This window comes from Kribbella sp. NPDC050459 (assembly GCF_040655315.1).
GTDB lineage: Bacteria > Actinomycetota > Actinomycetes > Propionibacteriales > Kribbellaceae > Kribbella.
Genome location: NZ_JBFAJQ010000001.1, coordinates 280,964 through 395,658, shown reverse-complemented (window position 1 = coordinate 395,658; position 114,695 = coordinate 280,964). Strand labels below are relative to the sequence as shown.

Here is a 114,695-nt window from a genome sequence, read left to right as displayed (position 1 = left end):
GCGAGTAGTAGTACGGCGTGAGCTCGTACCGCTGCCGCAGGTTCGCCAGGTTGCTCGGCACGTCGCCGATCGAGTCCGGTGAGGTCTCGGCGCAGTTGCAGAGGTTCTCGGTGTGCGGGCGGATCGGTACGTCGAACCACGCCGAGTTCGCGAACCACTGGGTGTAGAGCTCGTTCAGGTCGGAGTTGAGCATCTCCCGGCGGAACCCGCCGATGTCGGAGCCGAAGTAGTCGATCCCCGACATCGACATCTGCATCTGGACGTTCTGCTGGGACGCGAGCGCGGTCAGCTTCGAGCCGATGTCGCCCGACCACATCGCGGCGCCGGTCCGTTGCATCCCGCCGGCGGCCGAGCGGGCCAGCATGAACGGGCGTTGCTGGTTCCCGTTGTCGGCGTACCCCTTGGCGATGCCGCGAGCCCATTCCAGGTTGTAGAGGTTGTGGTAGTCGGCGTGAGCGTGCTTGCCGGCGAGCAGGCCGGCGGTCCAGTCGTTGGCGTCGTACATCTCCGGCTCACCGAGGTCGAGCCAGTGGCCGACCACACCGTCGTTGACGAGCGGCTGGCGCTGCGTGTTGTGCCAGTAGGTGCTCGCGGCCGGCTGGGTCCAGTCGATCATGCCGCCGCGGCCCCACCAGTCGTTGCCGGTCAGGTACGCCGGACTGCAGGTCGAGCATCCTGCGCGGATCAGGTAGCCCGCGCTCGCCAGTGAGGAGTGCTCCGGCAGGTTCTTCCCGACGTACGACTCCTCGATCGTCATCACGCCGACGCCGTTGGTGTTCTGGTACGCCGCGAGCTTGGTCGCCGCGTTCGGGAAGTTGACCGGATCCCACTCGAGCGTGCCCATCCGGGTGTTGTCCGAGCCGGCCGTGACACCGCCGAACCAGTTCACGTCGAGCATCACGCCGTCGGTGGGGAACTTGTTCGCGCGGAGTCCGGCGAGCGTGGTGTCGATCTCGTTCCAGTTGTCGTAGCCGTACTCCGACATCCACAGCCCGAACGCCTTCTTCGGCGGCACCGGCGGGCGGCCGGTCAGCTCGAGGTAGTCCTTGCGCAGATCGGGCAGGTCCGGCCCGGACATCACGTACCACCGGAGCTGGTCGCCCCAGGTGTCCATCGTCCACGGGTCGCCGGTCAGGTCCCACTGCTGCTTGTAGACCTGGTCGACGAACAGGCCGTAGTTCGCGTTGTTCGCACCGACCGCGAACAGCACCGGGATCTGCGCGTTGCCGACCGGGCCGTTGTCGGTGTCGTAGACCATCGCGTTGCCGTAGTTCCCGCCTGGCGTGCGTTGCCGACCGACCCAGTCGCCGTCGGCACTGCCGCCCACGAAGAACTGCTCGCCCAGGCCGTACGCGTTCTGCATCGAGGACTTGGTGAAGCTCAGCCCTTTCCACGCCTGACTCAGGTTGCGCGGACAGGTCGTGTTGAGTAGCAGCTGCGGTGTCCGCGTGGTGTCGTACACCGTGGCACACAAGGTGGTCTGGTTGACGTCGACCTTGATCCCCGGAGTGGTCAGCACCCCGCCCGCCTGCGTAAGACTGGTCGGCCCGGGATAGTTCGTCTTCGCGATCTGAGTGGTCGTGAACACCGGTGAACCGGTCCCGGGCCCGCTACCGACGCCCATCTCGAAGTGCACAAGGTCGTCGTCCAGAAACTCCACCACCAAGTAGTTGCCGCCCGCAGTGAACTGCACCCGCTGCACAGCAGCCTGAGCTGTCTGAGCAGGCAGGACGACAAGCAGTGGGAGGAGGAGGATGAAGGCTGCGATGCGTTTCATGGGCGTGCCACCGTGATGTTGTCGAGGTTGATGCCGCCGGTGCTGTAGAGGGCTTTCACCGCATGTTTGCCGGTGGTGAGGGTGGTGGTGAGGGTTGCGGTGGACCAGGTGTCCCAGTTGCCGGTGGTCGGTAGGTTGAGGGTGCCTACGGTGACACCGTCGACCTGGATGGTGCGGGTCGCCGTGGTGGCGGCGCCGTTGGAGTAGCGGAACTTCAGGACGTGTGATCCGGTCACGTCGGCCTGGGTGTCCACCGAGACCGCGTCGCCCGCGGTCTCGAAACCATCCACGAACCCGGTCCCGGTGTAGCCGGCGTGGTCGGTGTTGGTCGTCGTACCGGTGTTCGTGCCGAACTCCGCCTCGTACGCCGCCTTGTCGACACCGTTCAGCACCACGGACCGGGCCGCCGCGCTCGACGTCGTCTTGACCAGCGTCAACTGCTGCACCGGATCCCAGTACCAGCCCTCACTCGCCGCCTGCAGCGCGGCCGGCGTCGCGTGGGCGGTCATCGCGGCCCCGTCCTTCGTCACGCTCGTCGGCTTCGACGAGGCCACCTGCAGCGTGCTCTTCGTGCTCAGCGGCGGCACGCTGACGGTGACCTGGTGACCCGCGAAGTTCTCCGTGGACGTGATCGTCCGGGTCTGGTTCGCCGAGTCCTCGAAGTACCCGTAGCTCGTCGTCCCGGACGGATACACCCGGAACGCGAGGTTCGTGTAGGTGTCGACGCTGTTGCCGATCGTGCCGCCGAGCTCGTAGTTCGCGTTCAGGTTCAGCGGGACGATCGCCCCGGCCTTGGCGTACACCGGGATCGTGCCGGTGTCCGCGTTGTACACCTTCGTCCCGGCGCCCTGCGCCCGGCCACCGTTCCAGAAGTCGTACCACTCCCCCGCCGGCAGATACACGCTCTTGCTGGTCGCACCCTGCGTCGTGATCGGTGCCACCAGCAACTGCCGCCCGAACATGTACTGCTGGTCCTGCGCGGCGGCCGTGGTGTCGGTCGGGAACGCCACACTCATCGCCTGCATCATCGGCAGCCCCGTCGTCGAGGAGTTCTTCGCCTCGGTGTACAGGTACGGGATCAGGTTCATCCGGGTGTTGGCGAACTTCCGGAACTTCGGGACCACGCTGGTGTCACCGGTGCGCGCCTGCACGTTCCACGGCGTCCGCGCCTCCGACGGGCTCGGGTTCGACTTCTCCGAGTGGTACTGCATGATCGGCGCGAACGTCGCCTGCGCCGCCGACCGCAGGTACAGCTCGCTGCTCGGGAACGACCCGGTGAATCCGGCCAGGTCCCAGGACCAGAACGGGACACCGGACTGTCCAGCGCTCTGACCGGCCCGCACAGCCTGCTGGAACGCGTCGAACGTCGACGCCTGGTCGCCTGCCCAGAAGATCGAGTTCGCCTGCGCGCCCGCCGTACCGCCGCGGCTGAACAGCGTGCCCTGGCTGCCGGTCTTCGACTCGACCAGATCCTTGTAGGCCCGCGTGTACTCGTTCGGATAGGCGTTGTGCAGCTCGTCGCCCTTGCGGCCGCTCGCGCTCGTCACGTTCCGTCCGAACACGGCCTCGCTGCCGTCGGTCTTCAGCCCGTCGATGCCGATGTCGTCGAACAGGTAGGCGCGCTTGCTCATCCACCAGTTGCTCGCGGCGGTGCTCGTGAAGTCCGGCACCGTGCTGTTGCCGAACCACTGCCCGGCCGGGATCCGGTACGGCCCGCCGGCGCCGTCCCCGAGCACGTAGCCCTGGGACACCGCGTAGTCGCGGTCGTTGACGTGCTGTTGCGGCGGCGTGGACGGGTTCGTGTCGAAGTCCTGCTTGAGCACCGGGATCTGCCAGAGCACCATCTTGACGCCCTGGTTGTGCGCCGCGGTGACCATCGCCTTCGGGTCGGTCCACTCGCCACCGGCCGGGAACGTCAGGTCGGAGTAGGTCAGCGCCTGACTGCCGGGCTTCGGGGTGTACGTCGCCCCGTGCCACAGGTAGAAGGTCGCCTCGTCACTCCACTGCTCGAGCACCATCGCGGTGTGCGGGATGCTGTTCGACGTCATGTTCGCCAGCTCGGCGCTCACTTCCGCCTGCGTGTTCCACTCGTTCGCGGAACCCCACAGACCGAACGCCCACTTCGGCGGCAGCTTCGGCCGGGCCGTGGTCGCGGTGTACTGATCGAGGATCTGCGCCCGGGTGCCGGTGAAGAAGTAGTAGTCCGCGGTCGAGTTCGCCGCGCCGCCGGTGTCGATCGTGAAGCCGGCCATGTCGCTCAGATACGTGCCCAGGTTGAAGATCGAGTACCGCGTGCTCGGCACGTAGATGCCGTAGCCCGCCGAGTTCGTGAAGAACGGCACGCTCAGGTACGTCCGGTGCGTCAGGCCCTGGTCCTGGTACTGGTTGTAGACGTAGTTGTGGACGTCCTTGCCGCGCTGGTCGAGGGCGTCGTACCGCTCGCCGAGGCCTTCGAACCGCTCTCCCGCCGGGGTCAGCCAGTGGTCCTCGACCTTGGTGACGCTGTTGCCGCCGTCGCTCGCCCAGCCCGTGTTGCGGAACGTCGCCGGGTCGTACTGCCGCGCGATCAGCGTCGTGCCGTCCCCCTTGTAGACGGCGACGCGGTACGGCGTCTTCTGGATCTTGACCACCACGTTCGTCGTGGCCAGCTGCAGTGTCGACGCGTTGTCGGTCACGGTGTACGACGTACTGCCGGAAATGTTCAGGCCCGTGCCCTTGGGAGCCACCTGGACGTGGAACCGGTCGACGGCGGGAAACGCGAAACGGATCTTGGGCGTGAAGCTGCCGGCCGTGTCCGTGGTCGTCACGTCCACGCTGGTCCCGTTGTTCACGAACCCGGTGACGTTGCCGGCGCCGCTGAACGACGTGACCGCGAACGAGAACGGACCACTCGTCTTCTGGTTGGCTCCGTCGACGTCGGCGTTCACCGTGTAGGTGATCTGGTCGCCGCGGTTGAAGGTCCCGAGGTTGAGCTTCCAGTAGGTGTTGTTCCCACTGTTGTAGTCGAATGCCGCGCCGATCGGCGTCTGGTTCACGCCGTTCTTCGTCCACGTCACCCAGACGGTCTGGCCGGTCGAGATCGGCCACGTGGTCGCCTTGATCTCGACGGCCTGGCCCGCCATCGGGTCGCGGGGTGTGCGCTCGGTCGGTTGACTGTTGTAGAGCTCATCGGCGCCGTACGGCGCATGGAAGACGCCGGTCAGCGTCCCCGCCCAGGCGGGGGCGGGCGTGAATTGGAAGAGCACCGCCGCGAGCACCAGGAGCCCGGCGATCCATCTGTACTTGGACATGACGGCATGACTCATCGACTGCCCCACTTCGTCGAAGGTGGTGAGTTGACAGGGCCTAACCCGCGGAGCGGGTGGTCAGGGAAGGGCGGCCGGCCTCGTCCGGTCGCAGGTTCGGCTGGAAGAGCTCGCCCAGGAACAGGCCCGCGGCACCGCGGGCCCAGGCCTCGTCGTCCCAGTCGTCGACGACGATCTCCAGCTCCCGCTGGAGTCCGTCGAACACGGCCGTGCGCAAGGCGTCGTCGAAGCCGGGCAGGATCAGCTCACCGGCCCGGGTGCCCTCGCCGGCGAGGACGATCAGCTTCGGATTCAGCAGATTGACCAGATTGCCGACGGCCGTCCCCAGGATCCGGCCGACCTCGTCGAACACCGCCCGCGCGGCCGGGTCGCCGCTGCGCGCGACGGCGGCGGCGTCCTCGAGCGTCGCCCGGCCGGTACGACTCAGGATCGCGGGCCCGCCGATCACCGCCTCCAGACAGCCGCGGCCGCCACAGGCACAGTCGGGGCCGTCGGCAACTTTCAGGTGACCGAACTCCCCCGCGCCGCCGGCGGCGCCCCGGTAGAGCCGGCCGTCCAGCACCATGCCGAGCCCGATACCACGGCCGATGCTGACCACGGCCAGGTCGGCCACTCCGCGACCCGCGCCGAACCACTGCTCGTTCGCGACCAGGGTGTTGACGTCGTTGTCCACCACCACCGGCAGCCCGAGCCGCTTCTCCAGCAGACCGGCGAGATCCACGTCCCGCCAGTCCGCGTACGTCGCATGGCGCACCACGCCGCTGGCCCGGTCGATCACACCGGCCAGCCCGACGCCGACGCCGTACAGCGGGCCGTCCTTCGGGCGCAGCTTGCGCACCACCTGGGCGATGACCCGGACGACGGTGCGCACGTCGTCGGCCGGGACCGCGGCGACGGCCCGGTCGACGATGCCGGCGTTCAGGTCGGTGCGGACCGCGATCACCTGGGTCTCGGTGACCTTGATCCCGATCACGAACCCGGCATCCGCCTTCAGCGCGAGCAGCACCGGCTTGCGCCCGCCGCCGGAGACCGCCGTCTCGCGTTCCTCGACGACGCCCCGGGCGATCAGGTCCGCGACGATCTCGGACACGGTCGGCAGGCTGAGGCCGGTGCGCCGGGCCAGGTCGGTGCGCGAGACCAGGCCGGCCCGCAGCTCGGCGAGCACGAGCGAGGAGTTGATCTCGCGGATCAACTCCTTGCTTCCCACGCGCACCGGCTGCATTGACACCACTTCCTAAGGTCACCGAAGCAAGTGCCCCGGAACGTATCCCCCACGATCACGGGCGGTCAAGGCCTCGAGCCCTTGACAGTTCTGAGCAGTCCTGCTTAGTTTCTGACTAAATTTAGTCCCGAATTTAGTACCGAAGGAAGTAGGCGAGAGTGACCGGTCAGAGTCCCCGCGGCGACCTGGTGCCGTCCGGCATCGTGGCGATGCTCGGCACCCGCGGCCCCACGTCGCGGACCGCGATCGCGCGCAACCTGGGGCTCAGCCCGGCCACCGTCACCCAGGTGACCAAGGACCTGATCGCCCGCGGCGTCGTCGAGGAGCTCGAGTCGGTGCCGTCCAACGGCGGCCGACCCGCCCGCCTTCTAGGGCTGGTCAGCCGGACCGGGGTCGCGCTCGGCGCGAAGGTCACCGCCGACCACGTCGCCGTGGTCACGGTCGAGCTCGACGGAAGCGTGCGGTCGTCCGGATCGCACGACTTCGACCCGGGCGCCGCCGACGCCCTGGACCGGCTCGGCCGGATCCTGACCCACGAGGTCGCCTGCCTCGACGACCAGCTGTTCGGCGTCGGCGTCGGTGTCCCCGGCTCCGTCGACTCGCAGGCGTCCGGGATCGTCGACGCGCCGACGCTCGGCTGGCGGGCCGCGCAGGTCGGGCCGATCCTGCGGCAGGCGGTCGGTACGCCGGTGCTCGTGGACAACGACGTGAACACGCTCGCCGCGGCCGAGCGGCTCTACGGCATCGGCCGCGAGCACTCGTCGTACCTGGTCGTCACGATCGGGCGCGGTATCGGGTGCGGGATGGTCGTCGACGGCGGGATCTACCGCGGCGCGAACGGCGGCGCCGGCGAGATCGGGCACATCCCGGTCTGGGACTCCGCGACCGAGCAGCCGCCGTGCACCTGCGGCTCGACCGGCTGCCTGGAGGCCTACATCGGCGCGGACGGCCTCGTCCGGACGGCGCGCAGCCGCGGCGCTCTCGGCCCGCGCGGCACCCTCGCCGGACTGTTGCGCGCGGCGACCGCCGGGGACGAGGCGGCGCAGGCGGTGTACGCCGGGGCGGGCGACCTCCTCGGCCGCGCACTGGCCGGCGTGATCCACACCGTCGACCCGGAGGTCGTCGTCCTGCTGGGTGAAGGAGTGGACGGATGGGAGTTCTGGCAGCCCGGCTTCGAGCCGTCGTTCCGGCGATCATTGCTGCCGGCCCGCAAGGGCGTGCCCGTGCTCGTCGAGCCGTGGACGGAGGACCAGTGGGCGCGCGGCGCGGCCTCGCTCGTGCTGGCCTCGCCGTTCGACTCGGCGGACAACGGCGGCGAGCAGAGCCGTCTGGTGCGCGCACGGCTGGGAGCGTCGTGAGTACGCCGACACTCACCGAGCGCCGGCGGGACCGGAAGACGCACACACCGCCCCGACCCGCGCCGGCCAAGCGTGGCGGCGGCTGGAAGAAGCTCGGCTGGGTGTTGTTCTTCCTGCTGCCGAGCGCGATCCCGCTGCTCGCGTTCACGCTCGTGCCGATGGTGTCGAGCCTCTGGGTCAGCCTGCACAAGTGGAACCTGATCTCCCCGATGCAGTGGGTCGGGCTGGACAACTACTCGAACCTGCTGACCGACCCGATGACGCGCCGCGTCTTCCTGCACACGCTGATCTACGTCGCCGGCTACCTGCCGCTCGTGTACGCCGGTGGGCTCGGCCTGGCGCTCGTCCTGAACCAGCGGCTGAAGGGCCGCGCGTTCCTGCGGGCGACGTACTTCCTGCCCGTGGTGACGAGCTGGGTCGTGGTCGCGCTGGTGTGGAAGTGGCTGCTCAACCCGGCGAACGGCCTCGTCAACGAGGTGCTCGGCTTCTTCGGCGTACCGGGCCCGGGCTGGTGGACCGATCCGCAGTGGGCGCTGCCCGCGGTGATCCTGTCGTCGGCCTGGAAGGACCTCGGGTTCGTGATGGTGATCCTGCTCGCCGGACTGCAGGCGATCCCGTCCGACGTCTACGAGGCCGCGCTGGTGGACGGCGCGAGCGGGTGGCAGCGGTTCTGGCGGATCACGCTGCCGCTGCTGTCCCCGTCGACGTTCTTCGTCGTGGTCATCTCGCTGATCAACGGCTTCCAGGTGTTCGACCAGGTGTACGTGATGACCGGCGGCGGGCCGTCCGGCAGCAGCCAGGTCGTGGTCGGGCACATCTACGACCTCACGTTCCGGTACGGACGCGCCGGTGAGGCGTCCGCACTGTCCTGGATCCTGTTCGCGGTGATCCTGGTGATCACAGTGGTCCAGATCCGCGGCCAGCGGAAGTGGGTGCACTATGCGTAGGCTCTGGCTGTACGCCGCGGTCGTAGCCGGCGCGGCGATCATGCTCTTCCCGTTCCTGTGGACCGTGATCACGTCGATCACCCCGGAAGGCTCGTTGGCCGAGGGCCCGAAGCTGATCGTCCACAATCCGACCCTGGACGCGTACCGCACGCTGCTCGACGCGATGCCGATCTGGCGGATCCTGGTGAACTCGCTGCTGATCGCGATCGCCTCGACCGTGCTCCAACTGATCACCGGCTCGATGGCGGCCTACGGGTTCGCGCGCCTGAACTTCCCGTTGAAGAAGGTGATCTTCGGCTGCTACCTGGCCACGCTGATGGTCCCGTTGCAGGTGCTCGTCGTACCGCTGTTCATCGAGATGAAGACGCTGAACCTGCAGGACACGTACTTCGCCCTGCTGGCGCCCACGATCGCGTCCGCGTTCGGCGTGTTCCTGCTCCGGCAGGCGGTCACCGCCGTACCGGCCGAACTCGACGAGGCGGCCACCATCGACGGCGCCGGGCACCTGCGGATCTTCACCACGATCGTGCTGCCGCTGATCCGGCCCGCACTCGCGACGGTCGCCGTGTTCGCCTTCATGGGCAGCTGGAACAGCTTCCTCTGGCCGCTGGTGGTGATCCGGTCGCCGGAGTTCATGACCCTGCCGCTCGGCCTGTCCACGTTGCAGGGCCAGTTCACCACCCAGTGGGACGTCGTGATGGCGGGATCCGTCGTCTCGATCGTGCCGATCGCCATCGTCTACCTGCTCGCGCAGCGCCACATCATCGCCGGTGTCGCACACACCGGTATCAAGTGAGAGGAAACACCCCATGCGCCTCCTGAAGTTCGCGGCCGTCTCTGCATTGAGCCTGACCGCCGCGCTCGCGCTGACCGCCTGTGGGCAGGGATCCGCGACCAAGCAGGCCGACGCGCCGGCCGGCAAGTCGGTCGTGCGCTACATGAACTTCTCGTCGAACGACGGTCACGAGAAGGACCTGACCGCGATCGTCACCGCCTTCCAGGCCGCCAACCCGGACATCACGGTCCAGGTCGAGACCGTGCCGTACGCCGACTACTTCACCAAACTCCAGACCGCCGTTGCCGGCGGCACCGCGGCCGACGCCTTCGAGCTCAACTACGAGAACTTCGTGACGTACGCGTCGAACGGCTCGCTGGCCGAACTGCAGAACGTCGACTCGTCGGTCTACAAGAAGTCGCTGTACGACGCGTTCAACTCCGGCGGCAAGCAATACGGCGTACCGGAGTCGTTCTCGAACGTCGTGCTGTTCTACAACAAGACCCTGTTCAAGCAGGCCGGCGTCGCCGAGCCCACGGCCGACTGGACCTGGAAGGACGAGCAGGCCGCGGCCGCCAAGCTGACGAACAAGGCGACCAAGACCTGGGGCGACTACCAGCCGGTGTCGTACAACGAGTTTTACAAGGTGCTCGCGCAGAACGGCGGCGAGTTCCTGAACGCGGACCGGACCGAAGCCACGTTCAACTCGCCGCAGGGTGTCGAGGCGGCCAAGTTCCTGGTCGGCAAGGTGGGCGCGACGATGCCGACCGAGGCCGACGGCGCCGGGACGCCGGACTTCGACTCGAAGCTGTTCAAGTCCGGGAAGCTCGCGATGTGGCACACCGGGATCTGGATGTTCTCCGCACTGGACGGCGCGAAGTTCGACTGGGACGTCGTCGTCGAGCCCGGTAACACCAAGAAGGCGTCGGCAATGTTCGCGAACGGACTGGTGGTGAACGCCGCCTCGAAGAACGCGGCCGCCGCGCAGAAGTGGATCACCTACCTGTCCTCGTCGGACGAGACCACGAAGACCCGGCTCGCGTCGTCCTGGGAACTGCCGCCGGTCGCCGACGAGAGCAAGCTCAAGACGTACCTCGACCAGCCGAAGCCGGCCAACCGGGAGGCCGTCTTCACCGCGCTCGAGGAGCCGGTCCTGCCGCCGGTCGTCGAGCGCCAGCAGGAGATGCAGGACGCGGTCACCCAGGAACTGAGCTCCGCGGCCGCCGGCCGGAAGACGGTCGAGAAGGCACTGGCCGACGCCCAGTCCAAGGTGAACGGTCTGCTGAAGAAGTGAAGAGAACAGAAGAACCCGCCCCCTCGCTTCGCTCGGGGGCGGGGGAGGTGGCGGAGGTTGATCTGACCAGACTGCGTGCGCTGGCCGAGTACAGCCACGCAGTCATCACCAAGCACCAGGACGCCGGTGGGGCGTATCCGGCGGCGCCCACCTTCTCGGCGTACAAGGGCTACGCCTGGTTGCGGGACGGATCGTTCACCGCGGAAGGGATCTCGCGGTACGGCGATGTCGCGTCGGCCGATCGGTTCCACGACTGGGTGGATCGCGTACTGCGGAGCCGTCGCGCGCAGGTGGACGACCTACGCGCGGCGACGGCCCGCGGTGCCACTCCCCCGGATGCGGCGATGCTGCCGACCCGCTTCACGTTCGACGGCGCGGACGGGTCGGACCCGTGGTGGGACTTCCAGACCGACGGCTACGGGACGTGGCTGTGGTCCGTCGTCACGCACGCGGCCCGGCACGGACTGGACCTCGAGCGGTGGCGTGGCGGGATCGACGTCGCCGTCGACTACCTGGTCACGTTCTGGGACCGGCCCTGTTACGACTGGTGGGAGGAGCACGTCGAGCAGCGGCACGTGTCGACGCTCGGCGCGATCCACGGCGGACTGGTCGCGATCGCGCCGTACACCCAGGTCGCCGTCCTGGACGCTGCCGAGCGCATCCGGTCCCTGGTCGTTGCCGAGGGCATGCACGACGGGCATCTGACCAAGTGGCTGGGGACCGCGGCCGTCGACGGGTCGCTGCCCTCCTGCGTCGTACCGTTCGGGCTCGTGTCGGGTGACGCCGGTACGGCGACGCTCGGGGCGGTCGCGCGGGACCTCGACGCCGACGGTGGCGTCCACCGGTTCACCGCTGACGTGTTCTACGGCGGCGGGCAATGGATCCTGCTGTCCGCGTTGCTCGGCTGGAACCTCGCGGTCGCCGGCGACACCGCCGGGGCGTGGCGGCTGCTGCGCTGGATCGCCGACCAGGCGACACCCGACGGCGACCTTCCCGAGCAGGTCGCGCACCATCTCCTGCACCCCGGGTCGCGGGACGAGTGGGTCGCCCGCTGGGGCACCGTCGCCACGCCGCTGTTGTGGTCGCACGGCATGTACCTGATCCTCGCCGCCGAGCTCGGCATCCTCTCCGAGAAGGCCTGACATGATCACCCATCGCCCGCACGGCATCGAGCACCCGTACGCCAGCTCCCCGGACCAGCGCGTCCCGGTCGTCCCGCTGGCCGGCGAACAGGTACGCCTCGGCGTCGTCGCCTCCCCCGACGTCACGTCGGTCGTCTGCGAATGGGGCACGACAACACTCGAACTGACGCAGACCCAGGCGACTGCAGCCGACGCGGCGGCGCTGGCGGGCGGCGAAGGCCACCTGAGCGAGGCCCAGGCGAAGTCACTGGGCTCCGACGACAGCTGGTCGGTCGTCACCCCGCCGATCACCGAACCGGTTCGCTACCGCTTCCACGCGGGCGCCGAGACGAGTGAGTGGTTCGACGTGGCGCCGGCTGCGTGGATGGCTGAAGGTGGACAGGTGCGCGGTGGGGGTGATCGGGTCCGTGCCGTGGAGTGGCTGGTGTCCGCCGAAGGCGTCCATCGCGCGCGGTTCAGGCTGCCTTTGCAGCCAACCGATCACCTGGTCGGTTTCGGCGAGCGCTACGACCACCTGGACCAGCGCGGGCAGCAGTTGGACGCGGTCGTGTTCGAGCAGTACAAGGCGCAGGGCGTACACGGGCGCACCTACCTGCCGATGCCGTTCGCGCACGTGGTCAACGGCGGCTGGGGCTTCCACGTGCGCACGTCGCGCCGGACCTGGTTCTCGTCCGACGACACCGGCCTCACCGTGGAGGTCGCCCTCGGCGACGAACCGGTCGTCGACCTCGGCCTCTACGAGGGCGACCCGACCGAGGTGCTGTCGGCGTTCCTGAACGAGGCCGGCCGGGCCGAAGAGCTGCCCGACTGGGTCTTCCGGTTGTGGGCCTCCGGCAACGAATGGAACACCCAGGAGCTGGTGATGGCCCGGATGGACGCGCACCGCGACCTGGACATCGCGGTCGGGACCGTGGTGATCGAGGCGTGGAGCGACGAGGAAGGCATCACGATCTGGCGCGACGCGCAGTACGACGTGACACCGGACGGCAGCGCGCACAAGGCCGCGGACTTCAGCTACCCGGCCGACGGCGCGTGGCCGGACCCGCGGGCGATGATCGACGAGCTGCACCGCCGGGACATCAAGGTCATCCTGTGGCAGATCCCGTTGCAGAAGAGCGAGTTCGACACCGGTCAGGTCGCCGCCGACGCCGCCGCCATGGTGCGTGAAGGCCACGCAGTGCTGGAGGCGGACGGTACGGCGTACCACAACCGCGGCTGGTGGTTCCCGAAGGCGCTGATGCCCGACCTGTCCGTGCAGCGCACCCGGGACTGGTGGACCGAGAAGCGCCGGTATCTGGTCGAGGACTTCGACGTCGACGGCTTCAAGACCGACGGCGGCGAGCACGCGTGGGGTCACGACCTGCGGTACGCCGACGGGCGGCGCGGGGACGACGGCAACAACCTGTTCCCGGTCCACTACGCCCGCGCGTTCGGCGACCTGCTCCGGTCGGCCGGCAAGGCGCCGGTGACGTTCTCCCGCGCGGGGTTCACCGGGTCGCAGGCGCACGGCATCTTCTGGGCCGGCGACGAGGACTCGACCTGGGAGGCGTTCCGGTCGTCGCTCACCGCGGGCCTGACGGCGGCGTCGTGCGGCATCGTCTACTGGGGCTGGGACCTGGCCGGCTTCTCCGGACCGGTGCCGGACGCGGAGCTGTACCTGCGGGCCACTGCCGCGTCGACGTTCCTGCCGATCATGCAGTACCACTCGGAGTTCAACCACCACCAGCTCCCGCTGCGCGACCGGACACCGTGGTTCGTCGCCGAGACCACGGGCGACGACCGCGTCGTCCCGGTCTTCCGCGCGTACGCCGTACTCCGGGAGAAGCTCGTCCCGTACCTGGCGGCGCAGGCCGCGCGAGCCGTCGCCACCGACCGCCCGCTGCTCCGGCCGCTGTTCTTCGACCACGCCGACGACCCGGAGATCTGGAACCACCCGTACCAGTACCAGCTCGGTGACGACCTGCTGGTCAGCCCTGTCCTCGAGCCCGGCGTCACCACCTGGACGACGTACCTGCCCGACGGCACCTGGTACGACGCCTGGACCGACGAGCCCGTCGAGAGCGGACTGATCACCCGCGACGTGCCGATCGACATCATCCCGGTCTACAGCCGCAGGCCCGGCGTCCTGCGCTGATCGGCCGCGGCGTCCGGCGGCCCGATGCCCAGGCCGCCGGACGCCGTGTTCCTCACGGGTTGTTGGCCACCCCCGCGTCGACCTCGGCCTCCGCCCCGCGCGCCCCGGTGATGGCGGCGTAGCTGATCCCGGCGATCGGGGCGAAGCCCTTGGGCGCCCGGTCGTCGGTGGCGCCGAGGATCACGTACAAGAAGAAGGCGGTCAGCACGACCTCCACGATCAGGCACGCCAGCAAGGAGTAGCCGCCCGGCGACCGGTCACCGTAGCCGTTGCTCGCGAAGCCGCTCCCGGAGGCGCTGAAGCGGACCCCCCGTGGGATTGGAGCACTCTCGTTGTCACGGCAAGCCATCGGATCGTGACATCGGGTGAAATCGGCGTCGATTGAGTCCGGAGTGGCCGGCAGTGGGAGGATTGCGGGCGTGTTCGCAGGAAGTGCTGAGATCGAGAAGGCGGCCGAGGTGCTGCGCGCCGGGGGTCTGGTCGCGGTCCCGACCGAGACCGTGTATGGGCTAGGCGCGAACGCCGAGGACCCGGCGGCGCTCGCCCGGATCTTCCAGGCCAAGGGCCGCCCGCCGTCGCATCCGCTGATCGTCCACATCGGCGGCGCGGAGCAACTCGATGACTGGGTCGAAGAGGTGCCGGAGACCGCGCGCCGGCTGGCCGAACGCTTCTGGCCCGGGCCGCTGACGCTCGTCCTGCGCCGCGGCCGCCGGGTTCCGCTCGAGGCGACCGGCGGTCTGGAGACCGTCGCGCTGCGCGTCCCGGCGCATCCCGTGGCGCTCGCGCTGCTGGCGGCCTTCGGCGGCGGCATCGCGGCCCCGTCGGCCAATCGGTTCGGCTCGGTCAGCCCGACCACGGCGGACCACGTGCGCGCCGAGCTCGGCGACGCCGTCGACTTCGTGCTCGACGGCGGCCCCTGCCAGGTCGGCCTCGAGTCCACGATCGTCGACGTCACCGGCGACACGCCGACCGTCCTGCGCCCCGGCGGAGTCACCCGGGAGGACCTGGAAGCCGTGCTGGGCCTCCGGCTCGCGGTGCCCGCGACGAGCCACATCCGGGTGCCGGGTCAGCACCCCTCGCACTACGCGCCGAACGCGAAGGTCGTCCTCGTCGAGCCGGCCGACGTCGTCGCCGAGGCCGAGTCGGCGCAGGACCGCGGCCACCGGGTCGGCGTCTTCCTGCCGCCGTCCCTGGCGGGCACCCCGGTGAAGGCGCACGCGGTCGTCGCGGTCCCGGAGTCGCCGGCGGTGTACGCGCGCGAGCTGTACGGCTTCCTCCGGGAGCTCGACCAGCGCGGCTGCGACCTGATCATCGCCTCGCTCCCGGAGGAGAAGGGGATCGGCCTCGCGATCGCCAACCGTCTCCGCCGCGCCGCCGGCCCCCGTGACGTCTGACTACTTCCTGTTGCCGGAGGCACCACCGAGTACCGCACCCACCAACGTGACGAGCAGGATCGCCGCCGTCGCGATCACGGCGGCCAGCCCCCGATCGGGCTCGGCGACGGGCACCGACGGCCAGTCGACGCGAGCCACGAGGTCGTACTGCCGGTTCGCGAAATAGCCCAGGCCGCCCAGGACGGCGGCCGCGCACCAACTGAAGAGCCAGACCTCGAGGCCCTGCCGTGTGCCTTGGGACGGCACCATGCGCGCGGCGGCGTACCCGCCGGAGAACGCACCGATGGCCAACGACAGCACGAGAAGTGCCCACAGGCCGACGAACAGCCAGTCTCTCGACCAGTCGGCGAGTTCGTCCCAGCCGATCACCGTGCCGACGGCAGCTACCAGGGCCAAAAGCAGGACCGAGGTGCCACTGGCGACGAGCCAGCCGAAGAACGCGACACCGAACGACGCACCCGGCTGCACCGGCGCGGCCGCCGGTTCACCGACCCGTCGTTCACCGGCCCCTCGTTCACCGGCCCGCCGTTCACTGATCCGTTGATCACCGGCCACCCGCTCACCGGCCGGTTCATCGGCAGCGTCGGCGTCCGGCTCTTCCTCCGTGCTCGCGCCGGGCCAGAGCAGTTCGTCCAGCCCGACCTCGACCACCCGGTCGGACTCTTTGTCCCGCCGACGGAACATGGCGACTCCCTGACCAGCACATCCGTCCGCGACGGCGCGCCCACTACCCCGGTACCCCGACGTACCACCGAACCGACCTCGGGCCAGCGGCTAGGGTCGGCGCATGGCGATGAGTGATGCGGAGGTGGCGATCGAGGCAGCCGATGCGGGCGCGGCGGTCGTCGCGGGCTCGTACGGTCGTGAACATCTGAGGTTCGCGAAGTCGGCGACCGACTTCGCGACCCAGACCGACCTCGACGCGGAGCGGGCCATTACCGCGGTGCTCTCGGCCCGGCGGCCCGATGACGCGCGCGAGGGTGAAGAGTTCGGTCGCTCCGGACCGGCGGCCACCGCCCGTCGCTGGCTGATCGATCCGCTGTGCGGGACGCTGAACTTCGCGGCGACGACGCCGCTGATGGTCGTGAACGTGGCCTTGCTCGACGGCGAGCGCACGATCGCCGCGGCGGCTGCCGACCCGGTCGCGCAGGAGACCTTCTGGACCGACTTCCTGTCGGCGCAGGTCCGGCACGCGGGCACCGACCACCCGCTGGTGCCTTCCGTAGCGACCGGACTGGTCGAGATCAACGCCGACCGGCCCACCGGCGCCGCCTCCGTCAGCGGCCAGCTCGTCGCCGATGTCGCGTTCCGGGCGCAGTTCTCGCCGCGGGTCCTGTCGTCGACCCTCGGGGTCGCCTGGGTCGCAGCCGGCCGGCGCGCGGCGTACGTCACCGACGGCGAACTCCGCAACGACCTGCACTTCGCCGCCGGCCTCGCCCTCGCCGAAGCCGCCGGCTGCATCATCACCGACCTGCGCGGCGCCCCGCTCGGCACCGAAGACGGCGCCGTGATCAGCGCCTCCGCCGAAGTCCACACAGAGATCCTCGGCTTCCTCGCACCCCATCTCGAACGCCTCCGCTGACCTGTTGGCTCTATTGGCTCTGTTGGCTCTATTGGCTCTATTGGCTCTTGAGGAACCGTTCGGGATCGCCGGCCGCGCTGGCGGCGGAAGCGAGCCAGGCTTGCAGGCCTTCGGGATCCCGTCGGCCGAGTTCGTCCAAGCAGTGCTGGCGCTCCAGGACGATCCGCAGCCGGTGCGCGTCGCTCGTCGCCCGCCGCAGCGCGTCGTAACTGTCGCGCCACTGCCGGCACAGCTCCGCGGTACTGCGTTCGGGCAGTCCGGCGCGGCCGATCCGCGGTCCCCCGCGGTACCACCGCACCGCGGGCGGTGAGCTCGCTCCGAGGAGCAGGACCAGCCAGAGCACGCTGTACCCGAGAACGTCGGTGAGGCCGAGGATCAACGTACTCGCGCCCGCGATGACGGCCACGGTGACGGCAACCTGCCATCTCGTCCAGCGGGAGAGCCAGTCGGTGTCGCCGCCGTACATCGCCGCGGCCGTCGCACCGGACACCGGAACGAGCGCCAGCGCGAGCAACAGGATGTCCGACGGCAGCAACAGCGCCGCCGCGGCACCGCAGATCACGATGAACGCCCCGCAGAACCCCCACCAGACGGCCCGGTAGAGCGCCAGTTGCGCACCCGCCGTCCCCTCGGAATCGGAGTATGAACCAGACCCCATGGCGGAGCCTCCCCCCGTCGGACGCCAGGGCGGCCGACTACGTCATAGCTCCACGATCAGCCGCGAGGCCTCGCCCGGCTAGGGTCCGAAGTCCCAATTTCGCGCACGGCAGCGGCAGCAGGGCCCAACGGCACGACCGATGAGGCCCATCGGCCCTTGAACACGGATCGCGCGGCGCTGTCGACTGGTCGTGGCCACGCGGCTCAGCGCGTGCCTGCGAGGGGGGCACATGACCACACGACCCGCTCCGGTCGTCACCGGGTACGACGGTTCGCCCGCGGGCCTGGCCGCGCTCGACTGGGCGACCACCGAAGCGGTCCGGCTGCACGCTCCGCTGCGGATCGCGGAGGTCTTCCAGCTGGTCATCGCGACCCGCCCCTCGCTGGGCAAGACCGTCCCGCTCGCGACGCTTCGGGCGCTGCGGGAGCGCGGTCTCAACGCCATCGCCGAGGGGATCCGGCTCCGGCATCCCGCTCTGCAGGTCGAGGCGGTTCTCCTGGACGGCGTGGCCGCGAAACAACTGGTCGAGGAGGCCGCAGCGGCCCGGCTGATGGTTCTCGGCTCCCGCGGCCTGGGCGGCTGGACCGGCCTGATGCTCGGCTCGGTGGCGATGCAGGTGACGATGCACGCGCCCTGCCCGGTCGTCGTCGTACCGCCCGATCAGCGGCCGCGGGTCGCCGACCAGCCGACCGTGGTCGTCGGCGTCGACGGATCGCAGACCTCGGCCCGGGCGATCGGCTTCGCCTTCGAGCACGCCGACGCGCTCGGCGCCCGGGTGGTCGCCGTCCATGCCTGGACCAGCCCGTATCTCACCTACGTCGACGGCGAGTCGATGCTGCAGTTCGACGAGGAGGACGTGAAGGAGTCCAGCCGGCTGCTCGTCGCCGAGTCGGTCGCCGGGGCCGTCCTGGACTATCCGGACGTGCCGTGGCAGACGCGGCTGATCAACGGCCAGGCGGCCCGCGCCATCCTGCGCGCCGGCGACTCCGCCGATCTCATCGTCGTCGGATCCCGCGGCCGCGGAGGCTTCGCCGGACTCCTGGTCGGCTCCGTCAGCCAGCACGTCCTCCACCACGCCCCCTGTCCCGTCGCCGTCATCCGCTGAGCGGGCGCGACCCTTCAACAGCTCGAAAGGCAGGCCGATGGTCGAGACAGACAACCGAGTGAAGCAGCCCCGGACGCCCGGACCGACCGGCGCGGAGGTCTGGAAGCAGCTCGAGAAGCGGTCGTTCGCCGTGCTCAGCTACGTCACGCCGGCCGGCGAGCCCAGGTCGAGCGGCGTCGTGTACGTCGCCGCCCCCGGCCGGCTGTACGCGGCCGTCGCACCCGACAGCTGGAAGGCGAGGCACATCCCGGTCACCGGCCAGGTGGCGGTGACCGTGCCGGTGCGGCGCGGCGGTCTGCTCTCGCTGATCTGGCCGATCCCGCCGGCCACCATCAGTTTCCATGCCAGGGCGGTCGTCCATCCGCGAGGTTCGCTGGACATCGACTCGCTGTCGTCACAGCTGGCCACGCTCGTGCCGGCCGAGCGGCTGGCCGACACCCGGATCGTCGAGATCTTCCCGGAGGGCTTCTTCCTCACCTACGGCATCGGGACCCCGCTGCTGAAGATGCGCAACCCCGCCGCGGCGCGCGCCCACGTACGCGTCAGCTGAGGCCTCGCCGGTCAGTGCGTGAGGCTGCCGACCGGTACGAGGCGGAAGGGCTGGACGACCTCGGCGGTCTGTCCGGCCCGGTCGCCGCCCGCTCCGCGGTAGACCTCCCACGCGTCGCCGGTGCGGATCGCGTGCTCTGCCTTCAGCCACTCGTCGATCGCCTGATAGGCGTCCGCCACGTCCGCGTACGACCCGATGTGCCGGGCCACCACGACCTTCCCAGCCGGCAGGCTGGACGGCCGGACCTCCCCGTCGCCCTTGATCCTCGTACCGACCGGAAACCCCGCCTCGAGCAGGTAGCTGCCGTCGGGGAGGAGGTGGTCGCGGGAGAACGGGAACCCGCACGCCGCGACGCCGTGCCGGTACAGGTAGTCGGCGACCGTGGCGAAGGCGGCGTCGAACCAGTCGACAACATCACGGCGCCCCAGAGTCGCCCGCAGTACGGCGGTCGGCTGCTCACGAACTGTCCGGAACTCGGCCTGCATGGTCCCTCCCCAGGTTTGTTCGTCCCCTCCACCATGGCCCCTGCACCGCGCATCTGTCAGGGCCCTTGGTCCCGGACTCGGGCACTTTTCTCCGCTATGACGCCTGGTCGCCGGTGTGGTGCAGCTGGGCGCGGTCCCGGGCGTAGTAGACGGACTCGACGACGACCAGGGCGGCCAGCACCGCGGCCACGACACCGAGTTGCCCCAGGGCGGGCACCTTGCCGACGAGCAGCGCCGCGACGATCAGCGTCACCGCCGCGGCCAGCCGGGTCGTGCCGACGACGTGCACCGTGCGCCACTTGAAGCCGACGTGACCGAGCAGGTAGATCACGACGCCGAAGTACAGCGCGTACAGACCGGGGCCCTTCAAGGGGTCCGACAGGTCGTGGTGCTCGGCGTCGGCGACGTACTCCAGGACCTTCTTCAGGCCGAGCGCGAGCAGCACGATGCCGGTCACCATCGGGAAATGCCAGAAGGTGTAGGCGTCGCGGGCCATCACCGACCGAGTCTCCTCGGGCTCCGCCGCCAGCGCGTGCTCGCCGTAGTGCACGGTCGCGTCGAAGTAGATCCACCACAGCGCGGCCGAGACCCCCAGGCCGAGCAGCGACGCGATCAGGACCGGCCAGGAGATCGGCAGATCGGTGACGCCGACGCCGATCGCCACGATCGACTCGCCGAGCGCGATGATCACGATCAGTCCGTGCCGCTCGGCGAAGTGCGAGGCGGACCTGAACCGCCATCCGCGCGCGTCGATCAGGTACGTCCCGCCGTAGTCGACCGCGAGCGCGCCCGCCCAGAGCGCGGTCTGGGTCCAGCCGTGGAACTGCGACGCGACCAGCAGCAGCGCGGTGCCGCCGAGCATCGACGGCGTGAACCGCGCCAGCGTACGGCGCAGGGCGCGATCCCCGTCGGCGATCATCCAGAACAGCACCAGGTGCAGCGCCCGGAAGGCGAAGTACGCCCAGGCGATGACCACCGGTCCGGGCAGCCCGCCGGGCAGGTCGTGGAACGCCTCCGGGATCGCCAGCGCGATCACGAACATCGCCGCCATCGCGAGCAGCAGGACACCGCGGAACGCTCCGACGTCCGCCTTCACGATGTTGCACAGCCAGGCGTACCCGATCCAGCTCCACCAGAGCAGCCCGACGAGCAGCAGTCCGCGGACGACACCGTGCCACGTCAAGTCGTGCGCCATCAGCGCGGTGATCTGCGTCAGCGCGAACACGAACACCAGGTCGAAGAACAACTCCAACGTGGTGACCGGCTGATCGCGCGCCGCCTCCGTGACCCGAAGCGGATGCCTGAACGTCGCCATACGCCGCATCCTGCCATGCACCGGCGTCTCCCCCGGCCAGGTCCGGGCCGTCTGCCGACACCGCTCAGGACCTTCGCCCGTTCGTCCGACGCACCGCCCGGCACACGATCGAAGTACGCACAGCGGCGGAGGACTCATGAAGCAGGCTGACACCACATCCGCGGGGATGCTGCACCGGCTCGATCGGTGGATGTACCGGGGCGGCCGTCCGAACCGGCTCGCGCGGGTGCTGAACCGGATCGGGGCGGTCCAGTACGCGCACCGGATCGCCGCGCCCAGGCAGGCGGTCACGCTGGAGGTGGTCGGGCGGCGTACGGGCAAGGCGATCTCGTTCCCGCTGGTGCTGACGCCGTACGACGGTCAGCGGTACCTGGTCTCGATGCTGGGCGAGCACACCAACTGGGTGCGGAACGTCCGCGCCGCCGACGGACGGGCCGTCCTTCGCTCCGGTCACCGCGAGCCCGTACGGCTCGTGGAGGTGGAACCGGCCGCCCGGGCGGCGATCCTGCAGAAGTTCCTGGAGCTGGCCCCCGGCGCGAGGGCGCACCTGCCGGTGGACCGCACCGCTCCGCTCGCCGAATTCGAGCGCATCGCCGCGGACTATCCCGTCTTCCGCATCACGCCCGCCCCGGCGTGAACTGACTGACATGCACAGGCGGCGAGACCGACGGACCGCGGACGCACCGCGTGACCAGGCACGGTGGGCACCGTGGATCGCCGTCCTGGTGGGCCTGCTCGGTGTCGTGAGCGTGCTCGACGCCATCAGCCCGCCGCTGCGGCCACGGTTGGAGGCGTTGACCGACGTACTGCCGGTCCTGGTACCACAGGCGGCGGGCGCGGCCGTGCCGCTCGGGGTGGTTCTGGTTCTGTTGTCGCGAGGTCTCGCACGGCGTAAGCGGCGTGCCTGGGTGGGGGCATTGGCGGCGACGACCGGCCTGCTGGTCCTCAACGGACTGGCCCGATCGATCGGGGAGTCGATCGCGGCCATGGTGGTCATCGTGCTGCTGGTGATCACCCGCTCGGCGTTCACGGGTCGTCCGGACCCGGGCAGCCGGCGTACCGTCGCGCTCACGTTCCTGGCGTCGCTCCTGCTGGCGACGCTCGTGGGCGCGGGCGCACTCCTGGCCGACCCGGACGCTCTGACTCGGCGTCTCCCGATGCCGAAGCTGATGAGCGAGGTCTGGCTCGGTTTCGTCGGTGTCAGCGGACCGGCACAGTTCGAATCGGCGCAAGCTCGTCAGCGACTCGAGACCACCCTGCTCCTGCTGGGAGTCGTCGTAGCACTGACGACAGTGCTCGTGGCGCTGCGAACCGCTCGCGCGCCGCGGCATCAGATCGATGCCGAAGCCGAGCACCTGCGGGCCTTGCTGGCCGGAAGCCGTAACGACTCCCTGAGCTATTTCGCGCTGCGCGACGACAAGTCCCTCATCTTCTCGCCCTCGGGACGGGCGGCGGTGGCGTACCGCGTCGTCGCGGGCGTCTCGCTGGCCGGCGGCGATCCGATCGGCGAGCGGCGCGGATGGTCCGAAGCGATCGACGCCTGGCTGACCGAAGCTCGCCGTTATGCCTGGACACCCGGGGTCGTCGGGGCCAGCGAGAGCGGTGTGTCGAGCTACGGCGATCATGGGCTGGCGGCGGTCCAGCTCGGCGACGAGGCAGTCCTCGACACGGCGACCTTCAGCCTGGCGTCCCGGCCGATGCGGTCTGTCCGGCAGGCAGTACGGCGCGCCGAACGACGGGGGCACGTGGCACAGATCCGCCGGTTGCGCCAGATCGACGGCAGGGAACTCGACGAGCTGTCCCGGCAGGTGGCCGGCTGGCGTGCGGGCCAGGCGGAGCGCGGGTTCTCGATGGCGCTCGGGCGGTTCGGGGATCCCCGGGACAGCGACGCGGTGGTGGTCAGCTGCCGCGACGCCGGTGCGGAGCTCGTCGCGATTCTGAGTCTGGTGCCCTGGAACGACGACGGGCTCTCGCTCGATCTGATGGTCCGCTCGCCGAACGCCGGCAACGGGGTGATCGAGTTCATGGTCAACGAACTCGTCCGAGCCGGTCCGGAGCTGGGCGTCACGCGGATCTCCCTCAACTTCGCGGTCTTCCGCGAGGTGTTCGAGCGGGGCGGTCTGACCGGAGCAGGTGTCGCGTCACGGGTTCGGTATCGCGTCCTGCTCGGGCTGAGCCGGTTCTGGCAGATCGAGTCGCTGTACCGGGCCAACGCCAAGTACCGGCCGGCCTGGAACCCGCGCTTCGTCTGCTACCCACGCACCCGCGACCTTCCCCGGATCGCGTCGGCCACCCTGCAGGCGGAGTCGTTCGTCCGCTGGCCGCACCGCCACAGGCCCCACCTTGCCGTCGCCGACCGGGCCGCGGCGGGTCACGGGTGACGCGCGTCGCCGGATCCGGTGGTGGTGTCGAGGGTGAAGTAGGCCTCTTCCTCCTGCGCGAAGTGCAGCGTGAGGACTGCGTCGAGTCCGTAGAGAGTGGCGCGGAGGTCGTCGAGCTGGTCCGGTTGGATCCTGCGCGACTCGGAGAGATGACGACCGATGCGACGAACCAGTCGTTCGATCTCCGCGTGCTCGCGGCTCATCGTGAAGGTGCCTTCCGGGCCGCCCAGGACCTCGGCCAGCGCCGGGTAGAGAGTGTGTTCCTCGGCGTACTCGTGGGGCAGCAGCCGTTCGACGAGGAGTGCGTAGGTTCGGGCGACGATCGCGTCGGTGCGTGGACCGGTGCCACCCGCGACGGCGTCGGCTGCTTCTCTGACCGCGGCGCGAACCTGGATCAGGTCCTCGTGCTCCTTGGCGAAGCGGTGCAGCAACGCGTCGGCCTCGGTGTGCGGTTTCCGCGTCCGGCCGCCCAGCGCCCGCAGCGCGTTCAGGATGACGACCAGATCGATCCCCTCCTGGACGACCGCGCCCGCCACAGGTCCCAGCCGGCCACCGGCCGCGGCGAGCATCGCGAGCAGGGAGAGCACGGTCCCGGCCGCGGCACTCTGCACGGCGAGCCGCCGGGTACGGCGTGCGACCTCGACGGCGTCGGCGAGCCGGTCGATGCGGTCGTCGAGGATGACCGCGTCGGCGGCCTGCGCCGCGGCGGTGGAGCCTCGGGAGCCGAGGGCGATGCCGACGTCGGCAGCGGCGAGCGCCGGCGCGTCGTTGATGCCGTCACCGACCATCGCGGTGATTCCGTGGGCCCGGGTCGCCCGTACCTGCTCGATCTTGCCGGCCGGGGTCGCGTCGGCGTGAACCTCGTCGACGCCCAGCATGCCGGCGACCTCGACGGCGTTGTCGACATGATCACCGGTGAGCAGCATGACGCGCTGGATTCCCGCTGCGCGCAGCCGGCGCATGGTGCGGGCGGCGTCGGTCCGGATCCGGTCGCGGACGAAGATCGCCGCGAGCGGCTCGGCGCCCCGGCAGACCCAGATGACGCTCGCCAGGTCGAGCCGGCCGCGCCGGGCGGCCCCACGTGCCCAACTCGGCATCACGAGTCCGGGAGGCAGCTTCCCCACCTGGATCACCTGGCCATCGATGATTCCGGCAGCGCCGCGACCGGGTTCTTCGGTCACCGATTCGGCGCGCAGTGGTGTCACACCGGCGCGCTCGGCGGCCCGCAGTACCGCACCGGCGAGCACGTGCGGTGAGTACTGCTCGATACCGGCCGCGGACGCCAATGCCTCTGCGCGGGTCGCCCCGGGCGCCCAGACCACGTCGACGACCTCGGGGCGGCCGGCGGTCACCGTACCGGTCTTGTCCATGACGAGCGTGTTCACCCGTCCGAGCAGTTCGAGCGCCGCACCGCCCTTGACCACGACGCCTGCCCTGGAGGCACGAGACATCCCAGCGGTGACGGCGATCGGCACCGCGAGCAGCAGCGGGCACGGAGTGGCGGTGACCAGTACGGCGACCGCCCGTCCGGCGTCGCCGCTGATCGTCCACGCGAGCGCCGCGATCAGCAACGCGGCCGGCAGGAAGAAGACGGCGATCCGGTCGGCCAGCCGCGCGACCGGCGCGCTGCTCGCCGCGGCCTCCTGAGCGAGTTCGACCACGCCGGCATAGGTACTGTCCGCCGCGCTGGCCGTCGCCCGGAGCTCGACCACGGCGCCGGCGTTGACCACCCCGCTGCGCACCCGGTCCGACGCCGGCCGGGTCACCGGAACGGCCTCGCCGGTCAGCGCCGACTCGTCGAACGTCCCTTCCTCGAGCAACGCGCCGTCGACAGGCACCACCTCGCCGGGCAGCACCACGACCTGGTCCCCCTGCCGCACCTGGCCGATCACGACCGTGACGACGTCGTCGCCTTGTCGTACGTGTGCCTGGCTCGGAGCCCGTTGCAGCAGCGCGGACAGGTCACGACCGGCCCGGCGCTGCGCGGCGTTCTCCAGCACACGTCCGGTCGCGACCATCGCCGCGATGATCGCGCCCGCGAGAAACTCCCCGACCGCGAGCGTGCCGCCCAGTGCGAGCAGCGCCAGCAGATCCGCGCCGTACCGGCCGGCCCGCAGATCCGCGACGACCCACACGGCCGCGGGTATCAACGCCACCAGATCCGCGGCGGCCCACAAGCTGTCGGCGCGGACCGGTCCGCCGAACCGCGCGGCTCCACCGGCGGCCAGCAGCGCGGTGACCAGCACCAGCAAGACAGTCTCTCCCGACACCCTCACCCGTCCGACGCTGACCGTAGCCATGCCCCGACAATTCCTCCGGCGAAGCCGGGCCGCCAGGGCACCATGGCTCTGCCCGTAGGTCCTTCCGGCCCAGTAAGGCCCAGGGCGTCAAGAAGAAGTCGTGCCGATCAAAAGGTCGGTGTGCCGCCGCCGGCCAGAGCGAGGGCGTGGTCGGCGAGCGCGTACGGCGCTCCAGCGGCGATGGACATCCGGGGCCAGTCCTGGAGGCCGGTGCGCAGCGCGGCGATGTCCTCGTTCTGCACCGGGTCACCGGCGCGGGCCGCGGCGATCGCGCGAACAGCGGCGGCCGAGATCGGCAGCACCGTGCGCAGCGCGTCGAGCCACGGCCGGAGCTCGGCGGCGATCGGGCCGTCGAGTGCCGCAGCCGCGATCGCTGCCTGGGCAATCGTCTCGTCGAGCGCCGACAAAGCCGCCGGGTCCGGACCCGCCAGCACACGGCGGCACCCCTCGGCCACCCGGCCGGGCCGTTCGGCCAGGATGCTCGGCCCGGCGAGCTCGGCCAGCACCCTGAGGGACTTGCCCTGACCAGTCTCGTCCAGCGCCCACGCGAACGATGCGTCCGCGTCGTACCCGTGCGGATCGCGCGCCCAGTCCAGCGCCGTACACAGTGCAGGCAGTCCGGCGAGCGGTTGCAGCGCAGCGTTCGCGCCGTACCCGGCGAGGACGTCGGCCAGCCCGGGATCCCGGCCTTGCAACGGGGCCAGCGGGAGACGCCGGGGCGTCATGGTGTTCGCGAACACGCCGTCGACAGAGTCCCAGTCGTTGACCGGATAGTTGTCCCACAGCCAGATCGGGCGCTGGAGTTGCTCCGCCACCGCGCGAACCTGCGCGGCCGCGATCGTCGGTGAGATCACCGCGGAACCGGTCCAGCACGCGACCAGATCACTGTGCAGCAACTCCCCGAGCCGCTGCCGGTAGCGCGACGACTCGACGCCCCAGTAGTGCGTCGGGCACACCAGCAGCTCGGCCCCCAGGCCGGCGAGCCGATCGTGCACGGCGTTGACCACGCCGGCCTGGGCAGCCGCCATCGGATGCGGATCATCGGCGTACGCCGAGCGGGTGGCCGGATCCAGCTCCGCGTCGAGGTCGTCGAAGGCGATGATGGCCCGGCCGAATCCCCTCCGCACCATCTCGGTCAACCGGTCGATCAGCAGCGCGAGCTCGTCCGCGTCGGACAGCTGCATGGCGCGCTCGCGGCGCAACGGCGCGCCCGGCGAGACCCGCCAGGTGGCCGTCATCCCGAGGTCGTTGGTCAGGGCAACCAGTTCGTCCAGGTGGTTGCCGTCCACACCGTACGGCTGCCGCCAGTCCAGCCCGGTGCGTTCGTCGGCGGACGGGCCGTACACATAGGCCGTGGCGCCGTGCCGGTGTGCGCGGCGGACGACCTCGGCGCGGTCGGCAGGACTCCACAGAGGGCCGTAGAAACACTCCAGCACGGCCCGGTCGGTGATCGGCACGGCTCGTGTCTACGGGCGCGGCGCCGTGGTTGTCAATATTGGACTAGACGAGTTTACGGCACCTTGCGGTCCGGCGCCGCGGACGAGACGGTCGCCGAGGTCCGAGCGCCGGTACAGCACCGAGCGGCCGTGGCGGGCGGACAGCAGCAGACCGGCCGCGCGCAGCGCCCGCAGGTGCTGGTTGACCGCGGTCGGCGTGACGCCCAGCCGTACGGCGAGCTCGGTCGACGACGTCGGCGTCTCGAGCAGGCTCATCAGCCGCGCGCGGACCCGGCCGATCAGGCCGACCAAGGCGTTCGGCGGCGTGGTCGTCTCGGTCTGCCACAGGGTCCCGAGACCCCGTGCCGGGTACATGATGTGCGGCGGCTCGTCGGCGGAGATCGGCACCGACGCCCGCCTGCTGAACAGCGAGGGGACGAGCGTGAGCCCGCGCCCCGCGGTCGAACAGCGGTACGACAGGTCGCTGCGCAGCCGCACGGTCACCACACTCTCCTCGAGACGGACCTGCGGGTCGATGTCGGCGAACATCGCCGCGAGGCCGGACTGCGCCGTCACTCGCCCGCGGTACACGACGTCGGCCTCCAGCACGGTCCGCATCCGTTGCCAGTACGGCTCGAAGCAGGCCTCCCAGTACTCCCGCAGCGCCGACAGCACCCGGGCGAGAACGCGGTCCGGCCGGCCTCGCAGCACGGGCGGCAGCCCTGCCGGATGGATCTCCGCCAGGTCTGCGCGGACAACGGCGCCGGGCGTGCCGGTGAGGGCGGCGAACTCGTCCTCGATCCTGCCCAACGGGGTGTACGGCCGCGGTGTGAGGAAGTCCGGCGTCCACAGCGCGTCGTTCGTCAGCGCGCGAAGCAGGTCCAGCCGCAGCGCGGCCCGCGCCGGCTCGGTGGTCCGCAGCCAGGGCAGCTGCAACGGGAACCGGCCCGGGTCACGCAGGGTTCGCAGCGACAGCACCAGCTCGTTCAGCGGCGAGATCGCGAAGCGCACCTCACCGAGATCGTTGCCGACGAGCTCGTACTCGATCATGAAGCACTACGCTACATCGGTGGCGTCCCCGACGCGGCGGATGCGACAACTGACGGGTGCCTGAGCTCCTCCGCGATCCCGTCGAACGGGCCCTCGCCTGCGCCGTCGCCGCCCTCTCGCTGTCCCGCGGCATGTTCTTCGCCGTCAGCGCCCTCTACTTCACCCGTGGTGTCGGACTCTCACCGGCCACGGTCGGCATCGGGCTCACCGTCGCCGGCGGAGTCGGCGTCCTGGCGTCGTACGCCGGTGGCCGGCTGAGCGACCGGATCGGCGCCGATCGGCTGCAGCAGTGGGCTCTCGCCGCGAACGGCGCCGCCCTGCTGGGTTACGCCTTGGCCAGCGACGTCGTCAGCTTCGTCTTGGTGGCGGCCTGCGTCTCCGCGTCCCGCGGCCTGCAGAGCACCGCGCAGATGACGTTGCTCGCCCGGTGGTACGTCGGCCCGGAGCGGGTCGCTGTCCGCGCCCGGCTGCGCGTTGTGATGAATGTCGGTATCGGCATCGGGACGCTGCTCGCGGGCCTGGCGCTGGTGGTCGACACGGCCACGGCCTATCGCCTGACGGTGCTGCTCGTCGGCGCGCTCACGATGCTCGGCACGCTTCCGCTGATCGGCTTGCGCCGCAGGGTTTCCGGGCTGGCCGAGCGGATGGATTCCGCGGCCGGCCCGGAAGCACCGCGGGGTCCTTCGCCGCTGCGCGATCGGACGTACGTGACGTCGACGGTGCTCAACGCCGTACTCGCCATGCACTTCGGGCTGACGAGCATCGGCATACCGCTGTGGGTGGCGGACCACACCGAAGCCCCGACCGTCGTCGTCTCGGCGCTGCTGGTGGTCAACACCGCCTACGTCGCGCTGTTCCAGGTGCGCGCGTCGCGGGGCACCCAGGATCTGCGCACGGCCGGGCGATCGGTCCGCCGGGCCGGGTTGCTGCTGCTCGTCGCCTGCGTGTTGTTCGCCGTCGCGGGTCATCTCGGTGCCGCCGCCGCGACCGCGGTGCTACTGCTGGCCGCCCTCGCCTCCTCGGCAGCCGAGACCCGCGGCGAAGCCGGCAGTTGGGGCATGGCGTTCGAACTCGCCGATCCGGCCCGCGCCGGCGCCTACCAGGGCCTCAGCCAGACCGGACTCGCACTCGCGCTGATGCTCGGCCCGGCGGTCGTCACCACGACCGGCGTCGACCATGGCACGCCGGGCTGGCTGGCCCTCGGCGCGATCTTCGCCCTCACCGGCACGGCGACCGCAGTCCTCGCGAACCACGCCGCCAAGCATCGGTCCCTGCTGGTGGACCAGCCCGCTTCGGCGACCAGGGTTTCGTGAGCGCTACGGCGTAGGGGTGGCCGACGGGGGCGGTGTGCTCGTCGACTTCGGAGTCGGCGAGGGGCTCGGCGGGGTCGAGGTGGGAGTCGACGACGGCGTGGGCGACGAAGACGACTTCGTCGGGGTCGGTGACGACGAGGGGGTCGGGCTCGGCGAGGAGGACGGAGTCGGGCTCGAGGCAGTGGGAGTCGGGGTCGGACTCGGGGTGTCCGACGGCGTAGCGGTTGGAGTGGTCCGCGTCGTCCTTCCGGCCTCGGAAGCCCGGGTACTTGCCGTCGTCGGGTCGCTGGTCGTCGCCGAGGTCGTCGGGGTGGCAGCTGGCGTGCTCGGCCGCGGGCCGACGTCAACGGTCGGTGGCAGGTCGTTCCCGGTGTTGCGCAGGACGACGCCCGCCGCGATCGCGCCGGCGAGGACCAGCACGGTAGCGGCTGCGACGAGCAGGGGCTTCCGGCGGCCGGAAGGCTCGACAAACGGCTCGGCCACCGGCGGGGCGACAGGTTCGGGAGGTGGTCCCGCGGGCGGCTCGGCGACGAGCGGGACGGTGGGGAACGACTCGGCCGCGAGTGACATGACCGTGAGCTGTTCGGCCGTCGGACGATCCTCGGGCGCCTTGGCCAGCATCCGCAGCAGTACGCCGTCGTACGGACCGGCGAGCTCCGGGCGCAGCTGAGCCGGCGGGACCGGCGGCGTGTCGACGTGCTGGTAGAGCACCGCGGTCGGGTGGTCGCCGACGAACGGCGGGCGACCGGTGACCAGCTGGTACAGCACGCAGCCCAGCGCGTACACGTCCGACTCCGGTCCGCCCTGCAGCCCCCTGGCGCGCTCGGGGGCGAGGTAGTGCGGGCTGCCGAGGATCTCGCCGGTGACCGTCAGCTCCTGGGTCTCGGCTCCCGGCAGGTGGGCGATCCCGAAGTCCGCGACCTTCACGGTGCCGTCCGCCGCGACCAGCAGGTTGCTCGGCTTGATGTCGCGGTGGACGACGTTCTGCGCGTGCGCCGCCGCCAGGCCCACGGCGGCCTGCTCGACGATCGTGATCGCGCGCTCCCAGGACAGCGAACCACTCTCGGCCAGTTCGGCCGCGACCGACCGGCCCTCGACGAGCTCCATCACCAGGTAGAAGGTGTCGTCGTGCTGCCCGAAGTCGTAGACGGCCACGATGTGCGGATCGGTCAGCCGCGCGGCGGCCCGCGCCTCCCGCTGGAAACGCTCCACCGCCGAGGTGTTCTCGACCGACCGGAGCATCAGCTTGACCGCGACCTCACGCCCCAGCGTCTCGTCCGTCGCCCGGTAGACCTCCCCCATACCGCCCCGCCCCAAGGACGCGCCCAACCGGTACCGCTCCGCGATCAGCATCCGACTCCCGTACCCATGCCACTCCACCAGCAACCGCCCAAGTCCAATTGGCCAGGCTATCCCGCGGATCAACCCGCGCCGCAATCGGGCGAACGACGAGGAACTCCCCGACCGCGCCGTCACGGTCGGGGAGTTCCCGGTCACGCGATGTCAGGGATAGCTGACCAGATAGCGCTGCTGGTTGGCGGCGTTCGCGGTGCCGCCGGTGGTGTTGATGACGTTGGCGATGGTGCCGACGCCGCCGAGGGAGACCGAGACCAGGTCGTGGAAGCGGACGCCGGCGGTGTCGGGGACCTCGAAGGAGCGGGAGGCGACGATCGAGTTGTTCGGGCTGAAGAAGCAGTAGCTGCCGACACCCCAGGCCTCGTGGGACGTGACGGTGTTCGCCACCTTGTACGCCGCCCAGCCCTGCGTCCCGCCGCCGCTCGACCACGAGGCCTGGTCCGGTACGTCGTACGGGAACTCGTTCTGGAAGAAGTACGTGCGGCCGCCGTTGCCGTTCCAGAGCACCTCGTACTGCTGGTAGTGCTCGACGAACAGCCCGTACATCGTCACGTCGTTGCCGTTGACCACCAAACCGTTGGCGGCGGTATTCACGGTCCAGCCGACGCCGTCGCCGTGGTCACCGCGCCACAACCACAGGTGGTCGCCGATCACGTCGTTGCTGTTCACCTGCAGGCTGACCGTGGCCTTGCCGACATGAGCGCCGCCGACCCGCGCGTACACGTCGTGCAGCGACGTCGGGTTGGCGGTGTGACTCGCGGTCGACCCGGCCGGACCGACCTGGATCAGCACCGGCGAGTTGACCGGTCCCGCGTCGACGAGCAGCCCGGCGAGCTTGACCCCGTCGACGTCCGCGACGCTGATCGCTGCCTGACCGGTGTCCGGGATCAGCGTCGCCAGGCCGAGACCGAGTACGACGGTGTTCGGCCGGTTCACCCGGATGGTGTCACTCAGGTGGTAGATGCCGGGCGTGAACAGTAGATGCTTGCCCTGCTCGAGCGCCGCGTTGATCGTCTCGGCGGTCGCGCCCGGCTTGACCACGAAGAAGTCGGCGAGGCTGATCGACGATCCGGCAGCCGGCCCGTGCGACCAGCTGGTACCGGCCGAGGCGGACCGCAGCGCCGGCACGAACACGTTGTAGTTGCCCGCCGCATCGACGTACAGGAACGGCTTCTCGCGAACCTTCGGGGTCTGGGCGACGACGGTGTGGGACGGGTTCGGGAAGTGCTGCGCGGGTGCGCCGGTGGTACCGACGAACACCATGTTCCAGACCGAACCGTTCCACGCGCCGAACTCGGAGTTGCGGGACAGCCACTGCTGCTGTGACCCGGAGACCACGGTGTTGTCGATCTTCGTGTCCGCGAACAGCCCGCCGCTGGCCCAGCCGTCGCCGCCGTTCCACAGCTGGATCTCCGGTGCGCCCTTGAGGTGCATCCGGCGGTACGGCGCTGCCTGGGAAACCGCCCAGCGCTCGATCTGACCGGCCGGCGTGGTCACGGCCAGATTCTCCGCGGACCGCCAGAAGTTCTGGGTCGCGTTGCCCTTGTTGTTCGGGTCGTCGCCCTGCTGGAGCCAGTCGGCCTCGACTCGCACGTGACCGTTGAGGTTCACGTCGTCCGGCGACAGGCCGAGACCGGCGGCCTGGGTGTAGAAGCCGAGGTTGACGTCCGCGGTGTAGCTGCCGGGCTTCCACAGGACGGCGTACCGCTGGGTGCCGAACTGGTTCGTGTGCATCTCGGCCGCGATCTGGTCGAGCCGGTCCTGCATGTCTGCCTGCGGCGTGCTCGGGCTGAACACCGAGACGTTCGGACCGAAGTCAGGGTTCGCGGGGTCGGTGGGCGGTACGACGGGTCCGCTGCCGTCAGTCGTGCGCACCGCGACCTCCCAGAGCGAGTAGCCGTAGCCGGTGCCGCGCTGCGTACCGGTGATCCGGACGTAGCGGCCGGTGCCGGCGACGTCGAGTGTTTGCGTACCGCCCGTACCGCTGGTCGTGTCGTAGATCTGGCGCCAGGTGGCGGCGTCGTCGGACAGCTCGATCCGGAACGCCTTTCCGTACGCCGTTTCCCAGCTGAGGCCGACCTGGCACACCGAGCGGCTGGACCCGAGATCGATCTGCAGCCACTGCGGATCGGAGAACGCGCTCCCCCAGCGCGTCCCCGGATTGCCGTCGACCGCCGCCGACGCGGGCAGTCCGGCATTTTCGGTCGATGACGCGGTGGCGGGGCGGTTCAGCGCGACGTCGGTGGAGCCACAGGCCTGCGTCGAGGCCGCGGCGTTGCCGGCGCCGATGCCGCCGGCGACGAGGGCGAGCATGACGAGGTACCGCAAGTACTTCATGGCGAGTCCAATCAGTAGGGGCGGAAACTAGGCGGATTCGCGGACGATCAGTTCGGGGTCGAACACCACCGAGGTCAGCTCGGTGGCTCCGGACAGGTGGTCCAGCAGGATGGCCGTCATCCGTTCGGCCATCTGCTCGACCGGTTGGGAGATCGTGGTCAGCCGGGGCCTGGCCAGCCGGGCCGGCTCGCTGTCGTCGAAGCCGACCAGGGCGACGTCGTCCGGGACCGATCGCCCGTGTTCGTGCAGGACGCGGAGGGCGCCGACCGCCATCAGGTCGTTCGCCGCGAAGACCCCGTCCGCGTCCGGGACCGTCGCGAGCAGCTCGGCCATCGCGCGCTCGCCGCTGTCCGTCGTGAAGTTGCCCCGGGCAACCTCGACGTACGGCACACCCCGGCGTTCCATCGCGCGCTGGAACCCGGCGAGGCGGTCGTTCGCGGCCGGCAGGTCGGCGGGCCCGGCGATCGTCACGACCCGCCGGCACCCGCGGTCGGCCAGCCGGTCCGCGGCCAGCGCGGCGCCGGCGGCGTGGGCCAGGTCGACGAAGCTGATCGGCACCGGGACCGCCGGCCGCGCGAACAGCACGGCCGGGATCCCGGCGTCGACGAACAACCGCGGCAACGGGTCACCGGCGTGGGTGGAGACCAGCAGCGCGCCGTCCGCGTTGCCGCGCCGGACGAAGTCGACAGCTTCCTGCCGGGCCTGGCCGGAGTCGGCGAGCATCAGCGTCGGGTGCATGGAGCGCGAACGAAGGTGCCGCAGCACTCCCCCGGTGATCCGCCCGAAGAACGGATCCCGGAAGAGCTGGTCGGCCGAGCCGTCGGACCCCGAGATCACCAGCGCCACGGTTCCGGTCCGGCCGTTGACCAGGGTCCGGGCCGCGGCGTTCGGGATGTACCCGGTGGTCTCGATCGCCTTCCTCACCTGGTGCCGCATCCGCGGGTCGACCGTGGTGCTCCCGTTCACCACCCGGGACACGGTCGCCCGCGACACCCCGGCCGCCTTGGCGACATCCTCCAAGGTCGGCGTCCGGCGGGACGCATCGGCTCGTATCTCTCGCACTCCGCGCGACCTCAGTTCTTGTAGATACCGAATTCGTACAGCGAGTACCCGTAGCCGGTGCCGCGCTGCGTGCCGGTCAACCGGACGTACCGCCCGGAACCGCCGGCCGCGAGGTCGTCGACGTCGCCGTTCCCGTCGGCGGTGCTGTACACCTGCCGCCAGTTGGCGCCGTCGTCCGACACCTCGATCCGGTAGGCCCGTGCGTACGCCGACTCCCAGACCAGCTGGATCCGGTCGAACGACGTGACCTGCCCGAGGTCCACCTGCACCCACTGCGGGTCGGACCAATCACTGGCCCACCGGGTCGTCGCGTTGCCGTCGGTGACGTTCGACGGCGGGTACGGCGCGCCGTTGCCGACCTGCTGGTACGACGACGCGGTCGCCGGTTTCCCGCGGGCCACGTTCGTGCCGGAGACCGGCGGCGCGACGACCCGGAACGACCTGGTCTCGATGCCGACGTTGCCGTGCCCGTCGCGGACATAGTCGTACAGCTTCCACACGCCGAGCCGCTGCGGGACCGTGACGGTGAACGGCCCGTTGCCGCTCGACGGCGTGGGGACCAGCGCGCCGCTGCCGTCGACGTACTTCCCGCCGACCTTGAACTCGTGCGTGAGCGGGTCGCCGTTCGGATCGCTGACCGCGACGTTCACCGAGATCGTGCCGCCGGCCGGTACGTCGGTCGTCCGGCTGAGCGTCATCCCGGTGACGACCGGCGGCGTGTTGCCGCCCGCCGGCCCGCCGTACGCCTGCCGGATCGCGTACCAGGCCAGGCTCTTCTCGTTGCCCGGCGTGAGGTTGAACCAGACCGCGCCGAAGTCGTTCTCGGAGCCGTAGTGGAACAGCGTCGCGCCGAGCGCGACCCCGGTGTGGCTCATCAGGCAGTTCCACGCGTTCGGGTACCCGTCCCGCTTCTGCACGTCGGTCGGCTGGTTCGGTACGCCGTTCGCGTCGTTCGGCACTTCCCACTCGCCGGCCGGGCCGCCCTCGGTGAGGATGTACGGCTTGCCGTAGTTGCCGTTGATCCAGTCCTGTTTGACCTGGCAGACGTTGCCGTACGAGTTGACCGCGAGCAGGTCGAGGTCCGGGGCGTACTGCTTGAAGTACGGCCAGGCGCCGGTCCAGGCGTCGGTCGAGGTCACCGGGTGGTTCTGGTCGATGGCGTGGATCGCCTTGGCGGCGTCGTTCACGAAGGTCGCGTAGGCGATCCGCTGCTGCTCGAGCTCGGTGCCGGAGTAGCAGTTCTGCAGCCCGAGCACGGACTCGTTGCCGACGTCCCACAGCAGGACGCCTTGGTTGTCCATGTACTCCGTGGTCCAGCGCTGGATCTCGCCCAGCATGGTGGTCTTGTAGTTCGTGTCGGTCACGTAGTTGACGCAGCCGCCGCTGCCGGGTCCACCACCAGGCTGGAGCCAGTAGCCCGCGACCACCCGCATACCGTTCGCGGCCGCGGCGTCGAAGAGCGGTTTGGAGCTGGCGTCGGTGCCCCAGGTCCGCACGGTGTTGACACCGATCGACTTCAGCTCGGGCAGCCGTTGCGCGGCTTCCGTTGCCGGCGGCCCCCAAGTCAGACCCTTGACGGTCCACGGGGCGTCGTTCACCAGCAACTGCCAGTTGCCTTGGCTGCCGGCGACACGGACGGTGCCCGACCCTTGCGGTGGTCCGCCCGTACCGGGCGTGCCGTAGACCTGGAACTCCCACAGCGAGTAGCCGTAGCCGCCGACCCGCTGCGTCCCGTAGAGGCGCACGTATCTCCCGGATCCGCTGACCGCGAGCGTCTCGGTGCCGCCGTGGCCGGTGGTCGTGGTGTAGATCTGGTTCCACTGCTGGCCGTCGTTCGAGACCTCGATGCGGTAGCCGGTGGCGTACGCCGCCTCCCAGCGCAGCACGATCTGGTCGAGCGTGGCTGTCGCTCCCAGGTCCACCTGCAACCACTGCGGATCCTGGAACGTGCTCGACCAGCGGGTGCCGAGGTCGCCGTCCACAGCGGCAGTGGCCGGCGTGGACGCGCCTTCGCTGGACGACGCGGTCACCGGCTTGCCCTGCGACAGCAGGGTGCCCGCGGCGGGTGCGGCGGCCGCAGGTTGCAGAAAGCCCAGCAGCAGCGCGCCGACCGCGCCTGCTGCCGTGAGTGAGAAGAGTTTCATCGGGGCGGAACTCCTTCGGAGAGAGGTGAGAGAGCGCTCTCTCGCGGCACCGATGGTCCCGACGCGGTGACCGGTTGTCAATGCCTCGGACACGCTCCGCGGTTCCGGAACCGGCAGCGGGTTGACACTGCGCGGGGCGCGCACGATGGTGGCTGAGAGAGCGCTCTCCCGCGGATCTGTCCACCTTGTTCGCCCCGCGGGCTGCCCGATCCACCGCCCCCGCGGAATCCCCCACCGGAGGAGTTCCGTGTTCACCAGGAAGAAGAAACTGCTGTCCGCCGGCGGCGCCGTCGCCGGTGTCATCGCCTTGCTGACCGCTGCGACCGGTCCCGCGGCCCAGGCCGACGACCTGGTCACGCACCACGAGTTCCAGGTCAACTGCACCGTCCACCACCGCGCGCCCGACGACCCGATCGTGTTCCCGAACCTGCCGGGCGCGTCCCACGAGCACAGCTTCGTCGGCAACACCACGACGAACGCCGCCACGACGCTGGACAGCCTGAACGGCGCCGGCGCCTACTCAACCACGTGCCTCAACCCCGACGACCTCTCCGCCTACTGGTGGCCGACGATGTTCCGCGGCGACCAGCCGGTGATCCAGACCTGGGCGCAGGTCATCTACTACAAGTCCGGCATCCTCGACTACCAGGCGGTGCGCCCGTTCCCGCCGGGGCTGCGGTTCGTGGTCGGCAGCCCGGCGGCCACCCAGGACGCGTTCCGGACCGCACCCGGCGCCGTCGAGGGCTGGGAGTGCGGCGACAGCTTCCACAACTGGGACTTCCCGGCGAGCTGTCCGGCCGGGACCCAGCTCAACGTCCGCTACCAGGCGCCGAGTTGCTGGAACGGCCACGACCTCGACTCAGCCGACCACAAGAGCCACATGGCGTATCCGGTCAACGGCGTCTGCCCGGCGTCGCATCCGAATCCGGTGCCGATGCTCGAGTTCAAGATCGCCTTCCCGGCCGACGGTGACCTGACCGGGATCCGCCTCGCCAGCGGCCGCGGGTACTCCTGGCACTACGACTTCTTCAACGCCTGGGACCCGCCGACGCTCGCTGCCCTGGTGAGCCACTGCATCAACGGTGGCCTGCAGTGCAACTCGAAGGGGTTCGACCTCTACAAACCCGATCGCGGCCAAGCCCTCGGCGACAACTACCGCCTGCCGGGCCGGCCCTGACAGTTCCTGCGGTGCCGGGCGGGGGCAGACCCCGGCACCGCAGGTCGACCCCCAAGGACTCGACATGTCTCTCGTTGGACGCTGCGCCGTGCTGGTCGGCGCTCTCGCGTGCGGGCTGCTGACTGCGTGCGGCACCACTCAGCCCGCCGCTCCGGACACCCGATCCACGGTCAATCCCACCGACGCCGCCTGGCTCGAACTGATGATCCCGATGGACGAGCAGTTCCTCCAGATCCTCGACCTCGCCCCGGCCCGCTCCCGCAACCCCGCCGTACGGCGGCTCGCCGCGCAGCTCGCCCCGAGCCATCGAACCGAGCTCCAGCAGCTGACCGCCCTCCGCACCGAGGCGGGCCTGCCGACCACCAACCCGCACGAGGGCCATGACATGCCGGGCATGCTGCGCGCCGACGAACTACTTGCCCTCAGCAACCTCCAGGGCCCCGCCTTCGACAAGACCCTCACCACCGAGATCCAGGACCACCTCAACCAGTCCGCCCTGATCACCCGCAGCGTGAAGACCGCCGGCCGGTCCCCGGCCGTCAAGACCCTCGCCATCAGGATCGAGCAAACCCGAACCACCCAACTGGCCACGGTGTCGCGGGTCAAGCAGGTGTGATCCGGTGGAGTTCGAGGTGGCCCGCACCGTTCAGTTCGGACGGGCTCGGGGCGGGACGAGGACGCGGAGCTGGAGTTGGAGGCCGAAGCGGGTGTTGGGGTCGTCCAGGTCGAGGTCGCCGACCTCGACGGCTCGGCGTAGGCGGTAGCGGAAGGTGTTCGCGGGCACGTGCAGTGCGTCGGAGGCGATCGCGACGTCTCCGAACGCGTCCAGCCAGGCCTGCAGGGTCTCGACGAGGTTGCTCCGGTGCTGCTCGTCGTAGCGGATCAGCCGTTCCAGCGCCTCTCCCGGACGGTCACCGCGAGCAGCGGCCAGATCGCGCAGCTCGAGCACGAGCGATTCGACCTGTACGTCGGCCAGCCGGGCGATCCGCGGCGCGCCGCGCCGCTCCCGGAGCACCCGCAAGGCGCGGTCCGCACCCGCGCGCGCCTGAACGATGCCGGTCAGGTCGCGGCCGGCGGGCCCGAGCCCGACGATCGGGCACATCCGGTCACCGACCCGGTGCAGGAAGTCGGTCGCGATGCGGACGACGCTGTCCTCGGTCGCCGGGACCAGGCCGTAGATCACGCCACCGACGAGCGCGGCCGCGGACCTTGGCTGCACCGCGCCCAGATGGACGGCGAGCGCGTCGCCGACCCGTTCGAGTTCCTGCGCGACGATCGCGCCGTCGGCGGCGGACTCGCGGAGCGCGACCGCGAGGACGACGAGGGACCGGCCGGCCAGCCCCAGCCGTTCGAGAGCGTCGCGCGCACCCGCACCGCCTTCGAGCGCCGAGCTGAGCAGATCCGCCCGGAGACGACGCTGTACGTCGGCCCCCGCGCGCACCCGCAACAGGTGCAGGGCAACGAGCTTCACGGCCTCCGTCAGGGCCTCGGTCCGCTCCTCGGTGAGCGGCTCGGGCACCGCCGCCCAGATCGAGCCGAGGAACTGGTCACCGGCGCGGACCGCGATCGCCACCCGGAGCATCGTCAGCCCGGAGCGGCGGTCCGGCAGCGGCTCGATGTACACCGGCCCGTCGCTGCGGTGCAACTCGCGGAACACGCCCCGCTCGGACAGCATCCGGGAGAACCGTTCCGGAACCTGCCGGCCGAGGATGGTCTCGACGCGGGACGCGTCGGCCTCGTCCTGGCGGCCGGAGAAGGCCAGCACGCGGGAGTTGCGGTCCTCGATCGTGATCGGTGCGTCGAGCAGCGCGGCGACGGCGTTGGCGACCGCGAACAGGTCGCCGGACGGGAGCCCGCCGAGCGACTCGGGCTCCGCGACGCCGACGTCGCCCTCGGCCAGCAACGAGCGGAGCATCGCGGCGAGGTGCGCCCACGGGACACCGCGGCTGAGGCCCAGCAGCGCGACGTTCGCCGCGTCCGCGGCCGCCCTGACGGCGGGCGTCAACGGCACCGGCGCCCGCAGGACGAGTGCCGCGGCCGCACCACGCCGAAGACTCCCGAGCAGCTCGGCGATCCGCTCCGGATCGTCCAGGCCGACGCCGAGGATCAGCGCGTACGGCGGCAGCGGCGGAGCGTCGACCGGGTCATGGATGACCACCCCGCCGATGCCCCCGATGCCGGCGGCGGGCTCGGTGTCGCCGTGCACCAGGTCGAGCAGGGTCGCCCCGAGATCGTCGACGATCCGGGACAGACTGGCCCGTGGGCGGCTCGAGCTCATCGCGGAGAGCACCTCCCGAAGGTAGGCGCGGACACACTCAGAGTACTTCGTCCGGGCGGACAAGATCCAGCACGAAACCTGTCCGCCCGGACAACTACACCGTCAGCCACTCGACCCCGGTGGTGACCTCGTCCAGCAACTCGGGCACGGGCGACACCCCCGATCCCGGCCCCGTCGGTACGGCGAGCTGTCCGTCCGCCAGTACGAACGGCTCGGTGATGTCCGTGCGGTAGTAGCGACCGGACGCCGACGTGTCGCCCGGCAAGACGAACCCGGGCAGCGCGGCCAGCGCGACGTTCGCGGCCCGGCCGATGCCGGTCTCCAGCATCCCGCCGCACCACACCGGCACGCCGTGCGCGACGCACACGTCGTGGATCCGGCGGGCCTCCAGGTAGCCGCCGACCCGGCCGGGCTTGATGTTCACCACCTGGCAGGCTCCCAGCCGGATCGCCGCGGCGGCCGATCGCGCGGACGTGATCGACTCGTCCAGACAGACCGGCGTCTCGATCAGCCGGGCCAGCTCGGCGTGGCCCAGCACGTCCTCCTCGTCCAGCGGCTGCTCGATCAGCAGGAGCCCGAACGGGTCCAGCCGGGCCAGGTGCCGCGCATCGGCCGGCGTGTACGCCGTGTTCGCGTCGACCTGCAGCAGGACGTCGTCGCCGTACCGCTCGCGCACCGCCCGGATCGGCTCGACGTCCCACCCCGGCTCGATCTTGAGCTTGATCCGCAGGTAGCCCTCGTCGAGGTAGTTGCCGACCGCATCGAGCAGGGCCGGGACGCTGTCCATGATCCCGACCGACACCCCGCACGGCACCCGGTCGTGCACCGCGCCGAGCTCGCGCGCGAATGAGCGCCCTTCGGCCCGCAGTTCGGCATCGAGCACGGCGGTCTCGAGCGCGGCCTTCGCCATCCGGTGCCCGCGGTACGGCGTCAGCACCGTGGCGACCGCGTGCGCATCGATCGGGCCGGCCGCCGCCAGCGCGGGCACCAGGAACCGTCGCAGTACGTCGGCAGCGCCGTCGACGTACTCCGACGAGTACAGCGGATCGGTCATCGCCACGCACTCGCCCCAGCCCTCGGACTCGTCGGTGACGACCCGCAGCAGCAGGACGTCACGGGTGGTCTGGGTGCCGAACGACGTACGGAACGGAGCGACGAGCGGCATCGAGACGTGCCGCAGTTCAACACCGGTCAGCTTCACTGTTCTCTCCTCACCACGTACCAACCTGCTCGGTCGAAGCCGGTGATCCGCCCGCCGTCCGCCAGCAGTACGCCGAGCGTGTCGCGCACCGCGGTCCGCCACTGCCGGGCGAGCGCCGGCTCGCGCACCCGCAGCGCCTCGACGTCCGACGGCACCGCGACCAGGCACGTGGCGTCATCCGCCGGACCCACGACCGGCGCGCCGGCCGCAGAGATGCCGAGGGCAACGACCGTCGCGCCGGTGCCGACGGCGACAGGTGTGCCGTCGCAGGCTGCCGTCACCGCCGGATCGGCGAGACGCCAACGGACCAGCAGCCGGTCGGAGTCGTCGCCGCCGTTGATCGCGTCGGTCATCGCGCCGTAGAAGTTCGGCAGGTACTCGTCGGCCCGGGCGCCGAGCTTCACCAGGTTGAAGTAGGCGTTGCGCCTGATCAGCGGGTCGAACGTCCAGGCCACCTCCGAGACGCCGCGCCGCAGCGCCCAGGCCCGCTGGTGCAGCTTGAGTGCGAAGCCCACACCACGCCCGATGCCGTCCCGCGACACCCCGGCGATGTGACTGTGCAGGGCGTCCTCGGCGGGGGCGTGGAAGAAGCCGACGCAGGCGCCGACCAGCCGGCCTCCGTCGAACGCGCCGCCGACGTAGTTCCCGGCCTTGGTCAACGCGCGCAACAGCTCGACGGTGACCTGAGGGTTGGTGCCGTTGCCCCAGATCGCGCCGTACAGCCGCACGACGCCCTCCAGCTCGGTCAGGTCCCAGATCTCGCGGACCACCACTCCCGCGCTCAGCGCCGCCGCCTCCGCGGCGGCCGTCGCGCGGTCCTGGACCGGGTCGGCCAGGACCCGCAGCCCGCCCTGGTCTTCAGCTCTTGTCATCGTCGCCCCGTGCCAGTAGTCGTCAGGTGCCGGATCGGATCGGTCAGCAGGTCCGCGACGAGCGCGCGCAGGAGCTCGGTCCGTGCCGCGAGCGGTTCGATCAGGACGTGCTCGTCGTCGGCGTGTGCACCGCCGCCGACCGCGCCGAGTCCGTCGAGCGTCGGTGTCCCGGCGCCGGCCGTGAAGTTGCCGTCCGACGCGCCGCCGACCGCGGCCGTTGCCGGCGCCGGCATCCCGAGCCGGGCCGCGACGGCGCGGATCCGTTCGAGAAGTACGGCGGACGACTCCAGCGGCGGCCTGTTCGGCCCGCCGCCGATCTCGATGGCGGCGCCCGCGAGCATCGGTCGTAGCGCACGCATCGCTGCGTCGACGCGATCCTGCTCGGCGGTCGTCCGGGCTCGTACGTCCACCGCGAACGATCCGCCGGCCGGGACCGTGTTGGTCGTCGTACCGGCGCGGGAGCTTGTCGGCGTGACCGACGTGCCGAGTTCCGGTGCGCCGAGTGCGTGCACGGCGAGTGCCTGGTGCGCGAGCTCCAGGGTCGCGTTGATCCCGCGCTCCGGTTCGAGTCCCGCGTGGGCAGCGCGGCCGGTGATGCGTACGTCGTACAGCGACACGCCCTTGCGCTCGGTCTTGAGCGCGCCGCCGTCGGCCGAGGCCTCGAGCACCAAGGCGGCCTCCGTGACCCGGGCCTCGTCCTCGATCAGCGATCGCGACGACGGCGAGCCGAGTTCCTCGTCGCCGGTGACGAGCAGCGTGACGCCGTCCTGTCCGGCGGCGGCGTGGAAGGCCATCGCGAGTCCGGCCTTCATGTCGAAGCAGCCTGGCCCGCGCAATACGCCGCCCTCGACCGAGTACGGGCGAGTTGCCAGTGACCCCAGCGGCCATACCGTGTCGTGGTGGCCGAGCAGGAGGACACGCGGCCGCTTGCCGATCCGCCAGCGCAGATGGGTGCGGCCGTCCAGCACGATCCGCTCGGGCTCGACTCCGAGCCGGGCCGTGCCGATCCGCGCCACCACCTCGGCGGAGCGGGCGACCGCGGACAGGTCGGCCGACGGCGACTCGCACTCAACCAGGGCCTGGATGTCCGCCAGGAGGTCCGTCAGCATCACTTCACCCGCGGCGTCGCCCGCACGCCGAAGTGGACGTACTGTTCGCCGGTCGGCAGCTCGTAGAAGGTCACCGGCGCCCAGGTCTCAGCCTCCGGGGGCTTGACCAGGAACTGCTTCGGCCCGAACGGCACCATCGGGTATTCCTCCACCGGGTCGGGCACGAGCTCGGCGAGCGGACCGGTCAGGATCGTCCGCAGCAGCGGCCCGGCGGCCGTCGCCTCGACCTCCATCCGGACCGACGCGCGCTCGTAGGCTCCGACGTACGGCGTGACGTCCACCTCGACCGGCTCCACGGGCGGAGCCACCGGCGCCGGCATCGCCAGACCGGCCAGCTCGGCGAAGATCTCGCGGTACAGGTCTTCGTACAGATCGCGGGTGTTGCCGCCGTTCGTCAGCAACGTGACGGCAAGTCCTTGCGACGGCAGGACCCGCAGGAACGCGGCCTGGCCGAGCGTGTTGCCGTCGTGGCCGTACAACCGCTGACCGTCCCAGCCGAAACGGATCCAGCCCAGTCCCCACGAGTCGCCGAGGACGTGCTTGTCCGGTAGGTCGGCCTGGTGCTCGGTCATCGCGGTCGCAGTGGCTTCGGCGAGCAGCCGCTGCCCGTCGGGCGTCGTACCGGCGGCCAGATGCAAGCGAGCGAATGCCAGGACGTCGGACACCGTCGACGTGACGAGTCCCGCGGGTCCGACCGACCGCGGCAGTCCCCAGACCCGGACGGGCTGCTGCTTCCCGTCCCGCTCCTCATGACCGACCGCCGCGGCGAACACCAGGGCTTCCTCCGGCAGCGTCGTCGTGTGGGTCAGGCCGAGTGGTGTGAACAGACGCTCGCGCATCGCCTGGTCCCAGGTCTTGCCGGTGACCTTCTCGATCACACGGCCGAGCAGCGAGTAGCCCGAGTTGCAGTACGACCAGGTCGCGCCGAGCGGATGGTTCTGCGCCGCGTCGGCCAGCAGGTCGACGTACTTCTCCAGGCAGTCGTCGCCGCGGCCGGTGTCGGTGAAGATGTCGCCGTCGATCCCGCTGGTGTGGGTGAGCAGGTGCCGCAGCGTGACGGCCTTGGTCACGTCCGGGTCCTTCAGCCGCAGCTCCGGCAGCACCTCCACGAGCGGAGCGTCGAGGTCGAGCAGTCCCTCGTCAACCAACTGCATCGCGACGGTCGCGGTCCAGACCTTGGTGATCGACCCGATCTGGAACACCGACTCGCCCGTCACCGGAGCGCCCGTGTTCAGGTTGAGTACGCCGTACGACGCCTCGACCTGTTCGTCCGCGCGAAGGATGCCGAGCTGCGCGCCCGGCACGTGGTGCCGTTCCGCCAGCCGGGCCAGCCGCTTCTGCCAGTGCGCAATGTCGATGCGCGGCCGGCCCGAGCGGACGGCGTGCTGCTCGACCCACTCGACGATCCGGCGGTTGTAGTCGAGCCGCTGCGACGGCGGGCCGGTCAGGATGAACGCGTGTGACGCCTCCGGGTACAGGACCAGCCGTGTCGGTACGCCGAGCTCACGCAGCGCGGTGTGCCACTGCTGCGCCTGCCCGACCGGGCACCTGAGATCATCCGCGCCGTGCAGGATCAGCGTCGGGGTGCGGACGGCCGCCACGCTCGCGATCGGCGACATCGCGGCGTACCGCTCGGGTTGCGTCCAGGGCAGGCCGCCGAGTTCGTGGGCGCTGAGGAAGTGCCCGTCGTCAGAGGTCCCGGCCATGCTGACCAGGTCGCTGACCACGCCGCCGGCCACCGCGGCGGCGAACCGGTCGTCGTGCGCGGTCAGCCAGCACGTCATGAAACCGCCGTAGCTGTAGCCCGCTACAGCCAACCGGTCCGGATCCGCCAGCCCTTCCGTGACGAGCTGGTCCAGCGGCTCGAGAAAGTCCTTGCTATCGGCAACACCCCAGGCGCCCACCGCTCCGTCGAAGAAGGCCTCGCCGTATCCGTCGCTGCCACGCGGGTTGACGAGCAGCACGGTCCACCCGCGCGCCGCAAGCTCCTGGTGGTACAGGTGCACCTCGTCGGCGGCCCCGTTCCACGCGTTGTGCGGGCCACCGTGGATGTCGAGCAGCACCGGCGTGGGACCGGAGCGGTCCGGATCACGCACCAGCCAGGCTTGTACCTGCGTCCCGTCCGAGATCGTGAAGGTCCGCTCCTCGCGGGGGAACAGCTGTACGTCGTTCAGGGCGGATCCGTGCTCGGTCAGCACGGTCGAGGCGCCGGTGGACAGGTCGACGACCGCGATCTCGCCGTACGACGTGCTGCCGGCGAGCGTGATCGCGGCGTTGCCGGCGGCAACGGACAGGCCGGCGACCACACGGTCGGCACCGGCCAGGACCGGACGTGCGCCGGTACCGTCGAGGGCGACGGACCACAAGCTCGTGCAGCCGCGGTCGCGGACGCAGAAGTAGATCCGGCCGTCATGCTCCTGCGGCTGTCCGCCCGGGTACGCGGTCGCACCCGGCATCACGTTGCGGTCAAGCGATCCGGACAGCTCGACGGTCTCCCCGCCGTCCAGCGGAACGAGCAGCAACCGCAGGTGGCCCTTCGGTTCTCCCGGCCAGCCGATGACGAGCAACGCGCTGCCGTCCGCGGTGTAGTCGACGGTCGCCGCGAGACCGTCCGTGAGCGCGACTGCGCGTGGCTCGGCCTTCGGGTCGTCGACAGCGAGCAGGTGTACGGCAGTCCGGGACCGCAGATCGCTGTCGTCGCCGACGCGCCGGGTGAAGGCGAGCGTCGTACCGTCGGGCGACCACACGGGTTGTCCCGCGCTCTCCGAGTCGTCCGTGAGCCGGCGTACGTCGCGCGTCGCGAGATCGAGGACGTGCAGTTGGCTGCGCACAGCGCCGTACCGGCCGGCGCCATCGGCCTGGTAGTCGACGCGATCCGCGACCAGCGGACCGCTCGTGCCGTCGTCGACCAGCGCGCTGAACGCCAGCCGCCGGCCGTCCGGGCTCCACGCCGGCGCACCCGCGCCGAGGGACAGATCGGTCAGCGTCTCCGCTTCGCCACCATCGGCGGTGAGTACGGCGAGCTGTCCGTCCCGTACGAACGCGACGCGCGTGCCGTCCGGTGACCAGGCAGGTGCGACGTCCTTCGGGCCCGCGGTCAGGCGGCGGGCCGGACCGCCTCCGGTCTCCGCGAGCCACAGCTCGTCGACGTTGCGGTCGAGGTCGGCGTCCAGAGTCCTCACCACGTAAGCGATCCGCGTACCGTCCGGGGACAGCGCCGGCTGGGACGGGACCACGAGATCGGTCAGGTCGTCGATACGCATCCGTCGGGTCATGAGGTACTCCTGTCGGTCGGGGCCGTGGGCCCGGGGACGGCGGCGAGCAGCTTGCGGGTGTAGTCGTCGCGAGGCTCGGCCAGGACGCGGTCGGTCGGTCCCTGCTCGACGATCCGGCCGCGGTACATCACCGCGAGCCGCGTCGACACATATCGGACCACCGCGAGGTTGTGCGAGATGAAGAGGATGGACAGACCGAGCTCGCGCTGGAGCTCGCGCACCAGGTTGAGCACGGCGCCCTGGATCGAGACGTCCAGGGCGGAGGTGATCTCGTCGGCGATCACCACCCGCGGCCGGCCGGCCAGGGCCCGCGCCAACGCCACTCGCTGGCGCTGACCACCGGACAACTGCGACGGGTAGGACGCGGCCTGGGCGGGGTCGAGGTGCACGAGCCCGAGCAGCCGCTCGACCTCGGCCCGGCGTTCGGCGCGTGACCCGCCCGGCGGGACGACCTCCGCGACGCTCTCACCGATCCCCATCCGTGGATCCAGCGAGGAGTACGGATCCTGGAACACCATCTGCAACGGGCGCTGCCGGCCTCGCGTCGGCACCGGCCGGCCGTCCAGCAGGATCTGTCCGCCGTCCAGTGGCGCGAGTCCCACCGCGGCCCGGGCCAAGGTGGATTTCCCCGATCCCGACTCGCCGACCAGGCCGACGATCTGAGCGGCCGGAACCGTCAGGCTGACACCGTCGACGGCCGTGGTCCGGCCGTAGCTGACCCGCACGTCGTCGAAACGCAACTCGCTCACGGCGCCTCCACCAGCTCGTCGACCGACGATTCGATCGCGATCGTCTCGCCCGCATGCCAGCAGGCGACCCGGCGTCCAGCGCCGTCGGTCGACAGCGGCGGATCCTCGGCCCGGCAACGCTCGTCGGCCAGCGGGCAGCGGGCAGCGAACGCACAGCCCGGCGGAAATTCCGCGGGCGCGACCGGCCGGCCGGGAATCACGGCCAGCGGCTGATCGAGGTCGGTGTCCAGATCGGGGACGGCGGCCACCAGAGCGCGTGTGTACGGATGCCGCGCCCCGCTCGTCAGTTCGTGCGCGGGCAGGTCCTCCACGATCCGGCCGGCGTACATCACGAGCACGCGGTCGCACACCTCGCGGACGACAGTGACGTCGTGACTGATCAGGACCAGCGCGACGTCGTCGGCCTGCCGGATCGCGTCGAGCAGCTCGAGGATCTGCCGCTGCACGGTGACGTCCAGCGCGGTGGTCGGCTCGTCGGCGACGATCAGCGCGGGCGTACTCATCAACCCCAGACCGATCATCGCGCGCTGTCGCATCCCGCCGGAGAACTCGTGCGGGTACTGCCGGATCCGTCGCTCGGCCGCGGGGATCCGCACCGCCCGCAGCCGGTCCGCCGCCCGGGCCAGCGCCGCGCGCCGGCCCAGCCCCTGGTGATGGCGGGCCACCTCCGCCAGTTGGCCGCCGATCCGTTGCGTCGGGTTGAACGACGTCATCGGGTCCTGGAACACCATCGCCAGCGAGGTCCCGAGCAACCGCTGCCGCGCTCTGGTGTCGGGACCGCGCAGGTCGGTCCCGAGGAACTCGACCCGCTCGGCGTCGACCTGCCCGGGGGCGTCGATCAGCCGCGAGACCGCCAGCGCGGTGAGGGACTTGCCGGAGCCCGACTCCCCCACCACGCCGAGCGCCTCACCCCGTCGTACGGCGAAGGACACCCCACGCACCGGGCGGATCTCGCCGGCCGGACCGGGGAAACTTACCGAGAGGTCGCGGACGTCCAGCACGACGTCCGGGACCGGTTCGTCCTGTGCAGCGCGGGCCTCGGGTACGGGCCGTGGGATCGCACCGCGGCGGGCGCCGAGCCGGGTGACACCGAGGCCCTTGGCCACAGTCTCGCCGAACAGGTTGAACGCCAGCCCGGCGAGCAGTACGGCGGCACCGGGCGCCAGCGCGGCCGCCGGGTTCACGTAGATCGCGCCGATCCCGTCGTACAGCAGCCGGCCCCAGTCGTACGCCGGCGGCTGCACGCCGAGGCCCAGGAACGACAGGCCCGCGAAGGCCAGCAGCGCGCCGCCCGCGCCGAGCGTGGCGTTGACGACGAGCGGTTCGGCGATGTTCGGCAGCACGTGCCGGAACAGGATCCGGATCCGGCCGACCCCGGCGATCCGCGCGGCGGCGATGAAGTCGCGCGCGGCGAGACCGGCGACCAGCGTCTGCGTCAGCCGGGCGAACACCGGCGCCCCGGCCAGCCCGATCGCGAGCACGGCTCCGGTCGCGCCGACGCCGAAGATCACGGCGAAGAACAACGCGAGCAGCAGTCCCGGGAAGGCGACCGCGACGTTGACGGCGCCGGTCACGAGCCGGCCGAGCCGTCGCCCCAGCAGGAACGGCGCTGTGCCGAGCAGCAGGCCCACCGCGATCGCGATCGCGGTGGCGGCGAGCGCGAGCTCGACGGACAGCCGCCCCGCCACCAGGACGCGGTAGAAGATGTCCCGGCCGAGGTTGTCGGTCCCGGTCCAGTGCTCGGCCGACGGTCCGGCCAGGATGTTGCCGGTGTCGACCGCGTTCGCCCGGCCCGACCAGATCACCGGCCCGAGAACGGCCAGGAGCAGCACCGCGACCACCAGGGCCGTCGCGGTGAGTCCGAGCGGGGTCCGGAGTACGCCGATCCATCGTCGCCGCTGCATTCAGTCCTCCCGGATGATCGAGCGCGGGTCGAGCAGGGCGAGGGCGACGTCGACGACGGTGTTCGCGGCCAGCACGCCGACGCCGTACACGAGGACGATGCCCTGGACGACGGGATAGTCCTTGTCGAGGATCGACTGCACAATCGTCATCCCCAGGCCCGGCCAGCTGAAGACGTTCTCGATCAGCACGGTCCCGGCGACCATCGAGCTGAGGATCAGCGCACCGAGGGTGAGCGCGGCCGTCGCCGCGTTCGGCAGTGCGTGCCGCAGATAGACCGCGCGGGCCGGCAGCCGTTTGGCGCGGGCGGTGCGGATGAAGTCGGCGTCGAGCACGCTGACCAGCTCGACGCGCAGGATCCGCGCCAGGATCGCCGCCGGGCCGAGCGCGAGACAGAGCACCGGAAGGACGTAGGCGGCCGGCGACTGGTTGCCCGCGACCGGCAACCAGCTCAGGCTGACACCGAAGACGAAGACCAGGCCGACCCCGATCAAGAAGTCCGGGATGATGCCGAGGATCACGCTGCCGGCGGTGAACGCGAGCTCGGTCCGCCGGCCCCGGCCGCCGCGGGTCAGCACGCCGACCACGACACCGACCGGGAGCGCGATCGTCACCGCGAGGACGAACGCGAGAACGGCCAGGGCCAGCGTCGCCGGGAGCCGCTGGGCGATCACGTCGGACACCGGCAGCTGCGACACGAGCGAGCTACCCAGATCGCCGCTGACCAGCCGCTCGAGGTAGGCGCCGTACTGCCGCCACAGCGGGTCGTCGAGGCCGAGCGCCGCCCGCTTGGCCGCCACCAGCTCGGCCGGTGCGGTCGGTCCGAGCGCGGCCCGGACCGGGTCACCCGGGATCAGGTGGATCATCAGGAACGAGGCCGTCACCACCACCCACAACGAGACGAGCAGGCGGCCCACCCGCCGTACCCCGAAGCGCACCCAGTCGTGCGCCCACAGCCCTTGCCGTACGGCGATCCCGGGCGCCGGATCCGTGGTCGTCATGTGATCAGTTCGCCAGCATCCGGATGCTGGTCGGGACGAGTCCCGGTGCCGCGAACCGCGCCTTGGCGCCGAACATCTGGACCGCACTGTTCGCGAACGGCACCAGATCGGCGGCGGCCACGACCGCGGACTCCGCCTCCAGCCAGGTCGGGCAACTCGCCTTGCCGGACATCGCACCCGCCTTCTGGATCGTGGCCTCGTAGGTCTTGTTCTGGATGGCGGCGAAGTTGGTTCCGTTCGGTGCGGCGGGGCCGGACAGGAACGGCACGACCTGGTCCGGACTGCTGACGCCCAGCGGCACCCAGACGATGTCCCAGTCACCGGAGCTGAACAGCGTCTCGTTCAGCGCTGTGCCGTTCATGCCCTTCGCGGTGACCTTCACCCCGATGGCCTGCCACTGCTGGACGGCGAGCTCGGCCGCCGCGGCGACCCCGCTCCCCCGGCTGTTGTCGTACAAGAACGTCAGCGGCCGCACATTCGTCTTCTGTACGGCGGTTTTCGCCGCCGCGACGTCGCGCGCCGGCAAGCTCCGCGCGAGCGCGTCGCCGACGCAGGCGGCCGGCTCGATCGTCGCGAGCGTGGTCGGCGGCGTACCCTTCCCGGAAGTGAGCACCTTGCGGAGCTCGGGCAGGTCGAGAGCCTGGGTGAGCGCCATCCGGACGGCCGCGTCACTGGTCGCCCGGCCTTTGGCGTGGTTGTACCACTGCTCGCCCACCAACGCCGTCGTCTTGGTGGCGAACAGACCCGCCTTCTCGAGCCGCAGGGCGTCCGGCCCGATGATCACGGCGGCGTTGAGACCACCGGACAGCAGCAGGTTCGCCGCGGTGGTCTCGTTCTGGACGACCTTCATCACGACCGTCTTCGGCATGCCCTGCGTCGCGGTCGTCGCGCCGTTCGGTCCCCAGGCGTAGCCGTCGCGACGCTGGTACGTGTAATGGTCGCCGGGTGCGGCCTCGGTCAGCTCGTACGGCCCTGTGCCCGAGGTCTTGTTCGCCAGCGACTTGCGGTCGGTCAGACCCGACGGGCACACGATCGGCAGGCTGGCCAGGCCGTTCAGGACGAACGGGGCCGGCGTGGCGAGGGTGATCGTGACGGTCCTCGTCGCATCGTCGGCCTTCCCGGTCGCGCCGACCGGGAGGAAGGTACCGAGGAACGGACTCTTGTTCTTCGGGTCGCCGACGTACTTCAGGTTGGCGACCACGCTCGACGCGGTCAGCGGCGTACCGTCGGAACACTTGATGCCGTCGGCAAGGGTCAGCGTGACGGTCTTCCCGTTCACCGCCCACTTGGTCGCCAGACCGGACCGGATGTCGCCGTTGCCGGAGTCGACCGACAGCAACGGGTCGTAGGCCAGCTGGGTCACCGTGAACAGCGCGCCCGCGGCCGACGACTGCGGATCGAGGTTGCCCGGATCGGTCGGCAGCGCCATCGTGAACGTGCCGCCGTCCACCACCGGGGCGTCACCGCCGCCCTTGGCGCTCTGGTTGCTACAGGCAACGAGCGAGACCAGGACGGCGGCACAGACAGGAGCGCGGAGGAACATGGCGGAATCCGTTTCGTCGAGGGATCTCAGGCGCCGGCCCGGCGGACGGCCCGGCCGACGTGCAGGTACAGGGCGTGGCCGTGACCGTCGTCGCCGACGAAGACGTGCGGCAGGTGCATGCCGCGGTCGGCCTCGACCGGGATCAGGCTGCCCTCGCGGTACGGCACGAGCTCCTTGCGCTCGACCTGTTCGCCGAGCTCCGCGAAGACCCCCTTCGGCCTCTGCTCCAGCCAGATCCGGCCGTCCGCGTCCTGGCTGACGGTCATCTCCACCACGTCCGCCTCGTAGGTGCCGACGTACCGGCCGGCGTCGATCCGCTCCGCTGCGGCCGGCGGCTCGGGCAGTGCGGGCAACTGCACGCCGCCGAGCTGTTCCAGCACGTGCCCGACGACGTCGCGGTAGAGGGAGATGGCGTCGCCGCCGTTGGTCAGCAGGGCGACGGCGACGCCGCTCTCGGGGACGATCCGCAGGAACGCCGACTGACCGATGGTTCCGCCGTCGTGACCGATGACCAGGCCGTCAGGGGTCTCGAAGCGCTCGAAGCCGAGGCCCCAGGAGGTGCCCATCAACCCGAGATCGGGGAGGTCCACCTGCTGCTCGTGCATCCGGCCGGCGGTGCCCGGGGCGAGCACCTGCATGCCGTCGGCGGCCTTGCCGTCGTCCAGGTGCAGCTTGGCGAAGGTCAGCAGGTCTCGCGGCCGCATCGCGAGCGAGGAGCCCGCCGGCGCGTTCGACCGGACCAGGGACCAGACCGGTGCCGGCTGGTACCCGGCGCCCGGCTCGGTCTCGATGTGACCGACGGCCGCGCGGAACAGGATCGCCTCGTACGGGCCGGGCGCGGTGTGGGTGAGCCCGAGCGGCGCGATCAGGTGGTCGCGCAGGCACACGTCGTACGGCGAGTTCCGCAGCACCTCGACGAGCCGTCCGAGGACGCAGTAGCCGGCGTTGTTGTACGAGAACTGCTCACCGGGCGGGAACAGCTGGGCGACCCCGTGCAACTCCTGCAGGTACTTCTCCACGCAGTCGTCGCCGCGACCGGTGTCGGTGAAGATGTCCCCTTCGAAGCCGGCCGTGTGCGACAACAGCTGCCGCGTGGTGATGCGGGCCGCGGCCTCCTCGTCGGCGATCCGGAACTCGGGCAGATAGGTCCGGATCGGCACGTCCAGATCGACCTTGCCCTCGTCCACGAGCTGCATCACCAGCGTGGCGGTCCACAGCTTCGTGATCGAGCCGATCTGGAACACCGAGTCCGCGGTCGCATCGACCAGCGTCGACCTGCTCAGGACGCCCGCGGCGCCGTCCACCACTTCTCCATCGGCCAGAACCGCCCACGCCACCCCGGGTACGTCGTACCGCTCGATGGCTCCCGGCACGGTCTCGGCCAGCCACTTCTCGATCTCCGTCAACGCTGCCATGCCGCCAAGCTAGACAGCCGCCACGCCCAGGTATCCGTCCCACCGGACAGAATCCGCCCGACTTGTCCGTCCCGCCGGACAACCCCGCCGGCTCAGGTCCGGGGCACCGCGATCACCCGGCGAGGAGGATGCGTGTCACCTCGCCGTCCCCCGAGGCTGTACCCGTGCGCACGCTTACCTGGCGGCCGGCTGCGGCCGTGATCGCGGTCGCCTTCGTCGCCGCCTGCAACACGACATCCTCGGACCCGTATGACCAGTCGACTACGCAGCCGGCGGCGGTGACGCCGGCGGTCGATCGCGAAGCGATGAAGACCGATGAGCAGGACGCCGTGAACGCCGTGGACTCGTTCTGGCGCCGGCACTTCGCCGAACTGTTCGGTCAGCCGTACCGAAGTCCCCGCGTCGCCGGGTCGTACGTCGGGACCGACGGGCCGCCGTGCGGAGGCGAACCGGAGTCCGTGCCGTTCAACGCCGTGTACTGCCGGCCGGGTGATTTCGTGGCCTGGGACGACAACCTGATGGCCGCCGGCTACAGCCAGATCGGCGACGCCTGGGTGTACCTGATCATCGCGCACGAGTGGGGCCACGCGATCCAGGCCAGGCTGCGCGACGACCGCGTCTCGGTCGCCGCGGAACTCCAGGCGGACTGCCTCGCCGGAGCCGCGCTCCAGGGCGCGGCCGACGAGGGCCTGATCACGATCGAACCCGGTGACAGCGAGGAGATCGCGAGAACGCTCGCGGCGGTCGCGGACGACTACCCCTGGACCGACGTCAGCGACCACGGAAACGCCGAACAGCGGACGTCGGCGTTCAGCACCGGCGTCGAAGGCGGCGTCACCGCCTGCACCACCTGACAGCTACGGGCTCACCCGTCAGGGGTGAGTCAGCAGCCGGCGGACGCGGCCTACCGTCTGGTCAGGGTGACAAGAGGAGGCGAGATGAGTCGCACAGAGCGATCAGAGCAGCCGGTGTCCGGTTGGGCAGTCGGCGGGATCACCTTCGCGGCGACAATGCTGGTGATCATCGGGATCTTCCACATGATCACGGGCCTGGCCGCGATCATCAACGACGAGTTCTTCATCAGGGTCCGCGGGTACACCTTCGACCTCGACACCACCGCCTGGGGCTGGATCCACCTCGTGCTCGGCATCCTGCTGCTCGTGGTCGCCTTCGGGCTGTACAGCCGGGCCACCTGGGCCGGTGTCTCAGCGTTGTTCCTCGTGGTGCTCAGCGCGGTCGACAACTTCTTCTTCATCCCGTACTACCCGTGGTGGTCACTCCTGCTGATCGGCCTCGACATCTGGGTGATCTGGGCCCTGACCCGGCCGGGCGCGATCCGCACCTGACGCCGTTCGTTCGGGTTCCCGCGCTGGATCGGGCACGGCACCGCGCCCGGCCAGCGTGGCGCCCACCTGGGCGCCGACGACCGCCGACGCGACGATCAGCAGCGCGAGGATCACCAGCCAGGAGATCATCGCGATCGCCACGCCGATGACGCCGTACCGCTCGGCGTTCCGCTCGATCAGGTGCGGTACGTACCGGCTGCCCAGCGCACCCACGAACACCTGCCCGAACGCGCTGACCACCGCCCCCGGCAACAGCAGGCGCCACGCCACCCGCCGGGTCAGCAACAGCCAGCTGGCGAGCCACCAGCCGGGGATCGCGACGGCGGTCTGTGCCAGGACGGTGACGATCCGGCCACCGGGCAGCTCGTCGGTCAGGCTCGCGAGGTAGGCGAGCACGAACAGCACCAGGAGGACGAGACCCGCGCCCTGGATGCCGTTGACGGTACCGCGCAGACCACGGGCGGGAAGCTTCCACGCCGCCTCGAAGGTTCGCTGGACGGACCGCGCGAAGCTGCTCGCCGACACCAGGACGGTGAGGACGCTCAGGATCGTCAGGCCGCCGGATGCCGACGGCGGCCGGCCGAACAGCGACCGGACCGCGTCGGCGGCTCCCCCGGTGAGGTCGAACTTGTCGATCAGCCAGTCGGCCAGCGCCAGCGCTCCCGAGCCGCTGAGCAGGGTCGCCACCACGATCAGCAGCGGAACCAGCGCGATGAACGCCTTGCCGGCCAGGGTCAGCGCCCGGTCGTACAGCCGGATCTCGAGGGCGGCCACGACGATCCGGCCGATCAGGCTCTTCCGGAACCAGCCGGCGAATCGCCGCACGCGCGGATGCTCGGCCCACTCCCGCTTCATTCGCCGCCCTTCACCCGTTGCCGGGCCGGTGCATTCGCCGTCGATCCCGGTCCAGCGCCTGCAGTTCGACGCTAGGCGCGCGAGCACCCGGTGAACTCACCCAGGAGGGATGAAGGACCTCCCGGGGCGCGCGCTCCCCCAGCAAGGATGATGCCCGGCGGTCCTGGGGCGGAGCAGAGTCAGGCTGTCGAGCTTGGTCGACAGTGAGAAGGGAACTGACATGTCATTCTGGAACGTCGTGTGGTTCATCATCATCAGCTTCGCGTTCGTCGCGTACCTGATGATGCTGTTCTGGATCCTGACGGACATCTTCCGCGACCGGGACACGTCCGGTGTGGTCAAGGCCATCTGGTTGGTCTGCCTGTTCTTCCTGCCGCTGCTGACCTCGCTCGTCTACGTCATCGTGCGTGGCAAGTCGATGGCGGACCGTCAGGCGAGCAGGGCCCAGGACGCGCAGCACGAGCAGGAGACCTACATCCGGAACGTCGCCGGGACGGCCACGCCGACCGATCAGATCGAGCGGGCCAAGGCGATGCTCGACGAGGGCACCATCTCGCAGACCGAGTTCGACACGCTCAAGGCGAAGGCGCTGGCAGCGTGACCACCGGCAGCTGAGCTCGCCAGTCGTAGACGACCGCCGTTCGCAGCAGCAGGTCCGGCAGCGAACGGCGGCGCCGGCCGAACAGACACAGGAGCAGCCCGATCGGGAACACGACACAGATGACAGCCCGCACCAGCGCGACGAGGGGCCGCACCCGACCGCCCTTGGCGGCGATGACCCGCAGGCCCATCACGCGGCAGCCGTACGTTCGTCCGTTCAGCCACCACGCCACGGCGAGGTAGCCGATCAGCAGGCAAAGACCGACCGTCCGGCTCACCACCGACGACACGCTCACGAAATGGAAGTGCCGCGGGTCGGCGACGAACAGCGCGCCGTTGATCGCCAGGTATCCGATCATCAGCAACGCGAGCACAACGATCACGTCGACGACTCCCGCGGTGGTCCTGGTCACCAGCCCTGCAGGTCTGCCCTGGAACGGCCGCGCCTCCGCCGGGACGGACCCCAGGCTCACGGCTCCGGCCGCGCCGCCGTCGGCGCGTGCTTGCGGCGGAATCGCACCCGGATCCGGCCGGTGGCCTTGTCGATGGCCTCGTCGCCGGAAATGCCCTGCATCCGGACGCTCTGCACCGTCTCGGAGGTCAGCGAACCGGTGGACTGGCGAATGATCTCGGCGATGTCGACCTCCGCGATCACGCCCTCGGCCAGGCCGGCCACGTCCATCTGGCCGATCACCGCGTCGAGATCGACGTCCTGGACGATGCTGTTCACGTCGACGTACTGCCGGACCGTTTCGGTCAGGTCGATCCGGTCGAGCACCAGATGCAGCACCGCCCGGACCAGGTCGTCGGCCAACGACGTCACCCGGTCCTTGAGCTCGTCCTGCTCCCGCTCACCACGCCGTGCCAGCTCCGACACCCAGCTGTCCACCCGATCGCGGCCGGGAACATGGCCGGCGACGTGGCCGGGAACGGCGCCAGGAGCCTGGAGGGCCGTGGCGACCGCGTGCTTCGCTCCGCGACCGGCCGCGACGGTTCGCGCGACCACCAGGGTCGACGCCCCGATGACCACATCGAGGGCGAAAACCGGACCTCGATGCGCTGCCGAACCGGGCTCCGGCCCGGACGCCTCTGCCGTGTCCATCCTTCATCATCGGCACACGATCGCGTCCCCCACCTCATCCACAGCGGGCGAGACAACGGATGATGGCCGCATGGACGACATCTTGGGACTGGCTCAGGAGCTGGCAGAGGTCAGCCGGCTGGTGGCAGACGACGACGTCACCAGCACGCTGGGTCGCTTCGTCAGCCGGATCGTGCGAACCGTCCCGGACTGCGACGCGGCCGCGATCGCGATCCTCGCGGACGGCGAGGCCGAGGTGATCGCCCGGCAGGAGCCCACGGACCCGACCACCGAGCCCGCCCAGCCCATGTTCACCGCTCAGCTGATCGCCGCCGACGGCCCGTTGCACGACACCTTGACGTACGGCGAGCCGCACCGGATCGGCGACCTGGCGGCGGATCACCGCTGGCCGAAGTTCGCCGCCGCGGCGATCAACGCCGGCTACCGGAGCTGCCTGTTCCTCCCGCTGCCCGCCGACGGCGACGCGGCAGCGGCGTTCAGCCTGTTCTCCGCCGAGCCGGACGCGTTCGGAGGCATGTCGTACGACGTGGCGCTGCTGTTCGCGCTCAACGCCGGCGTCGCGTTCGACAACGTCCAGCTGTTCGACGACAGCCGGACACTGATCGAGCAGCTCCGGACGGCACTCGTCACGCGCAATCTGATCGGTCAGGCCCAAGGGTTGCTGATGCATCGCTACGGAATCACGTCGAGCGTGGCGTTCGACGTCCTCAAACGCTGCTCCCAGGACGGCAACGTCAAGCTCCGTGAGCTGTCCAAGGAATTCGTCGACGCACAGCACGGCAACGGGCTCGACGCGGCCCTGCGCAAACACGGCCTGCGGACCGAAGGCGGCTGATTGCCTTCCCGGCTCCGGCGCTGATCCGGGAAGGCAATCAGCGGGCCGGGTCCGCGCTCTCTGCTGAACGGCGGACCGGTCAACTTCGCAACCGACCGGTACCCAACGCCTTGGATGCCATGTACTTCCGGTACGTGACGAGTCGCACACCGGTGGCGACTGTCACCGCGCCGCACGCGGGCATCGGCGTTGCGGGTTCCCACTGTGCATCGACTCTGCATAGATTTGGGGCGAGACGGACCGGCGAGTCGAGGGAGTCAGATGGGACCGCGCAGCCGAGCGACCGGCGACCTCGGGCGCCGATGGCTGTTCGCGGATCAGCTCGGGCCGCACTTCCTCGACGCTCCGCAGCAACCGGTGCTGCTGATCGAGTCCCGCCACGCGTTCGCCCGGCGCCGCTTCCACCGGCAGAAGGCGCATCTGGTGCTGTCGGCGCTGCGCCACCGAGCCGCCGAGCTGGATCGGCAGGCCATGTTCATCCAGGCGGACACCTACGCCGCCGCGCTCGCCCAGGTCGACGAACCGTTGACGGTCTGCGGACCGACGACGCACGCCGCGGAGAGATTCGTCCAGCGGCAGGAACCGGTGACCGTCCTGCCGGCCAGAGGCTTTGTGACCAGCCGCGAGGATTTCGCCAACTGGGCCGCGAACCGTGGCCGCCGCCGTCTGCTGCTGGAGGACTTCTATCGCGACGTCCGCGTCCGGCGGGAGATCCTGATGGACGGGAGCACGCCCGCCGGCGGACGCTGGAACTTCGACCATGACAACCGCAAACCGCCGCCGCGAGGCAGCAGCCGGCTCGGGGCCCCCGCTCCGTGGTGGCCGGCGGAGGACGCGATCGACGCCGAGGTCCGGCAGGACCTCGATCGGTGGGAGCGCGACGGCACGGTGCGCTCCGTCGGGTCGGACGGTCCCCGCCGGTTCGCGGTGACCCGCGCCGAAGCCGTGTCCGCCCTGGAACACTTCGTCGAGCACCGCCTGCCCGCCTTCGGGGCGCACGAGGACGCGATGCTCGCGGGCGACGACTGGATGGCGCATTCGCTGCTGTCCATCCCGCTCAACCTGGGCCTGCTCGATCCGCTCGAGGTCGTCGAAGCGGCCGCGGCGTCGTACCGCTCCGGACAGGCACCGATCGCCGCGGTCGAGGGATTCGTCCGCCAGATCATCGGCTGGCGCGACTGGACCTGGCAGCTGTACTGGCACTTCGACCGGAACTACCGCGAGCGCAACGCGCTCCGTGCACACCGCGACGTACCGGACTGGTTCCAGGATCTCGATGCCGAGGGCAACGTTCAGGCACGCTGCCTGTCCGAGACGCTGCGGGGCGTCCGGGAGAACGGATGGGCGCATCACATCCAGCGCCTCATGGTCCTCGGCAACTACGCCCTGCAACGTGGCTGGCGGCCGGACCAACTGACGGACTGGTTCCACCGCAGCTTCGTCGACGGCTACGACTGGGTCATGGTGACCAATGTCGTCGGCATGTCCCAGCACGCCGACGGAGGTCTGCTCGCCACCAAGCCGTATGCCGCCGGCGGCGCGTACCTCAACAAGATGAGCGACTACTGCGGCAGCTGCGTGTACGACCCGAAGGTGCGCGTCGGCCCGGACGCATGCCCGTTCACCGCCGGGTACTGGTGGTTCCTGAGCAGGAACCAGGAGCGGTTGCGCCACAACCATCGGCTGGCACGCCCGCTGAAACAACTGGAGACGCTCGACGGCATCGAGGAGGTCGTCGCGCAGGAGGACGACAGGGGATCTCGGGCCCCCTGATCGAGCGGACGGGAAGGGACAGGTCGTGGAAGACGCCGACGTCATCGTCGTGGGAGCCGGGCTGGCCGGTCTGGCCGCGACGATCCATCTGCAGGCCGCGGGCCTGAGGGTGAAGCTGCTGGAACAAGCCGATGAGGTCGGCGGCCGGGTTCGCACGGACGAGGTCGACGGTTTTCTCCTGGACCGAGGCTTCCAGGTGCTGCTCCCGGCGTACCCGGAGCTCCGGCGACTGCTCGACCCGGAGAGCCTCGACCTCAGGTTCTTCAGCCGCGGCGTGCTCGCGCAGGGGCGCGACGACCGGTGGGATCTCGACTTCTCGTCGCGCGGCCGGGAGACCCTGGTCTCGTTGGCCCGCTTCGCGGCCAAGCGCCCGCTGGACGCCGTGGCCGTCGGCGCCCTCACGCTCCGGGACACCACGATCGACGCGACCCGCCTTCGCGCGGCGGTACCGACCGAGACCGGCCGCGAACTGGCGAGGTGGCACATCTCGCGGCCCACGATCGAGGAGATCTTCCGGCCGTTCCTGGCCGGTGTCTTCCTGGATTCCGAGCTGACCACCAACTCGAAGATGCTCCACCTGGTATGGAGATGCTTCGTCCGGGGCGGTGCCGCCGTCCCCGCCGACGGGATGCGGACGCTGCCGCGCGCCCTCGCCGGCCTGGCCGCCGACGACGCGCTCAGCCTGTCGACGACAGTCACGTCGGTCGACGGCGGTGTGGTCAGCTCAGCTGATTCCGCCGTACCCCTGAAGGCCCGGGCCGTCGTGATCGCGACCGACGGTACGGCGGCGTCCGCGCTGGCACCGGCGATCCGCGCTCCTGAGTGGGGCGGCGTCACGACCTGGTACTTCGCGGTCGACGAGCCGCCGCTCCGCCGGCCGACGCTCATGCTGGACGGCGTCTCCGGCTCGCTCATGAACACGGTGGTCATGAGCGAGGTGGCGGGCACCTACGCGCCCGCTGGAAAGGCCCTGGTGGCCGCGTCGGTCCCTGGCGACACCCCGGCGTTGAGTGCGATCAGGTCTCGGCTCGGTGAGCTCTACCGGACGTCCACCAGCCGATGGGAGCTCGTCGCGGAGTACCGCATCCCGCGAGCCCTCCCCCGGATGAGGTCCAACCACGTCTTCACCAGTCCCGCCAAGGTCGGTCCGCAGCTCTACGTCAGCGGTGACCACCGGGACACCAGCTCGATCCAGGGCGCGCTGGTGTCCGGTCGACGCGTGGCGGCAGCCGTTGCCCGCGACCTCAGGCGGTGACCGCAGGCCGAGTGTCAGCCCTGCGCTCGACCGAGAAGATGACGCAGGGCAGGCTCGAGCTCCGCGTAGCGGAAGACGTGCCCAGCCTCGACGAGGCGGGTCGGCACTACGCGCTGACTGGCCTCCGCCAGCTCGCCGGCACCCTCAGCTCCGAGTAGGAGCCGCGGGCCGAACGACGGAGTCGGCAACAGCGCGGGCCGATGCAGAACCCGCGCCAGGACGGCCGCGTAGTCCTGGTTGCGTACCGGCGCCGGGGCGACGGCGTTCACCGGGCCGCTGAGCTGATCGTCGTACAGCGCCCGGTGGTAGATGTCCAGCAGGTCGTCGATGCCGATCCACGCCTGCCATTGCTCACCGCTTCCGAGGCGGCCTCCGAGCCCGGCGGCGAACAACGGGTAGAGGGCCTTCAGCGTGCCGCCCGCCGGAGTCTGCACCAAGCCGGTCCGGACCTGCACGACCCGCAGGCCTCCCGCCGCAGCCGGCTCGGTCGCCTGCTCCCAGTCACTCACGAGCTCGGCGAGAAAGCCTTCGCCCCGGGCGCTGCTCTCCGTCAGCTCCTCGTCACCGCGGTCGGCGCCGTAGTACCCGATCGCCGAGGCGGAAACGAACACCGACGGTCCTCCGTCGGTCGCAGCCGCGAGCTCTGCCAGAGCTGTGGTCGGACCGATGCGGGAATCCCGCAACCGCTGCTTGTGCTGTGGCGTGAAGCGGCCGGCGATCGAGGCTCCGGCCAGATGGACGACGGCGTCGATCCCCTCCAGCAGTGAGCGATCCGGGCTCGCCGGGTCCCACCGACGCTCGTCGGTCCCTCGTGGTTCGCCGCGAACCAGCTTGACGACGGTGTGCCCGGAGGTGCTCAGCAGCGCGCAGAGCGAGCGGCCGATGGTTCCGTGCGTCCCGGTGACCGCGACCGTCAGCGGGCGCATCCCCGTGGCATGCGCCCGCTGCAGCGCGGCGAGGTCGTCGGCCAGTTGCCGGTGCCGGTACTCCAGCATCGAGCGCAGCAGGAATCCGGGGACGTTGCTGCGGATGTCGTCGACGACCCTGGTGTGATCGTCGTCCTCGGCAACGAACTCGTGGGTGTGCCGCCAGTGGACGATCTGCCGCGCCAACGGCGTGTCGAACTCGTCGACGAACCGCTGCGGCACCTCCGCCGAGCTGTGCCGCGCGATCCACCGGAATCCCAGCGGGAACCCCAGCACCGCGGTGCCGCCGGACAGGTCGGTGGCCTCCTGCTCGATGCTGACCGGCATCCAGGGCGGCGTCAGCCGGACGATCGCTCCCGGCCGCTCGTGCCAGGCGTAGACCTCCGACCGCGGCGCGGCGACAACTGCCGAACGGGTGAGTCCCATGAACGGTTACCTCCGGATCGCACCAACCGGGTTCCCCACGTCGGCCAGCATCTCACGAACCACCGCAGGCCGTTGCCTCACTTTTGCATAAATTTCGGAATCAGCGCATCCGCGCCGCCGGCTGCGTCGGAAGAGGGGGTAAGTAGTCCGATCCTAGGAGGGTTCCTATGTCCGTGCGTCGAGTCACTGCACTGCTCGCCACCGGCCTCGTGGTTGCCGGTGCGCCGGCGGCCGTGGCTGCCAGCGCCGAAGCGAAGCCGGCAGCTACCTCGTCCGTGTCCGTGCTGCACGCGGTGCCCGGTGCGACGGTCGATGTCTACGCCAACGGCAAGGCACTGCTGACCAACTTCAAGCCCGGAACGCTGACCGACCCGGTCAAGCTCCCGGAGGGCACGTACGACCTCAAGGTCACGGCGGCCGGTGCGGGCGCCGGAGGTGCGGCGGTCATCCAGGCGAACGACGTCAAGGTCCCGGGCGGCGCGAACATCACCGTCGTCGCGCACCTGTCCGCGGCCGGCAAGCCGGTCCTGACGCCGTACGTCAACGACGTCTCGAAGCTCTCGGCCGGGCAGGCGCGCCTGACCGTGCGGCACGACGCGGCAGCGCCCGCCGTCGACGTCCGCGCGGGCGGCAAGCCCGTGTTCAAGGGCCTGACCAACCCCAACGAGGCCAAGGCCGACCTGCCCGCCGGCACGGTCAAGGCCGACGTGGTCCTCGCCGGTACGTCGACCGTCGCGATCGGCCCGGCCGACGTCAACCTGAAGGAAGGCACCAACACGATCGTGTACGCGTGGGGCAGCGCCGCGGACAAGAACCTGAAGCTGGCCGTCCAGACGATCGGCGGCCTGCACGGCAACCCGTCCGGCGTCCCGGGCGGAACCGGCGGTCAGGCCGCCGCGCAGGACACGTCCGCCGGCTTCCTGTGGCTCACCGGCGTACTCGGCCTGGTTGCCCTGGGCATGATCGGCTTCGGCACGGCGGCCATCCGGCAGCGTGCCCGGTCGTGAGAATCACCCGCGGTGCGGCCGTCGTCCTGACGGCCGCGCTCCCGGTCTTCGGCCTGGCGGCCGGCTGCTCGTCCTCCGGCGAAGCACCGGCCGGCAGTGACCGGAGCGAGCGGACACAGCAGACCGCACCGGTGTCGCCGACCACTCCTTCACCGGCACGGTCGACCGCTCCGTCCGCTCCCCCGGCAACGACCGGGAACGGGATTCGCGTCCGGCCGGCCGAGCCGCCCACCGCGGCCGAGGTCGTCCAGCCGAACCGCTTGCGACTCGAATCCATCGGGGTCGACGTTCCGGTCGTTGCCGTGGGCGTGGCGGCCGACGGGCAGATGGAGCTGCCGCCGAATCCCGCCGTCATCGGCTGGTACCGGTTCGGGCCGAGCACGACCGACCAACGCGGCTCGGTGGTCCTCGGCGGCCACCTCGACAGCAAGCAGTACGGCGTGGGGCCCCTCGTCCGGCTCCGGAAGCTCCGGCCCGGGGACCTCGTGACGGTCCGGCTGAGCGACAACTCGACGACCAGCTACCGGGTCCGGACCGTCGAGGACATCGCGAAGTCGAGCCTGGCCCTCGACCGGGTCTTCGATCGCGACGGCACGCCGCTGCTGCGGATCATCACCTGCGGCGGACCCTACGACCGCACCGCCGGCGGCTACCGGGACAACCTCGTCGTCACGGCAGCGCCCACATGAGCGCCGTACGGCGAGTCCGGGATCAGCGCAGCGTGACCGGACGCCTGGGCGCGGTGACGTTTCGGCGCGGCCCGGCCGTCGGCACCGGCTCCCGCACGGGAGATTCGCTACAGTGCCGTTTGTGACCAGCATCGAGGCCGGCGCACCGTGGCCGCCCGACATTGCGAAAGGTCTGGCGGAAGGCCGCGAGCAGAGCCTCGCGGACGCCTACCGGCAGTGGTCCGGCCTGGTGTTCACCTTGGCGCTGCGAGCTCTCGGCGACCGGACCGACGCCGAGGACGTGACCCAGCAGGTCTTCGTGTCCGCCTGGCGCGGGCGTGCGAACTTCGACCCGTCGCACGGCGAGCTCGGCGCCTGGCTGACGGGTATCACCAGGCACCGGATCGCGGACCGGCTCGCCGCCCGGAGCCGGGAGCACCGCAACGCCGAGGCGGCCGGCGGCCTGCTGGACCGGGAGACGTCGCCGGACCGCGTCGACCAGGACACGGTCGACAAGGTGGTCCTGGCCGACGAGCTGGCCAAGATCGACGACCCGCGCCGAACCATCCTTCGCCTCGCCTTCTACGAAGACCAGACGTACCCCGCGATCGCGGAGCAGCTCGACCTGCCGCTCGGAACCGTGAAGAGTCATGTCCGGCGCGGCCTGCTGCACCTGCGTGACAGACTGAAGGAGGTGAAAGGTGACGACACATCTGGATGAGGAACTGCTGGCCCAGTGGGTCATCGACGGCGAGACGCCCGATGATGCCGCCGCCGATCACCTGCGGCTGTGCGGACGCTGCCGCGAGAGCCTGCAGGAGCTGCGGGTCGTCGCGGGGCACATCGGTGAGCTGCCGCGCCTGGGCACGGCACCCGCCGACGTCTGGGACCGGATCGGCGCCGAGCTCGGCTTCGAGCCCGGCACGACGCAAGCGCGGCCATCCGTACGGTCAGCACGGTCGGCGCCGTCAGCTGTGCCGTCGTCCGTGCCTGACGCGTCCGTTGCCGAGCTCAGGCCACGGCGACGCCCGGTCGGCAGGACCGCGTTGGCGATCGCTGCGAGCATCGCTGCCGTGGTGGGCATCGGCGTCGGCGCGATCGGCGCGCTCCTGGTCACCTCGGACGATGCGGGCGGGCCGACCTCCCAGGCGGTCGCCAAGCTGGAACCCTTGGCCGGCAAGTCCGGCGACGGCAACGCCGACCTCCTCCGCGGAGCCAACGGGATCGAGCTGAAGGTCAGCGCGACGGGCCTGGCGGCAAGTCCGGGCTTCTACGAGGTCTGGCTGATCAACGAGGACGGCAAGCGGATGGTCGCGCTCGGCGTGCTGAACCCGAGCACGGGCGGCACCTTCCAGATCCCGTCCGACCTGACCGGCCAGGGCTACCGCATCGTCGACATCTCCCTCGAACCGGACGACGGGAACCCGGAGCACTCCCACGACAGCATCATCCGGGGCACGCTGCCCAGCTGACCGTCAGGCCCGCTGCATCTGACGAGACGCTGCGACGATTCGCGTCACGGCCCCGTCCAGGTCGTCCAGCTCACGATCGGGACCGGGCCAGCCGTGGCCTGCCTTCAGGACCTGGTGCCCCAGCCGCTGCAGGCGCCTGCTGAGGGCGGTCTGGCCGCTGCGCCGCAGCGTCGTCCACAGCACCACCACCGTGGGATCGGTCCGCTCCGCCGCCGCCACCACGGCGTCGTCGTTCAGACCTGCCTCGAGAGCGATCGCCGGGATGCCCCGCTCGAGCAGACAGCCGCGCAGGACGGTCATCGGCAAGGTGTGGCGCTCGTCGGGGCAGATGGCGAGCAGGCACGGGCGTCCGGTGCGCAGCAGGCCGCGCTCGGCGACGTACCGCTCGATCGCGTCCTCGACCGTCCTGGCCAGCAGGAACGTGAGATCGATACAGTCGCCGATGTCGGTGAACCGGCGCTCCAGTTCGTGGAACGCGGGCGCGATCACCTCGTTCCAGGCCGGCCCGACGCCGCGTTTCTGCAGCAGGTTGTCGAGGATCTCCGCCATCGTGGTGACCCGGTACGACTCCGCCGACGCGAGCAGCGCGTCGGGTTCGGTGACGTCCGGACCGGTCCCCGCGGTCAGCCGCGCGGCGTCCACCGGCGCGGCGCCCTTCGCGATCAAGGCGATCATCCGGCGCAGCCTGGCCACGTCGTCGGCCGAATAACGACGATGCTGCCCGGTGCTGCGCTGCGACGGGCCGATGCCGTAGCGCCGCTCCCAGCTCCGGATCGTCACCGTCGGGACGCCGAGCATCTCCGCGACACGCCCCACCGGCCACACCATCTCCTCCGGGACGGCGGGGCGGGCGGCACTCGGACGGTTCGGCATCCTTCTACGATAGTCATGTCGACGGGCTAGGTCCTGGAGCGCTCCCGCTGAGTGGCGGACTCGAGCTCGCGAGTGCCGTCGGTCTCGGCGGCGTGATCGGCGTGATCCGCGTCGTCGGCGTGGGCGGCTTCGAGCTCGGCGGCGGTCGGTTTCTGGACGGCGTCGGCGAAGTAGAAGCGGCTCAGCGCGGACCGGAGACGCTCGCGCCGGCGGTGCGGCCGCGCGACGCCGTTCTCGTCGGCCGGCGGCGGCTCGTCGAGCACGGTGTCCCGGTCGCGGGCGGTCAGCGCGTACGCCTCGTACACCGAGATCTCCGCGTGCCGCTCGGAGTACCCGCCGTCGGGTGCGCGGACGATGACGCCGCTCTCCCGGCCGTGCAGCAGCCGCTCCCGGTCCGCCCGCTGGAGCGAGATCGCCCAGCGCCTGGTGATCCAGAACGCGAGGACCGGCCCGGCGACGATCAGCACCCGGCAGGTCCAGGTGATCGCGTTGATCGAGCTGTGCAAGTGCGTCGCGATCAGGTCGTTGCCGCTGTTCAGCCACAGGACGCCGTAGAAGGTGATCATCGCGACGCCGACGCCGGTCCGGGTCGGGTTGTCCCGCGGCCGGTCGAGCAGGTGGTGCTCGCGCCGGTCGCCGGTGATCCACGCCTCGAGGAAGGGGTAGAGGGCAACGAACCCGATGAACAGCGGCGGCACCAGCAACGCCGGCAGGAAGATGTTCCAGCTGACCGTGACGCCCCAGAAGTGCGACTCGGCACCGGGCATCAGCCGGACGGCGCCGTCCAGCCACCCCATGTACCAGTCGGGCTGCGACCCCGCCGTCACCTCGGCCGGGTTGTACGGCCCGTAGAGCCAGACCGGGTTGATCTGGAGCAGCGCGCCCATCAGCGCGGTGACGCCGAACACCACGAAGAAGAAGCCGCCCGCCTTCGCGACGTACACCGGGAACAGCGGGAAGCCGACCACATTCTTCTCGGTCCGGCCGGGTCCGCGGTACTGCGTGTGCTTGTGATAGACGACCAGGAACAGGTGCACCGTGATCAAGGCCAGCAGGATCCCGGGGATCAGCAGCACGTGGACGGTGAAGAACCGGGAGACGAAGTCGTCGCCGGGGAACTCTCCTCCGAAGATGAAGAACGCCAGGTAGCTGCCGACCACCGGAGCGGCCAGCACGAGGCCCTGGGTGATCCGCAGGCCGGTGCCCGACAGGAGATCGTCGGGCAGGCCGTAGCCGATGAAGCCTTCCACGACGCCCAGGAACAGCATCACGATGCCGATCAGCCAGTTCAGCTCGCGCGGCTTGCGGAACGCGCCGGTGAAGAAGATCCGCAACAGGTGCACGCTCATCGCGGCGACGAACAGCACCGCGGCCCAGTGGTGGATCTGGCGCATCAGCAGGCCGCCGCGGACGTCGAACGAGATGTTCAGCGCCGACTCGTACGCCTCCGACATGTGCAGGCCCTTGAGCATGCTGTACGAGCCCTGGTACTCGACCTCGGCCATCGACGGCTTGAACCACAGCGTCAGGAACACACCGGTCAGCACCAGGATCAGGAAACTGTAGAGGGCGATCTCGCCGAGCATGAACGACCAGTGGTCCGGAAAGATCTTCCGGAGGTTCTTCCTGCCGATATTCGCGATCCCGAGACGGTCGTCAGCCCACCTGACCGCCGTCGGAAGCTGCTTGTCTGCCATCAGCTGCCGCCCGCCGTGTCGGTTGTCTTCCGGGTCGCCGGTCCCCGGGACCCGTCGCGCCAAACTTATGCACAATTGATGCACGCAGGCCACCGCCACGCAAGCACAGATACGTCACACCCGTGTTCCCGGCGAGGTCTGCACGGCCTGAGACCCCGTCAGTCGAACGAATCGGCGAAGTGCCGGGCGACGTGGCGGACCGACTCCGACACGGTCGGTTCCTGGTCGTAGAAGTCGAACGGTCACGTGCCGCGCCGAACTCCGCCCGTACTCCACCAACCCCGCCACGAAGCACCGGCTCTAACGGGTCGGCCGAGAGGTCGGTCTAGCGCGGCCAGTCGGCTTCTGTCACCGCTCCCCCGACGACATCCGCCGTCAGCCGCACCGGTCCGCCGGGGCGCACGGACAGTTCGTAGCTGCCTTGCCGAACTTCGAAGAAGACCGCTGAGTGCACGATCTCACCTGCCGGCGAGGGCCGCGGAACCACCGCCACGTGCGGCAGCGCACCATGACCGTGCCCATGACCGTGCTCATGGCTGTTCGGGACGATCGTGTGCCCGGTAGGGCGTAGTTCGATCTCCTGCCCGTCCAGCTCGGCCGGCATCGTGACGACGAGCGCACCGATGTCACCGCCGATGTCGAGCAGGACCGACGATCCTCGACCCGCGTGCGGGTTCTCGACGCCGGTCATCACGCGGCCGGGTTTCCGGGCTCGGACTGGTAGCCGCCGGCCGGCGTCCCGAGATACGGGAACGACGGACGGTAGTCCGCGTTCGTGTTCGACGTCCCGTCCTTGATCGCGGCCGCGGCCGCGTCGGGCCGGTACGACGGATCCACCAGCGGGATCGTCAGCCCCGCGACGGCCCGCAGCTCCACGGTCACGACGTCGTCGAAGACCCTGCGCCCGTTCGGGAACCCGGCTGCGTCCCCGGCCACCAGGCCCAGCGGATTCGGTGCCTTGGCGGGCGGCACCGCGACGTTGAGGCGGAGCAGGTCGGCCTGAACGGGTCCGGTGAAGTTCTGGAACCCCGGTACGACGCCCTTCGGGATGCCGGTGAGCAGGATCGCCGCCAGGTCGGCGCGCGGCTTCTGGTACGCGGCGAGGTTCGGGAACACGCCCGGGTACAGCACCGGCAGCAGACCGGCCAGCTCGGGCTTGGTCACGAACCCGGCGTACCGCCTGTCGTCCTGCGGGGCGCGACCGTTCCACCGGTCCTTCTCCGCCATCGGCACGATGACCTCGTTGAACAACGGGTTCCCGAGCCTGGAGACCTGCTGGTACGGGCCGTGCCAGGCCGCGATCCCGCCGTCGAGAATCCTCGACGTCTGCCGGCTCGCCGAGGCGTAGACACCGATCACCGCGGCCGGGTCCAGCACGTTCGTGGGCCTGCGGCCGTCGCGGGTGAGGTCCGTGATCGGAACCTGCAGCGCGATCGTGTGCACGTTCGATCCCTGCAGACCGTTGACTCCCGCCGCGGCCGCCGACGGGATCAGGTGGGCCAGCTGGAAAGGTCGCAGCGTACCGAGGTCGAAGATGCTGCCGAGGTCGGCGAAGAACCCGTCGGCGCGCTGACCGGCGAACACCTTCCGGTGGTTGCCGATCGTGTGGATCGCCTGCCTGGCCAGCTTCGCGTAGTCCGGCGTACTGCGCACGCCCACGTTGACCGGCGGCGCGGGCAGGTTCCGCGCGAGGACCCGCGAGCGTCCGTTCTCGACCCTCGTGACCGAGTAGTACTGCGGGCGGTTCCAGGTCGTGTCCGTGATGGACGTGATCGGTCCGGTGTTGTACAGGAACGTCTTGGTGTTCCTGATCGTGGCATGGAACCGGAACTGGTAGCTGAGGTCGGCACTGCCGGTGCCGCGGTTGGAGATGTGGATCTGGTACAGCACGTCGTCGCCGAACTCGTAGAAGTTCGGCCCGCCGTACGGGTTCTGGAACGGGATGAAGTTGGCGATCAGCGTCACGGTGTCCGGCTGGTCCGGGCTGACGAACGCGTAGACATCGGTGTTGTCCGCGACCGGGTCCTTCGAGATCTCCGGCGCTTCGCGATGTGAAGACATGACTGTTCCTCCGGTGCAGGCGTGGGTGGATCGCCGGATCAGGCGGTCGTGGCGCCGGCCAGGCGCGCGGCCAGCTCACGGTCGGTCAGGACGACTTCACGGTCCCCGACCAGAATCGCCATCTCCCCCTTCCGCACGTCTTTCACGTGGACGACGAACGACTCGGCGGTGGCCAGGTCGGCCGCCCGCAACTCGTCCCCACCCGTGGTCTGCGCGGACCGCTCACCGAAGATCTTCGGTCCGGCCACGGCGCCGACGGCTGCCGCGGTCCCCGCGCCGGCGAACACCAGAAAGCCCCGGCGTGTTGCGTCACTCATGTTTCTGCCCCTTCCCTCTCGAAAGGCCCCGGCGATGAAACGGGTGCCCGAGGGGTGTTCGCCGCCGGCTGCGGCCCGGATGGGGCCGGACAGCAGGCACTACGTGGGGCGACCAGAGGCTTACTCGAAGCGCTGGGGTCAGACCGGTGGGGGCTGGATGCCGTAGTCGTGGATCTTGCGGTAGATGGTGGCGCGGGACATGCCGAGTGACTTGGCGGCGCGGCCCTTGTGGCCCTCGTTGGCGATCAGGCTGCGGATGATCGCGTCGCGCTCGAGTGCCTCCAGCTGGCTCAGGCTGCGGCGGCTGGTCGCCTGCAGCCGGGCTGGGAGGTCGGCGGGGGTGATCACACCGGCACGCCGGCGGCGGACGACGATCTGCCGCAGGATCTGGCCCAGCTCGGCGGTGTTGCCCGGCCAGGCCGAGCGCATCAGCTGCTGCATGGTGTCCGGCCCGCAGGTCAGTTCGCCGTGGCTCAGGCGGTCGAGGAAGTGCGGCACCAGCTCGCGGATGTCCTCGATGTGGTGTCGCAGGGGCGGTACTTCGATGGTCAGCGGGAAGATCGTCAGCAGCTCGCCGAGATCGGGCGGGTCCTTCGCGTCGCAGGTCAGGGTGAGGACGATCCACGGCGGCTCCGCCGGCCGGCGTTCGACGACGTCGTACAGCGCCTCGACCGTGGCCTGCGCCCGGTCCGGGTCGAGGGCCTCGGCGTGCCGGATCACCAGCGCCTGCAGCGCGTCGTCCTCGAGCTCGGCCTCCAGCTCACCGGCGTAGCCGTCCCCGAGCCGGGCCGCGTCGACGACGTGGAACCGGCCGGCCTGGCTGTTCTGGCGGTGCGCCGCGCGGGCCAGCGCGACCTTGCCGACACCGCGTTCGCCGGTCAGCACGACCCACTGCCCCGCCCGGCAGGCGTTGTCGACGTCGCGGCTGCTGCCGAGCCACGGCGCGGTGTGGCCGACGAGTCCCGGGAGCGTGGGACGCGGCGGCGGGCGATGACCGGAGGCCGACGGGCCGGTGCCGCTCGCGGACGCGTGCGGACTGACCTGGACGATCCCCGCGCCGCCGCGACCGCCGGGGACGACGGGCCGGCACGTGATCCGGACCCGGGTACCGGTCGGCAACTCGGTCACGATCGCCTCCGGGGCGCCGCGGTTCATCATCTCGGCGGCGTGCCCGAGCACCGCCCGCTGGTCGACGGCGTCGAGGGCCTGACCGGCTTTGGCGTTCATCAGCAACAGATCGTCGTCGACCGCGATCACCATGTCACCGAGCCGGCGCGAACTCTGCAGGTACGCCCGCAGCAGGCGCAGCTCCCGGGCGGAGCTGTCGTCGAGCAGCGCCCGCCGGATGCTCTCCGCGGTCGTCTTGGCGAGCGCCATCAGCAGCGAGCCGGCGTCCTTGCGCCAGCAGGTCAGGTCGATGGCGCCGATCGTCTTGCCGGTCACCGGATGCTTGATCGGTACGCCGGCACAGGCGAGCTCCTCGAGGTCCTCCGCATAGTGCTCGTGACCGAACACGTGCATCGGCCCGCCGCCTTCGAGCGCCGTCCCGATCCCGTTGGTGCCCGCGAACTGCTCGGCGTAACTGAAGCCCGGCGCCAGGAAGACCCTGTCGAGGTGCTGCGCCAATTTGGTGTCGGCGGTCAGCCGCTGGAGGACCAGGCCGGTCCGGTCGGTGAGGATCACGCTGATCGGCTGGCCGTCGAGATTCTCGTGCAGCCGCTCCAGCACGGGCCGGGCGCTGCGCGTCAGCGGGAGGTCCAGCTCGGGATCCGCGACGTACGGCAGGGTGATCCGGTCCGCGGGCAGGTTCCAGCGCCGCGACCGCTGCCAAGAGGCCAGGATCGGCGGCCGGACGTCCTGCGACCTGACGGGATCGAAGGTCAGGAAGTTCAGGCGGGCCGCGGCTGCCCGCTGGTTCTCCTCCGCCGAGGGCGCGTGTTCGTCCACGGGACCTCCTGCCGCTGGGCGGCTGCAGCCGATCCGCACGGCCCCCGCCCAGTCATCCCCTTCCGAGAATAGTGCAGCCGGCCACCCGCGACGTCTCAGAATGAGACAGCCATCGCGGCGTCGCGGGCTTGTGATGCCAACAGGCGACCACGGAGGTTCCGATGGACAACGATGTCTCGCGGCAGGAGTCGTACAACCCTTGGACCGTGGTCCGGCTGGTCTTCGATCACTTGGCCGAGGCGGGTCTGCACCCCGTGCTCGGCCCGGGCGGACACCCGGGCGAACCGGCGGCGGAGCTCCTGCGCTGCTTGGGTATCCGGCCCGATCCGCAGGGCGACCACCGCACCGCCGAGCGCAAGGAGGCGGAGCTGGCGAGGCTCCGCGCAGCCTACCTGGACGAGCAGTGACGGGTGTCTCAATTTAGGACCTCGTCCCGCCGCTGAGCGCGCTGTACTGCAGGTGACAGCCGGTCACATGAGCGGGAGGAGTGCCATGAGTCGCCAGAGTGTGGCGAAGGCCCACCAGAAGATCCAGGAGTTGTCCTGGGAACCGGCGTACCACGAGCCGGTCTCCCAGTACGGAACGGACTACACGTTCCGTAAAGCGCAGAAGAAGGACCCGCTGAAGCAGGTCCTGCGGTCGTACTTCCCGATGCAGGAGGAGAAGGACCACCGGGTGTACGGCGCCTCCGACGGCGCGATCCGCGGAAACATGTTCCGCCAGGTGCAGGAACGCTGGCTGGAATGGCAGAAACTCTTCCTGAGCATCATTCCGCTGCCGGAGATCTCCGCCGCCCGGGCGATGCCGCTGCTGTTCCGGAACGTACCGAACCCCGAACTGCACAACGGCCAGGCGATCCAGATGATCGACGAGGTGCGGCACTCGACGATCCAGCAGAACCTCAAGCGCCTGTACATGAACAACTACATCGACCCCGCGGGTTTCAACTCGAGCCTGCGGGACTTCCAGAGCGACTACTGCGGCACCATCGGCCGGCAGTTCGCCGAGGGGTTCATCACCGGTGACGCGATCACGGCGGCCAGCATCTACCTGACCATCGTGGCCGAGACCGCGTTCACCAACACGCTGTTCGTCGCGATGCCGGCCGAGGCTGCGGCCAACGGCGACTACCTGCTGCCGACCGTCTTCCACTCTGTGCAGTCGGACGAGTCCCGGCACATCAGCAACGGGTACGCGACGCTGCTGATGGCGCTCGCCGACGAGGACAACCACCAGCTGCTCGCCCGCGACCTGCGGTACGCCTGGTGGAACAACCACCGCGTCGTCGACGCCGCGATCGGCACCTTCATCGAGTACGGCACCAAGGACCGCCGCAAGGACCGCGAGTCGTACGCCGAGATGTGGCGGCGCTGGATCTACGACGACTACTACCGCAGCTACCTGGTGCCGCTGGAGAAGTACGGCCTGGAGATCCCGCACGACCTGATCGAGGAGGCCTGGAACCAGATCTGGAACAAGGGCTACGTGCACGAGGTCGCGCAGTTCTTCGCCACCGGCTGGCTGGCCAACTACTGGCGGATCGACCCGATGACGGACAAGGACTTCGAGTGGTTCGAGTTCAAGTACCCGGGCTGGTACGACAAGTACGGAAAGTGGTGGGAGAACTACAACCGGCTGTCCCGGCCGAACGGGCACAAGCCGATCGTCTTCGAGGACGTCGACTACGAGTACCCGCACCGGTGCTGGACGTGCATGGTGCCGTGCCTGGTCCGTGAGGACATGGTGATGGCGAAGGTCGACGGGCAGTGGCGGACGTACTGCCACGAGATGTGCAAGTGGACCGACGAGACCGCGTTCCGCCCGAGCTACATGGGCCGGCAGACGCCGAACATGGGCAAGCTGATCGGTCACCGCGAGTGGGAGACGCTGTACCACGGCTGGAACTGGGCCGACGTGGTGTCGGACATGGGCTTCGTCCGCGACGACGGCAAGACCATGGTCGCGCAGCCGCACCTCGACCTGGACCCGGACAAGATGTGGACGCTGGACCACCTGCGCAAGTGCCCGCCGCTGGCCAGCCCGAACGTGCTGCTCAACGAGATGAGCGACGACGAGCGTACGGCGTTCGCCGCCCGCTACGTGAAGGGTGGTCCCGCCGGCCGTCCCGCCCCGGCCGAAGCCTGACGGCCTGATGAAGCACGTCGTGAGGTTCGAACCGGTCGGCATCGAGATCGAGGTCGACGAGGAGCAGACGATCCTGCGCGCCGCGGCCGAGCAGGGCGTGATGCTCATGCACGGCTGCAAGGAGGGACAGTGCGCGTCCTGCAAGTCGTTCGTCCTCGACGGTGAGGACATCGACCTGGACCGCTACTCCACCTTCGCGCTGCCGGAGTACGAGCTGGACGAGGGCTACACGCTGCTGTGCCGCGCGCACGCCTTCGAGGACCTCACGATCGAGCTGCTGAACTACGACGAGGAGATGATCCGGTCCGGGCTGCCGATCCAGGAGCGCACCGCCGAGGTCGTGGCGATCACCCCGGTGACCCACGACCTGCGGCACCTGGTGCTGCGGGTGTCCGGGGAGCTGAAGTTCTTCCCCGGGCAGTACGTCGACATCTCGGTGCCGGGCACCGGCGCCAGCCGATCGTTCTCGATGGCGAACACGTCGAGCCGGGAGACCGGCCTGCTGGAGTTCGTCATCAAGGTGTACCCGGGCGGTCTGTTCTCGGAGTTCCTCGACCGGCGTCTCCGGGTCGGCGACCGCCTGGACCTGACCGGGCCGTTCGGGGTGTTCACCCTCCGGGACAACCCGGACGCCCGGCTGGTCTTCCTCGGCGGCGGGGCCGGCATGGCGCCGATCCTCGCGCTGCTGCGGTCGATGGCCGAGCGCGGCATCGACCGGCCGACGACGTTCTACTACGGCTCCCGCACGCAGCTCGACCTGTGTTTCGAGGACGAGTTGCGGGCGCTCGAGCAGACCTTGCCCCGGTTCCGGTACGTCCCGGCGTTGTCGGAGGCGGACTGGGACGGCGAGAGCGGACTGATCACCGACGTGGTCCGCCGGCTCGAGCCCGATCTGACCGGAGCGGACGCCTACGTGTGCGGTCCGCCGCCGATGGTCGAGGCGGCGATCCCGCTGCTCGAACAGCTCGGCGTCGCGACGAAGCACGTCTACTACGACAAGTTCACCACGACCGGCGACGCCGGTGACTCGAAGGTGCTGGAGGCAGAGAGCCGATGACCACCACACAGGACGCACCCAAGACCGAACGCAGTGTCCCCAAGCCGGTCTTCACCGATGCCGAGGCCGGCGCCCGCGAGTTCCCGGACTCGACCCTGCGGCACTACAACTACTACAAGCCGCAGAAGCGCAAGCAGAGCCACTACGAGGACGTCACGGTCGACGTCCAGCCGGATCCGCGGCACTACCTCAGCCAGGGCTGGCTGTACGGGTTCTCCGACGGTCGCGGCGGCTACCCGCTGGACTGGACCGCCCTGAAGGCCTGGGGCTCCGACCAGGCGGCGCCGAAGCGCGGGCCGGGCACCGGCGGACTGTTCGTCAAGGACTGGCCCGCCACCGGCTGGCACGAGTTCCGGGACCCGAACGAGGAGTGGGAGCTCACGCTCTACCGCTACAACTCCAACGTCGTCCGGCAGGTCGCGCAGAACGTCGAGGCGGCCCGGCAGTCGAAGGCCTTCGAGCAGTGGAACGCGAACTGGGTCGGCTTCGTCGAGCACCACGTCGGCGCCTGGATGCACGTCGACCACGGCCTCGGTCTGTACCTGTTCGCGAACGCGAACCGGCGCGCGCCCACGAACATGCACAACAACGCGATCTCGGTGAACAGCATGCACCGGATCCGCGCCGCGCAGGACCTCGCCCTCTACAACCTCACCTTGTCGGAGGAGCTGGAGGGCTTCGACGGCAGCGCGCACCTGGACACCTGGAACAACGACCCGGCCTGGCAGGGTGTGCGCGAGGTCGCCGAGGGCCTGACCGCGATCGACGACTGGTGCGAGGCGATCTTCGCGGCGAACGTCGTGTTCGAACCGCTGGTCGGCGAGCTGTTCCGCAGTCAGCTGGTCCAGCAGGCCGCGCCGCGCAACGGCGACTTCGTCACCCCGACCGTGATCGGCGCCGCGGAGTACGACTTCGCCGAACGCGACCTGCGCTACACCACGGCGATGTTCGAGCTGCTGACGAACGACAAGGAGTTCGCCGATCACAACAAGGCGATCATGGCCGGCTGGCTGAGCTCCTGGACCGCGAAGGCCCTCGCCGCGGCCCGGACGCTGCAGCCGCTGTGGTCGCAGCCGGACGCCAAGCCGCCGCGGTTCGAGGACGGACTCGACCGCGCGAAGAGCCGGTTCAGCGGGATCCTCACCGCGCTGGGCCTCACCGAACCGAAGGAGTTGGCACAGTGACCACGCTCAAGGCAGTCGTCGAGAGCCCGTTCAAGTCCGACAGCACGGCGTCCAACAAGTGCGGCTTCACGCTGATGAACAACCAGGTCGGGGAGATCGTCGCCGAGGTGATGGGGCAGAAGGACAACGTCACGCTGACGCCGTTGCCGTCGATGATCCGGGTCGACGCGATCGGCAAGATGGAGGTCGTCTACGACGACGTGTCCGAGGCGCTCGGCGAGGAGCCCGGCTACTTCGACCAGGCCGAGTTCGAGGAGAACATGTCCACCCACTACGGGCGGATGGTGCACCTGGACGACCGGACGATCCTGTTCGCCAACCCCGAGGACGCCGCCGACTACATCGGTTTCGACCTGACCGCATCCACCTGACAAGGGGGTCTCTCGTGTACGAGAAGAACGGTGAGAAGTACTTCGTGGTCGACAGCCACATGCACTTCTGGAACGCTGCACCGGACAACTGGGTGCCGGGCGCGGAGCAGTACGCGAAGGGCTGGATCGAGTGCTTCCACGCGTACATGAGCCTGGCGCCGCAGAACACGCACTGGCCGCTCGAGAAGTTCATGCGCTACTCAGAGGACGACCTGATGAAGGACGTCTTCGAGGACGGCTATGTGGACGTCGCGATCTTCCAGCCGACGTACCTGAAGGAGTGGTACAAGGAGGGGTTCAACACCACCGAGCAGAACGCGACGCTGGGTGAGAAGCACCCGGGGATGTTCGTGCTGAACACCCGGTTCGACCCGCGCGACGGTGATGCCGGGCTGGAGGAGCTCGCGCACAATGTCGACCGGTACGGTTCGAAGGGCGTCAAGCTCTACACGGCCGAGTGGAACGCGGGATCCCGCGGCTACAAGCTCACCGACACCGCGGCGTACCGGTACCTGGAGAAGGCGCAGGAGCTCGGGATCAAGAACATCCATGTCCACAAGGGCCCGACGATCTGGCCGCTGGACAAGGACGCGTTCGACGTTTCCGACGTGGACCACGCCGCGACCGACTTCCCGGAGCTGAACTTCATCGTCGAGCACGTCGGCCTGCCGCGGATCGAGGACTTCTGCTTTATGGCCACCCAGGAACCGAACGTGTACGCCGGTCTGTCGGTCGTCATCGGCGGCCTGATGCACGCCCGGCCGCGGTTCTTCGCCAAGGTCATGGGCGAGCTGTTGTTCTGGGTCGGCGAGGACAAGATGACGTTCGGCAGCGACTACGGGATCTGGGAGCCGAAGTGGCAGGTCGAGGGCTTCGTGGACTGGGAGTTGCCCGACGATCCGGAGTTCGCGGACTACCCGCGGCTCGGGGTCGAGGGGAAGAAGAAGATCCTCGGGCTGAACGCCGCCAAGCTGTACGACCTCAAGGTGCCGGACGAACTGCAACTGAAGGAGGCGACGCCGGCCGCGCAGGACGACTCGAAGTTGGTCACGTCCTGATGCCGGCAGTGGCGACTGAGCGGGACCGGGTCCTGGACGCGCTGGCCGCCGTCCGGGACCCGGAGCTGGACGAGCCGATCACGACGCTGGGTTTCGTGTCCACCTGCGTCGTGTCGGCCGCCGGTGACGTGGTCGTCCGGCTCCGGCTGCCGACGTACTTCTGTGCGCCGAATTTCGCCTTCCTGATGGTCGCCGACGCGTACGACGTGGTCTCCGCGGTACCCGCCGTGCGCTCGGTCGACGTCGCACTCGAGGACCACTTCGCGGCCGCGCAGATCAACGCCGGCGTGGCCGCCCGGGCCGGGTTCGTCGCGTCGTTCGACGGTGAGGCCGCGGCGGAGCTCGACGAGCTCCGCCGTACGTTCGTCGCCAAGGCGGTGCTGGCCGGGACCGATCAGGTCTGCCGCCCGCTGGTTGCGTCCGGCATCGATCCGGCCGGCGTCGCCCGGCTGGCGATCGCCGACGTGCCGCCGTCGCCCGAGCTCGACCGGTTGCTGCGCCGCCGGGCCGAGCTCGGGCTGCCGGTGGGTCCGGACGCGCCCCTGCTCGTCGACGTCGGCACCGGTGCGGCGATCGCGGCGGACGCCGCGGCCCGGCACCTCGGGCTGGCCCGGCTGACCAGGACCGGGATCGAGGCCAACACAGGCATCTGTCGAGGAATGCTGAAGCACCGGTACGCCGAGTCCGGTGCGGGCGAGGAGGAATCGTCATGAAGGCCGTCCGACTGCACGGGTACCACCAGCAACCAGTGGTCGACGACGTACCGGAACCGGTCGTCAAGGGACCGCTCGACGTCGTCGTCAAGATCGGCGGCGCCGGCGTGTGCCGTACCGACCTGCACATCATCGAGGGCCAGTGGGACGCGGCGATGCACCCGAAGCTGCCGTACACGATCGGCCACGAGAACGCCGGCTGGGTGCACGAGATCGGTTCGGCCGTCACCAACCTGCAGGTCGGCGACACCGTCATCCTGCACCCGACGCCGACCTGCGGGCTCTGCACGGCGTGTCGCGCCGGGGACGACATGCACTGCGTGAACAGCACGTTCCCGGGACTCGACAGCGACGGCGGGATGGCGGAGTACCTCCTCACCTCCGCCCGCGCCTGCGTCAAGCTCGATCCGAGCACCCGGCCGCAGGACGTCGCGGCGCTGGCCGACGCCGGCATCACGGCGTACCACGCGGTGCGCAAGGCGATTCCGCTGCTGCCGCCGGGGACGACCTGTGTGGTGATCGGCGCGGGCGGTCTCGGGCACATCGGCGTCCAGTGCCTGGCGGCACTCACCGCGGCCCGGATCATCGTCGTCGACCGCAACCCGGACGCCCTCAAGCTGGCCGAGCAGCTCGGCGCCGACCAGACGGTCGTTGCCGACGGCCAGCAGGTGGACGCGGTGCTCGGCCTGACCGACGGCGCCGGCGCCCACGTCGTCCTGGACTTCGTCGCCGAGCAGGGCGCGGAGCAGGACGGCTTCGCGATGACCGGCCGGGGCGGGTCGTACTTCGTCATCGGGTACGGCGGCCAAGTGCAGATCCCGACCCTGGACATCATCTCCACCGAACGGAACATCGTCGGCAACATCGTCGGCACGTTCAACGAACTGGCCGAGCTGATGGCACTCGCCCAGGCCGGGAAGGTCACGCTGCACACCAGGACCTACCCGCTCGACGCGGCCGCCGACGCGGTCGCCGATCTCGACGCCGGCCGCATCCGCGGCCGGGCGATTCTGGTTCCGTGATTCTGGAGGGACGTCATGGCGAAGGAGCTGCGCTTCGGAGAGAACGCCCGTGATCTGCTGCTGGCCGGGGTCGACCAGCTCGCGGACGCGGTGAAGTCGACGCTCGGCCCCAAGGGCCGCAACGTGATCCTGGAGAAGATCACCGGGTCGCCGGTGGTGACCAACGACGGCGTCACGATCGCCCGGGAGATCCACCTCAAGAACCAGTTCGAGAACATGGGCGCCCAGCTGGTCAAGGAAGCCGCGATCAAGACCAACGACATCGTCGGCGACGGCACCACGACCGCGACCGTGATCGCGCAGGCGATCATCCGCGAGGGAATGGCCGCGATCGGCTCCGGCGGGAACCCCGTCCTGGTGAAGCGGGGCATCGACCTGGCCGTCGGCAAGCTGGTCGACCGGCTGCGCGAGGTCGCGCACCCGGTGGTCACCGAGCAGGACTACGCGCGGGTCGCCGCGATCTCGGCGAACGACGACGACGTGGTCGGCGCGGTGATCGCGAAGGCTCTGCACACCGTCGGCGACGGCGGCATCGTGACGGTCGAGGAGTCGTCGGTGCACGGGATGGCCGTCGACTTCGTCGAGGGTTTCGAGTTCGACAACGGCTACCTGTCGCCGTACATGGTGACCGACCCGGGAAGTCTGCAGGCGGTTCTCGACGACCCCTACATCCTGTTGTGCAGCGAGAAGATCACCAAGGTCCAGGAGGTGATGCCGCTGCTGGACCGGATCATGCGCGAGCCGCGGCCGCTGGTGATCATCGCCGAGAGCCTCGAAGGCACGGCACTCAGCATGCTGGTGCACAACCACGTCAACGGGTTGTTCCAGTGCGTCGCCGTGAAGGCGCCGGGGTTCGGCGACCGGCGGCTGCACAAGCTGGAGGACATCGCGGCGATCACCGGGGGCGCGGTCTACAGCCGGCACTCGGGCTTCAGCCTCGAGACCATGACGCTGGACCAGCTGGGCCGCGCGGACCAGGTGCGGGTGAACGCGGACCGGACGGCGATCGTGGCCGGTGCGGGCCACGAGGAAGCGGTCGCGTTCCGGGTCGCGCAGCTGCGGGCCGAGCTGGAGCGGGCGACGTTCGGCGTCGACGAGGACGTCCTGACCGAGCGGATCGGCGCGCTGTCCGGGAAGGTCGCGGTGATCCGGGTCGGTGCGCCGACACCGGCGGAGCTCAAGGAGTTGCAGCACCGGGTCGAGGACGCGCTGTCCGCGACGCGGGCCGCGATGGCCGAGGGCATCGTCGCGGGTGGTGGCATGGCCCTCCTGCATGCCGCCTCCGCGCTCGACGGCCTGGACGTGCAGGGCGACTACCGGACCGGGGTCGACATCGTCCGGCGGGCGCTGCGCGAACCGGCGTACCTGATCGCGGCGAACGCCGGCTACAACGGCGCCGAAGTGCTGCAGCGGACGTCGGCGATGGACGTCGACGACGGCTTCGACGCCCTGGAAGGTCGCTACGGCAACATGCTCACGATGGGCATCATCGACCCGCTCCGGGTGGCCCGCTCCGCGCTGCAGAACGGTGCCTCGGTCGCGGGTCTGCTCCTCACCACCAACACCCTGATCGCCGAGGAGCAGACCCCGTGGGGCGGCAGCCCTGCCCTGATGACCGAGTACGGCGCACTCGACGAGGGCCTGCACCAGCCCTCCCCCGACTCCAGCACCCCCCAGTCCCTGGGCCTCGGCCCCTCGGTCGCTTAGGAGGTGATCACAGGGGTAGGCCGTTGCCGTCGGTGGTGAGGGACTGTGGTTTGAACTTGGTCAGGACGGCGGTCAGTTCGCCGCCGGGACGTTTGATGACGGTGCCGCCGTCCTGCCAGATACCGTCGAGATGCTGGAAGGGGCCCGGAGGGTCGCCCTGGTTGTAGTGGATGTCGTGTACGCCGAGGTCGGTCGAGTACGGCGCGCCGAACACATACACGCGCTCGCATCCGAGCAGGCGCTGCTCGAGAAGGTTCAGTGCGTTGTCGGCGGTGCTGTCGATCCAGCCGAACCTGGGAGACTTCAAGATCTCGTTCAGCCAGGCGAGGAGCGGGTCGTAAACGACAGTCACGCACCCACCGGAGCCCCGCAGTAACGGCGATCTGATGTAGTCGAGGGCGCCGGACGTCGGCGTACTGGCCAGCAGATGCCACCCGTCGTTCAACGCGGCCGTCGACGCGAACAGCTGCGGGTTCAGATTGCGTACTTCGCGGTACTGGACCGGCACCCCGCTGGGCGTCGACACATCCACCGCACACTCGTACTCACCGGCCGGAGCGGCGATGTACATCTTCCCGTGGTACCAGGATCCGAAGTCGTCGGGATCCTCTCGGGCGAACCGCACCAGACGACCGACGAGGACTCCATAGCTCGCTAAAGGCATTGCCCCTCCCCCACCGCGCGAATCTCCCTCCATCATGACCGTGATGGAGGGAGAACGCACTGTTGCCGAGCGCGGGGTTATCCGGCGTCAGCGCCGATGTTGGGTGGGTTGGGGATGGTGGTGCCGTAGTAGTCGACACCGCCGTTGCCGGAGACCGGGGTGCCTGCGCCGAGAGCCGGGGAGCCGGTCTTGAGGGTGTACGCCTGGGGGCAGGGCTGCGGTCCGGTTCCGGACGGCGGCGACCAGGTGCAGGTGCCGCCGGCGCCGGGCGACGTGAAGAGCGGGTCGCCCCAGACGGCGCCCGATTCGAGACCGGCCGCGTTCCAGGCTGCGAAGTCGGCGTACGTCGTGCCGCTCCAGCGCCAGCCGCCGGTGTTCGTCCCGTAGTACAGGTTGTTCGCCAGCGTCATACCGGTCTGGTTGTAGGGGTTGTAGTAGAACTGACCGGTCTTGCCGAAGTTGTTCCGGTTGGCCAGGTAGCAGATGTTGTCCTTGATCTGCGAACCGGCGGCCCAGACACCCGTGCTGTAGCCGAAGTTGAAGCAGGCGCTGGCGCCCTGCTTCTTGTTCGCGCTCTGGTCCTTGTTGCTGAAGAACGTGTTGCCGTAGATGGACAGCGCGTTCTTCGGCGCCGCCGGCACGACGTCCATCAGACCGCCCTGCGCCAACGCCCAGTCGTCGTTCTCCGAGATGTTGTACCGGTAGGTGTTCGGTCCCCAGACGCGGGACGCCGCGGTCGACGTGTACGCGAGCAGCCCGCTGCCGGCGTTGTCGTGGGTGTAGTTGTACTCGACGAGAGAATTCGTCGTACCGCCGTCGAGATCGATGCCGTCCCAGTCACAGCCGGCCGTGTACGCCGGTACGGGCTGGACCTTGTAGACCTCGTTGTTGCGGATCGTCACGTTGTTGGACGTGTACGACATGATCCCGCTGGTGCCGCCGCACGACGTCACGTTCGCGCCGATGTCGTGCACGATGTTGCGCTGGATGAGTGCGCCGTTCCACCCGTTCGCGGTGATCGCGGCGCCGGTCGAGCTGGGCGCCATGCCGAGGTTGTAGACGGTGTTGCCCTCGACCCGGACGTTGCTGATGTTCAGGCCGGATCCCCAGCCGTACACACCCGGTCCGGCGTTCGACGTGACGCTCGCGCCGTACAGCTTGTTGTTGACGATCTGTACGTCGTTCAACGGGCCTGAGTTCCCGTTGACCGCGTAGCCGAGCACCATGATCTGCCCGCCGAACGTGCTGGTGCTGCCGCTCGGTGTGGCGAAGCCGGAGATGTCCGCGTAGTTGATCTGCAGGCCGCTCGTCGCCGTGGACGAGCTCTGGTTCTCCAGCAGCACACCGGCCGCGGTCGTGCTGCCGTTGACCAGTTTGACGTTGTTCAGCTGGAAACCGTTCACGGCGTCCGCGGTGACGGCCGCGGAGTAGTCGCCCGTGCAGTTCGAGGAGATCGTGGCCTTCCCGGTGCCGTAGGACGCGACCCGGAACGGGACCGACGCCGCCGAGGCCGGGACGTTCGTGGGATTGAAGACCAGGCAGCCGGTGAAGGTCGAACCGCCTTCGAAGGAGATCAGGCTGCCTTGTGGATAGGTGAAGCTGTTGACCTTCGCGATCGTCTTCCAGGCCTCGCTGGGCGACAGGCCGCTGTTGCTGTCACTGCCGGTGGCCGACACGTAGTACGTTCCGGCAGCGGCCTGGGCGGGACTCGTGAGTGCGCCCACCAGAAGCACACTCACCACCGCTGCGACCCCGAATGCTCTTGCTCTCATCCTGCTCCTCACTTCGTGATGTTCGCGAACCAGTCCAGTTGGGCGTCCTGCTGGTACGTCTGACCTCCCTCGTGCTCGTTGTAGGGATAGACCTCGATCTGCTTGTCCGCGCTGCCGTAATGGTTGAAGGCGGCGAACACCGTCGAGGGCGGGCAGGTGGCGTCCATCAGCGCGACCGAGAACAGCGCCGGCGCCGTCGCCAGCCGGCCGAGGTTGACGCCGTCGAAGTAGCCGAGCGTGCGGAGCGCCGCGTCAGCATGGTGCCGGAACCCCTTCAGATATTGGGTGATCTCGTTGTAGCGCCCGTGGTCGGTGAGCTGCAGCGCCCGCTCGAAGTGGCACAGGAACGGTACGTCAGGGGCGCAGCCGAGCAGCTCGATCCCGGCGATCGGCGCCAGGCCGGCTGCCGCGATCGCGATGCCGCCGCCCTGACTGACTCCGGCGACGATGAGCTTGCCGGGATCCACGAGCGGCGAGGTCCGGGCCGCGTCGAGGGCCCGCACCGCGTCGATGAAGACCCGGCGGTAGTAGTACGTCTCGGGATCCGTGATGCCCGCCGTCAGGAACCCGGGGGTGTGGTTCAGACCGGCGTACGGGCTGTCGTCCGGCGTACCGCTGCCGCCGGCCGTCCAGCCCTGGCCGCGGGTGTCCGTGACGAAGTGGGCGTAGCCGGCCTGCGCCCACAGGTTCGTCGCGTGCGGGAAGCCTCGGCCTCCGGAGTACCCGTGGTACTGCACGACGGTCGGCAACGGACCGGTCGCGCCGGTCGGAACGTGCAGCCAGCCCTTCACCGGCGAGCCGTCGAAACCGGCGTAAGTGACGTCGTAGGTGTCGATCACCGCGAGCTTGTTGTCGATCAGGGTGAACGTGGCGGACAGGTCGTCGGTGCGCGCCTTCTCGATCGAGCGGCGCCAGAAATCGACCAGGTCGGCGGGCGCGGCCACCTCGGGCCGGTACTCGCGGAGCTTGTCGAGGGAAAGGTCGAACATGGCCATAAGAGGTCCTTCAGCTGTCGGGACGGACGACGGGTTGCCCGGGCCCGTTCGGCGCGTTGGCGGTGAGGTGATCGGGAACGCGCTGGGCGACCAGCACGAACAGCAGCCCCGCGGTCAGCGTGTCGCTCGCGCGGCCGGCGAAGAACTCGGTCCAGGTCCCGCCGGCCGGCGTACCGGTGTCGAGCGTGATCTCGGCGGCCCGCCCGAGCGGTGAGGTGGGGACCCCCGTGATCGCCACGGTCAACGCGCTGCGGGCCTTCGACCGCTTGACGAACTCCAGCATGGTGTTGTCGTGTCCCGAGCGCGTCACGATCAGCGCGACGTCACCGTCGTCGAGCAGCCCGGCGCCGATCTCCGAGGACTGCGGACCGTCGAAGAACCACACCGGGATCCCGATCCGCAGCAGCCGGATGTACAGCTCGCGCGCCGGGATCGCATCGCCCCACTCGCCGTAGATATGCGTCCGCCGAGCGGCCGCGATCGCGTCCGCGACCCGGGTCGCCGCCTCCAGGTCGATCGCGGCCAACGCGTTCCGCAACGCGTTCGCCTGCGTCGACGCGAGCACGTTCAGCACCTGCTCGGGCGGATCCGCCGGGCCGATCGCCGACCCGATGTCACTCGCCCAGCCGGCCTCGACCCCGCGACCGACCTCCATCGCCAGGGCCGCACGCAGCGCCGGGTACCCGGCGTACCCGAGGTGCGTCGACAGCCGGGTCACCGCCGACGCCGACGTCTGCGCAGCCTCGGCCAGCTTGGTGATCGAGCCGCGCGAGACCTCGTCCGGGTTCGCCAGGATCTGGTCGGCGACGCGCCGGAGCGAACCGCTCAGCTCCGGCAACGCCCGCTTGACCAACTCGACAGGGCTCGGGGTGTCGGCTCTCACTTGGCCAGTCCGAGATCGGTGAGCTGCTGCTGTGCCCCCTCGACGTACTTGCCGTAGCCGAACTTGTTCGTCAGGTCGCTGACGAAGGCGTCGTACTGCGAGAGCGGCTTCTTCCCGCTGATGAACTGGACCAGCTGCTCGTTCGAGTACCGGTCGGCGTCGACCTGGTTGTAGCCCTCCGGATTGACCACCAGGCTTTGGTACGTGTCCATCAGCGGCTGCTTGGCGGCGAAGTCGATGTACTTCTTCTGCGCCGCGAACTTGATCCCGAGGTACTCGCCCTCGTCCCGCCCGGTGAGCTGGTAGAGCCAGAACCAGCCGCCGTCGGTCGCCAGCTTCGGCGTCGCCTTCACCTTGCCGTCGGCAACCGTGTAGTGCGTGCCCTCGATACCGTACGACACCAGCCGGTTACCTGCCTCGCCGGAGATGTACTCGACGAACTTCATGATGTTCTTGAGCTTCGCCTCGTCTTTGCCCACCTTGGCCGGGATCGCGTAGATCGACGCGAAGTTCTCGTCGTACGGCATCGCACCCGGACCGGCCGGGCCGGCCAGCGGCGGCAGCTGGATCCACTGCGCGCCCGGTTGCGCCTTCTTCGCCGACGCGGTGAACTCGGGCTTGGTCATCTGTGGCCAGCTCTGGCAGAGGATCCCGGCCTTGCCCTGCATGGCACGCTCCTGAGCCTGTGCAAGCGTGCTGCTGAGAAAGTCGGGGTCCACCACCTTCGCGTTGACCAGCTTGGCCACGTACTCCAGAGCGGTCTTGGTGTCCGGATCCTGGTAGCCGTTGACGATCTTGCCGTCCTCGACGTACTCCGCGCCGGGGCCGCCGGTGCCGAAGCCGCCCCACAGCGGCGCCCACGGATCGGCGTCCTTGCCGCCGGTGATCCCGTAGGTGTCCGGCTTCCCGTTGCCGTCCGGGTCCTTGCTGGTGAAGGCGGTCGCGACCGCGAACAGGTCGTCGGTCGTCTTCGGTACGGCGAGCCCCAGCTTGTCCAGCCAGTCCTTGCGGATCCAGTACGTGCTGTACGCGTACTGCGGGCGCTTCACCACGCCGTACGTCTTGCCGTCCAGGATCGCCGCCTTCATCTGATCCTTGCCGACGAACGACGTGTACTGCTTCAGATCCGTGTCCAGGTACTTCGTCAGGTCGAGCACCAGGCCCTGCTTGACGAACTGCTGCAACCTCGAGCGGTCGACCTGGAACAGGTCCGGCGCATCCCCGCCGGCGAGCGACGCCGACAGCTGCGCGTAATAGTCGTCGCTCGAACCGACAGCATTCAGCTTGACGTCCAGGCCGAGCTCCTTCTTCAGCGCCTGCCCGATGACGTCGTCCTTCGGTGGCACCGCACCGAAGCTGACCTCGCTGATCGCGAGCTCGGTGTCCCCCGCTCCGTCGGCGCCCTCTCCCGACGAGCAGGCCGTGAGCAGCAACGCGCTGCCGAGCGCAACCGCAACAACACTTCTGTACATCTCTACTCCTAGTTGATTCAGCCCTTCACGGAGCCGAGCAGAACGCCCTTCTGGAAGTGCTTCTGCACGAACGGATAGACGGCGATCATCGGGATCGCCGCGACGACGACCGCGGCCATCTGCACGGTCACCAACGGCAGGACGGCGTCGGCGTTCTCGGTCGCCTGCGAGCGCGCCAGTAGGTTGCGCACCACCACCTGCAGCGGCAGCAGATCCTGGTCGCGGACGTAGAGGATCGCCTGGAAGAACTCGTTCCAGTGCGAGACGCCGTAGAACAGGCCGAGCGTGAGCATCACCGGCACCGAGAGCGGCAGCAGGACCTGGAGCAGGATCCGCAGCTCGCCGGCGCCGTCGATCCGGGCCGCGTCGACCAGTTCCTCCGGGATACCTTCGAAGAACGTCTTCATGATCAGCACGTTGAACACCGACACGGCACCCGGCACGATCATCGCCCAGACGGTGTCGAGCAGACCGGTCGCCTTGACGATCAGGTACGTCGGGATCATCCCGGCGCCGAACACCGTCGTGAACAACGCGATCAGGAGCACCGCGCTGCGTCCCGGCAGGTCCTTGCGGGACAGCGGGTAGGCCATCAACGTGGTCAGCAGCATGTTCAGCGCGGTGCCGACGACCGTGATGAAGACCGTGACCGACAACGCCCGCGGGATCGCCGGATCGGACAGCAGTTCGCGGTATGCGTCGAACGTGATCGATCGCGGGATCACGATGTAGCCGCCGTTGCGGAGCACCTCGCCGTACGGCGTGATCGAGGCGGCGACGACGAACAGCAGCGGGAAGACGCAGACGACCGCGACGACGATCAGCGCGAGGTACACGATGCCGTTGGCGATGCGGTCCTCGCGACTGCTGATGCGAGTCGTGCTGCGGGCGCCGGCGCGAGGCTTGATCCTGGTCCTGACGAGTGTCACCACAGTTGACCGTCCCAGCGCTTGGCGATCCGGTTGGCGGCCAGGATCAGCACCAGCCCGATGATCGACTTGAACAGGCCGGCGGCCGCCGCCAGCGAGAAGTTGAGGTTCTCCAGGCCGGTACGGAACACCCAGGTGTCGAGGATGTCGGCGACCGGATACACCTGCAGGTTGTAGAAGATGTAGACCTGCTCGAACCCCGCCTCCAGCACATGGCCGAGGCGCAGCACCAGCAGCAGGATGATGACGTTGCGGATCCCCGGCAGCGTGATGTGCCAGATCTGCCGCAGCCGGTTCGCGCCGTCCACCCGGGCGACCTCGTACCGGGACGGATCGATGCCGACCATGGCGGCCAGGTAGATGATCGCGCCCCAGCCCATGTCCTTCCACACCTCGGTCCCGACCAGCACCGACCGGAACCAGTCCGTCGAGGTCAGGAACCCGACCGTGTGGCCGGTCAGTTGCTCGAGCCAACGATTCACCAGGCCGGTGCTCTCGGACAGGAAGGCGCCGGTGATGCCGAAGATGATCACCCAGGACAGGAAGTGCGGCATGTAGCTGAGCGTCTGCACCCAGCGCCGCATCCAGGTCAGCCGGCACTCGTTCAGCAACAACGCCAGCACCAGCGGCAGCGCCGTACCCCAGACGATCTTGTAGATCGACAGCAGGAACGTGTTGCGCAGCAGCTGACCGAAGTACGGCGAACCGAAGAGCTCACTGAAGTGGCCGTACCACGGGTGCACCCACGGGCTGGCGACGATGCCCTCACCCAGCGAGTAGTCCTTGAACGCGACCACGATCCCGTACATCGGCGCGTACTTGTAGACCGCGAGATACACCAGCGCCGGCACCAGCATCACATACAGAACCCAGTACCGCCGGGCCCGCATCACGGGGCGCACCAACGCTGAACCGACGACACCAGCAGGGCCGTCACCAGCAACGGCGCCGCCGGGAACACGACCGTCAACGCTGCCGCGAACCCCAGCAGACCAAGGGTTTTCGCGGTGGCGGCCGGTTTACCGACCGCGAGCTGGACGGACGCCTTGAGGATCTGCGGCAGCGACATCTCGTAGCCGACCATGAGCGTGAACGCGTACGCCGCGGTCACCGCCACCAGCGCGGCGGCGACGACCGTGCCCGTCGGCAGGAACAGCACCAGGAACAGGAACTGCAGCACGAACGCCTGCCGGAAGTTCTCCCGGAAGTACCGCAGGAACGACCGCGCCAGCGGCGGCTCCAGGCCCCGGTTCCACTCCCGGACGACCCCGAAGACCGCCGCGGTGGCCGGGCCGGCGGTGACCACCGGCACGCACGCAAGCAGCCACAGCACGTTGAGTGCGACGACGCGGGCGAACCGGTCGGCGGCGGTATAGGCCCGGGACGCGAGCACTCCCCCAGGCGATCTCGACCTCACACGCACGCTCCTCTCATCCGGCAGATCGCGGAAAAGATTAGCGAGAGAGGTCGGTCTTGCCTAGCTTTCATGCAAATGTTTTTCAGTCAACCCGCCTACCGCCCGGCCAGCTCGGCCACGACCGGCGCGAGCAGGTCGGCGAAGTCGGCGCCGATCACGAAGTACGAGAAGCCGATCTCCTCGCGCCGCCGCTGGATCTCCTCGGCCGCTGCGGCGGGGTCACTCGGCAGGATGACGAGCGAGTCGGCCGCGCGGAGCGCTGCGGTGTCGAGGTTGGGCCCCGCCATGAACGGAGCGGCACGGTCACCGACGGCGGCGACATGCTGGGCCAGTTCCATGTCCCCGCGGCCGGCGAAGTCGCGGACCCGTTTCGTGGTCTCGGCCCGATCGTCGTCCGTTGCGAGGACGAACGTGACCGCGTCGGCGACCTCGAGCGCCAGCGCCTGCGACTTCGGCCCGCTCACCGCCATGACCACCGGCGTGTGCAGATCGGGGCCGTCGAACCTCCGGAGGGCCTTCACGGTCTCGCGCATCCTGGCACGACGCTCGGCCGGGGAGACGGCGGGCTGCCCCAACTCGACTTCGATCCCGGGCCGGCCGGCTCCGATCCCCATCTCGAAGCGGCCTTCGGTGAGCACCGAGAGTGAGTGCGCTTCCCACGCCGTGCTCCATGATTCGCGCAGCGCGGCGGCGTACACCCACGAGCCGATCCGCAGGTCAGTGAGCGCGGCCGCGGTCGCCAGCGTAGGACCAAGCGTTGGTTGCCACGTGGGCACGTCGGGCATCAGCAACGTTGAGTAACCATGATCGGCGATCCGCCGGACGCGGTCCCGCCACGCCCGCAGGTCAGGACCGACCGGGGCAACGACCCCGAAGCGGAATGGTCTGGTGGCGTGCGTGGCCCGGTCGGGCATCGTGGTTCTCCTTGACTCTGGGGGCCGTCTTTCGGTCCCTTTGCCCTCTCCACGAACCAGCTACCCGGAATCCGACAGCTGTCAGGCTCGGGCGTTCGGGTAGGTGACGGCTCGCAGGACCTTCGCCGGGGCGCCGGCCGCGACGGAGTACGGCGGGATGTCCTGCGTGACGACGCTGTTGGCGCCGATCACGCACCTCTCGCCGATCGTCACGCCGCTCGTGACGACCACGTTCGCGCCCAGCCAGACGTTGTCGCCGATCCGCGTCGGGCCCTTTGAGTCGAACCCCTGCCACGGCACCGGCCGGTCCGGATCGTCGTACCGGTGATTGGCGTCCGTCACGAAGCACCCGTTCGCCAGCATGCAGTGCGACCCGATCTCCACCAGGTCGAGCGCCGCGACCATCACCGCGATGTTGAGGAACGTCCCCTCCCCGATCCGCACCCGCCCCTCGTCGCCCGTCGTGATCCACACATTGGGCTCGAACAGCGTGTTGGCCCCGACCTCGAGCCGCCCGTCCCGCAAGGCTTCCAGCACGTTCCCGTGCAACGGCCACCGCGCGAACGCCCCGCGCCGCATCAGCTCCCAGTGGATCCGCCCCCGGTTCCACGGCAACGAACTCCGCTGGTACCAACGCCACTTCTGCACCCAAGCCGTCAGCTGCCCACGAAGCTCCTCCACACCCGCCAGGCTACGCGGCAAGGCTGTTGGACGGTGGTGCGCTGGTCGGGCCATAGTGTGCGACTGGCTCTTGCGGCGTGACTCGGGGAGGTGCCGGATGGAGACTGGCTCTGACGGCGGTGACCAGTCGAGGCTGAGACAGCTCAACGAACGTGCGGTCCTCCGCGCCGTCCGCGGCGCCGGCGGGCTCAGGGTTTCGGAGCTCGTCGACCAGACCGGGCTGGGCCGGACCGCGATCGAGGATCTCGTCCTGAGCCTGGTCGAGCGGCGCTGGCTGACCGAGGAACGGTCGGCCGCCGGAGCGCGTGGGCGGCCCGCGCGGACCTATCGGTTCCGTGCCGAGGCCGGCTACGTCGCAGGGGTCGACATCGGCGCGTACGGCGTCCGCGCGGTGCTCTCGGACCTGGCCGGCGAGGTGATCGCGACGGCTCGCCAGGAGCTGGCGCCGTCCGACCCGCGAGCGGATCGGTTGGACGCCGCGGACAGAGCCATCTCGGCCTGCATCGACGCCGCACCTGCGGGTACGGGCGTCTGGGCCGTCGGCGTCGGAACGACTGGGACGGTCGACAGCGCCGGGCGAGTGACTCGCTCCGGCGCGATCCCGGATTGGCCGGGAGCCGACCTGGCCGCCCACTTCCGCGACAGCCGGCACGCGTTGGTTGTCGTGGACAACGACAGCCAGCTCGCGGCGGTAGCCGAGCACCGGCGCGGAGCGGCCCAAGGGGTCGCCGACCTGGTGCTCCTGCAAGCAGGCCGTCGCACCGGCCTCGCCACCGTCGTCGACGGCCGGTTGCGCCGCGGGTTCCACGGAGCGGCCGGTGACCTGTCGTCGTTGCCGATGGTCAAGTGGGAGGCGGCGATCAAGTACCTGCATCGCTGCGCCGCGGTGCCGGACAGCGTTCCACTGAAGGATCGTGCGGAGCGGGTCTTCGAGGCGGCTCGCACAGGCAACCGGGCCGCCGCGACCGCGGTCCGTCGCTACGTCGAGGCGATGGCCGTCGCTGCCGCCACCGCCATCGGCATCGTCGATCCGCAGGTTCTGGTGGTCGGCGGTGCATTCTCCCGGTCCGCCGACCTCATCCTCGAGCCGCTGCGCGTCGAGCTGGAAGAGCTGGCGGGAGAAGTGCCGGAGCTGCGCGCGTCCTCGCTCGGCGCCGAGTCTGTCGCGCTCGGCGGGATCAGCCTCGCACTGGACGCTCTCGACGTCCGCCTGCTCTCCGGCTCGCGCGGCGCGTTGCCCGAGCTGGCAGCCGAGAGCCTCTGACCGAACTCCCGATCGTTGACACCGATCTCTCGCGGCCTGAATAATGCCGGAAAGAGGCATAAATGACTGTTGGGCGCTCTGCCCAGCCGTCCGTCCGTGTCGCGAGAGGTGTCACATGCTGAGGAAAGCACTATCGATGCTCGCCGGTCTGGCGGTGATCGCGGCGGTGTCCGGCTGCAGCGGATCCGCGGCAGACACCAAGGTCCAGTTGACGTTCGCGCTCTGGGACGCGTCGATGAAACCGTCGGAGGAGCAGATCATCCGCGACTTCGAGAAGGAGAATCCGGGCATCACGGTCCAGATCCAGCTGACCCCCTGGGACCAGTACTGGCAGAAGCTCAAGGCGGCCGCGTCGGGCGGCGAGGCCCCGGACGTGATGTGGATGAACGCCCCGAACTTCCAGCTCTACGCGTCCAACGGGATGCTGCTGCCGCTGTCGAAGTACATCGACCGCGACTCGGTCGACCTGGGCGTCTACGCCAAGGCCGTGACCGACAGCTTCGTACTGAAGGGCGAGCAGTACGGCATGCCGCGGGACAACACGACGATCGGGCTGTGGTACAACAAGACGCTCTTCGACGCGGCCGGCGTGAAGTACCCCACCGACGACTGGACCTGGGCCGACGCCCGGGCCGCCGCGGCGAAGCTGACGAACAAGTCGACCGGCACGTACGGTATCGCGGCCGCACTCAACAGTCAGTCGAACTTCTACAACACGATCGCCCAAGCGGGCGGATACGTGATCTCCCCCGACGGTCAGCACTCCGGGTACGACGACCCCGCCTCGGTCGAAGGCATCGCCTACTGGACCGACTTCATCGCAGCCGGCCATTCGCCGACCCTGCAGCAGATGACCGACACCGAACCGCTGCAGCTGTTCCAGTCCGGCAAGGTCGCGATGATGTACGGCGGGAACTGGCTCGCGGGCACCTTCGCCAAGACCGACACCGCCAAGAAGTTCAACGTCGCGGCACTCCCGGCGGGGAAGAAGCGTGCCACCATCTCGACCGGGCTCGCCGAAGCGATCTCCGCCAAGACGAAGCACCCTGACGCCGCCTGGAAGCTCGTCGAGTTCATGGGTCGCAAGGAGGCGGCGCAGACCCGTGCGGAGAGCGGGACGGTCATCCCCGCCTACTCGAGCCAGGCGCAGGGATGGGTGTCCTCCGTCCCGCAGTACCACCTGCAGAGCCTGGTCGACCAGATCGCCGTCGCGGTTCCGTACCCGGTCTCGAAGAACACCGACGCCTGGGCGGCAGAGGAGCCCAAGATTCTCGGGGAAGCCTGGAGCGGCAAGCAGACACCCCTGGCTGCAGCACAACGCATGGCAACGACCATGAACGAGGCGCTCAAAGCCGAGCAGGCGCGGTGAGCCGGAGTCTCCGTCGTCGCCGTGAAGGCTTGTGGGGGTTGGCGATGGTCGCCCCCATGGGCCTGGGCCTGGCCGTCTTCTACCTCTGGCCGGTCCTCCAGACGTTCTACTTCAGCTTCACCGAGTGGGGACCGTTCGGTGGCAGTACGTGGATCGGGCTCAGCAACTACTCGCGCCTGCTGCACGACGATGCCGTCTGGCTCGCGTTGCGGAACACAGCTGTCTACACCTTGCTGTCGCTGGCCGGTATCCCGCTGGCGATGATCTTCGCGGCACTGCTCAATCAGCGAGGCCTGCGGGGCCGTGGAGTGTTCCGGACGCTGTACTACATCCCTGTCGTGACGATGCCCGCCGCGGTCGGCCTGCTCTGGCAGTACCTCTACAACGGCGACTACGGCCTGATCAATCAAAGCCTCGCTGTCGTGGGGATCGACGGCCCGGGCTGGCTCACGGACCCGCGCGTCGCACTGATCGCGCTGGCCGTCGTCGGAATCTGGTCGCAGTTCGGCTACACGATGGTGATCTTCATGGCCGGCCTGCAGAACATTCCGCGCGAACTGGCCGAAGCCGCGGCGCTCGACGGCGCCGGAAGCATCCAGCACTTCGTCCGGATCACGGCGCCGCTGCTCTCCCCCACGACGTTCTTCGTCTCGGTGATCTCGATCGTGGGGTCACTGCAGATGTTCGACCTGGTCTACTTGATGGTCCCACCCTCGAGTCCTGCCGCCGATGCCACCCGGACGGTGGTCTCACTCTTCTACGAGACGGCCTTCGTGAAGAACGCGCCCGGCTACGGCGCGGCGATCGCGTTCGTACTCCTGGCCGTCATCGCGACGCTGACGGCGCTGCAGTTCCGGCTCCAGCGCAGGTGGGTGCACTATGCGTAGGCTCGTTCGCGCGACCGCGGCTGGTCGCGCCGGCTACGGGCTGATCGTGCTGGGTGCGCTGCTCGCCATGATTCCGTTCGCCTGGGAGATCTCGACGGCGTTCAAGACCCTCGGCGAGTCCGTCCAGGCCCCGCCGGTTCTGGTGCCGGAGCACGCGAACTGGCACAACTTCACCACCGTGTTCGAGAACGCGCCGTTCGCCCGGCAGTTCGCGAACACCGTCGTCGTGTCCGTCGGCCGGGTGGCAGGCCAGCTCCTGCTGTGCTCGGTCGCGGCGTACGCCTTCGCCCGGCTGGACTTTCCCGGGCGACACGTCCTGTTCGGGCTCTTCCTCTCGGTACTCATGGTCCCGAGCCAGCTGTTCATCATTCCGCAGTACCGCATCATGCAAGAGCTGGGGTGGCTCAACACGCTGCAGGCATTGATCCTGCCGGGCATTTTCAGTGCCTTCGGCACCTTCATGCTCCGGCAGTTCTTCCTCGGACTGCCTGCGGAACTGGACGAAGCCGCCGAACTCGACGGCTGTAACCCGCTGCAGAAGTACTGGCTCATCTACCTGCCGCTCGCGCGGCCGGGGCTGATCGCACTCGGCGTCCTGACGCTGTTGTGGTCCTGGAACGATCTGCTCTGGCCTCTGGTGGTGAACACCGATCCGCAGCAGATGACCTTGTCCGCCGGCCTGGCCTCGCTCAAGGGGCAGTACCTCACCGACTTCCCGGTCCTGATGGCCGGCGCGGTGATGGCGACGCTGCCGATGATCGCGGTCTTCGCGCTCCTGCAGCGACATGTCGTCGAAGGCGTCGCGACGACAGGGGCCAAGGGATGACCGACCGACGCCGTACGCCGATCGCCCGGCTGCTGGCTGACGGGCGATTGACGTGGCTGTTCACCGGCGACAGCGTCACCGCCGGAGACCAGCACACGTACGGCCGCCGGGACTACACGGAACTGTTCGCCGAGCGGATCCGCTACGAGTTGGGCAGGATCTCCGACACGGTGCTGAACACCGCGGTCAGCGGCTGGACCGTGGGCGACCTCGCCGCGGCACTGGATGCGGCCGTCCTGCGATGGAGCCCGGACATCGTCGTGATCGGTCTCGGCCTGAACGACTGCAGAGCAGGTGACGCGGGACGCGAACAGTTCCGCGCCACGTATCGCGAACTGATCGGCCGGATCTCCGCGACCGGTGCTCACGTCGTACTGCAGACCCCCAACGGCGCGCTGCCGACGACCAAGGACGGCCTCGCGAACAACCTCGCCGGCTATGCCTCAGACATCCGCGACCTGGCTGTTGCCCGTGGAGCCACGCTTGTCGATCATCACCAGGTCTGGACACGAGCCCAACGGGCCGACGTGATGGAGGCGTGGATCAGCGAGGGCTGTCACCCGAACGGCGCCGGCCATGTCGTGATGGCGCACACCTTGCTCCGGACGCTCGGTCTCTTCGACCCGCCGGGCCATGTCGGGCAGCTGTTCGCGCCGTACGTCGACATCGCGTCCGGCTGAGACAGGCCCTCCCCCAGGCTCCCGGCCCGGCTACGCGTCGGTCGAGCTCATCGGCGCGAGGCCGAGTGAAGCGAGTACTGCGGCCCCGCGCTCAGCGTGCTCGCCGCCTGCCAGCACCAGAGTGCGTGCGGCCTGGTAGCGGCAGCCGGCAACGTCGAACGCGTCTGCGGCGGCGAGCAGAGGCTCCTGCTCGCCGTCGAGAAGGGCTGCGGCTCGCGCCACCATGGCTCCGGCGACCGGGTTGCCGGTCACGATGGTCCGAGCCTCAGCCAGACGGTCGCGGGCGTCGGGCGTCCCGGCCAGGACGGCGACCTCGGCACGCAGCGCGACGTACCAGTGGTGCCAGATCCAGGTGACCCACTTCCATACTTCCTGCGGCGCGGGAGACATCCGCTCCAGCGCCTCCGGCAGTTGCCCGTGGTGCAGCAGGAGCATGGTGTCGAAGACCGCCCCGTAGCCGTGCGCGTGCTCGGGCAGCGGGCCGAGCTCATCCAGCACCTGGTTCCATTCCTGCCGCGCGTCGTCGTCGCCACGGAGGCCATGCGTCATCGCCACAGCGGCGACGGCCGGGCCGAGAGACGACCGAGCGGGGCGACCGGCACGTCGCCACGCGTCGAGGAAGCGAACGCTCCCGTTGAGCAGTTGCTCGACGTTGCCCGCGAACGCGTCCGCGACCAGAAGCCAGCTGGTGGCGCGGTGGCCGACCTCGGCGAGCAGTGGATGGTCGGCGAGTTGTCCTGCCCACCGGCGAGCCGCCGCCAGGTCGCCGGTGCCCAGACTGGCTTCAGCCGCTTCGGCGAGCGCCTCGAGCAGCTCGTGGGTGGCGGCCGGAGTCTTCGGCATGGACGACAGCAACGTGATCCGGCGCTGGGTCGTCGCAGCGGCGGCGAACGGGTCACCTGCCCAGCTCAGGGCACCGGTCAGGACATCCAGCGCGACGGACTCGTCGAGCGGATCGCCTGTCCGATGCGTCAGGTCCACCGCTCGCTGGGCGCGGGCGACCGTGTCCGTGACGGACGCACCGGGGTGGCCCTGGGCAGTGCTGATCGCGCTGTTGAGCAGCTGGCCGGCCTCGGCCACCGCGACCGTGGCCCGCGCCGCAGGATCGTCGCCGGCCAGGTCCCGTGCACGGGCGACGAGCGAGTCCGTCTCCTCCACGGACAGCTTCCGTACGAACTTGGTCGAGAACCGGTACGCGGTCGTGGCGATCGCCGCGAGATCCCGGGCGGCGCCCGCGCTGTCACCCGCCCTGGAGGCGGCTTCCGCGGCCTCGCCGTACAGGCGGTACACGTCGTCGCCACGCATTCGGCAACCAGCCACCGCCGCGGCCTGGCGCAGTGCCGATGCTGCCGACTCCGGGTCCTCGGCGAGTGCCGCTGCCTGCTCGTAGCGTTGCTGGGATTCGCCGATCAGGTTGCGGGTGAAGGTCAGCTCGGCGAGCGTGCCGGCGACCCGGTAGGCGTCGGTGCGCTGCTCCGGTTCCTGCGCCGCCCACGTCAGCGCGGCGCGAAGATCGTCGGCAATCGCGTCGAACCCGGCCCGCCACTCCGGCCGGACAACCTCCAGCTCGGTGGCCTGTGCCAGGCACCAGTGAAGGTGCCGGTATCGCGTGTCGACCAGTTCGCCGGCCTCGAGCAGCTGCTCGGTCGCGTACTCGCGGATCGTCTCCAGCGCGCGGTACGCCGTACCGCCTGGGGACGTCGTAACCACCAGCAGGCTCTGCTCGGCCAGCCGGGCGAGCCCCTCGGCCACCAGGAACTCCTCGGTCCCGGTCACCTTCGCCGCCGCGGCGGCCGTGAACGGCGACATGAACACCGACACCCGGCGCAGCAATGCTTTGTCGGTCGGGTCCAGCAGTGCATGACTCCAGTCCAGTGCGGCTCGCACCGAACGGTGCCGTTCGTCGGCACGGAAGCCGCCCGTGAGCATCCGGAGCGGGTGGGACAAGGCAGCGGTGACGCCGTCGAGGCCGAGCGAGTGGTACCGCGCAGCGGCCAGCTCGATGGCGAGCGCCATGCCGTCCAATCGCTCACAGATGGAGACGATCTGGTCACGCGCCGTCGGATCCAGCGGCGAGCCGGCCGCTGCGGCCCGGGCCAGGAACAGCGCGACCGCGTCCGACTGACCGTCGACGGGCAGCGAGAGCGGCGGGACCTGGTACACCCGCTCGAACGGCACCATCAACCGGGCCCGGCTCGTCGCCAGCACCGTCACGTGAGGGCAGGACGCCAGCAGCCGCTCGACGAACAGCGCCACCCCGTCGAGGGCTTGCTCGCAGTTGTCCAGCACCAGCAAGGACTGTCGATCGGCCAGCGCGGCAATCACCGACTCCGTCATGTCACGGCCGGGCTGCTCCCCGAGGCCGAGGGCGCCGGCGACCGCCGTCGCGATCATGCCCGGATCCGTGACCGGAACGAGGTCGACGAACCACACTCCGTCGCCGTACCGGCCGGATGTTTCGGCGGCCACCGACAGGGCGAGCCGCGTCTTGCCCACCCCGCCCGGCCCGACCGCGGTCACCTCCCGGTGACTCTCGAGCAACTCGGCCAGCTCGGCCTGCTCGGTGACCCGGCCGACGAAGGGCGTCAACGGGGCCGGCAGCACCGGAACCGGCTGGACTGGAGCGTCGTCACCGGCCGGCTCGGGGGCCCGCTGGGCGAGCGCACGGCGGTCCGGCACGTCCAGCTTGCGCAGCAGTGACGAAACGTGGCTCTCGACGGTGCGCACCGAGATGTACAGCCTGGCCGCGATCTCGGCGTTGCTGAGCCGGGCGCCGACCAGTTCCAGTACCTCGGCTTCCCGAAGCGAGATGTCCACCGTTGCTGTCACCGCCCCATCTTGCCTCATCGGTGCCACCGGTCCGTGCCCTGATCCGTGCCCGTGATCCGTGCCACTGCTCCGTGGCACGGATCCGTGGTGGGGATCCGTGCTCAGCACGGATGTGGTGCGGCGGGGCCGGCGGAAAGACTGTGACCACGACAGCGGGTCGATGGGACCCACGACCAGAGGAGTGACCGTGACCAGCGCTTCCACCCACGGCATCAAGACCGTGCTGCACCCCGTGACCGACCTGGCCAAGGCCAAGGCCGTCTACGCGGCCCTGCTCGGCATGCCGCCGCAGACCGACTCGCAGTACTACGTCGGCTTCGAGGCCGAGGGCCAGCACATCGGCCTGGTTCCGGGCGGCGGACCGCAGGGCATGGTCTCGCCGGTGGCCTACTGGCACGTGCCTGACATCGAGGCGAAGCTGGCCGACCTGACCGCGGCCGGCGCCACCGTGAAGGAGGCCGCGCACGAGGTCGGCGCCGGCCGGCTGGTGGCCACCGTCATCGACCCTGACGGCAACGTCCTCGGGCTCCTGCAGGACCGCTGAGCGGCACCGCTCGCGAGCACGACAACTCATCCCGTTTCTCGATCACAAAGGATCTGCCATGACCACCTTCGACTCCGTCATCCTGGAAGTGTCCGACCCGACCGCCGCCGAGGCCTTCTACCGGGCCGCCGGCCTGGACAGCTACGTGAGCGTCCGGGGCACGGACGCGCCGACCACCGGCTTCCGCGGTTTCGCTCTGTCGCCTGTGGCGTCCCAGCCGGGCAACGTCGACGCGATCATCGACGCCGCCGTCGGCGCCGGCGCAACGGTCCTGAAGCCGGCCACGAAGAGCTTCTGGGGGTACGGCGGCGTCATCCAGGCCCCGGACGGCACCGTCATCAAGGTCGCGACCTCGCAGAAGAAGGACACCGCCCCGGCCTCCCGCACCATCGACCAGGTCGCACTGCTGCTCGGCGTGGCCGACGTCAAGGCCAGCAAGAGGTTCTACGTCGGCAAGGGCCTGGCGGTGGCGAAGAGCTTCGGCGGGAAGTACGTCGAGTTCGACACCCCGTCGTCCGCCGTCACGCTCGCGCTCTACCCTCGGCGCGCCCTTGCCAAGGACACCGGCCTCGCCCAGGAGGGCACCGGATCGCACCGCATCGTGCTCAGCGGTGAGGCCGGTCCCCTCACCGACCCCGACCAGTTCGTCTGGGAAACCGCGACCGCCTGACCCGCACAGCATCCACGAAGGAGAACTCCGCCATGAGCAGCGTCACCACCGGTAAGTACGAGGGATTCACGGCCGAAGAGCGGGCCGCGATGAAGGATCACGCCCGGGAGCAGAAGACCGCGGCACGCCGCAGCTCCCGCGCGGACAAGGCCGCCGAAGCGGTCCGGGACGTCCTCGCGAAGATCGCCGAGATGCAGGACTCGGATCGCCTCCTCGCCGAACGCGTCCACGCCGTCATCACGTCCAGCGCCCCGGCCCTCGCGCCGAAGCTCTGGTACGGGATGCCCGCCTACGCGCTCGACGGCAAGATCGTCTGCTACTTCCAGAGCGCCGAGAAGTTCAAGGCCCGCTACGCGACCCTCGGCTTCAGCGACCAGGCCAACCTCGACCAGGACACGATGTGGCCGACCACATTCGCCCTGACCCAGCTAACACCCGCAGTAGAAGCCCACATCAGCACCCTGACGAAACAGGCCGTCCGCTGAGCCCTCGGTCATCCGTGCCGGCGCGTCACCACGAAGGTCCAGCGCGCCGACGGATCACCGACCACGCTGATCAGGTCACCGCCCACGACCTGCTGGCGGATCTGCACAAGCCCGCAAGGAATCTGTACGTCCGCGCCGAACTCTCCCTTGAGCCCGACCCGACCTCCGCTGCACCGCGCGTACAGCACGAGCTCCGGAGCTGCGGGGAGAGCGACCGGCGCCCGGCTGTCACCGGCCCCCGACCGGATCGTCAGGACGGTCTCTTCCGCAGGAATGTGAACGACGGTGTCAGGCACACCGACAGCTCGTCCCGGAAACGGATCAGGACTCGCGGCATAGCGGCGCTGGTCACCGCTGGTGTAGGTGTGCGGTTCGTTGTCAGACGACGATGCACAAGCGGTCGTCAGCAGCGCCGTACCGGCCGCGACTCCGACAACCCGCCCGACTGGGGTGAACGTGGGTACCAACTCCTGTGAATCCGGCGCGTCCTTCGAACGCACGCTGAGCGATGGAAACGGAAGCTTGTTGCCTGGAACAACTCATCGCAGCAACTCCTTTCGCTCAGCACAGAAGACCCCAGCCACAACGAACAACCCGCCGGCGCGACAACTCTCGCCACCATCGCACTCGTCTAGTCCGCTGTCCACACAATTACAACGAACCGATCCTCCGTTCACACCAACATCAGCAATGCCCCGACGACAAGCACTCCCAGCCCGCCGACTGCCCAAGCCATCCGTCGGCGCCTGGCGTGAGTCACTGTGCGCCGGAGTTGCTCGAACTCCTCGCGCCGATCCAGGTCCATCAGGGTTTCCGGCCCCTGTTGCCAGGTCGTTCGGAGTCCGATGATCGACTCGATCTGCGCCACCTGCCCAGGGTCGAGGAACTCCTTCCGCTTCAGCCAGCGCACCAGCTTCCGAGCGTCCAGCACCTCAACGCCCGGAGGCCGCTGCTTGACGACCAGCCGTTCCGGATCCAGCACCGCGACGACCCCTCGGACCGGCACCGGCCACCCGAGAATCTCGCCGAGCAGCTTGGCCACCCGGCTCGCCTCGAACTCGCTGTTCCGGACGTGATCACAGCGGTGCCCGGCAACCATGACATGGCGATCCATGACCCAGACCCGCTGGCCGGAGTGGTTCTTCGTGTTCACGGTGAACACGCCGGACGACCCGACGACCAGGTGGTCGATGTCAGAACCACGGCGCCCGACCGGTACCGCATGCATGACCACCCACCGCGGCCCAAGCTTCGACAACATCCGCCCAACCGCGATCTCCGCCAACGCACCCCGGTACCAAGCCATCCCCTGCTCGGTCAGCGGCGCAACACCCATCAACCGCCCAAGCCGACCACGAGACCGCAGCAGACCCGGCTGCGAGAACAGCACGCCAATCACAGCGTGACCGGGACCTCGCCCACGTAACGTCAGAACCTCTCGGCCCACATCTGGTTCCATACTTCAACTCCCCCCGCCCACCACATCGCCCAGACGGCCCTACCCGTTACGTCCTCCTCAGGCTGGCAAGCTGGTCCCCCTGGCGAGCGAGCCGCAGCCTGCTGCCCGCTCCAATGGGTTCGGCTATTGTCAGGGCCCATGAGTACGTGGAACGTTGGCCCGAGGCAACAATCAGGAGCATCTGATGCGCGTCGGCGGGGCGGGGTCGCGGGGGTCATCGCTGGGGTGATTCTGCTGGGCTTGGCGCTGCTCGTGCTGGTGCTCCCGTTCGGCCTGTTTCTCCTCGGGGGCGGTGGCGACGGCGAGGCGTTCAGCGCGATGCTGAGAGGGTTCCTGATCGTCGCCGCGGTCATCGGCGTGCTGGGCCTCGCCGCGCTGACGTTCGGCATCGTCGCGGTCAACTCGTCCCGCCGAGGCGCAGCTCAGTAGGTACGCTCAGGCGTCGCTCGGGCCGACCTCCCAACCAGTTCGCTGGGCCCAGGCGTCCGCGCGCCGAATCGTCTGCCAGAACCAGGGCGCCTTTGCGTCGGTGTAGCCGGCGCGGTCGCCTCCATACTTTTCGGCCAGCCCGAGTTTCAGTTGCTCGTACTGAGTGAGCTCTTCAGGATGCTCGCGCAGGTAGTCCCGCAGCAACAACGGGAACTGCTCAGAGAAGCTGCCTGCTTTGCGGACATGAATGTGCGTACGCCGCTCGCCCGGTGATTCCCGGAAGTACCGTTTCGTCCGCTCGCCGTTTCCCGGGCGGTAAACGAATCCCAGCCGTTCCAGCGGTCGGCGGAACGGCCCGACCGGCTCGAGTGCCGCCACCGAGATCTGGATGTCGATCACCGGCTTCGCCGCCAGTTCAGGCACCGCAGTCGACCCGATGTGGTCGATGCGCAGGGCGACCTCCCCCAGCGCGCCTCGCAGCCGCTCCCCAAGCTCGCCGAAGCGTTCTCGCCAAGCAGGATCGTACGGCTCGATCCGGATCACGCGCTCACTCATCTCTACGACGACCCCCTCCGTAGGAAACGATCCGATCATCTTCTCTCGCTCACCGGGTGACGGTGAAGGTGCCGTGGGCGCCGCGCTCGGCGTCGATCATCTGGTGGGAGACGAAGGGATAGCGGCCCGGTTCGGTGAAGGTCAGTTCGACGAAACCGCCCTGGCTGGGGGCCAGCGCAAGCGACTGGCTGCCTCCTGTCGCGGCGTTGCGCAGGGTCCAGGCACCCTCGAGGTATGTGGTGTCGAATTGACTGCCGACCACGTGGAACGCGGTGGTGCGATTGGGACCGGCGTCGAGCACCCACACCCGGACACGTTCAGCTACCCGCGCCCGAAGCGGCTGCTGGTCGTACTGGTTGGCATATCCGTTGAAGACCACGAGGTCGGGACGTTCGGCCAGGAGTTTGTCCGTGTCGACTTCACCGCCGTTGGCGCCGAGATAGAGCTCGGATTGCAGCAGCACGTAGCTCTGGTCGACCGGCGCGAGATCTGGCGGGTCGATGACGACCGCGCCGAACAGCCCGTTGGCGATGTGGGCGGACATCGGCATCGTGGAGCAGTGGTACATCCAGATACCCGCGCGGGTGGCGGCGAATCGGTAGACCAGGCGGCCCCCCGGTGGAATCGTCCGCATCACCTGGTCAGGAGCGCGCGATCCGGCGTGGAAGTCGATCGAGTGACCCATCTCGGACTCGTTGACCAGGGTGATCTCGAACTGGTCTCCGACCCGGCCGTGCAGGGTCGGTCCTGGCACCGAACCGTCGTACGTCCAGAGCTTCTGCGTCACGCCCGGCGCGACCTCACGTTCAACCTCGCGGATATGCAAGGTACGGCGGTGGACGCGGCCCGGCTCGAGTGCAGGAAGGTGTGGGTCGTAGGCAGTGAACCCGGCAGCGGGTGACTTGGCGAGATCGATGGCGGGGTGGTGATGGGCAGTAGCATCACCGGACGCCGCCGCGGATTCACCGCCGACGGCGACGATCGACAGCGTCATACCCATCTGCCGGTGACCGATCACCGAGCACCAGCCGGCGACGTCACGACCGACTGTGCCGACGTCCATTCGCGCGGACGCTCCCGGCCGAAGTCGCCCGCTGTCCTGGCCGTTGTCGAGGACAAGGTCGTGGACGTCCTCGGTGTCGGCGTTGGTGAGTTCGATGACGAGACGGTCGCCTGCCGGAACACTGATAGTGGCCGGATGGAATCGCATGTCGGACGCCGTGACCTTGGCGACTGTGGTCCGGCCGGTAGCTGCCACACCGGCCGCCGCCGATTCCCCACGAAACGCGCCGGCATCGACCTGGCCGACGATCACTCCGGCAGCCACGGCAGTCATCACGACGGCCAATCCCATGACGCTTGCCCGTCGCAGGCGGTTCGGACGATCTGGCACCGGTCTCGGTCCCGCGCCACCACGCTTGACCCTGCGGGAGGCCCGGATGGCGAGCACGAGCAGCGGAAGAAATGACGCGAAGGCCGCCAGCACGACACCGGCACACATCACCCGGACAGCTGCCGGAACCGGGAACGCGCAGACGACAAGAGCGCCGTTCGCCGCGACCGCCCGCAGTCCACCCGCGCGATCGAGCATCACGCTTGCCGCCCGAACCGCGCTCGGACCACCGCCCAGGGCCACCGGAATCAAGTACGCGAGGGCCCCGATCAGCAGCTGTGCGCCGAACCCGGCCGCGAGCAGCGGCGTGAACCAGGTGAAGCGCGCGTCGACCTGGCTCCAGGTGCTCGCCGTACTCAACGCGACAACGAGGGCCGCCAGGCAACCGACGAACCAGACGAGCGCCGCGGCCACGGAGTACGCCGAGAAGTCTCGCGGTGGGCGCGAGCGAGCCGCCGTCACGAATGCTCTCGCCAGCAGGCCCACGCCTGCGAGGTACAGCAGATAACCGGCGATCGTGAGCAGCCGCACATCGATCAAGGCACCAGCGGCCGCCGACAGCACAGCGACCAACAGCACCGGGAGTGCGCGACGCGCGGAGCTCTCGGCGCCTGACGCGATCCTCGTCCGCAAGATCGTCGGCCACAACGTCACCAGCGTGCCGAGGGCAGTCAGCCCGATCCAGCCCATCAGGTTGATCGACGCGTGCGCGACCAGCAATCGCACGTGCCACGGATCGGCCTGCACTCTCGCCAGCACGACACCGATCGTGACGCCGACAGGCAGCAATGCCGCGGCCGCGACGTAGTACCGAACCGTCACCGCGAACCGCCCCGGCAGCGCCGTACGCAACTGCATCACCAGGCGCGTTCCGTGCCATCCGACGGCCACGATCACGGCGGCGGCCCCGGCCACCGTGACGAACCAGTGGTCAGCCACGACCCCCGTGACGACGCAGAGAACACCGACATTCAAGAGCAACAGCCTCAGGCTCTGCTCTCGGCGCTCGACCGGTCCGGTCGGCGCGCGCAGCAACGCGTCGGCGAAATGACGACTCCACACGAGGATCGAGTGGCTGACCGCGCCGAGCAGCACCAGATGGATGAGCAGCCACCGCGGCGCCGGCACCATCGGATGCAGCAACGCAACGACCACCGTGGCGAACAGCCAGAAGACCACGGGAAGGTCGCGCAACGGCCAGAACCCGCGGCCGGAGCGCCGGTTCATGCGCCCGGCTCCTCGATGGGCGGTACCACGAGCCTGCACGCACCGGGCTCGGCGAACGGCACCAGCCGGGCGCCGGTGGGATCGGCGCCGTACTCCTCGAGGGCACCGCGCACGATGCCCAGGTGCACCGCGCACACCACCTCGGGATAACGGTGGGCGGCCTCGAGCAGCGGGCATTCGGTGAGCCGCACCTGGTCCGGGGAGCCGCCGGCTTCGGGCTCGAAACCGAGCTCGTCCAGCAGGCCGATCACATGCCGGCGCGCTGTTGTCGGCACGGCCGGCACGGCACCACGATCCCTGGCCAACTCGTGGCCCCACTCCTCACCTGCTGCTGCCGCGATCTCCGCGGGCCGTTCGCTGGTATGGGTGATGGCTGCCGCGAGTGCGGCGGCCAATCCGCCGTACTCCGAAGCCGTGGACTCGTTGTCGGTCGCCTCGTACAGCCACGCCGGTCGCCCGCGGCCCGACGATTCCGCGCGCAGCCGACGGACCAGGCCTCGCCTGCGCAGGCCGTCGAGGTGCTCCCGAACGGTGTTTGCGTGCAGTCCGCTCACCTCGACCAACGCCGCCTGGCTGAGCGGTTCGGTCTGACCCTTCAGCAGGTCGAGCACGGCGGCCCGCGCCGGCGACACCCGCCGGGGCCACCGCGCGGCGCTGCGCGGGCCCCACTCGGCATCAGAAGGCTGCCTATTTTCCACGGAGCTAACTATAGTATAAATTCGGTAATCAGTGGGGCTTGAGGAGGTCGAACATGAACGACGTGACCATTGCGTCGAGCGAGGCAGAGGTGCACGCCGGCGAAGCCGTCGAGCGGCATCACTCCGAGTTGGCCGGCGCGCTCGTGCGACAGGTGGAGGCGCTGTCCGCAGCCGCGGCCGCCCGCCGGTGGCAGGCTGCCGACACGGCTCGCCTCGGCCTGGTCGAGTGGTGCCGCACCGAGCTGGTGCCGCATGCTCTGGCCGAGGAACGAACTCTGTACGCCGAGGCAGCCCAACGCGAAGACCTGCGTCTTCTCGTCGAAGCGATGGTGGCCGAGCACCAGGTGATCGTCGGCCTGGTCGATATCTTGGCCACCACCACAGACGCCCTCAGAGCCGCCGAACTGGCCCGTGCGCTCAGCGTGTTGTTCGGTGCGCACCTGGCCAAGGAGAACGAGCAGGTCCTCCCGATCCTGCTGGCGGCTCCGGACGTGTCGGTCGCGCAACTGCTCGCGGGGATGCACGAACTGATCGGCGGCGAGGCTCATTCGCACCCGGGTCCCAACGCACCGGCAGACGAGAGCAACCACGCTTGCGCCTGCGGTGACGGCGACGGTCCAGTTCTGGAGCTCGACAGCAGCGCTATTCCGCACGCCGTTCGGCACGGGGCGATCTTCGGCGCCCTCGACGCCCTTCGCCCCGGAAGTTGCCTCGTCCTGACCGCGTCACACGACCCGCTGCCGCTGCTCGCCCAACTCGAACAGCGCGCGCCCGGGAGATTCTCGGTGGAGTACGTCGCCCAGGGCCCCGACGTGTGGCGCCTCGCATTCAAGCCCACTGACCAGCCGCGGTAGACACCGGAACCGGGCCGAGGCCGCTCGACCCGGTTTCAGTGCGCCGGCGTCGCTGTTTCGTCCGTCTCGGCGTGGGCGCGCTCGACTGTCTCCCAGCCCTCCGCGCCCAGCGTGACGACGCTGACCGGGAAGATCCCGAGGTTCTCGCGATCGATGTGCAGCGAGAGATCGGCGAGCAGAGCTTTGACGCGCTGCTCGAAGTCCGGCGCGGCGGCGTCGAGTTGGTCGAAGATCTCGTCGAAGGCGCGGTGGTCGGCCTCGAGCCGTCGTACCTCGTCGGCGAAGTCGCCCTGCTCCTCGAGCGCCGCGAACACACCACGCTCCTCGCGCCGCGCATGCGGGACGAGCCGCGCACCGAGCAGGGCGAGCGCCCCCGCTGCGGTCGTCCGGTCGCCGGCCAGCAGCGAGCGCCTGATCTGCCCCGACAGCTCGAGCATCTCCAGGTGCTCGTCCATCAATCGGGCGATCGGTTCGATCTCACGGCAGCCACAGTGTTCGCACATACCGTTGAGGCTAGGTCGGTCCACCACCCCGTCCCCAGGACCTTAGGTCCCGTTCCGACCCGCCTGAGGTCCTGTTGGCGTTCGCCTGGACCGGGAACTTCTCACCGGTTCATCGAGCCGGGGTGACGGCACGTCGCTTGCAGCGCGAGGACCGCGCCGCGGACGGCGGCGGTGATCGGCGCCGGTGCGGGTCTGACCTTCGCGCCGAGCTGTTGTGCGAGTTTGTAGATGAGCTCGGGACGAAGGGCGCCGCCGCCGGTAAGCAGGATCCCGCGGTCGAGGGCGTCGACCACCTGTGGTCCGCAGTCGTCGTCGAGCATCGGGATCGTCGCGGTCGCGATCGCCCGGACCAGATCCGCGGGTGACACGCCGGACCCCAGATCGTCGAGCCCCAACGCCGTACGGTGTCCACGGCTGACCTGGCCCGCCTCGATGAGAGCCACCTCCGTCAGCTGTGCTCCCATGTCGACGACCAGCAGCGCCCTCGTGAGATCGGCTCGTGCGCCGAGCGCGGCCGCTTTCACACCATCGATGGTCAGCAAGCGCCGCGGACCGAGGATCTCCAGCAGATCGCGGCGATGGGCGTCGCCGCTACCGACCGGTGTCGTCACCATGACGACGGAGTCCCGGTGGGCGCGAACCGGGACCAAACCGTCGAGCAAGGACGCGATCGCCGCCACGTCGACGATCGCGCCACGACGTACGAGCACGGTCCGGTCACCCTCGGCCGTCCGAACCTCGACCGGACCGCGCCGGTCCGGGGCCCACAGCTTCACGCGGGCGCTGCCGAGGTCCACCGCGACGGCGTAGAGCGGTGGTCCGCCCGACCCCAAGCCTCGGCGTCGCATCATGCTCGTCGTCCGCTCGGCTCGCATCATCCCTGTTCCCGCAGGCGGTGGCATTCTGCGCAATACAACGTCTGCGGGCAGATGCGCAAACGCGCGAGGCCGACGGCTTCGCGGCAGTGGCAGCACCGTCCGTAGTGCCCGGTCTCCATCCGGGCGAGTGCGGCCTCCACATCAGCCAGAACGATCCTCGCTCCCGTGGCAAGGCAGTCCTGCACCTCGACCAATGCGGAGCGGAGTCGCGCCGGACTTCCGGGAGGCGGCGCCTGGCGGATCCGCCGCAACTGCTCACGGCGAAACGCACGCTGTTCGAGCAGGCTCGACCGCAGCACCGCAAGGTCACGTCCGGCAATTCCGGCGTTGACAACTGATGCGACTCGTCCCGCCATGGCGCTCGTTTCCTCTCAGCTGCCCGCATCGAGGGCGAGCTGCTGGCAGCGCACGCAGTACCGCACGTACGGCAGGATCTCGAGTCGTTCGACCGGGATCCGGACCTTGCAGTCCTGACAGTCTCCGTACGAGCCGTTCTTGGCACGCTCCACCGCGGCGTCGATCTCGCCGAGGACCAGGCGGATCGCCTTCGTCTGCGCCGTCATCAGTTCCTCGTTGGCGTTCGGCCGGTCGGCCTCCATAGCCGTGAGCTGTGCCAGCCGGGTGTTGCGCTCCCGCTGCAACCGGCGCAGAGGCTCGTGCATCCGACGCTCGTCGGCATCCTCCGCCCGGGTGGTGATCCGGTGTGTCGTCATGGCCCCAGAGTCGCCCGTGGAACGTCGCCGGCCAATCGGGACCAGCACCCATCTTTCGCGGGCCGCGCGCACATGGGGGTCAGTCCCGATGGACACGTCCGGGTACGCCGCCCATGCTGGACAGGTGGGCAGGACGGCGGTACATCGCACCTTCGACGAGACGTACTCGGCGCACCGATCGGCGACACCCGGGACAATGGACGGTGTCGCACTCGAGGAAGGGATGCCGGCGATGTCGTTGTTCTGGCGGATCTTCGCCCTCAACGCCGTGGTTCTCGGGGCGGCTACGGCGTTGCTGCTGTGGGCTCCCGTGACCGTGTCGGTCCCGGTGCTCTTCACCGAAGCCGTCGTCCTGATCGGCGGACTGGTCGTGATGCTCGTCGCGAATGCGGCCCTGCTGCGCATCGGCCTCGCGCCGCTCGTGCGCCTGAGCCGTCAGATGTCGACGGTCGACCTGCTGCGTCCGGAGGACCGGTTGGCGGTCCACGGCCATGGCGGGGTCGCCAACCTCCTTCGCGCCTTCAACGCCATGCTCGATCGTCTGGAGGCCGAGCGGGCGACGAGTGCCGCGCGGGCGTTGTCCGCCCAGGAGTCCGAGCGCCGAAGGGTGGCCCGGGAACTGCACGACGAAGTCGGGCAGAGCATGACCGCCGTGCTCCTCGACCTGAAGCGGGCTGCTGATCTTGCCGACGACCAAGCCCTGCGGGACGAGCTCACCCAGGCACAGGAAACCACCCGTGAAAGCCTCGACGAGGTACGTCGCCTGGCGCGCCGGCTGCGGCCCGGCGTTTTGGACGATCTCGGCCTGGTCAGTGCGCTGACGGCTCTGGCGACAGAGATCTCCGACCACACCGGCCTGCGGATCACCCACCAGTTCGGCAACAACCTGCCGGCGATGGACGACCAGACGGAGCTCGTGCTCTATCGCGTCACGCAGGAAGGTCTCACCAACGTCGCCCGGCACGCCGCCGCGTCCACGGTCGCTCTGACCTTGGACACGCGCGACGGTCACGTCGTACTGCGGATCAAGGACGACGGCCGTGGCATCGGCTTCGCGCACGAGGGCGCCGGGATACGCGGGATGCGTGAGCGGGCGCTGCTCATCGGCGCGAACCTCGTGATCGCCGGCGGACAGTCAGGAGGCACCGAGGTCACACTGACGGTGACCAGGCCTGGAGGCGCAGCGTGACACCGGAACCGACACGGATCCTGCTGGCCGACGACCACGCGCTGGTACGCCGCGGTGTACGCCTGATCCTGGACGCCGAGCCCGATCTGAAGGTCGTGGCGGAGGTCTCCGACGGACACGAGGCGGTCGCGGTGGCCCGCAGCCAGCCGATCGATCTGGCGATCCTCGACATCGCGATGCCTCGCATGACCGGGCTGCAAGCCGCCAGGGAACTCGCGGCGGTTCGGCCGGACGTGCGCGTGCTGATGCTGACGATGTACGACAACGAGCAGTACTTCTTCCAGGCTCTCAAGGCCGGGGCATCGGGCTACGTGCTCAAGTCCGTCCTGGACCGTGATCTCATCGAGGCATGCCGCGCCGCGATGCGCGGCGAACCGTTCCTGTACGCGGGCGCTGTCACCAGGCTCGTCCGCAGCTACCTGGACCGCGTCCGGCAAGGCATCGATCTGCCCGCCCAGATCCTCACCGCCCGCGAAGAGGAGGTTCTCAAACTGGTGGCCGAGGGCAACTCATCGAAGGAGATCGCCGAGATCCTGACGATCAGCATCAAGACCGTCGAGCGCCACCGCTCGAACATGCTCCAGAAACTCGGCCTCCGCGACCGCCTCGACCTCACCCGCTACGCCATCCGAGCCGGCCTCCTCGAACCGTGACCGAACGGCCGTGTTGCCGGTGATCGGCAGGGATGCCGGAACTCAGCCGCGCCGTCGCGCCGCGAGCCCGCGGTCGGCAGGTGGGCTCGGTTGGCCAGGAACAGATTCACTGGTCTGTGTCGTGGAGGAGATCGTTCCAGTCGATGCGGGCGCTGCTGGTGGCGCTGTCCCCGAGAACGAACCTGCTGGGATCCCCCGCTGCCCTGGGGCCCGATGCAAACCAGGCTGCCATCCCCGGAGCGTTGCGGCGCTCGATCTCGTCCAGATAGCCCCGTCGCTCCTCGATGACCCTCAGTCGTTGCGCTGGTGACTCGGCACGTTGGAGTGCCGAGTAGCTGCCTCGCCAGGCCAGACAGAGCGCCTCGTCGCTGAGGGACGCCAGCTCCGCCGGGTTCCAACCGCCACTCGGCATCGACCGGTGTGATCCGCAGCGGGGCGGGCTCGCGAGGATGCTGAGCGGAATCCGGTAGCGGAGGACGCGCTGCGGGTTCAGAAAGATGACCATGCTCGCGGAGCCAGTGAACACAGCGCGTGGTGACGTACGGCGATCCGCCCGCCGTTGTCGCCACCAGGAGCACCGCGGCCGGAGCTCCGAGCAATGTGCCCAGACCGATGAAGGCGACGACTCCGGCACCCGTGAGGATGGCGCTGCGGGCAACGATTCGCCGGAGGTTTCGGGGAAGCCGTGTGCCGTCTTCAGGGTTCAGGGCAACCAACGCGACGGCCCAACCGCTGAGGACCGCGCACACGAAGATCGTCATGATCACGGCCAGCGACCAGGTGAACGCCACGATCAGCCCGAGTACGCCGATGCTGCCGCACACGACCAGCCAACCGGCACGGTAGATCCTCATCGCGGACTCACCCTTCCGGCCTCGACCACGGCCTGCTGCAGGACAGCGGATGACGAGTTCACAGGAGACCTCCTGACCGCATTCGAGCTGATCGTGCAGCTACGACTCTGCCGCTCCCCGGCCGGAATCTGTACGGCAGCGACCGGCGAACCTGGAGCCGCCCAGGTCGCCGACGCCCGGCAACCAGATCCGATCGAGGGCCCAGGGCCTAGGTGCGCGGGGCGTTCGACGGAAGGTCGCTCGCCGGCCAGTCGAGAAGCCGGGCGCCGAGTACGGCGATGTGCAGGGTGAACCGCTGCGCCGGATCACCTGGGTCCTGGCCGGTGAGCTCCCTGACCTTGGCCAGCCGATAAGTAACGGTGCGGACCGACACGTTGAGGCGCCGAGCAGCCTCGGTGGCCACCTCGCCGGTCGCGAAGTAGGTCTCGAGGGTCTGCAGCAACGGTTCAGCGCCCCCTCGCGCGCGGGTCACCGGGACGAGTACGGCGTTGATGAGATCGACGATCGCTGCCTGGTCACGGACCAGCACCCGGTACACGAGCATGTCACGCGCGTCCACAACAGCCGCGTCGAGCTGCAGCCGTTCGCTGAGGGTCAGCGCCTCACGAGCCTCCTCGTACGAGCGGGCGATGCCATAGGCGCCCGGATAGGCGCGACCGGTCGCAACCCGCCACGCCCGCCCTGCCCGGTGCCGGACCAGCGCGTCGTGGATCGGCGCCCCGACGCCCTTGGTACCGGTCCGCGGGACAGCCATCGCCGTCGTCGCGGTCGTCGCGGGAATGAGCACGACCAGAAGGCCGTCCTTGGTCGCGACCAGGACTTCGCGGTCGCCGAAGCGGTCGAGGATGAACCGCTCGAGCATGGCGGTCGCGGTGTCGCCCTCGGCCAGACCGTCTGCGGGAACGGCGAGCACTACCTGGTGGGGCCGGCCGAGATCGAGCCCGAACGGCTCGGCACGCTCGACGATCCGGGATACGTCGGCGTCGCCGCGCAGCAGGTCGTCGACCAGTTCGCGGCGCAGCGCCTCCTCCTGCCGGATCAGGTGCTGGGTTGCGACCTGGTAGCTGTCGACGAGGACCGCGATCGCCTCACCGACGACACGCAATACGGTCTGGGCCGAGGCTCGCACCGTGTCGCGGTCGCGGTACGGCACGACGTCGGGCAGGTCGCGCCACATCCGCCAGGCCGCCGAGAGGTAGAGGTCGACGACCCGCCCGGCCGGAATGCCCTGCTCGGCGGCACGCCGGCCGAGTTCACGGACGATCGCCAGCTCGTGGTCGCGCGGCCGCCGCCCGGAGATGGCGGCGTCGGCGAGCAGCGTGAGGTACTCGACCAGCAGCTCCAGCGGCGCCTGCGAGTCGCCCGCGGCCGCCTCCGCGATCGCCGTCAGCCAGGCCTCGTCCGCGCTGTTGTCCGTGCCGGACCCCGGCCATCGCACTCCACCGGAACCGCTCATCTCGCTCCCTTCCCCCGGCGGAAACCGTTGCCGGGGCGCGGTGCCGTCCAGTAGAGCATCGTTGCCGGACGTCGGCCATAAGGCTGGTCACAGGTTCGCCGATCACGGCCGTACCCGTCGCGCCGCGGAAACGGCACATTCGAGACCGCAGGACATCCAGAACCGGAGCGGAGCGGCGAACATGACGATGACAACTGTTGCTCACACCCGCGGCCGCGCCGTCGTGGTCGGTGTCGACGGCTCGGTCTCCGCACAGGGCGCATTGGCCTGGGCCGCCATGACGGCGTCCGCCCGGCGCTGCCCGCTACGCATCATCCACACCTTCACTGTCCCGCTCCTCAGCAGCGCACCCGACATGATCCCGATCAGGGATCTGACCGTCGACCTCCGATCGGTGGCCGACTGGGTCCTGGCCGAGTCAGAATCCTCCGCGCGCTACCTGGCACCCGACATCAAGATCACTCGTGAGCTGTTCGTCGCCGGCGCCGCGCCGACACTGTTGAGCCAAGCACACGACGCGGAACTGCTGGTTCTGGGCAGCCGCGGAATCGGCGGCTTCCGCGGCTTGCTGGTCGGCTCGGTGAGCACCGCCGTGGCCGCGCACGCCCGATGCCCGGTCGTCGTCGTCCGTCCGCATCGCGACGGTACGGCGTTCCCGGCGTATCGGACCGGCCGGATCGTGGTCGGCGTCGACGGCTCCGATGTCTCCGCCGCGGCGATCCGGTTCGCGTACCACGAGGCGGTACGACGGCGCGTCGGTCTCCTGACCGTCCACGCCGTACCGCCGACCCGGCCGCAGTCCTCGCTGCGCGTCCCGCCACACGTCGTCGAACAGGTCGAGGAACAACTGTTCGCCGCGGCGATGGAAAGCAAGCGAGTCCTCGATCCCCGCGTCGATCTGGAGATGAAGGTCGTGCACGGCCATCCCGCGCAGGCGTTGATCGACGCATCCGACGCGGCCGGCCTGGTCGTCGTCGGTTCCCGCGGCCACGGAGGCTTCGCCGGCATGCTCCTCGGGTCGGTCAGCCAGGCCGTTCTCCAGCACGCCGCCTGTCCGGTGGCCGTAGTCCACCCCGACCGTGCACGGTCCGCGCTATCCCGGAGCCGGCCCGGTCGCCGGATCGCAGCACGGAACCGGCTTCCGGAGCTGAAGGAACTGCCATAACCTCCGCGCCGCGCAACCCTGTCGGAG

The 114,695-nt window shown here is 69.6% G+C and carries 102 protein-coding genes (1 of these 102 cut by a window edge); 47 read left to right on the top strand and 55 right to left on the bottom strand.

From position 1 onward, the window contains the following. The 3 genes in view from AB0I12_RS01890 to AB0I12_RS01880 are tightly spaced (at most 55 nt apart) and all read right to left on the bottom strand, a layout consistent with a single transcriptional unit that may run on beyond the window. Positions 1–1,777 carry the 5' portion of a TIM-barrel domain-containing protein gene (locus AB0I12_RS01890; protein WP_359923161.1) on the bottom strand. 1,073 nt of this gene lie to the left of the window's left edge, so only the first 1,777 of its 2,850 coding nucleotides appear in the window; its start codon is at positions 1,775–1,777; its stop codon lies beyond the left edge, outside the window. Then, positions 1,774–5,067: a TIM-barrel domain-containing protein gene (locus AB0I12_RS01885; RefSeq protein WP_359923158.1), complete on the bottom strand. Its 3,294-nt coding sequence runs from the start codon at positions 5,065–5,067 to the stop codon at positions 1,774–1,776. Before AB0I12_RS01885 ends, AB0I12_RS01890 begins: the two co-directional genes overlap by 4 nt. Positions 5,068–5,122: 55 nt before the next feature. Continuing rightward, entirely contained in the window at positions 5,123–6,304 is a 1,182-nt protein-coding gene (locus AB0I12_RS01880) for an ROK family transcriptional regulator (RefSeq protein ID WP_359923156.1), read from the bottom strand. A 158-nt stretch (positions 6,305–6,462) separates the two neighbouring features. On the opposite strand from AB0I12_RS01880, the gene AB0I12_RS01875 reads away from it, so the two are divergent. The 6 genes from AB0I12_RS01875 to AB0I12_RS01850 are packed head-to-tail and all read left to right on the top strand — an operon-like array spanning position 6,463 to position 13,954. Then, positions 6,463–7,662, top strand: coding sequence for an ROK family protein (locus tag AB0I12_RS01875; RefSeq protein WP_359923153.1), 1,200 nt, complete (start codon positions 6,463–6,465; stop codon positions 7,660–7,662). Next, positions 7,659–8,609: a sugar ABC transporter permease gene (locus AB0I12_RS01870; RefSeq protein WP_359923150.1), complete on the top strand. Its 951-nt coding sequence runs from the start codon at positions 7,659–7,661 to the stop codon at positions 8,607–8,609. The genes AB0I12_RS01875 and AB0I12_RS01870 overlap by 4 nt, the downstream gene beginning before the upstream one ends. Next, complete coding sequence (locus AB0I12_RS01865; RefSeq protein ID WP_359923147.1) at positions 8,602–9,405, top strand: carbohydrate ABC transporter permease; 804 nt, start codon at positions 8,602–8,604, stop codon at positions 9,403–9,405. Before AB0I12_RS01870 ends, AB0I12_RS01865 begins: the two co-directional genes overlap by 8 nt. Before the next feature lie 13 nt (positions 9,406–9,418). Further along, complete coding sequence (locus AB0I12_RS01860) at positions 9,419–10,678, top strand: sugar ABC transporter substrate-binding protein (RefSeq protein ID WP_359923144.1); 1,260 nt, start codon at positions 9,419–9,421, stop codon at positions 10,676–10,678. A 47-nt stretch (positions 10,679–10,725) separates the two neighbouring features. After that, complete coding sequence (locus AB0I12_RS01855; RefSeq protein ID WP_359923142.1) at positions 10,726–11,820, top strand: glycoside hydrolase family 15 protein; 1,095 nt, start codon at positions 10,726–10,728, stop codon at positions 11,818–11,820. 1 nt (position 11,821) lies between these two features. Further along, positions 11,822–13,954, top strand: coding sequence for a TIM-barrel domain-containing protein (locus AB0I12_RS01850; RefSeq protein WP_359923139.1), 2,133 nt, complete (start codon positions 11,822–11,824; stop codon positions 13,952–13,954). Between the two features lie 52 nt (positions 13,955–14,006). Here the strand turns inward: AB0I12_RS01850 and AB0I12_RS01845 are convergent, their stop codons facing one another. Continuing rightward, a complete protein-coding gene (locus tag AB0I12_RS01845) occupies positions 14,007–14,171 on the bottom strand; it encodes a hypothetical protein (RefSeq protein WP_359923137.1) in 165 nt (54 codons plus the stop codon). Between the two features lie 202 nt (positions 14,172–14,373). Here AB0I12_RS01845 and AB0I12_RS01840 point away from each other — a divergent pair, with 202 nt between their 5' ends. Then, positions 14,374–15,348 carry an L-threonylcarbamoyladenylate synthase gene (locus tag AB0I12_RS01840; RefSeq protein WP_359923135.1) on the top strand — a complete coding sequence of 325 codons (975 nt, stop codon included), beginning with the start codon at positions 14,374–14,376 and terminating at the stop codon, positions 15,346–15,348. Here the strand turns inward: AB0I12_RS01840 and AB0I12_RS01835 are convergent, their stop codons facing one another. Beyond that, positions 15,349–16,032, bottom strand: a complete 684-nt coding sequence (locus AB0I12_RS01835; protein WP_359923133.1) for a hypothetical protein — start codon at positions 16,030–16,032, stop codon at positions 15,349–15,351. Between the two features lie 103 nt (positions 16,033–16,135). Between AB0I12_RS01835 and AB0I12_RS01830 the strand changes: the two genes are divergently transcribed. Then, positions 16,136–16,930, top strand: coding sequence for an inositol monophosphatase family protein (locus AB0I12_RS01830; RefSeq protein ID WP_359923130.1), 795 nt, complete (start codon positions 16,136–16,138; stop codon positions 16,928–16,930). A gap of 37 nt (positions 16,931–16,967) precedes the next feature. Here the strand turns inward: AB0I12_RS01830 and AB0I12_RS01825 are convergent, their stop codons facing one another. Further along, positions 16,968–17,588, bottom strand: a complete 621-nt coding sequence (locus AB0I12_RS01825) for a hypothetical protein (protein WP_359923128.1) — start codon at positions 17,586–17,588, stop codon at positions 16,968–16,970. Between the two features lie 229 nt (positions 17,589–17,817). Here AB0I12_RS01825 and AB0I12_RS01820 point away from each other — a divergent pair, with 229 nt between their 5' ends. Then, positions 17,818–18,693: a universal stress protein gene (locus tag AB0I12_RS01820; protein ID WP_359923125.1), complete on the top strand. Its 876-nt coding sequence runs from the start codon at positions 17,818–17,820 to the stop codon at positions 18,691–18,693. Positions 18,694–18,730: 37 nt separating this feature from the next. Further along, positions 18,731–19,243 carry a pyridoxamine 5'-phosphate oxidase family protein gene (locus AB0I12_RS01815; RefSeq protein ID WP_359923124.1) on the top strand — a complete coding sequence of 171 codons (513 nt, stop codon included), beginning with the start codon at positions 18,731–18,733 and terminating at the stop codon, positions 19,241–19,243. 11 nt (positions 19,244–19,254) lie between these two features. Here AB0I12_RS01815 and AB0I12_RS01810 read toward each other — a convergent pair whose 3' ends face one another. Together AB0I12_RS01810 and AB0I12_RS01805 are read right to left on the bottom strand one after the other, a co-directional pair. Beyond that, on the bottom strand, positions 19,255–19,728 hold the full coding sequence (locus AB0I12_RS01810; protein ID WP_359923121.1) for a GyrI-like domain-containing protein: 474 nt from the start codon (positions 19,726–19,728) through the stop codon (positions 19,255–19,257). 94 nt (positions 19,729–19,822) lie between these two features. Continuing rightward, positions 19,823–21,043 (bottom strand): low temperature requirement protein A, encoded by a 1,221-nt coding sequence (locus AB0I12_RS01805; RefSeq protein ID WP_359923118.1) that lies wholly within the window; start codon positions 21,041–21,043, stop codon positions 19,823–19,825. Positions 21,044–21,179: 136 nt separating this feature from the next. On the opposite strand from AB0I12_RS01805, the gene AB0I12_RS01800 reads away from it, so the two are divergent. Beyond that, positions 21,180–21,680, top strand: a complete 501-nt coding sequence (locus AB0I12_RS01800; protein ID WP_359923115.1) for a nitroreductase family deazaflavin-dependent oxidoreductase — start codon at positions 21,180–21,182, stop codon at positions 21,678–21,680. A 10-nt stretch (positions 21,681–21,690) separates the two neighbouring features. Next, positions 21,691–23,424 carry a phosphatidylglycerol lysyltransferase domain-containing protein gene (locus AB0I12_RS01795; protein WP_359923112.1) on the top strand — a complete coding sequence of 578 codons (1,734 nt, stop codon included), beginning with the start codon at positions 21,691–21,693 and terminating at the stop codon, positions 23,422–23,424. On the opposite strand, the gene AB0I12_RS01790 is transcribed toward AB0I12_RS01795, so the two are convergent. The 3 genes from AB0I12_RS01790 to AB0I12_RS01780 form a co-directional block, all read right to left on the bottom strand. After that, a complete protein-coding gene (locus AB0I12_RS01790; protein ID WP_359923109.1) occupies positions 23,415–25,700 on the bottom strand; it encodes a heavy metal translocating P-type ATPase in 2,286 nt (761 codons plus the stop codon). The two genes, AB0I12_RS01795 and AB0I12_RS01790, sit on opposite strands and share 10 nt — an antisense overlap. Before the next feature lie 131 nt (positions 25,701–25,831). Further along, positions 25,832–27,181 carry a beta-N-acetylglucosaminidase domain-containing protein gene (locus tag AB0I12_RS01785; RefSeq protein ID WP_359923106.1) on the bottom strand — a complete coding sequence of 450 codons (1,350 nt, stop codon included), beginning with the start codon at positions 27,179–27,181 and terminating at the stop codon, positions 25,832–25,834. Between the two features lie 9 nt (positions 27,182–27,190). Beyond that, a complete protein-coding gene (locus AB0I12_RS01780) occupies positions 27,191–28,210 on the bottom strand; it encodes a DUF5937 family protein (RefSeq protein WP_359923104.1) in 1,020 nt (339 codons plus the stop codon). Positions 28,211–28,266: 56 nt separating this feature from the next. Here AB0I12_RS01780 and AB0I12_RS01775 point away from each other — a divergent pair, with 56 nt between their 5' ends. Continuing rightward, entirely contained in the window at positions 28,267–29,523 is a 1,257-nt protein-coding gene (locus AB0I12_RS01775) for an MFS transporter (RefSeq protein WP_359923101.1), read from the top strand. Positions 29,524–29,526: 3 nt separating this feature from the next. Here the strand turns inward: AB0I12_RS01775 and AB0I12_RS01770 are convergent, their stop codons facing one another. The 4 genes from AB0I12_RS01770 to AB0I12_RS01755 form a co-directional block, all read right to left on the bottom strand. Next, complete coding sequence (locus AB0I12_RS01770) at positions 29,527–30,876, bottom strand: serine/threonine-protein kinase (protein ID WP_359923098.1); 1,350 nt, start codon at positions 30,874–30,876, stop codon at positions 29,527–29,529. 150 nt (positions 30,877–31,026) lie between these two features. Further along, positions 31,027–33,216: a discoidin domain-containing protein gene (locus AB0I12_RS01765; protein WP_359923095.1), complete on the bottom strand. Its 2,190-nt coding sequence runs from the start codon at positions 33,214–33,216 to the stop codon at positions 31,027–31,029. A gap of 27 nt (positions 33,217–33,243) precedes the next feature. After that, on the bottom strand, positions 33,244–34,278 hold the full coding sequence (locus AB0I12_RS01760; protein ID WP_359923092.1) for a LacI family DNA-binding transcriptional regulator: 1,035 nt from the start codon (positions 34,276–34,278) through the stop codon (positions 33,244–33,246). 11 nt (positions 34,279–34,289) lie between these two features. Beyond that, entirely contained in the window at positions 34,290–36,422 is a 2,133-nt protein-coding gene (locus AB0I12_RS01755) for a discoidin domain-containing protein (protein WP_359923090.1), read from the bottom strand. A gap of 247 nt (positions 36,423–36,669) precedes the next feature. Here AB0I12_RS01755 and AB0I12_RS01750 point away from each other — a divergent pair, with 247 nt between their 5' ends. Next, entirely contained in the window at positions 36,670–37,599 is a 930-nt protein-coding gene (locus AB0I12_RS01750; RefSeq protein WP_359923087.1) for a DUF1996 domain-containing protein, read from the top strand. A 64-nt stretch (positions 37,600–37,663) separates the two neighbouring features. After that, entirely contained in the window at positions 37,664–38,215 is a 552-nt protein-coding gene (locus AB0I12_RS01745; RefSeq protein ID WP_359923085.1) for a DUF305 domain-containing protein, read from the top strand. A gap of 30 nt (positions 38,216–38,245) precedes the next feature. Here the strand turns inward: AB0I12_RS01745 and AB0I12_RS01740 are convergent, their stop codons facing one another. The 10 genes from AB0I12_RS01740 to AB0I12_RS01695 all read right to left on the bottom strand — a co-directional run bounded on the left by AB0I12_RS01740 (position 38,246) and on the right by AB0I12_RS01695 (position 52,944). Next, positions 38,246–39,877 carry a helix-turn-helix domain-containing protein gene (locus AB0I12_RS01740; protein WP_359923082.1) on the bottom strand — a complete coding sequence of 544 codons (1,632 nt, stop codon included), beginning with the start codon at positions 39,875–39,877 and terminating at the stop codon, positions 38,246–38,248. A gap of 94 nt (positions 39,878–39,971) precedes the next feature. Next, the gene (gene menC, locus AB0I12_RS01735) at positions 39,972–41,078 is read right to left on the bottom strand and encodes an o-succinylbenzoate synthase (RefSeq protein ID WP_359923081.1); all 1,107 of its coding nucleotides are present in this window, start codon (positions 41,076–41,078) and stop codon (positions 39,972–39,974) included. Further along, complete coding sequence (locus AB0I12_RS01730; protein ID WP_359923079.1) at positions 41,075–41,950, bottom strand: GNAT family N-acetyltransferase; 876 nt, start codon at positions 41,948–41,950, stop codon at positions 41,075–41,077. The genes menC and AB0I12_RS01730 overlap by 4 nt, the downstream gene beginning before the upstream one ends. Beyond that, positions 41,947–43,059 (bottom strand): M20 family metallopeptidase, encoded by a 1,113-nt coding sequence (locus AB0I12_RS01725; protein ID WP_359923077.1) that lies wholly within the window; start codon positions 43,057–43,059, stop codon positions 41,947–41,949. The genes AB0I12_RS01730 and AB0I12_RS01725 overlap by 4 nt, the downstream gene beginning before the upstream one ends. Continuing rightward, the gene (locus tag AB0I12_RS01720; protein ID WP_359923075.1) at positions 43,059–46,334 is read right to left on the bottom strand and encodes a serine hydrolase; all 3,276 of its coding nucleotides are present in this window, start codon (positions 46,332–46,334) and stop codon (positions 43,059–43,061) included. The genes AB0I12_RS01725 and AB0I12_RS01720 overlap by 1 nt, the downstream gene beginning before the upstream one ends. Beyond that, positions 46,331–47,083, bottom strand: a complete 753-nt coding sequence (locus tag AB0I12_RS01715) for an ATP-binding cassette domain-containing protein (protein ID WP_359923072.1) — start codon at positions 47,081–47,083, stop codon at positions 46,331–46,333. The genes AB0I12_RS01720 and AB0I12_RS01715 overlap by 4 nt, the downstream gene beginning before the upstream one ends. Next, complete coding sequence (locus AB0I12_RS01710) at positions 47,080–48,987, bottom strand: dipeptide/oligopeptide/nickel ABC transporter permease/ATP-binding protein (RefSeq protein WP_359923070.1); 1,908 nt, start codon at positions 48,985–48,987, stop codon at positions 47,080–47,082. The genes AB0I12_RS01715 and AB0I12_RS01710 overlap by 4 nt, the downstream gene beginning before the upstream one ends. Further along, positions 48,988–49,986: an ABC transporter permease gene (locus tag AB0I12_RS01705; protein WP_359923068.1), complete on the bottom strand. Its 999-nt coding sequence runs from the start codon at positions 49,984–49,986 to the stop codon at positions 48,988–48,990. 4 nt (positions 49,987–49,990) lie between these two features. After that, positions 49,991–51,529: an ABC transporter substrate-binding protein gene (locus AB0I12_RS01700; RefSeq protein ID WP_359923065.1), complete on the bottom strand. Its 1,539-nt coding sequence runs from the start codon at positions 51,527–51,529 to the stop codon at positions 49,991–49,993. Between the two features lie 26 nt (positions 51,530–51,555). Continuing rightward, positions 51,556–52,944, bottom strand: coding sequence for a serine hydrolase domain-containing protein (locus AB0I12_RS01695; RefSeq protein WP_359923062.1), 1,389 nt, complete (start codon positions 52,942–52,944; stop codon positions 51,556–51,558). A gap of 164 nt (positions 52,945–53,108) precedes the next feature. Here AB0I12_RS01695 and AB0I12_RS01690 point away from each other — a divergent pair, with 164 nt between their 5' ends. Both AB0I12_RS01690 and AB0I12_RS01685 read left to right on the top strand, forming a co-directional pair. Continuing rightward, the gene (locus tag AB0I12_RS01690; RefSeq protein ID WP_359923059.1) at positions 53,109–53,798 is read left to right on the top strand and encodes a neutral zinc metallopeptidase; all 690 of its coding nucleotides are present in this window, start codon (positions 53,109–53,111) and stop codon (positions 53,796–53,798) included. Between the two features lie 84 nt (positions 53,799–53,882). Then, positions 53,883–54,290: a hypothetical protein gene (locus tag AB0I12_RS01685; RefSeq protein ID WP_359923056.1), complete on the top strand. Its 408-nt coding sequence runs from the start codon at positions 53,883–53,885 to the stop codon at positions 54,288–54,290. Here the strand turns inward: AB0I12_RS01685 and AB0I12_RS01680 are convergent. After that, on the bottom strand, positions 54,219–55,145 hold the full coding sequence (locus AB0I12_RS01680) for a YhjD/YihY/BrkB family envelope integrity protein (protein ID WP_359923053.1): 927 nt from the start codon (positions 55,143–55,145) through the stop codon (positions 54,219–54,221). The genes AB0I12_RS01685 and AB0I12_RS01680 overlap by 72 nt on opposite strands. Positions 55,146–55,365: 220 nt before the next feature. Between AB0I12_RS01680 and AB0I12_RS01675 the strand changes: the two genes are divergently transcribed. Beyond that, positions 55,366–55,746 (top strand): SHOCT domain-containing protein, encoded by a 381-nt coding sequence (locus tag AB0I12_RS01675; protein ID WP_359923051.1) that lies wholly within the window; start codon positions 55,366–55,368, stop codon positions 55,744–55,746. Here the strand turns inward: AB0I12_RS01675 and AB0I12_RS01670 are convergent. Both AB0I12_RS01670 and AB0I12_RS01665 read right to left on the bottom strand, forming a co-directional pair. Continuing rightward, the gene (locus AB0I12_RS01670; RefSeq protein WP_359923049.1) at positions 55,721–56,158 is read right to left on the bottom strand and encodes an RDD family protein; all 438 of its coding nucleotides are present in this window, start codon (positions 56,156–56,158) and stop codon (positions 55,721–55,723) included. The two genes, AB0I12_RS01675 and AB0I12_RS01670, sit on opposite strands and share 26 nt — an antisense overlap. Positions 56,159–56,214: 56 nt before the next feature. After that, complete coding sequence (locus AB0I12_RS01665; protein ID WP_359923047.1) at positions 56,215–56,847, bottom strand: hypothetical protein; 633 nt, start codon at positions 56,845–56,847, stop codon at positions 56,215–56,217. Positions 56,848–56,917: 70 nt separating this feature from the next. Between AB0I12_RS01665 and AB0I12_RS01660 the strand changes: the two genes are divergently transcribed. The 3 genes from AB0I12_RS01660 (at position 56,918) to AB0I12_RS01650 (ending at position 60,710) form a co-directional block, all read left to right on the top strand. Beyond that, positions 56,918–57,682, top strand: coding sequence for an ANTAR domain-containing protein (locus tag AB0I12_RS01660; protein ID WP_359923044.1), 765 nt, complete (start codon positions 56,918–56,920; stop codon positions 57,680–57,682). Positions 57,683–57,943: 261 nt separating this feature from the next. Then, positions 57,944–59,455: a cryptochrome/photolyase family protein gene (locus AB0I12_RS01655; protein ID WP_359923041.1), complete on the top strand. Its 1,512-nt coding sequence runs from the start codon at positions 57,944–57,946 to the stop codon at positions 59,453–59,455. Between the two features lie 25 nt (positions 59,456–59,480). Continuing rightward, positions 59,481–60,710, top strand: a complete 1,230-nt coding sequence (locus AB0I12_RS01650) for an NAD(P)/FAD-dependent oxidoreductase (RefSeq protein ID WP_359923038.1) — start codon at positions 59,481–59,483, stop codon at positions 60,708–60,710. Between the two features lie 14 nt (positions 60,711–60,724). Here AB0I12_RS01650 and AB0I12_RS01645 read toward each other — a convergent pair whose 3' ends face one another. Then, a complete protein-coding gene (locus tag AB0I12_RS01645; RefSeq protein WP_359923035.1) occupies positions 60,725–62,062 on the bottom strand; it encodes a TIGR01777 family oxidoreductase in 1,338 nt (445 codons plus the stop codon). A 167-nt stretch (positions 62,063–62,229) separates the two neighbouring features. Between AB0I12_RS01645 and AB0I12_RS01640 the strand changes: the two genes are divergently transcribed. The 4 genes from AB0I12_RS01640 to AB0I12_RS01625 all read left to right on the top strand — a co-directional run bounded on the left by AB0I12_RS01640 (position 62,230) and on the right by AB0I12_RS01625 (position 65,209). After that, a complete protein-coding gene (locus AB0I12_RS01640; protein WP_359923032.1) occupies positions 62,230–63,069 on the top strand; it encodes a DUF4397 domain-containing protein in 840 nt (279 codons plus the stop codon). Then, on the top strand, positions 63,066–63,758 hold the full coding sequence (locus AB0I12_RS01635; protein ID WP_359923029.1) for a sortase: 693 nt from the start codon (positions 63,066–63,068) through the stop codon (positions 63,756–63,758). The genes AB0I12_RS01640 and AB0I12_RS01635 overlap by 4 nt, the downstream gene beginning before the upstream one ends. 121 nt (positions 63,759–63,879) lie before the next feature. Then, the gene (locus AB0I12_RS01630) at positions 63,880–64,458 is read left to right on the top strand and encodes a sigma-70 family RNA polymerase sigma factor (RefSeq protein ID WP_359923026.1); all 579 of its coding nucleotides are present in this window, start codon (positions 63,880–63,882) and stop codon (positions 64,456–64,458) included. Then, positions 64,439–65,209 (top strand): anti-sigma factor, encoded by a 771-nt coding sequence (locus AB0I12_RS01625; RefSeq protein ID WP_359923023.1) that lies wholly within the window; start codon positions 64,439–64,441, stop codon positions 65,207–65,209. Before AB0I12_RS01630 ends, AB0I12_RS01625 begins: the two co-directional genes overlap by 20 nt. A 3-nt stretch (positions 65,210–65,212) precedes the next feature. On the opposite strand, the gene AB0I12_RS01620 is transcribed toward AB0I12_RS01625, so the two are convergent. The 6 genes from AB0I12_RS01620 to AB0I12_RS01595 all read right to left on the bottom strand — a co-directional run bounded on the left by AB0I12_RS01620 (position 65,213) and on the right by AB0I12_RS01595 (position 72,104). After that, positions 65,213–66,082, bottom strand: a complete 870-nt coding sequence (locus AB0I12_RS01620) for a MerR family transcriptional regulator (protein ID WP_359923021.1) — start codon at positions 66,080–66,082, stop codon at positions 65,213–65,215. 26 nt (positions 66,083–66,108) lie between these two features. Next, a complete protein-coding gene (locus AB0I12_RS01615) occupies positions 66,109–67,779 on the bottom strand; it encodes a cytochrome bc complex cytochrome b subunit (RefSeq protein ID WP_359923018.1) in 1,671 nt (556 codons plus the stop codon). A gap of 325 nt (positions 67,780–68,104) precedes the next feature. After that, the gene (locus tag AB0I12_RS01610) at positions 68,105–68,470 is read right to left on the bottom strand and encodes a hypothetical protein (protein ID WP_359923015.1); all 366 of its coding nucleotides are present in this window, start codon (positions 68,468–68,470) and stop codon (positions 68,105–68,107) included. Beyond that, complete coding sequence (locus AB0I12_RS01605) at positions 68,470–69,840, bottom strand: DUF4331 domain-containing protein (RefSeq protein WP_359923012.1); 1,371 nt, start codon at positions 69,838–69,840, stop codon at positions 68,470–68,472. Before AB0I12_RS01605 ends, AB0I12_RS01610 begins: the two co-directional genes overlap by 1 nt. Positions 69,841–69,878: 38 nt before the next feature. After that, positions 69,879–70,157 (bottom strand): twin-arginine translocation signal domain-containing protein, encoded by a 279-nt coding sequence (locus AB0I12_RS01600; RefSeq protein WP_359923009.1) that lies wholly within the window; start codon positions 70,155–70,157, stop codon positions 69,879–69,881. A 138-nt stretch (positions 70,158–70,295) separates the two neighbouring features. Beyond that, a complete protein-coding gene (locus AB0I12_RS01595) occupies positions 70,296–72,104 on the bottom strand; it encodes a GAF domain-containing protein (protein ID WP_359923006.1) in 1,809 nt (602 codons plus the stop codon). 161 nt (positions 72,105–72,265) lie between these two features. Here AB0I12_RS01595 and AB0I12_RS01590 point away from each other — a divergent pair, with 161 nt between their 5' ends. The 9 genes from AB0I12_RS01590 to groL all read left to right on the top strand — a co-directional run bounded on the left by AB0I12_RS01590 (position 72,266) and on the right by groL (position 81,361). Beyond that, positions 72,266–72,511, top strand: a complete 246-nt coding sequence (locus tag AB0I12_RS01590) for a hypothetical protein (protein WP_359923003.1) — start codon at positions 72,266–72,268, stop codon at positions 72,509–72,511. 85 nt (positions 72,512–72,596) lie between these two features. After that, positions 72,597–74,249, top strand: coding sequence for a hypothetical protein (locus tag AB0I12_RS01585; protein ID WP_359923000.1), 1,653 nt, complete (start codon positions 72,597–72,599; stop codon positions 74,247–74,249). Between the two features lie 19 nt (positions 74,250–74,268). Further along, entirely contained in the window at positions 74,269–75,306 is a 1,038-nt protein-coding gene (locus AB0I12_RS01580; RefSeq protein ID WP_359922998.1) for a 2Fe-2S iron-sulfur cluster binding domain-containing protein, read from the top strand. Then, complete coding sequence (locus AB0I12_RS01575; protein WP_359922995.1) at positions 75,303–76,490, top strand: hypothetical protein; 1,188 nt, start codon at positions 75,303–75,305, stop codon at positions 76,488–76,490. The genes AB0I12_RS01580 and AB0I12_RS01575 overlap by 4 nt, the downstream gene beginning before the upstream one ends. Further along, the gene (mimD, locus tag AB0I12_RS01570; RefSeq protein ID WP_359922993.1) at positions 76,487–76,861 is read left to right on the top strand and encodes a propane 2-monooxygenase effector subunit MimD; all 375 of its coding nucleotides are present in this window, start codon (positions 76,487–76,489) and stop codon (positions 76,859–76,861) included. Before AB0I12_RS01575 ends, mimD begins: the two co-directional genes overlap by 4 nt. 14 nt (positions 76,862–76,875) lie before the next feature. After that, positions 76,876–77,919 (top strand): amidohydrolase family protein, encoded by a 1,044-nt coding sequence (locus tag AB0I12_RS01565; protein ID WP_359922990.1) that lies wholly within the window; start codon positions 76,876–76,878, stop codon positions 77,917–77,919. Between the two features lie 8 nt (positions 77,920–77,927). Continuing rightward, complete coding sequence (locus AB0I12_RS01560; protein ID WP_355697965.1) at positions 77,928–78,632, top strand: iron-sulfur cluster assembly protein; 705 nt, start codon at positions 77,928–77,930, stop codon at positions 78,630–78,632. Continuing rightward, positions 78,629–79,654: an NAD(P)-dependent alcohol dehydrogenase gene (locus AB0I12_RS01555; RefSeq protein WP_359922986.1), complete on the top strand. Its 1,026-nt coding sequence runs from the start codon at positions 78,629–78,631 to the stop codon at positions 79,652–79,654. Before AB0I12_RS01560 ends, AB0I12_RS01555 begins: the two co-directional genes overlap by 4 nt. A gap of 15 nt (positions 79,655–79,669) precedes the next feature. Beyond that, entirely contained in the window at positions 79,670–81,361 is a 1,692-nt protein-coding gene (groL, locus tag AB0I12_RS01550) for a chaperonin GroEL (RefSeq protein ID WP_359922984.1), read from the top strand. Between the two features lie 7 nt (positions 81,362–81,368). Here groL and AB0I12_RS01545 read toward each other — a convergent pair whose 3' ends face one another. From AB0I12_RS01545 to AB0I12_RS01500, 10 genes are all read right to left on the bottom strand, one after another. Continuing rightward, complete coding sequence (locus AB0I12_RS01545; protein ID WP_359922981.1) at positions 81,369–82,025, bottom strand: DUF2278 family protein; 657 nt, start codon at positions 82,023–82,025, stop codon at positions 81,369–81,371. A 77-nt stretch (positions 82,026–82,102) separates the two neighbouring features. Further along, complete coding sequence (locus tag AB0I12_RS01540) at positions 82,103–83,797, bottom strand: right-handed parallel beta-helix repeat-containing protein (protein WP_359922978.1); 1,695 nt, start codon at positions 83,795–83,797, stop codon at positions 82,103–82,105. 8 nt (positions 83,798–83,805) lie between these two features. Beyond that, positions 83,806–84,786, bottom strand: a complete 981-nt coding sequence (locus tag AB0I12_RS01535) for an alpha/beta fold hydrolase (protein ID WP_359922975.1) — start codon at positions 84,784–84,786, stop codon at positions 83,806–83,808. Between the two features lie 16 nt (positions 84,787–84,802). Continuing rightward, the gene (locus AB0I12_RS01530) at positions 84,803–85,675 is read right to left on the bottom strand and encodes a MurR/RpiR family transcriptional regulator (protein ID WP_359922972.1); all 873 of its coding nucleotides are present in this window, start codon (positions 85,673–85,675) and stop codon (positions 84,803–84,805) included. After that, complete coding sequence (locus tag AB0I12_RS01525; protein ID WP_359922969.1) at positions 85,672–87,147, bottom strand: extracellular solute-binding protein; 1,476 nt, start codon at positions 87,145–87,147, stop codon at positions 85,672–85,674. The genes AB0I12_RS01530 and AB0I12_RS01525 overlap by 4 nt, the downstream gene beginning before the upstream one ends. A 17-nt stretch (positions 87,148–87,164) precedes the next feature. Then, entirely contained in the window at positions 87,165–88,076 is a 912-nt protein-coding gene (locus tag AB0I12_RS01520; RefSeq protein WP_359922966.1) for a carbohydrate ABC transporter permease, read from the bottom strand. Further along, on the bottom strand, positions 88,073–88,966 hold the full coding sequence (locus AB0I12_RS01515; protein ID WP_359925103.1) for an ABC transporter permease subunit: 894 nt from the start codon (positions 88,964–88,966) through the stop codon (positions 88,073–88,075). The genes AB0I12_RS01520 and AB0I12_RS01515 overlap by 4 nt, the downstream gene beginning before the upstream one ends. Next, on the bottom strand, positions 88,966–89,493 hold the full coding sequence (locus tag AB0I12_RS01510; RefSeq protein WP_359922963.1) for a YesL family protein: 528 nt from the start codon (positions 89,491–89,493) through the stop codon (positions 88,966–88,968). Before AB0I12_RS01510 ends, AB0I12_RS01515 begins: the two co-directional genes overlap by 1 nt. Before the next feature lie 95 nt (positions 89,494–89,588). Further along, on the bottom strand, positions 89,589–90,407 hold the full coding sequence (locus AB0I12_RS01505) for an LLM class flavin-dependent oxidoreductase (RefSeq protein WP_359922961.1): 819 nt from the start codon (positions 90,405–90,407) through the stop codon (positions 89,589–89,591). A gap of 81 nt (positions 90,408–90,488) precedes the next feature. Continuing rightward, positions 90,489–91,088, bottom strand: a complete 600-nt coding sequence (locus AB0I12_RS01500) for an acyltransferase (protein ID WP_359922958.1) — start codon at positions 91,086–91,088, stop codon at positions 90,489–90,491. Positions 91,089–91,185: 97 nt separating this feature from the next. Here AB0I12_RS01500 and AB0I12_RS01495 point away from each other — a divergent pair, with 97 nt between their 5' ends. The 5 genes from AB0I12_RS01495 (at position 91,186) to AB0I12_RS01475 (ending at position 96,114) form a co-directional block, all read left to right on the top strand. Then, a complete protein-coding gene (locus AB0I12_RS01495) occupies positions 91,186–92,352 on the top strand; it encodes an ROK family transcriptional regulator (RefSeq protein WP_359922956.1) in 1,167 nt (388 codons plus the stop codon). Positions 92,353–92,467: 115 nt separating this feature from the next. Then, entirely contained in the window at positions 92,468–93,721 is a 1,254-nt protein-coding gene (locus tag AB0I12_RS01490) for a sugar ABC transporter substrate-binding protein (RefSeq protein ID WP_359922953.1), read from the top strand. 56 nt (positions 93,722–93,777) lie between these two features. Next, the gene (locus AB0I12_RS01485; protein ID WP_359922950.1) at positions 93,778–94,608 is read left to right on the top strand and encodes a sugar ABC transporter permease; all 831 of its coding nucleotides are present in this window, start codon (positions 93,778–93,780) and stop codon (positions 94,606–94,608) included. Beyond that, positions 94,601–95,434 (top strand): carbohydrate ABC transporter permease, encoded by an 834-nt coding sequence (locus tag AB0I12_RS01480; RefSeq protein WP_359922947.1) that lies wholly within the window; start codon positions 94,601–94,603, stop codon positions 95,432–95,434. Before AB0I12_RS01485 ends, AB0I12_RS01480 begins: the two co-directional genes overlap by 8 nt. Next, a complete protein-coding gene (locus AB0I12_RS01475) occupies positions 95,431–96,114 on the top strand; it encodes a GDSL-type esterase/lipase family protein (RefSeq protein ID WP_359922945.1) in 684 nt (227 codons plus the stop codon). Before AB0I12_RS01480 ends, AB0I12_RS01475 begins: the two co-directional genes overlap by 4 nt. A 30-nt stretch (positions 96,115–96,144) precedes the next feature. On the opposite strand, the gene AB0I12_RS01470 is transcribed toward AB0I12_RS01475, so the two are convergent. Further along, the gene (locus AB0I12_RS01470) at positions 96,145–98,943 is read right to left on the bottom strand and encodes a LuxR C-terminal-related transcriptional regulator (protein WP_359922942.1); all 2,799 of its coding nucleotides are present in this window, start codon (positions 98,941–98,943) and stop codon (positions 96,145–96,147) included. Positions 98,944–99,130: 187 nt separating this feature from the next. Here AB0I12_RS01470 and AB0I12_RS01465 point away from each other — a divergent pair, with 187 nt between their 5' ends. The 3 genes from AB0I12_RS01465 to AB0I12_RS01455 are packed head-to-tail and all read left to right on the top strand — an operon-like array spanning position 99,131 to position 100,642. Beyond that, positions 99,131–99,487 (top strand): VOC family protein, encoded by a 357-nt coding sequence (locus tag AB0I12_RS01465; RefSeq protein WP_359922940.1) that lies wholly within the window; start codon positions 99,131–99,133, stop codon positions 99,485–99,487. A gap of 58 nt (positions 99,488–99,545) precedes the next feature. Further along, positions 99,546–100,157, top strand: a complete 612-nt coding sequence (locus AB0I12_RS01460; RefSeq protein ID WP_359922937.1) for a glyoxalase — start codon at positions 99,546–99,548, stop codon at positions 100,155–100,157. Between the two features lie 32 nt (positions 100,158–100,189). Further along, positions 100,190–100,642: a DUF1801 domain-containing protein gene (locus AB0I12_RS01455; RefSeq protein ID WP_359922934.1), complete on the top strand. Its 453-nt coding sequence runs from the start codon at positions 100,190–100,192 to the stop codon at positions 100,640–100,642. A gap of 8 nt (positions 100,643–100,650) precedes the next feature. On the opposite strand, the gene AB0I12_RS01450 is transcribed toward AB0I12_RS01455, so the two are convergent. Continuing rightward, the gene (locus AB0I12_RS01450) at positions 100,651–100,938 is read right to left on the bottom strand and encodes a hypothetical protein (RefSeq protein WP_359922931.1); all 288 of its coding nucleotides are present in this window, start codon (positions 100,936–100,938) and stop codon (positions 100,651–100,653) included. Positions 100,939–101,315: 377 nt separating this feature from the next. Then, a complete protein-coding gene (locus AB0I12_RS01445) occupies positions 101,316–101,948 on the bottom strand; it encodes a nuclease-related domain-containing protein (RefSeq protein WP_359922928.1) in 633 nt (210 codons plus the stop codon). A gap of 378 nt (positions 101,949–102,326) precedes the next feature. Here AB0I12_RS01445 and AB0I12_RS01440 point away from each other — a divergent pair, with 378 nt between their 5' ends. Then, positions 102,327–102,530 (top strand): hypothetical protein, encoded by a 204-nt coding sequence (locus AB0I12_RS01440; RefSeq protein ID WP_359922925.1) that lies wholly within the window; start codon positions 102,327–102,329, stop codon positions 102,528–102,530. Positions 102,531–102,536: 6 nt separating this feature from the next. Here AB0I12_RS01440 and AB0I12_RS01435 read toward each other — a convergent pair whose 3' ends face one another. The 3 genes from AB0I12_RS01435 to AB0I12_RS01425 are packed head-to-tail and all read right to left on the bottom strand — an operon-like array spanning position 102,537 to position 106,403. Continuing rightward, the gene (locus AB0I12_RS01435) at positions 102,537–103,085 is read right to left on the bottom strand and encodes a GrpB family protein (protein WP_359922922.1); all 549 of its coding nucleotides are present in this window, start codon (positions 103,083–103,085) and stop codon (positions 102,537–102,539) included. Positions 103,086–103,134: 49 nt separating this feature from the next. Continuing rightward, positions 103,135–105,705, bottom strand: coding sequence for a multicopper oxidase domain-containing protein (locus tag AB0I12_RS01430; protein ID WP_359922920.1), 2,571 nt, complete (start codon positions 105,703–105,705; stop codon positions 103,135–103,137). Then, on the bottom strand, positions 105,702–106,403 hold the full coding sequence (locus AB0I12_RS01425) for a helix-turn-helix domain-containing protein (protein WP_359922917.1): 702 nt from the start codon (positions 106,401–106,403) through the stop codon (positions 105,702–105,704). Before AB0I12_RS01425 ends, AB0I12_RS01430 begins: the two co-directional genes overlap by 4 nt. A gap of 53 nt (positions 106,404–106,456) precedes the next feature. Between AB0I12_RS01425 and AB0I12_RS01420 the strand changes: the two genes are divergently transcribed. Beyond that, positions 106,457–107,257, top strand: a complete 801-nt coding sequence (locus tag AB0I12_RS01420) for a DUF2249 domain-containing protein (RefSeq protein ID WP_359922914.1) — start codon at positions 106,457–106,459, stop codon at positions 107,255–107,257. A 35-nt stretch (positions 107,258–107,292) separates the two neighbouring features. On the opposite strand, the gene AB0I12_RS01415 is transcribed toward AB0I12_RS01420, so the two are convergent. The 3 genes from AB0I12_RS01415 to AB0I12_RS01405 form a co-directional block, all read right to left on the bottom strand. Next, on the bottom strand, positions 107,293–107,760 hold the full coding sequence (locus tag AB0I12_RS01415; RefSeq protein ID WP_359922911.1) for a hemerythrin domain-containing protein: 468 nt from the start codon (positions 107,758–107,760) through the stop codon (positions 107,293–107,295). Positions 107,761–107,861: 101 nt separating this feature from the next. Further along, on the bottom strand, positions 107,862–108,611 hold the full coding sequence (locus AB0I12_RS01410; protein ID WP_359922908.1) for a rod shape-determining protein: 750 nt from the start codon (positions 108,609–108,611) through the stop codon (positions 107,862–107,864). A gap of 398 nt (positions 108,612–109,009) precedes the next feature. Next, positions 109,010–109,351, bottom strand: a complete 342-nt coding sequence (locus AB0I12_RS01405) for a TraR/DksA C4-type zinc finger protein (protein ID WP_359922905.1) — start codon at positions 109,349–109,351, stop codon at positions 109,010–109,012. Between the two features lie 124 nt (positions 109,352–109,475). On the opposite strand from AB0I12_RS01405, the gene AB0I12_RS01400 reads away from it, so the two are divergent. Beyond that, positions 109,476–110,540: a sensor histidine kinase gene (locus AB0I12_RS01400; RefSeq protein ID WP_359922902.1), complete on the top strand. Its 1,065-nt coding sequence runs from the start codon at positions 109,476–109,478 to the stop codon at positions 110,538–110,540. After that, positions 110,537–111,193, top strand: coding sequence for a response regulator transcription factor (locus AB0I12_RS01395; RefSeq protein WP_359922900.1), 657 nt, complete (start codon positions 110,537–110,539; stop codon positions 111,191–111,193). The genes AB0I12_RS01400 and AB0I12_RS01395 overlap by 4 nt, the downstream gene beginning before the upstream one ends. A 1,062-nt stretch (positions 111,194–112,255) precedes the next feature. Here the strand turns inward: AB0I12_RS01395 and AB0I12_RS01390 are convergent. Next, positions 112,256–113,503: a helix-turn-helix domain-containing protein gene (locus AB0I12_RS01390; RefSeq protein ID WP_359922897.1), complete on the bottom strand. Its 1,248-nt coding sequence runs from the start codon at positions 113,501–113,503 to the stop codon at positions 112,256–112,258. 181 nt (positions 113,504–113,684) lie between these two features. Between AB0I12_RS01390 and AB0I12_RS01385 the strand changes: the two genes are divergently transcribed. Further along, positions 113,685–114,668 (top strand): universal stress protein, encoded by a 984-nt coding sequence (locus AB0I12_RS01385; RefSeq protein ID WP_359922895.1) that lies wholly within the window; start codon positions 113,685–113,687, stop codon positions 114,666–114,668. The last annotated feature ends 27 nt before the right edge of the window (positions 114,669–114,695 follow it).

What these genes read in the sequence shown, in the direction of transcription:
- AB0I12_RS01885 (WP_359923158.1), bottom strand. Translation starts at nt 5,067, where the DNA reads ATGTCCAAGTACAGATGGATCGCCGGGCTCCTGGTGCTCGCGGCGGTG.
- AB0I12_RS01880 (WP_359923156.1), bottom strand. Translation starts at nt 6,304, where the DNA reads ATGCAGCCGGTGCGCGTGGGAAGCAAGGAGTTGATCCGCGAGATCAAC.
- AB0I12_RS01865 (WP_359923147.1), top strand. Translation starts at nt 8,602, where the DNA reads ATGCGTAGGCTCTGGCTGTACGCCGCGGTCGTAGCCGGCGCGGCGATC.
- AB0I12_RS01860 (WP_359923144.1), top strand. Translation starts at nt 9,419, where the DNA reads ATGCGCCTCCTGAAGTTCGCGGCCGTCTCTGCATTGAGCCTGACCGCC.
- AB0I12_RS01850 (WP_359923139.1), top strand. Translation starts at nt 11,822, where the DNA reads ATGATCACCCATCGCCCGCACGGCATCGAGCACCCGTACGCCAGCTCC.
- AB0I12_RS01835 (WP_359923133.1), bottom strand. Translation starts at nt 16,032, where the DNA reads ATGTTCCGTCGGCGGGACAAAGAGTCCGACCGGGTGGTCGAGGTCGGG.
- AB0I12_RS01830 (WP_359923130.1), top strand. Translation starts at nt 16,136, where the DNA reads ATGGCGATGAGTGATGCGGAGGTGGCGATCGAGGCAGCCGATGCGGGC.
- AB0I12_RS01825 (WP_359923128.1), bottom strand. Translation starts at nt 17,588, where the DNA reads ATGGGGTCTGGTTCATACTCCGATTCCGAGGGGACGGCGGGTGCGCAA.
- AB0I12_RS01820 (WP_359923125.1), top strand. Translation starts at nt 17,818, where the DNA reads ATGACCACACGACCCGCTCCGGTCGTCACCGGGTACGACGGTTCGCCC.
- AB0I12_RS01815 (WP_359923124.1), top strand. Translation starts at nt 18,731, where the DNA reads ATGGTCGAGACAGACAACCGAGTGAAGCAGCCCCGGACGCCCGGACCG.
- AB0I12_RS01810 (WP_359923121.1), bottom strand. Translation starts at nt 19,728, where the DNA reads ATGCAGGCCGAGTTCCGGACAGTTCGTGAGCAGCCGACCGCCGTACTG.
- AB0I12_RS01805 (WP_359923118.1), bottom strand. Translation starts at nt 21,043, where the DNA reads ATGGCGACGTTCAGGCATCCGCTTCGGGTCACGGAGGCGGCGCGCGAT.
- AB0I12_RS01800 (WP_359923115.1), top strand. Translation starts at nt 21,180, where the DNA reads ATGAAGCAGGCTGACACCACATCCGCGGGGATGCTGCACCGGCTCGAT.
- AB0I12_RS01795 (WP_359923112.1), top strand. Translation starts at nt 21,691, where the DNA reads ATGCACAGGCGGCGAGACCGACGGACCGCGGACGCACCGCGTGACCAG.
- AB0I12_RS01780 (WP_359923104.1), bottom strand. Translation starts at nt 28,210, where the DNA reads ATGATCGAGTACGAGCTCGTCGGCAACGATCTCGGTGAGGTGCGCTTC.
- AB0I12_RS01770 (WP_359923098.1), bottom strand. Translation starts at nt 30,876, where the DNA reads ATGCTGATCGCGGAGCGGTACCGGTTGGGCGCGTCCTTGGGGCGGGGC.
- AB0I12_RS01765 (WP_359923095.1), bottom strand. Translation starts at nt 33,216, where the DNA reads ATGAAGTACTTGCGGTACCTCGTCATGCTCGCCCTCGTCGCCGGCGGC.
- AB0I12_RS01755 (WP_359923090.1), bottom strand. Translation starts at nt 36,422, where the DNA reads ATGAAACTCTTCTCACTCACGGCAGCAGGCGCGGTCGGCGCGCTGCTG.
- AB0I12_RS01745 (WP_359923085.1), top strand. Translation starts at nt 37,664, where the DNA reads ATGTCTCTCGTTGGACGCTGCGCCGTGCTGGTCGGCGCTCTCGCGTGC.
- AB0I12_RS01740 (WP_359923082.1), bottom strand. Translation starts at nt 39,877, where the DNA reads ATGAGCTCGAGCCGCCCACGGGCCAGTCTGTCCCGGATCGTCGACGAT.
- AB0I12_RS01730 (WP_359923079.1), bottom strand. Translation starts at nt 41,950, where the DNA reads ATGACAAGAGCTGAAGACCAGGGCGGGCTGCGGGTCCTGGCCGACCCG.
- AB0I12_RS01725 (WP_359923077.1), bottom strand. Translation starts at nt 43,059, where the DNA reads ATGCTGACGGACCTCCTGGCGGACATCCAGGCCCTGGTTGAGTGCGAG.
- AB0I12_RS01720 (WP_359923075.1), bottom strand. Translation starts at nt 46,334, where the DNA reads ATGACCCGACGGATGCGTATCGACGACCTGACCGATCTCGTGGTCCCG.
- AB0I12_RS01710 (WP_359923070.1), bottom strand. Translation starts at nt 48,987, where the DNA reads ATGCAGCGGCGACGATGGATCGGCGTACTCCGGACCCCGCTCGGACTC.
- AB0I12_RS01705 (WP_359923068.1), bottom strand. Translation starts at nt 49,986, where the DNA reads ATGACGACCACGGATCCGGCGCCCGGGATCGCCGTACGGCAAGGGCTG.
- AB0I12_RS01700 (WP_359923065.1), bottom strand. Translation starts at nt 51,529, where the DNA reads ATGTTCCTCCGCGCTCCTGTCTGTGCCGCCGTCCTGGTCTCGCTCGTT.
- AB0I12_RS01695 (WP_359923062.1), bottom strand. Translation starts at nt 52,944, where the DNA reads ATGGCAGCGTTGACGGAGATCGAGAAGTGGCTGGCCGAGACCGTGCCG.
- AB0I12_RS01685 (WP_359923056.1), top strand. Translation starts at nt 53,883, where the DNA reads ATGAGTCGCACAGAGCGATCAGAGCAGCCGGTGTCCGGTTGGGCAGTC.
- AB0I12_RS01680 (WP_359923053.1), bottom strand. Translation starts at nt 55,145, where the DNA reads ATGAAGCGGGAGTGGGCCGAGCATCCGCGCGTGCGGCGATTCGCCGGC.
- AB0I12_RS01675 (WP_359923051.1), top strand. Translation starts at nt 55,366, where the DNA reads ATGTCATTCTGGAACGTCGTGTGGTTCATCATCATCAGCTTCGCGTTC.
- AB0I12_RS01665 (WP_359923047.1), bottom strand. Translation starts at nt 56,847, where the DNA reads ATGGACACGGCAGAGGCGTCCGGGCCGGAGCCCGGTTCGGCAGCGCAT.
- AB0I12_RS01660 (WP_359923044.1), top strand. Translation starts at nt 56,918, where the DNA reads ATGGACGACATCTTGGGACTGGCTCAGGAGCTGGCAGAGGTCAGCCGG.
- AB0I12_RS01655 (WP_359923041.1), top strand. Translation starts at nt 57,944, where the DNA reads ATGGGACCGCGCAGCCGAGCGACCGGCGACCTCGGGCGCCGATGGCTG.
- AB0I12_RS01645 (WP_359923035.1), bottom strand. Translation starts at nt 62,062, where the DNA reads ATGGGACTCACCCGTTCGGCAGTTGTCGCCGCGCCGCGGTCGGAGGTC.
- AB0I12_RS01640 (WP_359923032.1), top strand. Translation starts at nt 62,230, where the DNA reads ATGTCCGTGCGTCGAGTCACTGCACTGCTCGCCACCGGCCTCGTGGTT.
- AB0I12_RS01620 (WP_359923021.1), bottom strand. Translation starts at nt 66,082, where the DNA reads ATGCCGAACCGTCCGAGTGCCGCCCGCCCCGCCGTCCCGGAGGAGATG.
- AB0I12_RS01615 (WP_359923018.1), bottom strand. Translation starts at nt 67,779, where the DNA reads ATGGCAGACAAGCAGCTTCCGACGGCGGTCAGGTGGGCTGACGACCGT.
- AB0I12_RS01610 (WP_359923015.1), bottom strand. Translation starts at nt 68,470, where the DNA reads ATGACCGGCGTCGAGAACCCGCACGCGGGTCGAGGATCGTCGGTCCTG.
- AB0I12_RS01605 (WP_359923012.1), bottom strand. Translation starts at nt 69,840, where the DNA reads ATGTCTTCACATCGCGAAGCGCCGGAGATCTCGAAGGACCCGGTCGCG.
- AB0I12_RS01600 (WP_359923009.1), bottom strand. Translation starts at nt 70,157, where the DNA reads ATGAGTGACGCAACACGCCGGGGCTTTCTGGTGTTCGCCGGCGCGGGG.
- AB0I12_RS01590 (WP_359923003.1), top strand. Translation starts at nt 72,266, where the DNA reads ATGGACAACGATGTCTCGCGGCAGGAGTCGTACAACCCTTGGACCGTG.
- AB0I12_RS01585 (WP_359923000.1), top strand. Translation starts at nt 72,597, where the DNA reads ATGAGTCGCCAGAGTGTGGCGAAGGCCCACCAGAAGATCCAGGAGTTG.
- AB0I12_RS01575 (WP_359922995.1), top strand. Translation starts at nt 75,303, where the DNA reads ATGACCACCACACAGGACGCACCCAAGACCGAACGCAGTGTCCCCAAG.
- AB0I12_RS01555 (WP_359922986.1), top strand. Translation starts at nt 78,629, where the DNA reads ATGAAGGCCGTCCGACTGCACGGGTACCACCAGCAACCAGTGGTCGAC.
- groL (WP_359922984.1), top strand. Translation starts at nt 79,670, where the DNA reads ATGGCGAAGGAGCTGCGCTTCGGAGAGAACGCCCGTGATCTGCTGCTG.
- AB0I12_RS01545 (WP_359922981.1), bottom strand. Translation starts at nt 82,025, where the DNA reads ATGCCTTTAGCGAGCTATGGAGTCCTCGTCGGTCGTCTGGTGCGGTTC.
- AB0I12_RS01540 (WP_359922978.1), bottom strand. Translation starts at nt 83,797, where the DNA reads ATGAGAGCAAGAGCATTCGGGGTCGCAGCGGTGGTGAGTGTGCTTCTG.
- AB0I12_RS01535 (WP_359922975.1), bottom strand. Translation starts at nt 84,786, where the DNA reads ATGTTCGACCTTTCCCTCGACAAGCTCCGCGAGTACCGGCCCGAGGTG.
- AB0I12_RS01525 (WP_359922969.1), bottom strand. Translation starts at nt 87,147, where the DNA reads ATGTACAGAAGTGTTGTTGCGGTTGCGCTCGGCAGCGCGTTGCTGCTC.
- AB0I12_RS01515 (WP_359925103.1), bottom strand. Translation starts at nt 88,966, where the DNA reads ATGCGGGCCCGGCGGTACTGGGTTCTGTATGTGATGCTGGTGCCGGCG.
- AB0I12_RS01505 (WP_359922961.1), bottom strand. Translation starts at nt 90,407, where the DNA reads ATGCCCGACCGGGCCACGCACGCCACCAGACCATTCCGCTTCGGGGTC.
- AB0I12_RS01495 (WP_359922956.1), top strand. Translation starts at nt 91,186, where the DNA reads ATGGAGACTGGCTCTGACGGCGGTGACCAGTCGAGGCTGAGACAGCTC.
- AB0I12_RS01490 (WP_359922953.1), top strand. Translation starts at nt 92,468, where the DNA reads ATGCTGAGGAAAGCACTATCGATGCTCGCCGGTCTGGCGGTGATCGCG.
- AB0I12_RS01485 (WP_359922950.1), top strand. Translation starts at nt 93,778, where the DNA reads ATGGGCCTGGGCCTGGCCGTCTTCTACCTCTGGCCGGTCCTCCAGACG.
- AB0I12_RS01480 (WP_359922947.1), top strand. Translation starts at nt 94,601, where the DNA reads ATGCGTAGGCTCGTTCGCGCGACCGCGGCTGGTCGCGCCGGCTACGGG.
- AB0I12_RS01475 (WP_359922945.1), top strand. Translation starts at nt 95,431, where the DNA reads ATGACCGACCGACGCCGTACGCCGATCGCCCGGCTGCTGGCTGACGGG.
- AB0I12_RS01460 (WP_359922937.1), top strand. Translation starts at nt 99,546, where the DNA reads ATGACCACCTTCGACTCCGTCATCCTGGAAGTGTCCGACCCGACCGCC.
- AB0I12_RS01455 (WP_359922934.1), top strand. Translation starts at nt 100,190, where the DNA reads ATGAGCAGCGTCACCACCGGTAAGTACGAGGGATTCACGGCCGAAGAG.
- AB0I12_RS01445 (WP_359922928.1), bottom strand. Translation starts at nt 101,948, where the DNA reads ATGGCTTGGTACCGGGGTGCGTTGGCGGAGATCGCGGTTGGGCGGATG.
- AB0I12_RS01435 (WP_359922922.1), bottom strand. Translation starts at nt 103,085, where the DNA reads ATGAGTGAGCGCGTGATCCGGATCGAGCCGTACGATCCTGCTTGGCGA.
- AB0I12_RS01430 (WP_359922920.1), bottom strand. Translation starts at nt 105,705, where the DNA reads ATGAACCGGCGCTCCGGCCGCGGGTTCTGGCCGTTGCGCGACCTTCCC.
- AB0I12_RS01420 (WP_359922914.1), top strand. Translation starts at nt 106,457, where the DNA reads ATGAACGACGTGACCATTGCGTCGAGCGAGGCAGAGGTGCACGCCGGC.
- AB0I12_RS01415 (WP_359922911.1), bottom strand. Translation starts at nt 107,760, where the DNA reads ATGTGCGAACACTGTGGCTGCCGTGAGATCGAACCGATCGCCCGATTG.
- AB0I12_RS01410 (WP_359922908.1), bottom strand. Translation starts at nt 108,611, where the DNA reads ATGATGCGACGCCGAGGCTTGGGGTCGGGCGGACCACCGCTCTACGCC.
- AB0I12_RS01405 (WP_359922905.1), bottom strand. Translation starts at nt 109,351, where the DNA reads ATGACGACACACCGGATCACCACCCGGGCGGAGGATGCCGACGAGCGT.
- AB0I12_RS01390 (WP_359922897.1), bottom strand. Translation starts at nt 113,503, where the DNA reads ATGAGCGGTTCCGGTGGAGTGCGATGGCCGGGGTCCGGCACGGACAAC.
- AB0I12_RS01385 (WP_359922895.1), top strand. Translation starts at nt 113,685, where the DNA reads ATGACGATGACAACTGTTGCTCACACCCGCGGCCGCGCCGTCGTGGTC.